Genomic DNA, 87,858 nt, shown 5'->3' on the forward strand with positions numbered 1-87,858 from the left:
CGTGTGGGGGGTTTTGCCGCCTCCGGTGGTTGGCGGTGGGGGGGCCGGGGGGGGCGCGGGGGGGGGGGGGGGGGGGGGGGGGGGGGCCCCGGGGGGGGCCCGCCCCCGGCCGGTGCGGGGTGCGGGCTCCCTCAGCCGTGCAGACCGGGGAACAGGGACAGGAAGGGTTCCGAGGAGGCGCTGATGCCCCGACTGTAGGGGGCGTCGAAGTCCCAGATCAGGAAGAGCAGAAAAGCGATCAGTGCGGAGAAGAGACCGGCGAGGAGCAACTCACGGGGTGTTCGCCGGATCTGTAGCGCGAACACCATCCCGACGGTGATCACCGCCCCGGCGAGCAGCCCGAACCACACCACCCGGGGCATGGTCGAACCGGTGGAGTCGGCACGGGCCGCCCGTGCCGTGTCGGCCGCGGTCACCTGGTCCAGCAGCGGCTGGTACGCCTGGGCCTCGAAGTCGGACCGCGGCTTGTAGTCGGTGACGTCCTCGCGGATCCGCTGAAGGAGGTCACCGCCGCGCGCGGTCACCTTGTCGTGGTCGGCCATGGCCTTCCACTCGGGACCGACGACCTGGCCGACATAGGCGTTGACGTCCGCGCGGATGCGGTCGCGGACATCGGCCGGGTAGACGCGGACCCGCTCCGAGATCTCGTGCAGCGCCTGGGCCTCGGCCTGGACATGGTCCTGGGCGGCGCTGCGGGCCTCCCAGACGCCCGCGATGGCCAGACCCAGCACGATGGCGTAGACCACACCGATCCACATCGTCATGTACTCGATCACATCGGGCGTCTCGGACGGGTCCTCGTCCGCGGCGGCGGTGCGCTGCCGTACCAACGTCACCGCGATCACGACGGCACACGCGGAGGCCATCGCGAGGGTGAGAACAAGCCATTCCGACAAGGGGTCCCTCCAAGGGGGTCAGCGCGGGCGGAGCGCGGCGATGGCGAACACCGCGGGCGCGGCGATGAGCAGGGTGAACACGAGTGGCGTCGGCCCGTCGTGCGGCGGTCGCGGATGGGACACCGCGCGATACGCCGGGTAGTGCACCGGGGGCGCCGGGGGGCGCGGGCTCGGCCGGTGCGAGGGCGTCGGGGCCGGTTCGGGGGCGGGCGGGGGAGCGAGGACGGGCGCCGGACGGGGGCGCGGTGCCGTGGTGTGCGGTGGCGGCGGCACGGGAACAGGCCGCGGCTTCGGGGGCGGGGGTGGGGCGGGACGGGGTGGCGGCGGAGGTGGTGGTACGGGCCTGGGGGGCGGCGTGGGTGTGGGGCTCGGGGGCCGGCAGGGCAGCGGGGGAAGTTCCTGCCCGAAGAGCGTGGAGTCGGACGCCGGGTCTCCGCCCGCGACCGCCACCGCCGCCGTGCCGTCCGGGCCCGTGGAGGCGTAGGCGCACGCGTCGGCGGACGCCGGACGGGCGTACGCGCCGAGCAGGGCCCACACCACCGTCACCACGGCCAATGCCCCTCTGACGAGGGCGGACCGGGTTCGTTGGGGTCGATGCACGACGGAGATCATGAGCTGTCGCGCTCCCGCGCACGCCCGCGCCGAACCTATTTGGTCCGAAGGGGGGACTTCGGGCTCGGGTCGGTTTGGCCAACGGCTCCCGGGCCGGGGCGAGTTCAGCACCTCTGTGCGAGGGAGTACCGCTCGGGTGGGCCGCCGGTCCCCTCCGGCCGCGCGGTTCCCGGAAAGAATTTCGCGGCCGGATTGAACGCACAGTGCCCTCGCGTCCGTACCCATGGTCAGAAGCGGCGCTCAGTGAACGCTGCAACACCCAAGCGGATAGCGGGAGTTGAGAATGAAGACATCCTGGCGGAGCGCCTCTCTCGTGGCGACGGCCGCGGCCGTGCTGGCGCTCACGACGGCGTGCGGTCAGGACAGCGGCACACCGTCGGCGGGCACCCAGAACGTCGGGGCCACCGCCGTCGCGGGCGGCTACGGTTCCACCTCGGCCGACCCCGGAAACGGCTACGGCGCGGACTCCACCACCGCCCCCAGCACCGCGCCGAACGGCCAGTCCGCGGGACGGCTCGCCCTCGCGGAGAACGCGAAGCTCGGGAAGATCGTCACCGACGGCGCGGGCTTCACCCTCTACCGTTTCGACCAGGACACCGCCGAGCCGTCGAAGTCCTCCTGTGACGGCGACTGCGCCAAGACCTGGCCGCCGGTGCCCGCCGACGGCGCCTCGGCCGCCTCCGGCGTCGACGCGTCCCTGCTCGGCGAGGTCACCCGGGCCGACGGCACCAAGCAGCTGACCGTGGCGGGCTGGCCGATGTACCGGTACGCCAAGGACACCAAGGCCGGTGACGCCAACGGCGAGGGCCTGAAGGGTGCCTGGTTCGCGACCGCGCCCGACGGCAAGAAGGCGGCCGTCGAGGATCTGCCCGGTCTGTCGGTCCGCAACGACGCCAAGCTCGGCCCGATCGTGGTCGACAAGAACGGGAAGACGGTCTACCGCTTCCTGAAGGACAAGGCCTGGCCCGAGCCGGTGTCCCACTGCACCGGTGCCTGCCTGGAGAAGTGGCCCGCGGTCGCCCCGGTCTCGGAGAGCGACACCAAGGGCGTCCAGAAGAAGGGCCTCATGGGCTTCACCCGTCCCGACGGCACCCGTCAGATGACCATCAACTGCTGGCCCGTCTACACCTTCTCCGGCGACAAGGCGCCGGGGGAGACCAACGGGCAGGGCGTGGGCGGCACCTGGTACGCCGTCGCGCCCGACGGAAAGCCGGTCGGCGCGTCCAAGTAGAGATCACCTCCCCAGGGTCGATCGATCGCCTCGCCACAACCCCCCCGCACGCCGAAGGGAGTGAGACGCACCAGCAGGACGAACGGGACACCGACGCGCGCGACCAGGCCCGCCCCCTCTCCACCGCACGGAGGGGGCGGGCCTTTTGCCGTACCCGTTGCCGTACTCGCAGGGCTCCGCCCGTGACGGCTCCGGGCCCCGCCGGTCACGGCTCCGGCGACTCCGCGGCACGTGCCACCGGCAGTGACCGGGAACGGACGGTCAATTTCCGTTTTTGCTCGCCCGGTTGGCGGACGATCAGTAGCCTCTGCTCGAACACCGGATCGCATCCGCAGCCGTCTACGCCTTGGAGAACTTCATGGAGCGTCCTGCCTGGGCGCCACGGAGCATCGACATCTCCGTGCCTAGTGTGTCCCGCATGTACGACTTCTACCTGGGCGGGTCGCACAACTTCGAGGTCGACCGCCAGGCGGCGCGCAAGGCCCTGGAGTTCATGCCGGGACTCCCCAAGATCATGCAGGCGAACCGGGCGTTCATGCGGCGCGCGGTGCGCTTTGCCGTCGAGGAGGGCATCACCCAGTTCCTCGACATCGGCTCCGGCATTCCGACCTTCGGCAATGTCCATGAGGTGGCGCAGGGCGCGCGGCCGGGCGCCCGGGTGGTGTACGTCGACCACGACCCCGTCGCAGTGGCCCACAGCCAGGCGGTTCTCGCGGCGAACGAGGACGCGGACGTCGCCGCGGCCGATCTCCGCAAGCCCCGGGAGGTCCTGTCGAGCCCTCAGGTGGAGCGACTTATCGACCCGAACCGGCCAGTCGCCCTGCTTCTCGTTGCCATACTGCACTTCGTGGAGGACACGGACGACCCCTACAGTGCGGTGGCCGAGTTGCGCGATGCCCTGGCGCCGGGCAGCCTGCTCATCCTCACGCATGCCTCGTACGAGGGAATCCCGCTGGCGCAGGAGCGCGCCGAGGGTGCGGTCGACGTGTACAAGAACATCCGCAATCCGCTGATCATGCGCTCGCGCGACGAGATCGCACGGTTCTTCGAGGGGTACGACATGGTGGAACCCGGGCTGGTGCCGATGCCGGACTGGCGGCCCGACACGGCACCCGAGGACGAGGATCCCTACGCCTTCTCCGGATTCGCCGGCGTGGGGCGCGCCGCGTGAGCGGGGAGCCGGGCGGCCCGGAGGACAGACTGCGCCGGTTCGCGACGATCTGGAGCCGGGCCGTCTTCCCGGTGACCTCGACGCCGCTGACCCGGCCGGAGTTCGAGGCGCAACTGCTGCCGCTGGCCCGGCGGCTGCGCGACGCGCTGCGCACCAGGGCGTTCGACGCGGCCGCGGCCAGGGCGATCGGCGCGGCGCTCACGGGCGCGCACTGCACGGACCCGGAGGCGCTCAGCCGCACACTCGACTGCGTCGACGCCTATCTGGTGCTCTACTGCGGCGATCCGGACGCGTCACTGGAGACCCAGGAGGCCCTGCGGACCAGGTCCTCCCGGTTGCAGCACGCGATCGCCGCCGGGTTCGCGTCGGCCCTGAAGGAGCGCACCCTCGCCGAGCAGGAGGCCATCGCGGGGGCCGCGCTCACCGCCCAGGGCGTGGTGGCCCAGGCGCTCCACTCCAGCGAGGCCCGGTTCCGCGCGGTGTTCGAGGGCGCGGCGATAGGGATCGGCATCGCCGACCTGGACGGCAATGTGCTGGAGGCCAACGGCGCCCTGATGCGCATGTTCGGCGGCTCCGACCATCTGGTCCGCGGCCGCAATGTCGCCGAGTGGACGCACCCCGACGACGCGCCGCAGGTCTGGCGCCTCTACGACGAACTGGTCCGGGGCGAGCGCGACCACTACCACGTCGAAAAGGCCTTCTACCGGCCCGACGGCACCGTCCTGTGGACCAATCTGACGGTGTCCCTGCTCCGGGACGCGGACGGCAACCCGCAGTACCAGCTCGCGCTGATGGAGGACACCACCGAGCGGCGCCTGCTGAACCTCCGGCTGCGCTACGAGGCCACCCATGACGCGCTGACCGGACTGCCCAACCGCACCCTGTTCTTCGAGCGGCTGGAGAAGGCGCTCGGCGCGGGCGAGGGCCAGCGCTTCGGCCTGTGCTACCTGGACCTCGACGGCTTCAAGACCGTCAACGACAGCCTCGGGCACGCGGCCGGCGACCGGCTGCTCGTCGAGGTCGCCGACCGGCTCCAGGCCTGTGCCACCGCGCCCGGTGAGATGGTGGCCCGGCTGGGCGGCGACGAGTTCGTGGCGCTCACCACCGGTCCTGACACCGAGCGCGGGGTGGACGAACTGGTCGGTCGGATCATGAACGCCCTGGTCACCCCGATCAGTGTCGACGGCCGGGAGCTGACCGTGCGCGGCAGCATCGGCGTGGTCGAGGGGCCCGCGGGGGAGCGGGGCCCGGCCGAGGTGCTGCGCAGCGCCGACATCACGATGTACCGGGCCAAGTCGGCGGGCGGCAACCGCTTCGAGCTGGCCGACCCGGAGGCCGACGCCCGGGCCATCACCCGGCACGGGCTGACCACGGCGCTGCCCACGGCCCTGGACCGGGGCGAGTTCTTCATCGAGTACCAGCCGCTGGTCCACCTCGGCGACGGCACCGTGCACGGTGCCGAGGCGCTGGTGCGCTGGCTGCATCCGCAGCACGGGGTGCTCGGCCCCGACCGCTTCATCCCGCTCGCCGAGCGCACCGGACTGATCGTGCCGCTGGGTCGCTGGGTCCTCCAGGAGGCGGTACGGCAGGCGCGCGCCTGGCAGCGGAAGCACGACCAGAAGGGCCCGCTGCGGATCAACGTCAATCTGTCGCCGTGCCAGCTCACCCATCCGGGGCTGGTCTCCGACACCGTGGACATCCTGGAGCAGTCGGGCCTGGAACCGGGCGCGCTCTGCCTGGAGGTCACCGAGTCGGCCCTGATCGGGGCGGACGACGACGTCCTCAAACCCCTCAGGCGGCTGGCGGAGATGGGGGTGGACATCGCCCTGGACGACTTCGGCACGGGCTACTCCAACCTGGCCAATCTGCGGCGGCTGCCGGTGCGGACCCTCAAACTGGACCGTTCCTTCACCCAGAGCATGCAGCAGTGCCCGGCGGACCCCGTCGACCTCAAGATCGTCGAGGGGATCGTCTCCCTCGCCCACAGCCTGGACCTCGCGGTCACGGTCGAGGGCGTGGAGACCGGCGCCCAGGCCGAGCAGCTGCGGATCCTGGGCTGCGACACGGCCCAGGGCTGGTACTACGCCCGCCCCGGCCCGCCGGAACGCCTGCACGACCTCGCCCTGGTGGACGCGAACGGCTGACCGCGAGACCCGGGGGTTCCCTCACCGCTCCAGCAGCATCCGCTGGAGCTCCCTCGCTGCCCGTGGCGGAGCCACATCGCTGCGGTGGGCCAGGGCGATCGTGCGGTGGAGGCCGGGCGGGGCCAGCGGGGTGACCCGCAGCCCGCGTCCGGACCGGGTCGCGACCATCCGCGGCACCACCGCCACCCCGAGCCCGGCACGTACGAAGCCCAGCACGGCGTCCATCTCGCCGCCCTCCACCGCGAAGTCCGGCTCGAACCCGGCGGCACGGCAGGCGGACACGGTGAGTTCCCGCAGGTCGTAGCCGTGGCGGAACATCACCATGCGTTCCCCCTCCAGGTCGGTGACACGGACCGTGCGGCGGCCCCCGCCGGGTCTCGGGGCGTCGGGCGAGGACACCACCACCAGATCCTCGCGCAGCAGCTCCACCGTGGTCAGCGCGGGGGAGGGGGTGGGCAGCGGCAGCACGATCAGAGCCAGGTCCAGGGCGCCGCGGGCCAGCTCCCGTACCAGATCGTGCGAACCGCCCTCCTCGATCAGCAGCCGGATGCCGGGGTAGCGGTCGTGGAAGGCGCGCAGCACATCCGGCAGCAGCCCGGTGCACAGGCTGGGCGTCGCCCCCAGGCGCACCCGGCCGCGGCGCAGCTGCACCAGCTCCTGCACCTCGTGGCGTGCCGTGTCGGTGTCGGCGAGGATCCGCCGGGCCAGCGGCAGCAGCGCCTCACCCGCGTCCGTGAGCGTGATGTTGCCCCGCGCCCGGAGGAAGAGGTCCGCCCCCAGCTCCCGTTCCAGCGCCTTGATCTGCTGCGACAGCGACGGCTGGGCGACATGGACCCGCTCGGCGGCCCGGGTGAAGTGGCGCGTCTCGGCGACCGCCACGAAGTACTGGAGCTGATGAAACTGCATCCAGCAAGGATAGGCCTGGCCTATCGAAACAAGCCCCACCATGTCTTGGACCGATGAGGACCTTCGGACCTAGCGTTCTGTGCCATGGCTCTGGCAACGCGGACGGACCGACGGCCGTCCATGGCACGCACCGTGTGGGACTCCACCGTCGGCAAGAAGACCGTCATGGCGGTCAGCGGCCTGATCATGCTGCTGTATCTGGTCGCCCACATGATCGGAAACCTGAAGATCTACTTCGGGGCGGCCGAGTACAACCACTACGCCCACTGGCTGCGCACCGTCGGCGAGCCGTTCATGCACTACGAGTGGACGCTCTGGCTGATCCGCGTGGTGCTGGTGGCCGCCGTCGCCGCCCACGCGGTCTCCGCGTACCAGCTCAGCCGCCGTGACCTCAGGGCACGCCCCACCACGTACGTGCACCGCAGGCCGCGCGCGAGCTACGCCACCCGCACCATGCGCTGGGGCGGTGTCATCCTCGGCCTGTTCATCGTCTGGCACATCCTCGACCTGACCACCGGCACCGTGCACTCCGGCGGCTTCCAGGAGGGCCACCCGTACCAGAACGTGGTGGACACCTTCTCCACCTGGTACGGCGACGTCATTTACATCGTCGCGATGATCGCCCTCGGACTGCACATCCGGCACGGCTTCTGGAGCGCCGCCCAGACCCTCGGCGTCGGCAGCCGCACCCGCGACCGCGCCCTCAAGACCATCGCCAACGTACTCGCGCTGCTGCTCACGGCCGGATTCGTCGCCGTTCCCGTGGGTGTCATGACCGGAGTGGTGAGCTGACATGACCGCATCCGCCGCATACACCGACTACACGACCGGCACACCGGCCGTCGACACCAAGGCGCCCCGGGGGCCGGTCCAGGAACGCTGGGACACCCGCCGCTTCGAGGCCAGGCTGGTCAACCCGGCCAACCGGCGCAAGCACACCGTCATCGTCGTGGGCACCGGACTCGCCGGCGGCTCCGCGGGCGCCACCCTCGCCGAACAGGGCTACCACGTCGTCCAGTTCTGCTACCAGGACTCCCCGCGCCGCGCCCACTCCATCGCCGCCCAGGGGGGCATCAACGCCGCGAAGAACTACCGCAACGACGGCGACTCGGTCCACCGCCTCTTCTACGACACCGTCAAGGGCGGCGACTTCCGGGCCCGCGAGTCCAACGTCCACCGCCTCGCCCAGATCTCCGTGGAGATCATCGACCAGTGCGTGGCCCAGGGCGTGCCCTTCGCCCGCGAGTACGGCGGACTGCTCGACACCCGCTCCTTCGGCGGCGTCCAGGTCTCCCGCACCTTCTACGCCCGCGGCCAGACGGGCCAGCAACTGCTGCTCGGCGCCTACCAGGCACTCTCCCGGCAGATCGCCGCCGGGAACGTGGAACTGCACCCGCGCACCGAGATGCTGGACCTGCTCGTCGTCGACGGGCGGGCGCGCGGCATCGTCGCCCGCGACCTGGTCACCGGCAAGATCGACACATACTTCGCGGACGCCGTCGTCCTCGCCTCCGGCGGCTACGGCAATGTCTTCTATCTGTCCACCAACGCCATGAACTCCAACGCCACCGCCATCTGGCGGGCCCACCGGCGCGGCGCCTGGTTCGCCAACCCCTGCTTCACCCAGATCCATCCGACCTGCATCCCGCGCACCGGGGACCACCAGTCCAAGCTGACCCTGATGAGCGAGTCGCTGCGCAACGACGGCCGGATCTGGGTGCCGAAGGCCAAGGGCGACGACCGCCCGCCGAACGCGATCCCCGAGGACGAGCGCGACTACTACCTGGAGCGCATCTACCCCGCCTTCGGCAATCTCGTCCCCCGCGACATCGCCTCCCGCGCCGCCAAGAACGTCTGCGACGAGGGCCGCGGTGTCGGCCCCGGCGGCCAGGGCGTCTATCTCGACTTCGCCGACGCGATCCGGCGCATGGGCCGCGCGAAGGTCGAGGAGAAGTACGGCAACCTCTTCGAGATGTACCAGCGGATCACCGCGGAGAACCCCTACGAGGTGCCGATGCGGATCTACCCCGCCGTGCACTACACGATGGGCGGCCTATGGGTCGACTACGACCTCCAGACCACGGTCCCGGGCCTGTTCGCGGTCGGTGAGGCCAACTTCTCCGACCACGGCGCGAACCGTCTCGGCGCCTCCGCGCTGATGCAGGGGCTCGCCGACGGCTACTTCGTCCTGCCCTCCACGATCAACGACTACCTCGCCCGCCACCCGCACCAGGACCCGATCACCGACGACCACCCCGACGTCCAGGAGGCGGTGGCCGACACCGAGGACCGGCTGAACCTGCTGCTGGCCGTCGACGGCGACCGCACCCCCGACTCCTTCCACCGCGAACTCGGCGAACTCATGTGGGAGTTCTGCGGCATGGCGCGCACCGACGCGGGCCTGCGCAAGGCCCTGGAGCGCATCCCGCAGATCCGTGAGGAGTTCTGGCGGCGGATCAAGGTCCCCGGCACCGGCGAGGAGTTCAACCAGTCGCTGGAGAAGGCCAACCGCGTGGTCGACTACCTGGAGCTGGCCGAGCTGATGTGCCTGGACGCGCTGCACCGCACCGAGTCCTGCGGCGGCCACTTCCGCGAGGAGTCCCAGACCCCGGACGGCGAGGCCGCCCGCAAGGACGACGAGTTCGCCTACGCGGCCGCCTGGGAGTTCACCGGCACCGGCCGGGCCCCCGCCCTGCACCGCGAAGACCTGGTCTTCGAGTACGTCCACCCCACCCAGCGGAGCTACGCATGAAGCTCACCCTGCGCGTCTGGCGGCAGAAGAACGCCGACGCAGAAGGAATCATGGCCACCTACGAGGTGGACGGCATCTCCTCCGACATGTCCTTCCTGGAGATGCTGGACACCCTCAACGAGGAGCTGATCCTCAAGGGCGAGGACCCGGTCGCCTTCGACCACGACTGCCGTGAGGGCATCTGCGGCGCGTGCTCGCTGGTCATCAACGGCGACGCGCACGGCCCGGAGCGCACCACCACCTGCCAGCTGCACATGCGGTCCTTCGAGGACGGCGACACGATCGACGTCGAGCCCTGGCGGGCCGCCGCCTTCCCGGTGGTCAAGGACCTGGTCGTGGACCGCTCGGCCTTCGACCGGATCATCCAGGCCGGAGGCTATGTCTCGGCCCCCACCGGAGCCGCCCCCGAGGCGCATGCCACGCCCGTCCCCAAGGCGGACGCCGACTTCGCCTTCGAGCACGCCGAGTGCATCGGCTGCGGCGCCTGCGTGGCGGCCTGCCCGAACGGCGCGGCCATGCTCTTCACCTCGGCGAAGGTCAACCACCTCAATGTGCTGCCGCAGGGCGCGCCGGAGCGTGAGACCCGCGTCCTCGACATGGTGGCCCGGATGGACGAGGAGGGCTTCGGCGGCTGCACCCTCACCGGAGAGTGCGCCACCGCCTGCCCCAAGGGCATCCCGCTGGTCTCCATCACCGGCATGAACAGGGAATGGCTGCGAGCCGCCCGCAAGGCGAACCGGCGCTAGCGGCCCCTCCACCAGGACGGGCCGGTGCCGCCGGGGACGGGCGGCACCGGCCACAGGACGTTCGCCGGCAGGGTGCGGACGGGCGGGACCGGGTGTGGTGCTCAAACCCCGGTCCCGCCACCTGACCCACGGCCCCCGCCGGGCCCGGCGCGGGGCAACCGGCCGACGCGCCGCACCCTGGCATTCAGCATTCCCACATCCGCCCTCCTGGCTGCGGTCACGCGCAGGCCAACCGGCATCGGAAGAACAGGAACGCACAGACCGTACAGCCCGGTCTGCCTCCCCCGGCTCTCGGGTCCGTTCGAGCAGGGGGTGCCGCCGTCCCCGTGACCAGGAGAGAGCCATGACCGGTGTTTCCGCCCTCGCCAGCCCCGCACCGCCCACGGCACCGACCCGCTACACCATCGCCCTCGCCCGCGACGAGGCCGACGTCCGGGACGCACAGCGGCTGCGCCACGACGTCTTCGCCGGGGAGATGGGCGCCCTGCTGTCCACCCCGCAGCCCGGCCTCGACATCGACGCCTTCGACGCCTACTGCGACCACCTGATCGTCCGCGACACGGTGACCGGCCAGGCGGTGGGCACCTACCGGCTGCTGCCGCCCGACCGGGCCGCGATCGCCGGGCGGCTCTACTCGGACAGCGAGTTCGACCTCGGCCCGCTCGCCTCGATCCGCTCCGGGCTCGTCGAGGTCGGCCGCTCCTGCGTCCACCCCGACCACCGCGACGGTGCGGTCATCGGACTGATCTGGGCGGGCATCGCCCGCTACATGATCGACGGCGGCCATGAGTGGCTGGCAGGCTGCTGCTCGCTGCCGCTCGCCGACGGCGGCATGCTCGCCGCGGGCACCTGGGAGCGGGTCAAGGCCAAGCACCTGGCGCCCGAGGAGTTCCGCGTACGGCCGCTGCTGCCCTGGCGTCCGGAGCTTCCGGCCCCGGTCGGGCACACCGAACTGCCCCCGCTGCTGCGCGGCTACCTCCGGCTCGGCGCCTGGGTCTGCGGAGAGCCCTCGCACGACCCGGACTTCGGCGTCGCCGACCTCTATGTCCTGCTGTCGATGCGCCGGGTCAACCCGCGCTATCTGCGCCACTTCCTCTCGCTCGTTCCGGCGTGACGGCCATGTCCAGGGCCGGTACGCACACCGCCCCCCGCCCCGTGCCGGGCCTGCGCCCCCGGCGCCGGACCGCGGTACCCGCGAGCCCCGGCGCGGGCGCATCGGTCGTCCCGGCCCCCGTGGCGGTGCCCGCACCCCGGCGGACCCGGCCGACGCCCGCGGCCGCCGCGCCGGTGAGTGCCTGGCTGCCCAGCGCCCCCTGCTCCCCGGGATCCTGTGTGGACGCCGGGGCGACGGCCGCCGCCGTACCCCGCGCGGTGCTGCGGCTCGCGGCCCTCGTGCCGCTGGTCCTCGCCGGGATCGCCCTCACCCCGGCCGTCGGCCGACTGCCCGTCGGGGCCCGTGAGCGGATGATCCGGGCCTGGTGCCGGACGGTGGTGCGGACCGCGGGTGTCCGGGTGCAGATCACCGGCGCCGCCCCCTCCCAGGGCGGACTGCTGATGGTCGCCAACCATGTCTCCTGGCTGGACATCCCGCTGCTCGCCGCGGTCCGCCCCGGCCGGATGCTCGCCAAGACCGAGGTCGGTCGGTGGCCGGTGGCCGGTGCGCTCACCGCGCGCAGCGGCGCCCTCTTCATCGACCGCGACCGGCTGCGGGCGCTGCCCGCGACGGTCGCCAGGATCGCGGAGGGCCTGCGCGCCGGCTCGGCGGTGGTGGTCTTCCCCGAGGGCAGCACCTGGTGCGGCCGGTCGCAGGGGCGGTTCCGGCGGGCCGCCTTCCAGGCCGCCCTGGACGCGGGCGCCCCCGTCCAGCCGGTGCGGCTCCGCTACCGGCACCAGAGCGGTCCGGTCAGCACCGCGCCCGCGTTCGTGGGCAGCGACTCGCTGCTGTCCTCGGTGTGGCGGGTGGTGGCGGCGCGGCGGCTCGTGGCCGAGGTCCGGGTCGCGCCACTGCTCGTACCGGACCCCGGCACCGACCGGCGCGCCCTGGCCCTGGCCGCCCGGCGTTCCCTGGCCCTCCCCGGAGACGAGCACGGCAGCTGAGTCGATATGACGGACCGTCATATTCGCTGCACGACAGGGATGATGGGACGGAGGCTCCGTCCGCCCCGGAGAGCGTTGCTACGGTGCTGAGATGTCCGAATCTTCACGCGATACGGCCGAGGGCGCAGGCTGGGGGGCCGCGGAGCGCGGCACCTACCACGAGTTGATGCCGCGCAAGGTCGACAAGGTCTTCTGGTTCAACCCCAAGACCCTCTGGGCGGCCCGCAACGGGGTGCTCGCCTCGTGGCTCGGCGACCCCACCGGGCGGACCCGGGCGCGCTGGGTGGAACAGCAGGAGGCGGCCGGTGCCCCCGCCGACAAGGTGATCCGGCGCGACGATCCGGACCGGTTCTCCTTCATGGTCGTCGGCGACACCGGGGAGGGCGACGATCCCCAGTACGCCGTGGTCCCCGGCTTCCTGAGGATGAGTCAGGAAACCCGCTTCGCCGTGGTCGCCAGCGATGTGATCTACCCGGTGGGCGCCACCGACGACTACGGCACCAAGTTCTTCCGTCCCTACCAGGACTACCGGGCACCCATCTACGCGATACCCGGCAACCACGACTGGTACGAGGACCTGCACGGGTTCATGCGCGTCTTCTGCGACGCCGAGCCGCCCGCCCCCGGGTCCACGTCCCGTACGCCGCTCCGCGCCCGGCTGCGTTCCCTGCTGTGGCACCGCCCGAAGGCCCCGGACCGCCAACGCCTGGCCGAGGCACGGGAGTTGCGCTCGGCCCCCGCCCAGCGGGCCGCGCAGCCAGGGCCGTACTGGGCGATCGACGCCGGGCCCCTCCGTATCGTCGGCATCGACACCGGGCTGCTCGGCACCCTCGACGCCGAACAGGGCCGATGGCTGCGCGAGGTCTCACGGGGACCCCGCGCCAAGATCCTGGTCACCGGATCCCCGCTCTATGTGGACGGGGAGCACCACCCCTGCCCCATCGAGGGCGGCGGCACGGTCGACGACGTGGTCCGCGACCCGGACCACCACTATGTCGCGGCGATAGGCGGCGACATCCACAACTACCAGCGCTACCCCGCGGACGTGGACGGCCGCACCATCCAGTACGTGGTCTCCGGTGGCGGCGGTGCCTTTATGCACGCCACGCATACCATCCCGCGGGTGTCGGTCGCGAATGTCACCGAGCGGGACTTCCGCTGCTACCCGCTGCGCGGCGACTCCCTGGCCTTCTACAGCGGACTCTACGGACGCAGGCTCCGGCTGCGGCGCTTCTTCACGCTCACCGAGGCGGAGGCGGCCGCTGTCATGGCCCGGCGTCTTGGCACCGGCCCGGTCCGCACCTCGGGCGTGTCCGCCGCCCGGGTCACCCTGCGCACCCGCCTGGTGGCTTCACTGCTGGGCGCCGGGGGCCGCCCCGACCGCCCCGCGCGGTTCCGGCTGCCGGTCCGCACGGCCTACACCCGCCTCTTCTCGCCGGGTTCGGCCACCTACAGCCCGCCGTTCTTCAAGAACTTCCTGCGCCTGGACGTCACCCCGGACTCCGTCCGGCTGCGCTGCTTCGCGGCAACCGGCAATCTGCGGCAGGAGGTCGACCCGCCCGTCGAGGACGAGGTGACCATCCCGCTGGGCTGACCGGGCCGGGCCGCGGGCCGTCCGTGCGACGACGGCCCGCGAGGGGCTGCTCCCATACGAGAACGCACGTTCTCGTGTACGGTGACGACCGACGGGAGAACGCTGGTTCTCCCCGTTGCGGGGATCCTCCGCACCCCTGGATCCCCGTCTTCCCCTGTTGTGAAGTCCTGCGTCCCGGAGGCGGCATGACCGACGAACCGCGCCCCCCGTTCCCCCCGTTCACCCGGGAAACCGCCGTGCAGAAGGTCAGGGGGGCCGAGGACGGCTGGAACACCCGCGACCCGCGGAAGGTCGCCCTCGCCTACACGGTGGACTCCCACTGGCGCAACCGCTCCGAATTCGTCGACGGCCGCGACGAGATCGTCGCCTTCCTCACCCGCAAGTGGCGAAGGGAGCTGGAGTACCGCCTGATCAAGGAGCTGTGGGCCTTCGACGGCAACCACATCGCCGTACGCTTCGCCTACGAGTGCCACGACGACTCGGGCACCTGGTTCCGCTCCTACGGCAACGAGAACTGGGAGTTCGACGACAACGGCCTGATGCGCAGGCGCCACGCGTCCATCAACGACCTCCCGATCGAGGAGTCGGAGCGCCTGTTCCACTGGCCGCAGGGACGCCGCCCCGACGGCCATCCGGGCCTCAGCGAGCTGGGCCTGTGACCGCCGGGCGGGACCCGTCGTGTGCGGTTGCTCCGGGCCGGACGATCCGGGCCAGCCTGCGGTAGGAGTCCATGAGCGCCGCACGGTCGTAGGTACTCGTCGTGACCAGCACCTCCTGCGCGCCGGTCTCCTCGATCAGCCCCTCCAGCTCCCGGGCGACCTGCTCCTCGGTGCCGGCGAGCTGTCCGGCGAGCCCGGCCTCGTGGAGTCCGCGCTCCTTGGGGCTCATGGCCAGCGCCTCGATCCGCTCGGCGGGGGCCAGCGGCGGGAAGGTGCCGTGCGTTCGCGCGTACGCCATCGACCAGGCCTCGGGGAGCAGGATCCGGCGGGCGTTCTCGGGGGTGTCGGCGACGGCGACGGTGCCGGAGACGACGACATACGGCTGCCCGGCCCACGCCGAGGGCCGGAACTCCTCCCGGTACCGGTCGATTCCGCGCAGCATCTTGTTCCGGTCGCGCAGATCCCCGATGACCAGGGGCAGTCCGGCCCGGGCGGCGATCAGGGCACCGCCGCCCATCGCCAGCACGAACGGCGGCACGGTCAGGCCCTCCGGGGGCCGCGCGTGCACACCGGTGGGGGAGGTGCCCCGGAACCACTCCAGCAACTCCCCGATCCGGGCGGCGAAGTCGTCGGCCTCCTCCAGACCCCGCCCCAGCGCCCGGCGCACCCCGTCCGTGAAGCCCACGGAACGGCCGAGCCCCATGTCGATCCGGCCGGGGAAGAGGGACTCCAGCACGCCGAACTGCTCGGCCACCACCAGACTCCGGTGGTTGGGCAGCATCACCCCGCCCGTGCCCACCCGGATGCGGTGGGTGGCCGCCGCGACGGCCGCGGCCAGCACGGTCGGCGCGGAACCGGCGACACCGGGTACACCGTGGTGCTCCGAGACCCAGAAGCGGTGGTAGCCGAGCGCCTCGGCCTCCCGCGCCAGCCGCACGGTGTCGCGCAGCGCCTCGGAGGGGTCGTGCCCCTCGCGGACGCGCGAGCGGTCGAGTACGGAGAAACGGGTGTCTGCGATCACTGAGCCCACAGGGGGTTCAACACTCCGGGAGAGCGGTGATTCCCGCTCTCCCGGATTCCGGGCCTCTCCCCGGCGGCGGTTCAGCCGACGTGGACGCGGGGCCGTCGGCTCCGCTGGGGTTCCGCCTCGCGGAGTACCTCGCGGGTGACGGGGGCGACCTCGCCCTGGCCGAAGAGGAAGAAGCGCAGGAAGTTGGCGAAGGGGCCGCCCTCGGTCCACTCGAAGTAGATGTGGGGGGTGCAGCCGGTGGTGTCGCGGATGTGCAGGAGCAGGGCGGCGAGGGCGTTGGGGATGGAGGAGGACTCCAGGGTGAGCACCCGGTAGCGGCCGTGCAGGACCTCTCCGCGGACGGTCAGGCCCGCCTCGAACTCCGAGGGGTCGGTGACCGTCACCTCCACGAAGACCAGGTCGTCCTGGGGGGTGATGTCGTTGTCGGCGCGGATCTGCTCGATCTTCTCGCGGTACTCGGCGGCGTCCCGCTCCCCGGGCTCATTGGCGATGAGCCGGATACGGCGGCTGGCGATGTCCCGCACGAAGCGTTCCGCCAGGTCGTCCAGGGTCACGCTGGTCACCCGCAGTTCGAAGGCGCGGGCCAGCCGGGAGAGCAGGGAGACCAGGATGATCCCGGCGATGAAGCAGGCACCGATCTTCACACCGTCCGGCCGCTCGATGACATTGACGACGGTGGTGTAGAGGAACACCGCCGAGATCACCGCGAAGGCGACGGTCCAGTTCCGCTGGCGGGCCTTGCGGGCGGCGATGGTGACGGCGATGGCGGCGGAGCTGATCAGGACGAGGACGCCGGTGGCGTAAGCGCCGCCCTGGGCGTCGACGTCGGCGTCGAAGATCCAGGTGACGAGGAAGGCGATCAGGGTGAACACCATGACCATGGGCCGTACGGCGCGGGCCCAGTGCGGGGCCATGCCGTAGCGGGGCAGATAGCGCGGCATCAGGTTCAGCAGACCGGCCATGGCGGAGGCGCCCGCGAACCACAGGATCGCGATCGTCGAGACGTCGTAGACCGTGCCGAACGCACTGCCCAGGTACTGGTGCGCCAGAAACGCCAGCGCACGCCCGTTCGCCTGGCCGCCGGTGCGGAACTCCTGCTCCGGAATGAGCAGCGTGGTGATGAAACTGGTCGCGATGAGGAAGCCGCTCATGATCAGGGCGGCGGTGGTGAGCAGCTTCTTCGTGTCCCGGATCCGGCCGGTGGGCTTCTCCTCGGTGTCGGCCGGGTCGCCCTGGACGTGCGGCATCACGGCCACGCCGGTCTCGAAGCCGGACAGGCCCAGGGCCAGCTTGGGGAAGACGAGCAGCGCCAGGCCCACCATCACGAAGACATTGCCGTGCTCGGTGGTCAGCGCACCGGTCCAGTCGGTGATCACATGTCCGGCGGTCGCCACATGCCAGAGGCCGACGGCGACGACCACGACGTTGAGGGCGAGATAGATGCCGACGAGTGCGACGGCGACGCCGATGGCCTCCAGGAAGCCCTTGAGGAAGACGGCGCCGAGGAGGGCGACCAGGAGCAGGGTGATCAGCATCTGGTGGCCGTGGAGGGCCCCGGTGAGGTGGGGATTCTCCACCAGGTGGGTGGAGGCGTCGGCGGCGGAGAGGGTGATGGTGATCAGGAAGTCGGTGGCGGCGAAGCCGAGCAGGGTGAGCACGAAGAGCTTGCCCTGCCAGAAGGAGAGCAGACGCTCCAGCATCGCGATCGAGCCCTCGCCGCGGGGGCTTTCGTCGGCGACGCGGCGGTAGACGGGCAGGGCCCCGGCGAGGGTGACGATCACCAGCACGATGGTGGCGATGGGGGAGAGCAGTCCCGCGGCGAGGGCGGCGATGCCGGGCTGGTAGCCGAGGGTGGAGAAGTAGTCGACGCCGGTCAGGCACATCACCCGCCACCAGCGCTGGCCGCGGTGGGCGGGTTCGGGCTGGGCATGGGGTCCCTGCGAGGTGCCCTTGCCCATGTCGGACAGCCCCTCCAGCATCCACGCCCGCAATCGGCTCGCAGGGGGGCGTTCGGTGGTGGCCATCGGCGTGCACTCCTGAGGTACGGCTCGGTGAGGATTCGGCCATCACACGGACGGCCGCACCAGCGTAAGCAGAGAGTGACGTTCCGGCCCACGGATGGGGCGGGTCATGGCGTCAAGCTTCCGTTAAGAACCCCCGAACCGGTATCAGTACGGTGTCAAAACCGACATCAAGGACGCATCAATGCCCGGGAGGCCACAGCTCGGGGAAGACGGAGCGGGGAGCCGGGCCGTCCCGGCCGCGGCGAACACGCAGGGTCATGACGTACGCCGCTGCTTTCCCGCCCCGCCGTCCCTCCCCGCCGCGGGCCCGGACCGTCAGGCGGCGCGGCCGACCAGGGCGTCCGCCAGCCTGCCCAGCCGCCTGACCGTGCGCTCCTCCCGGGCGGCCGGAGCGGGCTCGACGCGCTCGTCACCTTCGTAGTAGGCGCCGTTGACGATCTCCACCGCCGGGTCGCACAGCCGGACCACATGGGTCGCGCCCTCGGCCGGGGTGGCGCCCTCCAGGCCGTAGAGCGGCAGCAGCGCGGTGTCGCAGACGCCCGGGTGCACCGAGACCGCGGTGACCCGGGGATCGGCGGCGAAGACGGTCAGGGCCAGCTGCGACTGCGCGTAGGCGGCGAGCCGGGAGTAGCGGCGGGCACGGTGCGGGTCGGACCACTGGATGGAGCCCGTGCGGTGCAGGGACGAGGACACGTTCACCACCCGGCCGCCGGGCTCCCCGGTCAGCGCGGGCTCCAGCAGGCAGGTCAGCAGGTAGTGGGCGAGAAAGTTCACCTGGAGGGCGATCTCGTTGCCGTCCGCGGTGCGGGTGTGGCGTTCCGGCGCCGCCATCCCGGCGTTGTTCACCAGCACATCCAGCCGCGGATGCGCCCGCAGCACCCGGCGCGCCAGGGACTCCACCTCCGCCAGGTGCGCGAAGTCGGCTGCGTACGGCCGGAGTCGGGCCGAGTCCGCGGCGGTGGTGGCGACGAGGTGCTCCACGGCAGTTTCGGCCTCCTCGGGGGTGCGGCCGTGCAGCAGCACGGTGGCGCCCCGCCCGGCGAGCAGCCGGGCGGTCTCCAGGCCGACACCGGTGGTGGCTCCGGTGACCAGGACGGTACGGGTCGAAAGGCCGGACATGGTCCACTCCAGAAGTGCGGGCACGCCCGGACACCCCGGGGCGGGGCGCCGGTGGCGTGCGGATACGGGGGAGGGGGCGCCGGACGCGGGTCACGGCGCCCCCGGCTGCGGAAGGCGGACGGGCGTCAGCGGACTGCGGCGGACGCGGGCGTCTGCGGACAGCTAGGGTTTTTCGTTTGGGTCGGGCCGGGTCAGGGAGCGGGGTCTGGTGCCGTGCGTCGCAAGGCGGAGGAGGGCGTCATGGCGGAGCCATGGCAACCGACGACAACGCCGCGAGGTGCGGTGCCAGACCCCGCGAGCCCGGCATGATCCCAACGAGAGGCCCTGAGCGCACGACGGGTCGCGCCGGGACTCGGCGGCCGGTCGAGCAGAAGCCATGCGCTGTTCACGCCGTCCATCGAAGTGTTCCGCGGGCGCCCCGGCAAGCGGGACACGACCTCCCATACGCCGCCCTGACGCCGTGCCACCTCCCTGGCGTCACCGCCCGGGCCGCCCGGACGACCCGGGCTCACGCGTCCGAAAGACGCGCCTCCTCCAGGTCCAGGGAGCGCTGGAGCCGCCGCCTGGTCGTGTCGCTGACGGCGTGGTCGTCGAACAGGCGCCGCAGTTCGGCCGCCTCCACCGCTATCAGGTCCCGCCGCAACTGGCGGTAGACCAGGTCGGCGGACTCCCCGGGCGCCGGACCGCCGGTGTCCTCCAGCCGCTCGCGGGCGTCGTCGAGACGGGCGCTCAGGCCCCGGCGCAGCCGGTCCAGGACCACCTCGGGGGCGGCCTGGAGCGCCGCCAGTTCGTCCAGGCGGCGCATGCCCGCGCCGGCCAGACGGCAGCGCGCCGCCGCCTCCTCCCGCTCGGTGTGGTCCGGCTCAAGCGCGATGCCCGAGCGGCGGACGGCCGGAGCCAGGGTGAACCCTTGCACCACCAGCGTGACCACCACCACCGAGGTCGTCAGCACCAGCACCAGGGGCCGTCCCGGCAGCGCCGTACCGTCCCCGGCGGTCACCGGAATGGACAGGGCGGCCGCCAGCGGCATCACACCCCGGGTCCCGGCCCAGGTCAGCACCAGTGGCACCCGCCAGTTCATGCGCTGGATCCCGCCCTTGCGCTGCACCACCGCCGACAGCGGCGCGAGCCACAGCAGCCGCACGGCGACGAGGGTCGCGGCGACGGCGAGCGCGTACAGCGGCCAGGCCCGGCCGCCGTCCCCCAGCGCCCGCACCTGGGTGGGCAGGGCCAGCCCGATCAGGCTGAAGACCACGCTCTCCAGCAGGAACACCACCGTGCCGTACACCGCGTGCAGTTGCAGCCGGATGCGGGCGTTGGTCAGCCGGTCGCCCCGACCGCCCAGGACCACCCCCGCCACCACCACCGAGGTGACACCCGAGGTGTGCGCCGCCTCCGCGAGAACATAGGCGGCATACGGGGTGACCAGCGCTATCACCGTCTCCAGGACCGGGTCCTCGGTGCGCCGCCGGATCAGCGCCACCACCCCGGCCAGCGCGGCACCGATCACCGTGCCGCCGCCCGCGAGTACCAGGAACTCGCCGCCCGCCGAGTCCCAGTGCGCCGCGCCCGCCGCCACCGCGACACCGACCGCCACCCGGAACAGCACCAGCGAGGTCGCGTCGTTGAACAGGCTCTCCGCCTGGACCAGTACCTGCACCTTCGGCGGCAGCGCCAGCCGTCGGCCGAGCGCGGTGACCGCCACCGGATCGGTGCTCGCGAGGACCGCGCCCAGCACCAACGCCATCTGCCACGGCAGCGGTGTCACCAGCGACGCCACCAGGGCGACCGCGGCCGCCGACGCCAGCACCAGCCCCACCGCGAGTATCCCGACCGGCTTCCACACCGCGCGCAGCTCCCGCCAGGACATCTCCTCGGCGCTCGCGTACAGCAGGGGCGGCAGCACGACAAGACCGATGACCTCGGGACTGATCCGGATCTCCGGGGTGCCCGGCAGCAGGGCCACGGCCAGACCGGCGACGACCAGCAGGGAGGGTGCCGGAATCCGCCACCGGCGGGCGAACGTCGCCACCACCGTGGCCAGGACCACGAGTGCGAGAACCGTCCCTACGCTGCGCATGCCGTCCCCCGGTTTCGAGGGGAGCCCGGACGGCTCCCAGCCGACCAGACTTCCCGGCACACCGCGGCACACCCTATCCGGTCTTGGCCGCGTCAAGGCGGCGTCAAGGTCCACGGGGGCCGCGCCAAGGATCCGCCAACGGCGGCCCCGACCGGCCCCGGAGGGGCTTTTCGTGGGAGCAGCGGACACCAGAGTCACCCTTGCCCACGGGGGTGTTGAGCCAGTGAGCGGAGCGTTTCGGCTGCCATGAGTGACGTACGGCCCGGACGTCTGAAGGTCTACCTCGGGGCCGCACCGGGGGTCGGCAAGACGTACCGGATGCTCGACGAGGGGCGGCGCCGCGCCGCCCGCGGCACGGATGTGGTCGTCGGATTCGCGGAGTGCCACGGGCGGCCGCGCACCGAGGAGATGCTCCGGGGCCTGGAGGCCGTGGAGCGGGCGCAGTGCCCCTACCGCACGGGACTGTTCCCGGAGCTGGACCTCGACGCGGTGCTGCGGCGCCGCCCCGAGGTCGTACTCGTGGACGACCTGGCGCACACCAATGTGCCCGGCGGCGACCGCAACCCCAAGCGCTGGCAGGACGTCGAACGGCTGCTGGCGGCCGGGATCGAGGTCGTCACCACGGTCAACATCCAGCATCTGGAGTCCCTCAAGGACGTCGCCGAGAAGATCACCGGGGTGCCCCAGCACGAGACGGTCCCGGACGACGTCGTACGCCGCGCCGACCAGATCGAACTGGTGGACATCCCGCCCGAAGGGCTGCGCCGCCGGATGGCGCACGGCAACATCTCCCCGCCGGAGAAGATCGACGCGGCCCTCGCCCACTACTTCCGGCCCGGCAACCTGACCGCGCTGCGCCAACTGGCCCTGCTGTGGGTCGCCGACCGGGTCGACGACGCGCTCCAGTCCTACCGGGCCGAGCACGCCATCGGCGGGGTCTGGGAGACCCGGGAGCGGGTGGTGGTCGCGCTCACCGGGGGCCCGGAGGGCGACACCCTCATCCGGCGGGCGGCCCGGATCGCCGACCGGTCGGCGGGAGGAGATCTGCTCGCCGTGCACGTGGCCCGCAGCGACGGGCTCGCCGCCGGTGTCTCGCACGCCTCCCTGGCCCGGCAGCGGCGGCTCGTCGAGGACCTCGGCGGCAGCTACCACTCGATCGTCGGCGACGACGTCGCCACCGCACTGGTGGAGTTCGCGCGCGCCGAGAACGCCACCCAGCTCGTCCTGGGCAGCAGCCGCCGGGGCCGTCTGGAGCGGTTCCTGACCGGCCTCGGCACCGGGGAGACCGTGACCGCCCTCAGCGGGGACATCGATGTGCACCGGGTGACGCACGAGCGCGCCGGGCGGGGCACCCTGCTGCCGTCGCGCCGCCGCACCCTGTCGACCTCCCGCCTGGTCGCCGGGCCGGTGGCCGGACTGGTGCTGCCCGTGCTGCTCACCGCCGTCCTGGCCCAGATCCGCGGCACCGTGAACCTGACCAGCGAGGCCCTGCTGTTCCTGCTCGCCGTGGTCGGCGTGGCCTGCATCGGCGGGGTCGCCTCGGCCGTGATCGCGTCCGTGACCGCCTCGCTGCTGCTGAACTACTGGTTCATCCCGCCCGTCGGGCAGTTCACCCTGGACGATGCCAACGCGCTGCTCGCGCTCGGGGTGTTCGCCGTGGTGGCCGCCACCGTGGCCGGGGTCGTCGACCGCTCGCTGCGGCTGTCCCGGCGCTCGGCCCGGACCACCGCCGAGGCGGAGACCATGTCCTCGCTCGCGGGCAGCATCGTCCGCGGCGGCCAGACGATCCCGGCGCTCCTGGAACGGACCCGCGAGACGTTCGGCATGGCGTCCGTCGAACTGGTGGATGAGCCGCCCGCCGCCGAGGGCGTCACCGCCGTACCGGCGGGACCCGGTGCCTTTCTGGTGCTGCGCGGCCGCGCCCTGTCGTCCTCTGAGCGCAGGGTCCTCGCCGCCTTCGCCGCGCATGTCGGATCCGCCGTCGAGCGGGCCCGGCTGGCGGAGGCCGCCGCCGAGGTCGAGCCGGTGCGGGCCGCCGACCGGATGCGTACGGCGCTGCTGCGGGCCGTCGGCCACGATCTGCGCACCCCGCTGGCCGCGGGCTGGGCCGCCGTCACCTCGCTGCGCAGCCGCGAGGTGCGCTTCTCGGCCCAGGACCGGGACGAACTCCTCGCCACCGCCGACGAGTCCATGGCGAAGCTCAGCCGGCTGGTGGAGAACCTGCTCGACCTCAGCCGGCTGGAGGCGGGCGCCCTCACTCTGAACCTGCGCGCCACCGCGCTGGAGGAGATTCTGCCGACGGCACTCGCCGACGTCCCCGCGGCAGAGGCCGCCGCCCCGGAGGACATCCCCGCCGTGCTGGCCGACCCGCCCCTGCTGGAACGGGTGATCGCCAACCTGGTCGGCAACGCCGCCCGCCACACTCCGCCCGGCACCCCGGTGCTGGTCACCGCGAGCGCCCTGGCGGACCGGGTCGAACTGCGCGTCGTGGACCGCGGCCCCGGCCTGCCTCCCGCCGGGCGCGAGCGGCTCTTCGAGCCCTTCCAGCGCCTCGGCGACCGCGACAACACCACCGGCCTGGGGCTCGGGCTCGCCCTGTCCAAGGGCCTGACCGAGGCGATGCACGGCACCCTGACCCCGGAGGACACCCCCGGCGGCGGACTGACGATGGTGCTGTCCCTGCCCGTCGCCGTGCCGTCCGGGCAACCGCAGGGCGTACGCGGCGGCACCCCTTGAGCAGGGGGCCGGGTGCCGGGGTGGGCAGGGAGTGCCCCTGAGCCGCGGTCACCGAGCGCGGGCCGGGAGCCGGGACACGACCGGGTCCAGCTCGCCGTCGGCGGGACCGGCGCTGCCGGGAGGGGTGATGGCAGACCCGCGGTTGGGACGAGGAGCGGACTCGCGGATCGCGGGCCGACCGTACGGGCTCAGACGGCCGGCCGCGCGGCTCCAGCCGACCAGCCGGGCGCGCCCCGCGCCTGACCCACGGTCCCGGCCGACGACGGCCGAGCGGTGGCGACAGGGGCTCGAATGTCCCGCGTCCCAGGCCCCGGCGCCGTACCCCCCGCCGCCCTACTCCAGCCCCGACACCTTGAAGACCGTCCGGGCGGTCTCGCGGTCGATGCGCAGGCGGACGCGGTGCAGTGCGGTCTGCCCGCACAGCAGGCCGTCCGGCTCCGAGGACTTCCGTACGTCCTCGTCCAGCCGGTGCCACAGCCCGGGGTTGTCCACCAGCACCTGCGGATCGATCTCGACCCGGCTGCCGAAGACGTCCCGGAACACCAGCCGCTGGCAGACGCCGTCCAGACAGCGCACCGACACCAGCAGATCGGTACGGACCCGGCGGGTGCGCAGCAGGCCGCGCGAGGCCAGCCAGCCCTCGCCCGCGAAGACCCGCCGCGGGCACAGCACCAGGAAGAGCAGCAGGGCCAGCGCGCACCACAGCGCGGCCCGCCATCCGGTGAGATCACCCGCGGCCCAGTCGATGAGCAGCAGCATCACCAGAAGGGCGGCCGCACAGCGGACCGAGCTGTACAGCTCCTTCGCCCAGCGGCGGTCGGACACCACCGCGCCGGGTCCCGCCGTGGGGACACCGGCCACCTCGTGTCGCGCGTAGTCGCGGCCTTCCATGACACCGACGGTAGACAGCCGGGGCACCGGCCGGGCGCACCTTGATACGACCCTGACGTGTCCCCGGCGCTTCTTGACGCCGCCGCAGCGCCCCCGGCTGTCGCCCCCGTCACACCGGGCGTCAAGGCGCCGTCAAGGTCGCCGGGCGCGGCGCGAAGAAACCGCAATGAGCGCTCGGATCAGGCCGGAAGCGGCCAGAACCTGGGTGCACCCGCATGCCTCTCCGCATGCGGCTCCCGCACGAAGGAGCGCCCGCCCATGTCCCTTCTGACCGCCGAACCCGGGGCCGTGCCCGCAGGGGAGGAGCCGCCGGACGCCGGGGAGCGCCACCGGCTGACCGCCGTCACCGGACTGGCCGCGCTCTCCCTGGACGCCATGGCGTCGGTGGCCTACGGTCCCGAGGCGATCGTTCTGGTCCTGGCCGCCGCAGGCGCGCACGGGCTCGGCTTCACGGTGCCGGTGACGCTCGCCATCGCGGCCCTGCTGGCGGTGCTGGTGGCCTCCTACCGCCAGGTCATCGCCGCGTTCCCGGACGGCGGCGGCTCCTACGCCGTCGCCCGGGCCCATCTCGGCGCGCGCACCAGCCTGGTGGCCGCCGCCTCCCTGGTCCTGGACTACGTACTGAACGTCGCCGTGGCCGTCACCGCCGGGGTCGCCGCCCTCACCTCCGCCTTCCCCGGGCTCTACGGCGACCGGCTGTGGCTGTGCCTGGCCGTGCTCGTGCTGGTCACGGGGGTGAATCTGCGCGGCATCGTGGAGTCCGCGCGGGTGTTCATCGTGCCCACCGTCGTCTTCGTCGGCGCGATCTTCGTGCTGATCGTGTCCGGCCTCCTCCGCTCCGCACCCGTGAGCACGGCCGCCGCCGAGGGACACGCCTCGGTGCTGGCGGACAACGCCACCTCCGTGGGCGCCCTGCTCCTGCTGAAGGCCTTCGCCTCCGGGTGCAGCGCCCTGACCGGGGTCGAGGCCATCGCGAACGCGGTGCCCTCCTTCCGTGTCCCGCGGGTCAGGCGGGCCCAGCGGGCGGAGGTGGCGCTCGGTGCCGTGCTCGGTCTGATGCTGGTCGGCCTGTCGGTCCTGATCTCCCGCTTCCACCTCCAGCCGGTGGCGGGTGTCACGGTCCTCGCCCAGCTCGCCGACGCCTCACTCGGCCACAACGGGGCTTTCTACGTCATCCAGTTCGCGACGATGATCCTGCTCGCCCTGTCCGCGAACACCTCCTTCGGCGGCCTGCCGGTGCTGCTGAAGCTGCTCGCGCGCGACAACTACCTCCCCCATGTCTTCGCCCTGAAGGCCGACCGCCAGGTCCACCGCCACGGCGTGCTCGCCCTGGCCCTCGTCTCCGCGGCACTGCTGGTCTTCTCCGGCGGCGACACCAACACCCTGGTGCCGCTGTTCGCCATCGGGGTGTTCGTCGGCTTCACGGTGGCCCAGATCGGCATGGTCCGGCACTGGCGTGCCGAGCGGAGCCGCGGATGGCGCGGCAAGGCGCTGCTCAACGGCTTCGGGGCGGTACTCACCGCGGTCGCCACGGTGGTCGTGACGGCCTCCAAGTTCGCCGACGGCGCCTGGCTGGTGGCGATCGCCCTGCCGCTGCTGGTCGCCGCCTTCGAGACCGTCCACCGTGCCTACGCCCGGATCGGCGACCGACTCGGACTGGGCCGCATACCCGAGCCGCCGCACCGCGACCGGTCCCTGGTGATCGTCCCGGTCTCGTCCCTGTCCCGGCTCACCTCCGAGGCGCTGACCGCCGCCGCCTCCCTCGGTGACGAGGTGCGCGCGGTCACCGTGTGCCATCCCGACGCCGAGGACCGGGCCCAGCTGCACGCCCTGGAGCGCGCCTGGGCCGCGTGGGACCCCGGTGTGCCCCTGGTCCGGCTCACCGCCGAGCGGCGCGCCCTGGGACGGCCGATCGCCGCCTACGTCCGGGAGGCCGCCGCCGCGGAACCGGCCACCCGGGTGACCGTGCTGATCCCCGAGACCGAGCCCGAGCGGCTGTGGCAGCGGCTGCTCCAGAACCAGCGCGGTGCCGTGGTCGCCCATGCCGTGCGACGGGAGACCGACGCGGTGATCTGCCGACTGCGCTTCCGGCTGTTCTGACGAATCGGCGCGCCGGTCGGCCGTGCCTCGCCCCAGGTCGCGGCGGGGTCCGTAAGAGTCCCGTCAAAGGCCCGACGCCCCCCGTAAGGGACCCGTCAACGGCGGCCGAATCCGGCCGGAAAGACGGTTTCCTCGAACCGTTCCAGTCCGATCCGAACCTCATCCAGGAGTTCACGATGGCCGATGTGGCCTTCGTCGTCACCATCCTCGCGGTCTTCGCGCTGGTGGCCCTCGCCGCCAAGGGGGTGACCAAGCTGTGACCGCCGAGAACATCGTCGGCCTGGTCGTGGCCGTCGCCCTGCTGGGCTATCTCGTCCTCGCCCTGATCTTCCCGGAGAGGTTCTGACGGTGACAACAGCTGCTACCGCGGCGGGTTACATGAGTCCCGTCCTCGCCGGAGCGCTCCAGCTGCTCGCCCTGATAGCGGCGCTGGCACTCGCGTACATCCCCCTCGGCTCCTACCTGGCCCGGGTCTACTCCTCCGACCGGCATCTGCGGATCGAGAAGTGGATCTACCGGGGCATCGGTGCCGACCCCGACGTCGAGATGCGCTGGCCCGCCTATCTGCGCGGTGTCCTCGCCTTCTCCACCGCGGGCGTGCTCTTCCTCTATCTGCTCCAGCGGCTCCAGGGCGTGCTGCCCGGCTCCCTCGGCTTCTCCTCGATCGAGCCCGCGCAGGCCTTCAACACCGCCGCGTCCTTCGTGACCAACACCAACTGGCAGTCGTACTACGGCGAACAGGCCATGGGCCATGTCGTGCAGACCGCCGGACTGGCCGTGCAGAACTTCGTCTCCGCGGCCGTCGGCATCGCGGTCGCGGTCGCGCTGGTGCGCGGCTTCGTCCGGGCCCGCACCGGCGAACTGGGCAACTTCTGGGCCGACCTGGTCCGCGGCACCGTCCGCGTCCTGCTGCCGCTCGCCGCGGTCGCCGCGGTCGTCCTGGTCGCCTGCGGCGCCCTCCAGAACTTCTCCGGCATCCACGCCGTCGGCCAGTTCATGGGCGGCTCCCAGCAGTGGAACGGCGGCGCCGTCGCCAGCCAGGAGGCCATCAAGGAGCTGGGCACCAACGGCGGCGGCTACTTCAACGCCAACTCCGCCCACCCCTTCGAGAACCCGACGCCCTTCACCAACCTCTTCGAGATCTTCCTGATCCTGCTGATCCCCTTCGCGCTCACCCGCACCTTCGGCATCATGGTCGGCTCGGTGCGCCAGGGCTACGCGATCCTCGCCACCATGGCCGCCATCTGGATCGGCTTCACCGCGCTGATGATGTGGACCGAGTTCGCCCACCACGGCCCGGCGCTCCAGGCCGCGGGCGGCGCGATGGAGGGCAAGGAGGTCCGCTTCGGCGTCGGCGGCTCGTCGATCTTCGCGGTGGCGACCACGCTCACCTCGACCGGCGCGGTGGACTCCTTCCACTCCTCCTTCACCGGGCTCGGCGGCGGCATCACCATGCTCAGCATGATGCTGGGCGAGATCGCGCCGGGCGGCACCGGATCCGGTCTCTACGGCATCCTGATCATGGCGGTCATCGCGGTGTTCATCGCCGGTCTGATGGTCGGCCGCACACCCGAGTACCTCGGCAAGAAGATCGGCTCCCGCGAGATCAAACTGGCGGCCGTCTACATCCTGATCACCCCGGCCCTGGTCCTCGTGTTCACCGCGCTGTCCATGGCCCTGCCGACCCCGCCGCACTCGATGCTCAACTCCGGCGCGCACGGCTTCTCCGAGATCCTGTACGCCTTCACCTCCGCCGCCAACAACAACGGCTCGGCCTTCGCGGGCCTGAACGCGAACACGGACTGGTTCAACACCATGACGGGACTTGCGATGCTGCTCGGCCGCTTCCTGCCGATGGTGTTCGTCCTGGCCCTGGCCGGCTCGCTGGCCCAGCAGAAGCCGGTACCGGTCACCGCGGGCACCCTGCGCACCGAGAAGCCGCTGTTCACGAGCCTCCTCGTGGGCGCGATCCTGATCATCACCGGTCTGACCTACTTCCCGGCGCTGGCGCTGGGTCCGCTGGCCGAGGGGCTGGCGTCATGACCACCGACACCCAGAAGCACGAGGACACCATGTCCACAGCCACCCCGACCCGGGCGCCGCACAGCGATGTGCCGACCGGCCACAAGGACGAGGGCCGCGTGGGCGCGGGTCTCTTCGACGCCAAGCAGCTGGTCAGGTCACTGCCGGACGCCTTCCGCAAGCTCGATCCGCGGGTGATGGTCAAGTCCCCCGTCATGTTCGTGGTGTGGATCGGCTCCGTCCTGACGACCGTCTTCTCCTTCAAGGACCCGGGCGACTGGTTCGGCTGGGCCATCAGCGCCTGGCTGTGGCTGACCGTCGTCTTCGCCAACCTGGCGGAGGCGGTCGCCGAGGGCCGCGGCAAGGCGCAGGCCGACACCCTGCGCAAGGCCAAGACCGACACCGTCGCCCGGCGCCTGGTGAACGGCGCCGAGGAGTGCGTACCGGGCACCGAGCTGCGCATCGGCGACCTGGTGGTCTGTGAGGCGGGCGACATCATCCCCGGCGACGGTGACGTCGTCGAGGGCGTCGCCTCCGTCGACGAGTCGGCGATCACCGGCGAGTCGGCCCCCGTCATCCGCGAGTCCGGCGGCGACCGGTCCGCGGTCACCGGCGGCACCAAGGTGCTCTCCGACCGCATCGTCGTCAAGATCACCACCAAGCCCGGCGAGACCTTCATCGACCGCATGATCAACCTGGTCGAGGGCGCCGCCCGGCAGAAGACGCCGAACGAGATCGCGCTCAACATCCTGCTGGCCTCGCTCACCATCGTCTTCCTCCTCGCGGTGGCGACCCTGCCGCCGCTCGCCGACTACGCGGGCACCCATCTGACGATGGTCGTGCTGGTGGCGCTGCTGGTCTGCCTGATCCCGACCACCATCGGCGCGCTGCTGTCCGCCATCGGTATCGCGGGCATGGACCGGCTGGTCCAGCGCAACGTCCTCGCCATGTCCGGACGGGCGGTGGAGGCGGCGGGCGACGTCTCCACGCTGCTGCTCGACAAGACCGGCACCATCACCCTGGGCAACCGGCAGGCCGCCGAGTTCCTCCCGGTCCGCGGCACCACCGAGGCGGAGGTCGCCGACGCCGCCCAGCTGTCGTCGCTCGCCGACGAGACCCCCGAGGGCCGCTCCGTGGTCGTCCTCGCGAAGGAGAAGTACGGGCTGCGCGAGCGCCACCAGGGCGAATTGGCCGGCGCCGAGTGGATCGCCTTCACGGCTCAGACCCGGATGTCGGGTGTGGACGTCGACGGGCGCAGGATCCGCAAGGGCGCGGCGGGCTCGGTCATCACCTGGGTGCAGGAGCAGGGCGGCACGGTCGCCGAGGACGCGGACCGGATCGCCCAGACGATCTCGGAGGCCGGCGGCACCCCGCTGCTGGTGGCGGTCCAGGACGACGGGGGCGCCCGGGTGCTGGGCGTCATCCATCTCAAGGACGTCGTCAAGGACGGCATGCGGGAGCGGTTCGAGGAACTGCGCCGCATGGGCATCAAGACCGTCATGATCACCGGGGACAACCCGCTGACCGCCAGGGCGATCGCCCAGGAGGCGGGCGTCGACGACTTCCTCGCGGAGGCCACTCCCGAGGACAAGATGGCGCTGATCAAGCGGGAGCAGGCGGGCGGCAAGCTCGTCGCGATGACCGGTGACGGCACCAACGACGCCCCCGCCCTCGCGCAGGCGGACGTCGGCGTGGCGATGAACACGGGCACGTCGGCCGCGAAGGAGGCCGGCAACATGGTCGACCTCGACTCCAACCCGACCAAGCTCATCGAGATCGTGGAGATCGGCAAGCAGCTGCTGATCACCCGTGGCGCGCTGACCACGTTCTCCATCGCCAACGACGTCGCGAAGTACTTCGCGATCATCCCGGCGCTGTTCGCGGCGGTCTACCCCGGCCTGGACAAGCTGAACATCATGCAGCTGTCGTCGCCCGACTCCGCGATCCTGTCCGCGGTCGTCTTCAACGCGCTGATCATCATCGCGCTGGTGCCGCTGTCCCTGCGGGGCGTGCAGTACCGGCCGGTGAGCGCCGACCGGATGCTCCGCCGCAACCTCGGGATCTACGGTCTCGGCGGCCTGATCGCCCCCTTCATCGGGATCAAGATCATCGACATGCTCATCTCCCTCATCCCCGGGCTGTAATGCCTTGAAAGCGTGCTGATCACCATGAACAACTCGGTATCCACCACGGCCCGGTTGCTCGGGGCGGGCCTGCGTGCCCTGCTCGTGCTGACCCTGGTGACCGGCGTCCTCTACCCGTTGGCCGTCACCGGTGTCGCCCAGGCCCTCTTCCCCTCCCGGGCGAACGGCTCCGAGATCAAGGCGGACGGCAAGGTCGTCGGATCCTCGCTGATCGGGCAGTCCTACGACCTGCCGCCGAAGAAGGGTGCGCAGCGCCCGGAGCCCGATCTGCGCTGGTTCCAGGGCCGCCCGGCGAACGGCCTCGGCACCAACAGCGTGAACACCCGGTACAAGCTGCTGCTGTCCGGTGCCACCAACCTCGCCGCCGACAGCAAGGTCCTGCTCCAGCAGGTCCGGGACGCCAAGGCCGCGGTGGTCAAGGACAACTCGGTGCCCGGCTACACCGTCGAGCCCTCCCAGGTGCCCGCCGACGCGGTCACCTCCTCCGGCTCGGGCCTGGACCCCGCCATCTCCCCGCAGTACGCGGAGCTCCAGGTCCACCGGGTCGCCGAGCGCAACGGCCTGTCCGTCGCCCGGGTGGAGAAGCTGGTCGAGGACCACACCGAGGGCCGCACCCTCGGCTTCATCGGAGACCCCACGGTCAACGTCCTCCAGCTCAATATCGCGCTGAAGGACCTCGTGGCGCAGCACTGACGGCCCGCCGTGGCCCGCCCCCTGGGAGCCGACGGCCCGGAGACCCTCCGGGACCGCCGGCTCCCGCCCGCGTCGGCCCGGAACTGGTCGCACGTAGCCGTATTGACCCGTACGACCCGTACGAGCCCGAACGAGAAAGGGAGGCGTACACCCATGAGCCGGGTGCTGGTGGTGGAGGACGACCCGCAGCTCGTCCGGGCCCTTGTGATCAATCTCCAGGCCCGCCGCTACCACGTGGACGCGGCCCCCGACGGCGCCACCGCCCTGACCCTCGCCGCCGCCCACCGGCCCGACGCGGTGCTGCTCGACCTCGGGCTGCCCGACATGGACGGGGTGGACGTCCTGAAGGCGCTGCGCGGCTGGAGCCGGGTGCCGGTGCTGGTGCTGTCCGCCCGGCGGGCCTCGGACGAGAAGGTGGCCGCCCTCGACGCGGGCGCCGACGACTACGTCACCAAGCCGTTCGGCATGGACGAACTGCTCGCCCGACTGCGGGCCGCGGTGCGCCGCTCGGCACAGACACCGCTCACCCCCCGGCCCCCGCGGATCGCCACCGACGCCTTCACCATCGACCTCTCGGCCAAGAAGGCGGTGCGCGACGGCCGCGACATTCGGCTCACCCCCACCGAGTGGCAGCTGCTGGAGATCCTGGTCAACCACCCGGGGCGGCTGGTCACCCAGAAGCAACTCCTCCAGGAGGTCTGGGGGGTGACCCGGAGCAACAAGTCCAACTATCTGCGGGTCTACATGGCCCAACTGCGGCGCAAGCTGGAGCCGGACCCCGCGCACCCCCGCCATCTCATCACCGAACCGGGCATGGGCTATCGCTTCGAGGAGTGAACCCCGCCCGCCCGCACCCCCTCTGCGGGCGTGTCAACAGCCCGTCAGGACCGGGACGTTCACCGTCATTGTCGCGTCATGAGGGGTCGGAGCGGCGGTGCGCCGGGCGTAGTGTCCACGACGGGCCCCGGGTCCGCCTCCCCGCGTTTGTCCGGGGCCCCGCCGACATCCTGGCCAGTGGATCACGGTCGGTAACCTCACGTCCCGGTTACGGAACCCTCAACCTCTGGTGGCCGGAGAGTAAGAACGCAACGATGGGGTCATGACTTTGGCCCAGCGCGCCCTGGAGCGACTTCAGGCCTGGCCCGACCTCACGGTCGAGCCCGCCAGTTGCGGCACCGGGCGGGCTCTCCGCTCCCGGTACAGCGAGATCGTCCACATCCACGGCGACCACGAGGCGGACCTGCATCTGACCAACGGGGCCCTGCGGCGCTTCTCCGGCGACCTCGCCGGATCGACCGCCATCCGGATGGTGCCCGGCTCGCGCTGGGTGACCGTGCACCTGGACTGCGACACCGATGTCGACCTGCTGCTGAGCCTGGTGAGTGTGGCGCTGCACGCCCACCAGACGCGTCCCCCGTCGGAGTCACCGCCCCGCGAGCCCTGCAACTTCCGCCGGGTCACGGTGCTTCCCCGTGCGCGGGAGGGCGCCCACGGCTGACCCCGTCCCGTTCAGTGCCGCAGATGCGGTGTACGGGTGTGGTGTCCGTGCACGGCGTGTTCGGCGGCGTGCGCCCGCTCGGCGAGCCCAGGTGCGAGGGCACGCACCTGCGCGCCCTCGCACCCCGGGCAGACCGCGTCGGCCAGCGGTGAACTGAGCACCCGGCCGCGCTCGTCGATATAGGCGTGCGAGGTCAGCCCGGCCTGGTCGGTGAAGAACACGACCCGGAACACCGCGTCCCACAGGCGCCCGCAGTCCTCGCAGACGAAGGTCAGTGTCTCGGAGACGGAGTGGGGATCGGCCGTCATGGTGCGGTCCTTCCCCGCCCGTCGGCCCGATGGGCGGCGTCGGTCTCCGTGCCCGCCCCGTGTGCCACGGCAGCCATCTCGCCACCCGGCCGGTGCGGCACGGATCGTCCTTCCAGTCTGCCCCGCCGTCCGCCGCCCCGGCATCCGGACCCGCCCGCCCGGTGGCCCCTCGGCGCCGGGAGCGTGCGGGCCGTGATCGTGTAGGCGGCGCGGACGCCGGGTACCCGGAGACGCCCACCGCCGCCGCGGCGGGAAGGAGGGCCGCACGGTGCCACGGATGCCCGAGCACGAGGCACGACGACGGTTCGCGGACGCCCGGGTGGCGCGTCTGGCGACCGTGGACCAGGCGGGACGGCCCCATCTCGTACCGGTGGTGTTCGCGTGCCGCGGCGACGACCGGATCGTGCTGGCCGTCGACCGCAAGCCCAAGCGCACCCACCGGCTGAAGCGGCTGCACAACATCGCCGTGCAGCCCGCCGTCTGCCTGCTGGCGGACGCCTACGACGAGGACTGGGAGCGGCTGTGGTGGGTCCGGGCCGACGGAGGCGCCCGCACGGTGCCGCCCGGCGCCCCCGCGGAAGGCGACCGCGAGGAGTACGACGAGGCCCTGGCCCTACTGGGACACAAATACCCCCAGTACCGGCGGACCCCGCCGGACGGACCGGTCGTCGTGGTCGCCGTGCACCGCTGGACCGGCTGGCGCGCCGCCGAGCCGCACCGGTCCGGCGCGGACGGGTGACCGCCCCGCCGCGGCCGCTGCCTCACCGCCGGGTGCCGCTCCCGGTCCGCTGCCTCACAGCCGGGGGTCGGGCCCCGTCCGCTCGTCGATCCCGGCGTCGCGGCGGACGCGGGCCGGCCGCGCCGTGTGCCGGTGCGTCGCCGCGGTCACCGCGGTGGCCAGGCCCAGGCAGAACAGCAGCGACAGGGCGAGACCGGAGGCGAACACGGCCAGGGTGTTGATGGTGGCGATGTGGTGGTCCAGCACCGACACCGAGTACTGGGGGCCGCCGGAGAGGTTTCCTGCGATCGCCAGAGCGGTGAAGGCGACGGTGGCTGCGAGAAGAAGCAGTCCGAGCAACAGCATCCGAGTCATCTCCTCAGGGAGTTCCGGCCACCCCCGAGTACCCGGTCCGCCACGGGCGAGACAACGCGGGGGGAGTTTCCGGAAGCCCCGCTCACAGCGGTGTACGGCCCGCGGTCAGGAGATAGGTGCCGTAGGCCACGGAGGTGGCCGCGAGGGTCGCCCCGATCAGCAGGGCCTGCTTCGGGCGCGTGCGCCAGCTGCGCGCCAGGCTGTGGGCCAGCGGGATCAGCAGGGGGAAGGCGGGCAGCAGAAAGCGCGGCTTCGAGGCGTAGGGGCCCGAGCCGCCCACCGTGATCAGCAGCAGGACGCCCGCGTAGACGATCAGGGGCAGGGGTGCGCGGTCCATGCACAGCAGGCAGAACAGCAGGACTGCCGTCACCACGAGCACCAGGGCCAGCGGGTACACGGCCCGCCCGCCGTGTTCGAGCAGCGCCTTGAGGAAGTGCAGCGAGCCGACGCCGAAGTCGAAGCGGGAGTCCCAGGCGCGCTGCACCGTGAAGTAGCCGCCGAAGAGGTTGCCCGTGTGCGCACCCACCCACAGCACGAACCCCACCCAGCCGAGCGGTGCGACGGCGGTGCCGATCCACAGCCCGGCGGGCACCCGGCCGCGCCTGCGGACGATCTCCTGCACCGCCACCGCGCCCACCGCGGCGGCCACGGCGAACCCCGTGGGCCGGGACAGGCCCGCCAGGGCGGCCAGCCCGCCCGCCCACAGCCAGCGTCTTTGCAGCAGGGCGTACAGCGACCAGGCGGCGAGGGCGGTGAGCAGGGGCTCGGTGTAGGCGATGTCCAGGACGACGGAGTGGGGCAGGGCGGCCCACAGCCCGACGAGCGCGGTGGCCACCGCACGGCCGTACAGGCGGTGGCCGATGGTGTAGATGCCGTACGCGGCCACCACGGCGGCGACCCAGGCGATCAGCAGCGCGGCCGCGCCCGGGGAGAGCGGCAGGACGGTGTACCCGGCCCGGATGAGCGCCGGATAGAGCGGGAAGAACGCCCAGTCCCGCTGCACGGCACCGGTGGTGGCCAGGACATGGGTCTGGGTGCCGTAGCCGTGCTGGGCGATGTGCAGGTACCAGCGCGAGTCCCAGGAGTGGGCCAGCCCCCTGAGCAGCGGCTGGCCCATGCGCTCATTGGCCAGGGCGACCGCCGCGAGCCCGGCGAGGCGGATGACGGCGAACAGGGCGAGCGCCCGTGCGGCACCGGGCACCAGCCGGGTGCTGAGGGGAAGGCGGACGCGCCGGTCAGTGCCACCGGCCCGTTCGGGGGCGGGGGCGGGCGAGAGTGCGCTCACACCTTGACCCTGCGTTATGGGCAGGCGGTCCGCAACGTGAGGTTTGGCCATGAAAGGGTCGTATACCACTGCTGTACGAGAGTCTGTCGTGACTCAGTGCTGAACAAGGTGAGGGCGTCCGTGCCGAGCGGCCGAACTCCCGCACTGGGCCGTCCGGGTGGCCCCCCTGCTCCCCGCTCCGCGGGCCGTCCACCGGGCCGGGCGGTCCGGTGCCGCGGCCGCCTTCCGTAGAGTGGGCCGGTGACGAACAACAGCAGGCCGGTCGCCGTCTTCGATCTCGACAACACCCTCGCCGACACCGCGCACCGGCAGCGTTTCCTGGAGCGGAAGCCGCGCGACTGGGCGGCGTTCTTCGCCGCCGCCCCGCAGGATCCGCCCCTGGCCGAGGGGGTCGCGCTGGCGCTGCGGACCGCCGCCGACTGCGAGCTGGTCTATCTGACCGGGCGCCCCGCCCGCTGCCGTCGCGACACCCTCGCCTGGCTCGCCGCGCAGGGGCTGCCCGAGGGGCGGGTGTACATGCGGGCCGACGGCGACCGCAGGCCCGCCCGGGTCACCAAGCTGGAGCTGCTCAGGGAGCTGTCCCGGGGCCGGGAGGTCCGCATGCTCGTCGACGACGACGAACTGGTCTGCCGGGACGCCGAACAGGACGGTTTCACCGTCGTACGCGCCCGCTGGGCTTCCCCCTCCGCCGCGCTGAAGGACGCGCAGGAGCGGGAGGGCCGTACCTGACCTGACCTGACCGGAGCCGGGCTACTCGCCGTCCTCCAGCCGGAATCCCACCTTCAGGCCGACCTGGTAGTGCTCGATCCGGCCGTCCACGATCCGTCCTCTGGCCTGGGTGACCTCGAACCAGTCCAGATTGCGCAGGGTCTGCGAGGCGCGGGCGATGCCATTGCGTACGGCCTGGTCGAAGCCCTCGGGCGAGCTGCCGACGATCTCGGTGACCCGGTAGGTGTGGTCGGTCATGGCGGGTGCTCCTCTTCGCGCGGCGGGTGTCACACTTCCTCCACCGTGCCGCACCGGACGGCGGTCCGCACCGTGGCGGGCGCCCCCGCCGTCGCGAGGGGCGCCCGCCGACCGTCGTGCAGGAGCCGTCAGCGCACCGTGCTGAGCGAGAGGGCGAACCTGCCCTCCGCGTCCGTCCACCAGTGCGTCAGCTCCAGCCCGGCCGCGCCGAGTTCGGCCCGTACGCCGTCCTCGCGGAACTTCGCCGACACCTCGGTGCGCAGTTCCTCCCCGGCCGCGAAGTCCACTGCCAGGTCCAGCGCGGGGATCTTCACGGTCTGGGCGGTCCGCGACCGCAGCCGCATCTCGATCCACTCAAGGCCGGAGTCCCACCGCGCCACATGGTCGAACGCGTCCGGGGCGAAGTCGGCACCCAGCTCCCGGTTGACCACGGACAGCACGTTCTTGTTGAACTCGGCGGTGACCCCGGCCGCGTCGTCGTACGCCGCGACCAGCACCGACGCGTCCTTGACCAGGTCGGTGCCGAGCAGCAGGGCGTCCCCGGGCGACAGCAGGGCCCGTACGGAGGCGAGGAAGTCCGCCCGCTCGGCGGGCAGCAGATTGCCGATCGTGCCGCCGAGGAAGGCCGCCAGCCGAGGACCCGGCGTGTCCGGGAGCGTCAGTCCCGCGGTGAAGTCGGCGATGAGCGCGTGCACATCGAGGTGCGGCCGCTCCGCGACCAGGGCTTCTCCCGCCTGGACCAGCGCGCTTTCGCTGACGTCCACCGGAACATAGGTGTGCAGAGCGGTCAGCGCGTCCAGCAGATGGCGGGTCTTCTCGGAGGAACCGGAGCCCAGTTCCACCAGGGTCCGGGCACCGGTCGCGGCCGCGATCTCCCCGGCGCGGTCGACCAGGATCTCCCGCTCGGCGCGGGTGGGGTAGTACTCCGGCAGTTCGGTGATCTTCTCGAACAGGTCGCTGCCGCGCGCGTCGTAGAACCACTTCGGCGGCAGAGTCTTGGGGGTGCCGGTGAGGCCGCGGAGCACATCGGCGCGCAGTGCGGCACCGGTGGCGTCCTCGGGCAGGGTGCGGGTGACAAGGAAGGGGCTCACGTGCGGGACTCCTCCGATGGTGCGGGTGCCAGGTCGTCGCGTGGGTCCTTGAGCGGGGTCAGGGCAACTCCGGTGCGGGTGGCCGACAGCAGGGTGCGGTCGGGCACCTCCTGCCACCGCGGATCGTCGTCGTAGGGCTCGGAGGCCACCACGACGCGGTCGCCCGGCCCGGTGAGACACCAGAGCGTGTCGCCCCAGGCCGTCGCGGTGATGGTCGTGCCGTCGGTGACCAGGAGGTTCAGCCGGGCGCCGGGTGCCGCCGAGGCGACCTCCAGCACGGTCTCGGTGACCGCCTTGGCGTCCTCCAGCCCGGCGCGCAGCCGGTTCAGCAGCAGCGCCCAGACGAGCGCCGAGTCGCAGCGCGCCTCCAGGGAGAGCAGCTCCACCGGCGGCAGCGATCCGGCGAGCCGGGCCATGGAATCCGGCCAGCCCGGCACGGCCCCGTTGTGGCTGAACAGCCACCGGTCACCGGTGTACGGGGCCGCCGCGGCCTCCAGGTCGGGGTCGGCGCGGGTCGCGTCGCGCACCGCGGCCAGCACGGCGCCCGAGCGCACCACCCGCGCCAGATCGGTGAGGGAGGTGTCGGACCACATGGGTCCGGACCTGCGGTAGCGGGCGGGCACGGGGTCGCCCGGGGCGTACCAGCCGACCCCGAAGCCATCGGCGTTGACACTGCCGTACCGCTGGCGGCGCGGCTCCCAGGCCTGCCGGTACAGGCTGTGCGCCGGTGCCATGAGGATCCGTTCGAGCGGCTCCGGGGGTCCCAGGAAGGCAAGATGACGGCACATCACGCGTCCCTTGCCGTGCGGAAACCGGAGAAGATCTGCCGCCGGACCGGGTAGTCCCAGTTGCGGAAGGTGCCCCGGCAGGCCACCGGGTCCACGGCGAAGGAACCGCCCCGCAGCACCTTGTACTCGGGCCCGAAGAAGACCTCCGAGTACTCCTTGTACGGGAAGGCCGTGAACCCCGGATAGGGCGCGAGGTCGCTCGACGTCCACTCCCACACGTCGCCGATCAACTGCCGTACGCCGAGCGGCGAGGCACCCGCCGGGAAGCTGCCCACCGGTGCCGGACGCAGATGGCGCTGACCGAGGTTGGCGTGCTCGGGCGTCGGGTCGGCGTCGCCCCACGGATAGCGCCGGGAGCGGTCCGTGGCCGGGTCGTGGCGGGCCGCCTTCTCCCACTCGGACTCGGTGGGCAGCCGGCGGCCCGCCCAGCGCGCATAGGCGTCCGCCTCGTACCAGCACACATGCAGCACCGGCTCGTCCGGCGGCACCACCTCGGTCACGCCGAAGTGCCGCCGCAGCCACTGGCCGCCCTCACGGTGCCAGAACAGGGGCGCCCGAAGACCCTGGGAGCGGACGTGCTCCCACCCCTCGGGCGCCCACCAGCGCTCGTCGCCGTAGCCGCCGTCGTCGATGAACTCCTGGTAGGCGGCGTTCGTGACCGGCAGGGTGTCGATGAAGAACGCCGCCACCTCACGCCGGTGCGCGGGCCGTTCGTTGTCCAGCGCCCAGGGCTCCGCGGAGGTGCCCATGGTGAACGGGCCCGCCGGTACGAGGACTTCGGACGGACCGGTGTACGGCGGTGCCGGATCCGGGTCCGGGGCGGTGAGCGCCTGCGGGCCCCGGCGCAGCTGATGGGTGATCAGCATGGTTTCGTCGTGCTGCTGTTCGTGCTGGGCGATCATGCCGAACGCGAAGCCCGCCTCCGTCAGCCGATGGCCCTCGAACGGCGTGCTCTCCAGCACGTCCAGGGCCCGCCCCCGCACCTCGGCGGCATAGCGGCGGGCCTCCTCGGGCGGCAGCAGGGGCAGCGTGGGCCGGGCGGCGCGCGGATGCTCGAAGGCGTCGTACAGCCCGTCTATCTCGGGCCGCATGGCCTCCCGCCCCGCGACCGCGCGCAGCAGCCACAGCTCCTCCTGGTTCCCGATGTGCGCCAGGTCCCAGACCAGCGGCGACATCAGGGGGGAGTGCTGGGCGGTGAGATCGGGGTCGTCCACGCAGCCGGTCAGCAGCGCGGTGCGGTCCCGCGCCGCGACCAGCGCGTCCAGGGCACGTTCCCGCAGGGTGCCGGGGTCGATCGGCGACCGGGCGTCGGTCATGAGTGCGTGTCCTTCCCGTGGAACCGGGTCCCGTCCCCGGCGGCGGGGATGTCCTTCCCGTGGAACCGGAGCAGCAGATCGTCGGCGGGGCAGCGGCCCCGGGCCACATAGCGGTCGGTGAACTCCGCGACGGCCTCCTGTACGTCGTCGGTGGCGCCGAGCCGGGGCAGCGCGTCGGCGGCGGCCGCGAAACAGGCCACGGCGGCCTCTTGCAGCTCGGGGTCGGCGAGGCCCTCCCGGGCGGCGGTCACCCAGAGCCCGTTGCGCGGCGGCGGCAGCGGCCCGGCCCGTTCGGCCAGCGGCTTGACGGTCCGGTACGCGGTCTCGGCGGCCTCCGGATCGTCGAACAGCGCCGCCGTCACGGCGAGCGGCACGATCCAGCCGTCGTCGCCGGGCTGTGCGTCGATCATGCGGAGTTCGATGTGCCCGCGGGGCCGCACCGGGGGGAACAGGGTCGTGAGGTGGTAGTCCAGGTCGTCGCGGTCCGGCGGATCCGCGGACCGGGTCCAGGCCCGGAAACTGAGGCCGTCCGGCACCTGCCAGGGGCCGGGGCCGCCCCGTACGCACATCACGGGCGCCTCCAGCACATGGCGGGCCCAGCGGGCGCGCGGATCGCCCAGGAGGGGCGGCGCGTCGGTGCGCCCCGGGTCCATGGCGGCCCACAGGGACTGCCGGGTGGAGCGCCAGCCCGTGGGGCGGCCCCGGGAGAGCGGGGAGTGCGCGAACGCGGCCACCAGCACCGCGCCCAGCTGGTGCGCCAGCCACCAGCGCCGGACGTGCCCGAGCGGGCCGGGCTCCTCGTGGCCCGCGTCCAGGCAGACCTGGACGGAGGCCGAGGAGCACATCATCGACCGCCCCTCGGGACCGGTGCGGTCGAGGTAGCGCTCCATCGCGTCGTAGCGCGGCTCCCGCAGGAAGCGGCGCGGGGGGTTCCAGGGTTCGTGGCCGTAGCCGCTCAGGCCCAGACCCGCCTCGGCCAGCAGGGCGCGGACCGCGTCCAGGTCGGCGGAGACCGACCCGATGCACTCCATCAGGGAGGCGGCGGGGGCGGAACTCAGCTCCAGTTGCCCGCCCGGTTCGACGGTGAGGGCCGAACGCAGGGGCAGGGTCCGCAGCGCGGTGTAGACCGCGCGAAGGCGTTCATGGGGTGCCGGGAGCCAGGGTCTGCCCAGTTCATGGACGAACCACTCGACTTCGACACCGAGGGTGCGAGGCGGTCCGGTCTTGAAACAGATACCGCGGACCAGCGCTTCCACCTCGGCTTCGGCTGCCGCGGAGCGGGGCTCCGTAGAGCCACTCACCGCATCGGACATGTCGGGATCCTCCTGAGATTCCACCATGCCGCCGGCTGGGCTTCGGATGGGCCGGGCCGGCGTCGCTCGTCCCACCCAAGACCCTCCCGTGCGGTCGCACAAGAGTGCGCAGCGGAGCTTCGCGGACTGCTTTCTCCCTGTTTCCCGGGCCGGGGAGGGTGATTCCTGGGAGCGGGAAACTCTGTTGCGGCGTAGGTCCAGCATCGCTCACCATGCGTTCATGAGCACCACGGGGGAGATCGGCAGCGCGCCGCCGAGCGCCGCGCGCCGGGTGCTCACGGCACCCACGGGGGTGGCGCCGTGAGCGCCCGGCTGCGCGGGATCGCGCAGCACACGCAGGAGATCGTCGAGGCGGGGGGATACCGCAGCCCGCAGGGCCGCGCCGTGGCCCTCGCGGCGGCCGTGGAGGCCGCCCGCGCCGGGACACGGATGTACGGTCCGGGACCGCCGGAGACACCGCCGATACGCCCGGCGGCCATGGCCGTGGAGGTGACCGGGGAGAGCAGCCTCGAAGCCGCCCGGCGCCTGGTGGGCCGATCGGGTGATCCGGTGGCCGTGCTCAACTTCGCCTCGGCGCGCAACCCGGGCGGCGGCTTTCTGAACGGGGCCCAGGCCCAGGAGGAGGCGCTGTGCCGCGCCTCCGCGCTGTACACGTGCGTGCGGCGGGTCCGGGAGTTCTACGACCACCACCGGGCGCACCGGGATCCCTTGTACACGGACCGCGTCATCCACTCACCGGCCGTGCCCGTCTTCCGGGACGAGCGCGGCGGACTGCTGGAGGAACCGTTCGCGGTGGGCTTCCTGACCGCCGCCGCGCCGAACGCGGGCGTGGTGCTGAGCAGGGAGCCGGAGCGGGCGGCCGAGCTGCCCGGCGCCCTGGCGGCCCGGGCCGGGCGGGTGCTGGAGACGGCCGCCGTCTGCGGCTACCGGCGCCTGGTCCTGGGCGCCTGGGGCTGTGGAGTCTTCCGGAACGAGCCGCGGCAGGTGGCCGGGGTGTTCCACGGCCTGCTGGTCGCAGGGCGGTTCGCGGGCGCCTTCGACGAGGTGGTCTTCGCCGTACTGGACCGCACCCCGGGGGCGGCCACCCGCACCGCCTTCGAGCGCGTCTTCACGGGGGCGGAGGACGCCTGACCTGCGGACCGGCGGGTCTTGAGCCGGGGGCCGTCGGGTCCAGCCGCTCACCGGCCGACCCGTGGACCGGCGGGTCAGGCGTACTGCTCACCGGCCGACCCGCGGCTCCGCCGTATCGCTCAGTTCCAGCCGTACCGCTCCCGCAGCCGGTGCACCACCAGGTTGAACCGCATCCGGTCCAGGGCGCACGCCTCCCTGCGCATCCCGGCCTCGTGCAGCCGCAGCACCCGGTCCACATCGACCCAGGAGTCACGCCCCGACCGGTCCCAGGGGCCGCTGCCTATCGCCACCCACTCCCGGTCGGCGTCGTGCCGCTTGCTGGACAACTGCACGGCGAGCAGCGTGCCGCGCGGCTCCCGGGCGACCACGAGGACCGGACGGTCCTTGCCGCGCCCGTCGTTCTCCTCGAACGGCACCCAGGTCCAGACGATTTCCCCCGGGTCGGGGTCCCCGTCGTGCGCGGGGGAGTACTCGGTCCGCACCCGGCCCACGGCGCGCGGGTCGGCCTCGGTGGTCGCGGAGGAGCCGTAGCGGCCCTGGATGTTCGCATCGGTCTCATCGGTGAAGGCAGTCACGCGGCTCACCGTAGAAGGTGGCCGGAACCGGTCCTTCACCGGGGCAGCCACCTGATGCCTCGTCATTCCGGTTCGTGCGCCCGGACCGTGGCGCCCCGCGGAGGAAGCGAAGAGCCGCACGAAGAAACGGGCCGTCCGGCGCGCGAGCCCCGTGCGCTCCGGCCCCGGCGCCCCTTGGTCGGCACCCTTGTCCCCGCGCCCGGGCCGGGGCGGACGCTCCTCCGCCCCGGCGGGCCGTCCTGCCCTACGGCCGGGGCGGATTGTCCCGGTCCTGGGGAGGCTGGAACTGGTCCCTGATCGCGTCGGGGCCCTTGTCGCCCTGCCCGGGGCGGCCGCGCATCGTCTCGTCGACGGTCCGGCCGGCGGTATCGTGCCCCTGGCCCATACGGTCCCCGTGCCCCTTCAGCATCTGCTTGAGCTTGTCCATCATGGACATCGTGGCCTCCTTGCCGATCTTCCCCCTCCCTCCAGCATCGGCGCCGTGGGCCGAGGGTGCATCCGCTGCGGGGGCGGCCGCCGCTCTCTGACACCGCCCCCGGGGCCCGATCGGCGCCCTGGGGATGCGGTGCCCGCGGGTGCGAGGTGGGATGAACAGGGCCCCCGGTGCGCGGAAAGCGGGCATGATGGCCGTCCGGGAGCCCGCCGAGCAAGCAGCAGGCCGCAAACAGCAAGCAGTGATCAGTGATCAGCCAGTGTCGTGGAGGCACGCATGGGCACCGCACGGGACCTGTTGACCGTCGCGCTGGACGCCGAGCCCGGCCGCCGCGCGGAACCGGGTGACCTGTCGCTCGCCCTCGCGGGAGCCGAGCTGCTGGACCTCGTGGAGCTGCGGGCCCTCGCCCTGGACGCGGTGGACCTCGTGCCCGCCGACCCGCCGGTGACGGACGACCGCCTGCTGCGGGAGGCCGGGGCCGAACTCGTACGGCAGCCGCCCTACGAGTCGGTCGAGGACTGGCTGTGGCGCCGGGGCCGGGGGCTGTCCTCGGCGTATCTGGCGGTCTTCGAGGAGGAGGGGCTGCTCGCCCGGCAGCGCCGCCGCTGGCTGCCCGCCTGGACCGGCGAGGCCACCCCGGCCGATTCCCCCGCCCGCCGGTACGCCGCGGAGCGCTGGGCCGCCGGGGAGCCCGTGCTCGCCACGCTCGGCGCGACCATCGGCATCCGTGAGGCGCCCCGGGAAGAGGGCCCGGACATCACGGAGGGCGTGACCGGGACCGTACTGGCCGCCGTCGACGACGCGGTGACCGAACTGACCGCCGTACGGCAGCGGCGGGCCATCGAGAAGGCGGCCTTCGACAACGTCTGGCGGGGCCCCTGACGGGTCCGGCGGCGCATGACCGTCCTCACCTGGCCGGGCGCGCCCCCTCGAACGCGTCGGGCGGCCCCGGGCGTACGGCAGCCGCACGCCCGGGGAGCCGGAGAAGTCGGAAGAACCGGAGGGTGCCCGCCGTGGCGGGCACCCCGGGACGTCAGTCCTCGTCCTTCTCCACCGCGACCCTCTCCGGCCGCGGCGGGGTGAACCCGTTGAGTCCGGGCGCCTGATGGGCCGGTGCGCCCTCCGCGGGCGCACCCTCGCCGTTCATGGACGACAGCAGCCGACGCGCCAGCCCCAGGCCGGTGCCGCCCATCGTCAGGGCCTTGGCGAACACATCGGCCATGCCGTCGGCGCCGTTGAGCAGCACCATGTTGTCGACATTGCCGAAGGCGGACGCACCCGCCCGGACGATCTCCGGCCACTGCTCGGCGAGCTGCTGCGCGACCACGGCCTCCTGGTTTTCGGCGAGGGCCGTGGCACGTGCCTTGATGGCCTCCGCCTCCGCCAGGCCCTGGGCCCGGGTCGCCTCCGCCTCGGCGAGACCCTTCGCCTGGGCGGCGGCCGCCTCCGCCTCACCGGTGGCCCGGGTGGCCTCGGCCGAGGCCGCACCGCGTGTCTTGGTGGCCTCCGCCTCGGCGCCCGCGGCCGTCTTCACCCGGGTCGCCTCGGCCGCCGCGGCCAGCTCGGTCTCCCTCGCCTTGGCCTGCGCCGCCGAGATCCGCGCGTCGCGCTCGGCCTCGGCCAGCGTGCGCTTCTCGTACGCCTTCGCGTCCGCGGGCTTGCGGACGTCCGCCTGGAGCTGCTGCTCCCGCCGGTTCGCCTCCAGCTCCGCGACCCGGGTCTCCTGCACCACGACCTCCTGGCGGGCCCCGGCCTCGGCGAGCGGACCCGCCTGACGGGCCTTCGCCGCCGCCTTGTCGCGTTCGGCCTGGTACCCGGCCTGGAGGATCTCGCTGTCCCGGGTCGCCTCCGCCATCCGCGCGAAGGACTGCTGCTCCGCCTCGGTGGCGAGCCGGTTCGCCTCGGCCTGCGCGATGCGCGCGTCCCGCTGCACCGCCGCCGCGTGCGGCATGGCGAGGTTCTGGATGTAGCCCGTGGGGTCCTCGATCTCGTGGATCTGGAGCGAGTCCACGATCAGGCCCAGCTTCTCCATCTCCGTACCGCAGGCGGCGCGGGTCTGGCCGGTGAGCTTCTCCCGGTCGCGGATCATGTCCTCGACCGTCAGCCCGCCCACGATCGACCGCAGATGACCCGCGAAGACGTTGTGCACCCGCTCCGACATCAGCCGCTGCTGGTCCAGGAAGCGGCGGCCCGCGTTGGCGATCGACACGAAGTCGTCGCCCACCTTGAAGATGACCACGCCCCGCACCTTCAGCGGAATGCCCTGCTGGGTCACGCAGTCCACATGCAGTTCGGTCTCGTTGAGGTCGAGCGAGAGCTTGCGCACCGCCTGCACACCGGGCAGCACCAGAGTGCCGCGCCCCGTGACGATGCGGAAGCCCATGCCTTCCTCGAGACCCTCGGTCCGATGCTTCGAACCGGAAATGATCAGTGCTTCGTTGGGCTCCGCGACACGCCACATGAGCTTGAAGACACCAACGATGAATACCAGCGCGAGGACAGCTGCCCCCGCGACGACGCCGATGACCATCGGCTACGCCCCCTTTGCCTGGTGCCGGGTCGGCACCGAACGAAGGGAGTCTGCGCCTGCGCAAGGGCGCAGAGAAGACACTGACGAATCCTTGTTGCAATCTTGATGCACGTCACTCACCTGCGCCGGAAGCGGCTCAACTGTCGTACACCGCATCGACGTACACCGTCCGCGGCGGCAGGTGCTCCACCACCATCACCACCGTGCCCCGCTCCATCCGGCCCTTGCCGTCCGCGGGGTAGGCGAGGAAGTGCTCGGCGCCGCCGCGCACCCGGACGATCACCTCGCCGACCAGCCCGGGCCCGACAGTCCCGGTGACCCGCCCCATCAAGCCCACCATCGACGCATCGTCCATGGCGACAGAGTACGGCCCCAACGGCCTTACGCGGCCCGCGCGTCGGCGGCCCGTGGATGCGGCGGCCAGCGCCCGGCCCACCCCTGGTCCGCCTCCAACTGGGCGGCCAGCGACACCAGCAGCGGTTCGCTGTGCGCCGGACCGAGCAACTGGGCCCCCACCGGCAGCCCTTCGCCCACGAAGCCCGCGGGCACGTTGACCCCGGGCCAGCCGAGCACGTTCCACGGCCAGGCGTACGGGCAGGCGGCGATCATCGCCCGGTCGGTGTCCCAGCCGCTCATGCGCGCGAGCGTCCCGATCCGCGGCGGGGGAGTCGCGGTCGTCGGAGCGAGGACCACGTCGTACGAGGCGAAGAGCGCCCCCACCCGCCGGTGCAGCGCCGCCTCCGCGCGCCGTGCCGCGCGCAGCGGCGCCCCGCCGAGCAGCCGTCCGAGCCGGACGGCGTCACGGGTGCGCCGGTCCAGCAGTTCGGGGGAGGGGACCTCGCTCGCCCACTCGGCCAGCCCCGCGGTCGCGCGCGGCAGGAAGGCGAGCCCGATCCGCCCGTAGCGCGGCTCCGCCTCCTCCACCGTGTGCCCGAGCGTGGCCAGCCGCTCCGCCAGCGCCAGCACCCGCGCCCGTACCCGGGGGTCCAGCCGGGCGGGCACCGCGGTGAACGGCGGCTTCAGCGAGAGCGCGATCCGCAGGCGGCCCGGGTCCCGCCCCGCCGCCGCAGCCACGTCGAGCGGGGCCGGGCGGTGCAGATCGCCCGCGTGGTTGCCGCTCGCGGCGTCCAGCAGCAGCGCCGCGTCCGCGACCGTGCGCGCGAGGGTCCCGTTCACCGTGATGCCCTGGAAGGACTCCGGGCGCGGCCAGGTCGAGATCCGGCCCCGCTGGGGCTTGATGCCCACCAGATGGGTCCAGCCGGCCGGGATGCGGACGGAGCCCGCGCCGTCCGAGCCCAGCGCGGCGGGCACCAGACCCGCGGCGACGGCGGCCGCGGATCCGCCCGAGGAGCCGCCCGGGGTGTGCTCCGGATGCCAGGGGTTGCGGGTGGCGCCGAAGGCGGGCCCCTCGGTGAAGGGCCACTGCCCCAGTTCGCAGGTGTTGGTCTTGCCGACGATCACGGCTCCGGCCGCCCGCAGCCGCCGTACCGCCTCGCCGTCCTCGGCGGCCGGGGGAAAGGCGCCGGGGCAGCCGAACGCGGTGGGTTCGCCCGCCACGTCCGTGTCGTCCTTGACGGCCAGGGGCACCCCGAGCAGCGGTCGGCGCACCCCGGCCGCGAGTTCCCGGTCGGCCGTGTCCGCCTCGGCGAGCGCGGCCTCCGCGCGCACGATCCGGAACGCGTTCAGCGAGGGCTGGGCCGCCTCGATCCGGGCCAGCGCGCGTTCGACGAGCGCGCGGGAGGTCACCTCACCGGCGGCGAGCGCCCGGGCGGACTCGGCCACCCCGGCGGTGCGGTCCGAAGCCATGGGGGCACCTCCGGGACGCGGACACAGGGTCTACCGAACGGTAACCGGTGCTCCGCGCGAAGGGAAGGAGACTCCAACTGCCGCCGCTGAAAAGCCCGTTGCGGGCCTTGCGAGGTACCCGGAGGCCGTCCCGCGCAGGCGTTCTGCTTAGATGCGGTGCGTCATGGCGCAGATACCGGAACAGCCCGTCCCCCCGTCGCCCGCACCGCCGACCGTGCCGACGAGTGCCGATGTGGCACGTCTGGCCGGTGTCTCGCGCGCGACCGTCTCGTACGTCCTCAACAACACCACCGCGGTACGGATCAGCGAACCCACCCGCCGCCGCGTCCGGGAGGCCGCCCGGGAACTCGGCTACGTCCCGCACGCCGCCGCCCGCAGCCTGCGCGCCGGGCACAGCCGGATGGTGCTGATGCCCGCCCCGACGGTGCCGGTGGGACCGCTGTACAGCACGTTCATCAATGAACTCCAGTGGGCGCTGGGCCGGTTGGAGTACACCGTGGTGCAGTACGGGAGCGTCGGCCTCCAGGGCGACGAAGCCGCCCGGGCCTGGGCCGAGTTGCGGCCGGTGGCGGTGCTCGTGACCGGCGGCGGCCCGGGCCCGCAGGGGGTGCGGCTCCTCAGACGCTCCGGCGCCCGCGCCGTCCTCACCCTCGGACCCGAACACGTCGAGGGCGCCCATGCGCTGCTCCTGGACCACGACGGGGTGGGGCACAGCGCCGGGGTGCATCTGCTGGCCCGGGGCCGCCGCCGGATCGGCGTGGTCGTACCGCGCGAGGTCGGACTCGCGCCCTACTCGGAACCCCGGCTGGCCGGTGTCCGCCGCGCCCTGCACGGCACCGGCGCCACCGTCACCGAACTGCCGCTCGCCTACGAGGAGGAGGCCGCCGCCGGTCTCGCGGCGCGCTGGCGTTCACTCGGTCTGGACGCCGTCTTCGCGTACAACGACGAGTACGCCATGCTGCTGATGCGCGCGCTCCAGGACGAGGGCATCGCCGTCCCGGGGGAGACGGCCGTGGTCGGCGCGGACGACCTGATGCTCGGCCGGCTGCTGCGGCCCAGGCTGAGCACCGTCCACATCGAACTGCCGTCCGGGCGCGAGCTGGCCGAGCTGGTCGACCGGGTGGTGCGCGACCCCGGCGGCGTCCCCGAGGTGCACCAGGTCCTCGGCGCGCGGATCGTCCACCGGGAATCGAGCTGAGCCCCCGCCCCGCGCGGGCGCGACACGCCCGGCGCGCGGCGGGGCCCGGGCTCACTCCCCGTCCGGCCCGCCCTGCCCCTGCTGCGCGGCGACGGCCTTGCGGACCTCGTCCATGTCCAGCTTGCGAGCCTGGCCGATGACATCGTCCAGGGCGGCCTGCGGCAGCGCGCCCGGCTGTGCGAACACGGCGACCTGGTCCCGGACGATCATCAGCGTCGGGATGGACTGGATGTCGAAGGCCGAGGCCAGCTCGGGCTGCGCCTCGGTGTCCACCTTGCCGAACACCAGGTCCGGATTTGCCTCGGCGGCCTTCTCGTACACCGGGGCGAACTGACGGCACGGCCCGCACCAGGACGCCCAGAAATCGATCAGGACGAACTCGTTGTCCTTGACCGTCTGGTCGAAATTCTCCTTGGTGAGCTCCACGGTCCTGCTCATGGTGTTTCCCTCTTCCTGGTCTCGGTGCGGGGCCGCTGGCGACAACGGCGGGTGCCGGTCATGTATTCCGCGCGCGTACCCGTGTGGCGCGGCGGCCACACAAACAACCAGACTGGCCCCATGACGGAAACGGAATCCATCGCTTACGACGTCGTGGTGCTCGGTGCGGGGCCCGTGGGTGAGAACGTGGCCGACCGCACCCGGGCGGCCGGACTCTCCACCGCGGTCGTCGAGAGCGAGCTGGTCGGCGGCGAATGCTCGTACTGGGCGTGCATTCCCAGCAAGGCCCTGCTGCGCCCGGTGATCGCCCGCGCCGACGCGCGCCGCGTCCCCGGTGTCGCCCATCTGGCACAGGGCCATCTGGAGGTACCGGCGGTCCTGTCCCACCGCGACTACGAGGTGTCGGACTGGAAGGACGACGGCCAGGTCTCCTGGCTGGACGGCATCGGTGCCGACCTCTACCGGGGGCAGGGCAGGCTCTCCGGCCCCCGCAGGGTCACCGTGAGCGGCCACGACGGTGAGAAGGTGCTCACCGCCCGCCACGCGGTGGCCGTGTGCACGGGCAGCCGGGCCCTGCTGCCCGACCTGCCGGGGCTCGCCGAGGTGAACCCCTGGACCAGCAGGGAGGCCACCAGTGCCAAGGCCGTGCCCGAGCGGCTGGTCGTGGTGGGCGGCGGTGTGGTGGCCGCCGAGATGGCCACCGCGTGGGCGGCCCTGGGATCGCGGGTCACCCTGCTGGTGCGCGGCAAGGGCCTGCTGCCGCGGATGGAGCCGTTCGCCGGGGAACTGGTCGCGGAGTCGCTGGCCGAGCAGGGCGTGGACGTGCGCACCGGCACGTCGGCCGAGTCGGTCCGCCGCGAGGGCGGCACCGTCGTGGTCGTCACGGACGCGGGCGACCGCATCGAGGCGGACGAGATCCTCTTCGCCACCGGCCGGGCGCCCCGCACCGAGGACATCGGCCTGGACACCGTCGGCCTGGAGCCCGGCTCCTGGCTGTCGGTCGACGACAGCCAGCGGGTGACCGGCAGCGAATGGCTGTACGCCGTCGGCGATGTCAACCACCGCGCGCTCCTCACCCACCAGGGCAAGTACCAGGCGCGGATCGCGGGCGCGGCGATCGCGGCCCGCGCGGCGGGCGTTCCGCTCCTGGAGACCGACCCCTGGGGCACCCATGCCGCCACCGCCGACCACGGGGCCGTGCCGCAGGTGGTGTTCACCGACCCGGAGGCGGCGGCCGTGGGGCTGTCCCTCGCGGAGGCTGAGCAGGCGGGCCGCCGGGTCCGCGCGGTCGACGTCGACCTGGCGTCGGTCGCCGGAGCGGGCCTGTACGCCCACGGCTACCGGGGCCGCGCCCGCATGGTGGTCGACCTGGACAGCGAGACGCTGCTGGGCGTCACCTTCGTCGGCCCGGGCGTCGGCGAGATGATCCACTCCGCGACCGTGGCCGTGGTGGGCGAGGTCCCGATCGACCGCCTGTGGCACGCGGTTCCCTCGTTCCCGACGATCAGCGAGATCTGGCTGCGCCTGCTGGAGGCGTACCGGGGCTGACCCCTCCCCACGGCGCCGGACAGCGAGAGCCGCACCAGGGCCGCTCGCTCCTACTGCTGAACCTCGATGACGTCGGCGACCACGCAGCTGACGTTGTCGGGGCCGCCGGAGGCGTTGGCGAGGGCGATGAGTTCCTGGACGGCCCGCTCGGGTTCGCCGGTCCCGGAGAGAACCCGGTGGATGTCCTGGGTCGGTACGACGGTCGACAGGCCGTCGGAGCAGAGCAGATACCGGTCTTCCCGTCGGGCGTCGTGGAGGCGCATATCGGGGGTGGTGTCGGCTCCTTGGGCCAGGGCCCGGACCAACAGCGACCGCTGGGGGTGGGAGGCTGCTTCTTCCGGGCTGAGGCGTCCTTCGTCGACCATCGACTGGACCATGGTGTGGTCGTGGGTGATCTGGAGCAGTTCTCCGTCACGCAGGAGGTACACGCGGGAGTCACCGATATGGACGAGGGCCAGCTGTGATCCGGTCCAGAGCATCGCGGTGAGTGTCGTGCCGGAGAGTCCGGGTGAAGAGCAGCTCCCGGAGATGTCGTGCACGGCCTGCTTGGCCTGTTCGACGACGTCCTCAAGGACGTTGAGGAGACCGTCGGCCGGGACGCCGTCGGTTTCCAGGTGCTTGAGCGCATCGATGGCGGCCGCGCCGGCAGGGGCTCCCTGGCTGCCGCAGCCGTCGGCGACGGCGAGCAGCCGGGGTCCGGCGTAGGCGGTGTCCTGGTTGCTCTCGCGGACGAGGCCCGTGTCGGACAGGGCGGCGTAACGGATTCCCAGGGTCTGGGCGGTCGGCGACATGGCGGGGTCCTTCCGTGACAGGTGGTCGACGAGGAAGGTGGCCAGGTCCCGCCGTGCGGCTGTGTCGGTCTCGACCTGGGCCCAGAACGCGCGGACCTCCTGCGCCGCGGCGACCGCATCCAGCGAGCCGACGTGCTGGATGCGGGCGAGCGGCATTCCCAGGCGGCGGAGCCAGGCGACCAGTCGGGCCTGGTCCAGCTGCTCCGGTGCGTAGAGGCGGTAGCCGGTCACCGGGTCGACGCGGGCGGGCGTCAGCAGGCCGAGCTCGTCGTAAAGACGCAGTGCCTTCGGCGACAGACGGGACGCCTTCGCGAACGCCCCGATGGTCAGCAAACCCATGCTCGTCCCTCCTCATGCCGAGCGCGTCGCCCGGCCCCACCGATGCTGTGGGCTCCCCCAAGGTGAAGGTCAAACAAGGTTTCCGCCCGGTCTCGTCCGATGGTCTCCCTCACCGATGGCCTGGTGCCGTCCCGGAGGCTCCGGGACGGCACCAGGGACGCGCGACGGCGTTTCAGGACGGGAGGTCGAATCCCAATTCTCGGGCGGCTCGGTGGGGGGTGGGCTGGGTCCAGCGGGTGGTCATCGCCTCGGCCGAGGAGAGCGAGCGCGGTTCCGCCCGGTCCAGATAGAGCGTGCCGTCCAGATGGTCCGTCTCGTGCTGGACGATCCGGGCGGGCCAGCCCGTGAACTCCTCGTCCACCGGCGCCCCGTGCTCGTCCAGCGCCCGCAGCCGTACCCGGGCGTGCCGGGCCACCACGGCTCCCCAGCCGGGCACGCTGAGGCAGCCCTCGAAGAACGCGGCCCGTTCGGGTCCGACGGCCTCGTAGGACGGATTGACCAGGACCCGGAAGGGCTGCGGCGTCCGCCCGCGTGCCGTCCGGATCTCCTCGGGGACCGGCGCGGGATCCTCGACGACCGCGATCCGCAGGGCCACCCCGACCTGGGGTGCCGCCAGCCCCACCCCGGGCGCCGCGTGCATGGTCTCCCGCAGGGCGGTGACGAAGCGCGCGAGGAGCGACGGGTCCAACTGGCCGTCGAAGGGTTCGGTGTCACGGCGCAGCACGGGATCCCCGGCCGTGACGATCGGCAACGGGCCGTCGGTGGCGAGGAGTTGCTCGACCAGATCGGCGAGGGGGCGGTCGGGGGAGTCGCTGCGGGCGGCATCGGAAGTCATCGGGCCAGCATGACAGGTGCGGCGTGTGGCGGTGGCGAGGGCCTGCCCCCGGAACCCCGGGGGCAGGGGCCCCGGGGTCATGCCTCCGTGAAGTCGCCTGCGAGTGCCGCGGCGAGCCGCAGATGCGGCGCGGCGTCGTCGTGGCGCCCCTGGCGCTGGAGCGTGCGCCCGAGCAGCAGCCGGGCGTAGTGCTCCACCGGCTCACGCTCCACGACGGTGCGCAACTCGTCCTCGGCGCGCCGCAGTTGGGCCGAGTGGTAGTAGGCGCGGGCCAGCAGCAGCCGCGGACCCGTCTGCTCCGGCACCTCCTCGACCAGGGCCTTCAGGACGCGTGCCGCCGCGGTGTAGTCCCTGGCGTCGAAGAACTTCCGCGCCCTCTCCCAGCGCTCCGCGGGCGTCCCGTGGTCGTAGTACGTCGTCTCCACAACGAGCCTCCTTTACGACCCGCACAACCCGCGGGGTTGGTTGAATATTCCACTACGACTGTGCGGGTCCGGCCCGGTGCGGGAGGGGCTGTGGCTACAGCGAGCGGTGCACCACGGAGGGTCCCCGGGCCGGCCGGACCGCCTCGGGCTCCGCCGGGGAGTCCGCGGCGACCGGGTCGCGCCGCACCACGACCGCGGCGGCGTCGTCGTCGAAGGTCCCCTCGCAGTACGCGATGATGTCGTCGCGCAGCCGGTCGATCAGGTGCTCCGGGCTCTCCGTCTCGGGCCACGCCGCGAGGCGCTCGGTGAGGGGATAGAAGCAGCCCTTCTTGTCGCGGGCCTCGGTGACTCCGTCGGTGTAGAGCACCAGTGAGTCGCCGGGCTCCAGGGCGAAGGTGTCCACGCCGCCCTGGGGTGCCTGCGGCAGCCCCATGCCGAGCGGGGTCGTGTACTGCCGGGGCGCCAGCACGGTGGCCTGGCCGTGGTGCAGCCGGATCGGCGGCGGATGCCCGCAGTTCAGGACGTGGATGACGGGTTCGCCGTCCGGGATGTCGACCAGGACCGCGGTGATGAAGGACTCCTCGGCGTCGGAGCAGTCCTTGGTCGGCTGGCACCTGCTCCACCCCACGATGGCGTCCAGCTCCGTGCGCAGCGCGGACAGCTCCGGTTCGCGGTGGGCCGCGCTGCGGAACGCGCCCAGGACCAGCGCCGCCTCCTCGATGGCGGGCAGCCCCTTGCCGCGGACGTCGCCGAGCAGCAGGCGCATCCCGGTTGTGGTGCGTACGGCGGCGTAGAGATCGCCGCCGATACGGGCCTGGTCGGTGGCGGCGCGGTAGGCGCTGGCGATACGCAGGGAGCCGATCCGCTCGGGCAGGGGGTGCAGCACCACCTGCTGTGCGGCCTCGGCCACCGAGCGCACCTGTCTCAGCTCCGCGGTGTGCCGCTCGCGCAGACGGCAGAACAGCACGGTGAGGGCGCAGATCAGTACGAGCGCGAGCAACTGGCTCTCGTGGTTGGAGGTGAAGATGCTGGTGCGGATCACGGAGATCGCCACCAGCGCCGCCACCGCGAGGGCCCCGATCGCGGCCGTGAGCCTGGAGCTGCCGAAGGAGGCGGAGAGCGCAGGTGCCACCACGAGCAGCGGTCCGAGGTGGACGCTCTCGGGCGCAAGGATGTCGGCGAGGGTGATCGCGACGATCAGGACGACCGGGACGGCGACGAGTGCCCGGTTCGACCGCCAGGACCAACCGACGTCTCCGTGCGGCTGGAGGGACATACCTCCTGGATACACCCAGGTGGCGGCCCGCGCGTAGTCGATGGGTGATTTCAGCGGGGGCGGCCGGGGCCCCGGCCGGGGGGCTGGGCCGGGGGCGGCACGGGCGGCGGCGCCTGCACGGGACGGGTCAGGGGCCTGCCCGGCGACACCCTCACCGGCTCCCCGCAGTGGCTGATCCGGAGGCTGTCCCCGCCGATGAGGGAGTACGTGACCCCCCTCTCGGTGATCTCCACGCGTATGCACGACCCGCGGACCTGCACCGAGAAGGCGAGCCTGCTCAGTTCCGCGGGCAGCCGGGGCGTGAAGGACAGGGTCTCCCTGTGGTGGCGCATCCCGCCGAAGCCCGCGACCAGCGCGATCCAGGAACCCGCCAGCGAGGCGATGTGCAGCCCGTCGCGGGAATTGCGCTCCAGGTCCTCCAGATCCATCAGGGCCGCCTCGCGGAGATAGTTGTAGGCCAGGCTCAGATGGCCGACCTCGGCGGCGATGACGGCCTGGACGCACGCCGACAGCGAGGAGTCGCGGACGGTGAGCGCCTCGTAGTAGGCGAAGTTCCGGGCTTTCTGGCCGTCGTCGAAGGCGTCGCCGCGCAGATACATCGCCAGCACCAGGTCCGCCTGCTTGACCACCTGCTTCCGGTACAGCTCCAGATAAGGGTGGTGCAGCATCAGGGGATAGTCCTCGGGGCGGGTCCGGGAGAAGTCCCAGACCTGATGGCGGGTGAAGTCCGCGGCCTGCTCGTGAATGCCGAGCGCGCTGTTGTACGGCACGCTCATCGCCTCGGCGGCGGCCTCCCAGGCCGCGGTCTCCTCCTCGGTCACCCCGAGCGCCTCGGCCTGCCGGGGATGGCGCTCGGCGGCCGCGGCGGCGGCCCGCAGATTGTCCTGCGCCATCAGATTGGTGTACGCGTTGTCGTCCGCGAGCGCGCTGTACTCGTCGGGTCCGGTGACCCCGTCGATGTGGAAGCGGCCGCCGGAGTCCCGGTGACCGAGGGACAGCCACAACCGGGCCGTCTCCACGAGCAGTTCCACACCGGTGTCGCGCTCGAAGGTCTCGTCGCCGGTGGCCGCGACATAGCGCAGTGCGGCATGGGCGATGTCGGCGTTGACATGGAACGCCGCGGTCCCGGCGGGCCAGTAGCCCGAGCACTCCGCGCCGTCGATGGTGCGCCAGGGGAACGCCGCCCCGTCCAGGCCGAGTTGACGGGCGCGGTCGCGCGCCGCGGGCAGGGTGTTCTGCCGCCAGCGCAGTGCCGCGGCGACACTGCGCGGATGGGTGAAGGTGAGCAGCGGCAGCACGAAGATCTCGGTGTCCCAGAAGGCGTGCCCGTCGTAGCCGGAGCCGGTCAGGCCCTTGGCGGGGATGGCCCGCTGCTCGGCCCGGGCGGCCGCCTGGAGCACATGGAAGAGCGCGAAGCGGACGGCCTGCTGGATCTCCGCGTCGCCGTCGACCTCCACATCGGCATGGAGCCAGAAGTCGTCCAGGACGGCCCGCTGCTCGTCCAGCAGGCCCTGCCAGCCCGTGCTGCCCGCCTCGGCGAGCGCGGCCTCCGCCTGGTCCCGCAGGGCCGTCAGCGAGCGCAGCCCGGACCAGCCGTAGGAGACCAGTTTCTCGAGGCGGAGCTTCTCGCCGGGCTTGAGCTGGGTGATCACCGTGAGCCGGGCGACGTCCTGCGAGCTTTCGCTGGTGGTCCGGGTGGTGGGCGGCCCCTGCACGATGTGGTCGGCGGCGGCCGCGATCCGCAGACCGCTCCGCTCGGTGCGGTGGACGAGCCGCAGCCGCGTCCCCTCCGCCCAGTGCTCCTCCGACCGCAGCGGGGACTGGAGGGCGGCGGCCACCCGGGGGTCGTCGCTGGGCTGCGGCAGGGGCTCGTTGGCGACCAGTTCCGACTGGATGACGATGCCCACCTCGTCGTCCAGCGGTTCCACCTCGTAGACGATGGCGGCGATGGCCCGATGAGCGAAGGAGACCAGCCGGGTGGAGCGCACCCGGACCGCCTTGCCCACCGGGGAGACCCACTCGCATGTGCGGTGCAGCACCCCGTCCCGCAGGTCCAGCGTCCGCTCGTGGGAGCGGAGGTGCCCGTAGCGCAGGTCGGCCTGCTCGTCGTCCACCAGCAGTCGGATGATCTTGCCGTCGGTGACGTTGATGACCGTCTGGCCGGACTCGGGATAGCCGTACCCGGCCTCGGCGTAGGGCAGCGGATGCACCTCGTGGACGCCGTTGAGATAGCAGCCCGGCAGTCCGCGCGGCTCGCCCTCCTCCAGGTTGCCGCGCCAGCCGATGTGTCCGTTGGACAGGGCGAAGACCGACTCGCTCTGCGCCAGGACGTCCAGGTCGAGCCCGCTCTCCCGGACGCACCAGGGCTCCGTCCCGTAGGACGGATGGCTGATCACGACGTGTCTCCGGCCCGCCCGTCGCCGCCGGGCGTTGCGAAGTCACCGGCAGGCCGGTGCAGAGCCATGTCCGCTATGTCGTGTCTGGTCATGGTTCATACCTTCCCGCTCGGTCGGCCCTCCATCCCCGTCGACCCCGGGGGAACGGCGTTTCCCGCGGGCTCCGCGAAGGGTGTGCGCGGTTCCTGGATGCCCCTCCGTGCACGGTTCTTGCCCCTGCCCGCACACATGCTCTGAACAGTGCCTTTACCGGTCGGGGCGGTCCCAGGCTGGATGCCGGTGGCTCGCTCGGTGAGACCCCGGCGCCGGGCTGCCCCGGCACCCGCAGCACGCTTCGAAGGGGGCCGTATGAGCCTGACGCCCGCATCCGCCGATACCCGCAGCACCCGGGACACGGGCGCACCCGCCGCCGACGGCCCCCTCCGGGGCGGCCCGCCCGCCGACGAGCGCACCCTCGGTTTCCTGCGGATCCGCACGGTCCGGGGGACGGCGGGCACGAGTGTCCACGAGCCCGGCTGCGGGGCCGTGGAGCCGGGGCTGCTGCTGGGCTTCCACAGCCTCGGCCGGGCACTGCTGCTGCGGCGCGGGACGACGGAGGAGTGCGGCCCGGACGACCTCTTCGTCTGCGACGGCGGGGAACCCTTCGCGCTCCATGAGCCGGAGGACTTCACCCTGCATCTGGTGCGTGTGCCGCGCCGTGTCCTGGCGCTCGGGGAGGACCGGGTACGGGCCCTGTGCGACCGGCCGCCGTTCGGCGACGGGGCGGTGGCGCCGCTGCTGCTTCCGCTGCTGCGGGAACTCGTCGGCGCCCCCGAGGCGTACACCCCCCGGACGGCACTCCGGCTGGCCGGGGGCGTCGCGGAGTGGGCCGCCCTGCTGGCCGTCGAGAACCTCGACACCGGACCGCGGGATCCCGGTGCCCGGGAGACCGGTGCCCGGGACACCGGCGCTCGGGAGACCGGCGCTCGGGACGGCGGCCCGGAGCGCCATGCGCTGGTCCGCCGGGTGCGCGCCCATGTCGACGCGCAGCTGTGGGACCGGGACCTGACGCCCGCGGCCGTGGCCGCGTCCCAGCACATCTCCATCCGCTATCTGCACAAGCTCTTCGAGGACCACCACAGCACGATCGGCCGCTGGATCCAGCACCGCAGGCTGGAGGAGGCGCGCAGGGAACTGGCTCGCCCCGGACGGGACGACACCACGGTGTCCGCGGTCGCCCGTCGCTGGGGCTTCGCGAACGCCACGCACTTCAGCCGCAGCTTCCGGGCGGTGTACGGGATGTCCCCCAGCGACTGGCGGGATCACCGGACGCGGGTGGCGGGAGAGGAGGGTAGGGGTGGCCGGGGGCCGAAACGCTGAGCCCGTAGGGGAGGCGCAGGCCGGTCGAAGGGGCGGCCGGTAGGAGGGGCGGCCGGTAGGAGGGGCGGGCCCCAGAAACCGGCGGCCCGGGGTCAGCCGCCCGTGGCTACCGGCATCGGCGCCTCCGCCGTCTCCGTCGCGATCGCCAGGCGGCGCCACTGCTGTGGCGACTGTCCGTGGACCGCCTTGAAGGCGCGGCTGAAGTGGGCCGCGTTGCGGAAGCCCCAGCGGGAGGCCACCACGGAGATGGAAGGGCTGACCCGGCCCCGGCGCGCCAGCTCCCGGGCGCACTCCTCGACCCGGCGGCGCAGGATCAGGCGGCCCACGGACACCCCCTCGCCCTGGAAGAGGCGGTGCAGATAGCGGACCGAGATGAGATGAGCCCGGGCGACGCCCTCCGCCGAGAGGCCGGGGTCGCCGAGATGCCGGTCGATGTACTGGCGGATCGTGAGGATCAGCTGCTGGGGCCCCGTCCGGGGCGGTCCGTCCGGCGCGGCGCAGACCTCGTGGACGTCCTCGGCCAGCGCCGCCACCAACTCCGTGACGATGCCCCCGAGCCGCTCGCCCACCGCCGGGGGGATTCCGGCCGCCGACTCGTCCAGGCGCCGCAGCAGCGGCGCGAGGAGCGCGGCCACCCCGGTCGTCGGCGTAAGGGCGCGGGCGGTGAGGGTCCGCAGCACGTCTCCGGGAAGCTGCAGGGCGTGCGTGGGGAAGCGGAAGAACAACGCCCGTGCGGAGTCCCGCTGTTCGACCGAGAAGCCCCGGCGCAGATCGATCAGCGCCAGCTGCCCGCCCGCCACCTGCGCCCCGCGGCCGTCCTGGACCAGCAGCACGGTGCCGTCCCGGGGCACCAGCAGGGCGACCGCGTCTCCGCCCGCCCCCGTGTCCCCGGCGGCCTCGCGCGCGCCGCGGGTCACCCGCAGCGGCCCCGCCGCGCAGGCGATCAGACGCACATAGCCGAAGTGATGCAGTGTCACCGACCGCGACGGGAGCCCGCCCGGCCGGGGGCGGTCGGGGACCGGCGCCAGCCACCGCGCCACCACGGCACCGGCGGCACAGGACTCGACGGCACCCGGCGGGCCCGCCGCTTGGGACGGAGCGCTCACGAGTGATCCCTTCGGCCGCCCTGGACAACAGGTGAACGGTGCGCGGGAGTACGGCCGGACGCCGCGCCCCACGCCCCCTCCGCCAGTCTCCGGCGGTCCCGCCGGAGGGCGTTAGGTCACATGACTGCACCTCGCCGCGTACGGGGGAGAAGACGGACGGCGGCCGAAGTGTGCACGCAGCGGCACGGGTGAGTACGGTGGCCCCGCCCGGTCACCGGTGGGGCGCCCCCTAGGCTGGGGTGCGCATGCGGGCCCAGGGTCTCTGGCCGGGTCCGCCGCCGAGCGTCCGCGCCCTCGACCGGCAGCGGCTGCGGAACGCTCCCCGCACGGCCCGTGATTCGCCCTCCCCGCGCAGGAGTTGAACCGTGGAACAAGACCGTCCGGCCCGCAGCGCGATGCCTGTCCTCGAACGGCAGGTGCGGGCCTTCGTCGAGGCGTACGCGTGCCCCGCGGCGGAGGACGGCGAGACAGCCGCCTCCCGGGCGCGCATGGCGGCCCTGTGGAACGGCGACGGCCGGGACGAGCCCGACATCGAGGTGGAGTGGCTCGCCCTGCCGGGAGACGGCGGCAACCGGATCCGGGTCCGGATCCTCCGCCCGGCCGGCAGCCGGGAACCCCTGCCGGTGGTGCTGTATCTGCACGGCCTGGGCTGGATGCTGACCGACGCGCACGCACACCGGCACCTGGTGGCGGACCTGGTGCTCGGCGCGGACGCCGCCGTGGTGGTCCCCGAGTACGAGGGGCCGGAGGACGCGCGCCACCCCGGCGCGGTCGAGCGCGCCTACACCGTCGCCCGGTGGATCGCCCGCCACGGTGCCCAGTGCGGGCTGGACGGCACCCGGATGGCCGTGGTCGGCGCCAGCGCGGGCGCCCAGCACGCCGCCGCCCTCGCCCTGGTCGCGCTGGAGCGCGGCGGGCCGCCCCTCTGCCAGCAGGTGCTGCTGTGCCCGGTGACCGACGCGGCGATGGACACCCCCTCCTACCGCCAGTTCGGCGACGGTTACTTCCTCGGCCGGGCCGCCATGGTCCGGTACTGGCAGCAGTACGCGCCGGACCCGCGGACCCGGACGCTGGGCACCGTCTCGCCGCTGCGCGCGCCCGCCCACCGGCTGCGCGGACTGCCGCCCGCCCTTGTGCTCACCGCCGAGGCCGATGTGCTGCGCGACGAGGGCGAGGCGTATGCGGCGCGGCTGAGGGAGGCGGACGTCCCGGTGGTCTCGGCCCGCTACCACGGCACGATCCACGGGTTCGTCCTGTTCGACCTGCTCCGCGGCACCCATGCGTCACGGGCGGCCCGCATCCAGGCCACGGACACCCTGCACGCCGCACTGCACACCGCCGCCGCACCCCGCTGAGGGGCCGTCGCCGCTGCCCCGGTCAGCGGCCTTACGGCGCCTGCGCCCCCACCTCGGACGGGCCGCCGCCGTGCTGCCGCCGCCATTCGCTCGGCGACTGCCCGTACGCGGCCCGGAAGCGCCGGGTGAAATGGCTGGGGCTGCTGAAACCGCAGCGCGCGGACACCGCGGCGACGGTGAGCCGGTCGTAGCGCGCGGAGCCCAGCATCTGGCGTGCCCGGCTGAGCCGCTCGGCGATCAGCCACTGTTCCAGACTGATGCCCGCCCCGCCCAGTACGGCGTACAGACGGCGCTCCGAGACGGCGTGCGCGGCCGCGATCCCCGCCGGGGTCAGCTCGCGGTCCGCGAGATGGCTCCGGACGTGACCGAGGATCCGGGTGACGAGGGTGTCGTCCAGCACCGACCGCGCCGCGGCACTCTCCGCGGAGTGCGCGGCGGTCAGCAGCAGCGCCCGTACCAGGCCCGTGGTGGCGCTCGCCAGGGCGGACGCGCCGGGGTCCGCCTCCAGCCCGCCCGGATCCCGCCACAGATCGCGCAGATGACCGAGGACCAGGTCGTACAGCGGACTGGCACGCAGCCGCAGGGAGGCCTCGACCACCGTGTCCACCGGCACGTCCAGGCGGGTCATGTCGAACATGACGGACTGCGAGGCCCCGTCGCCGGGCCAGCCGTAGCGGCGGGGCGACAGCTCGTGGAACACGCAGATGTCGTCGGCCCGCAACAGCCGCCGGCGGCCCTCGGCCTCGGCGCGGTGAACGCCCTCGGGCTGGAGCGAGACCGAGACCACCGGACGGCTCCGGTGGTGGCGCACATGCCGTTCCTCGCGCCGCACCTCGAAGCCGGAGTTGCGGGTGGCGAAGAGGTCCAGATCGCCCACCCGCCACAGCTCCATCCGGGCATGGATCCCCGTCGCGGGCTCCTCGTGCACGATGTCGTTGGGCACCATCGAATCCGTCAGCGCATGACGGAACGCCTCCACCCGCTCGCGCGGCGACACCGTGCCGAGATCGAGCAGCAGCACCACGGCCTCCCCTCCGCCACCGTTCTCACCGACTCCCCGCATCCTCGAAGCCCGGTCCCGCGGCCCGCAATCTCCGGCGGCGGACCCGGCACTGGGGGACACCTGCCGTGCACGCTGGGACAGGCGCCCGCCCCGCCGCTCCGCGCCGGACCCTAGGGTCTTTCGTTTGGGTCGGGCCGGGTCAGGGAGCGGTGCCAGGGCCCGCGAGCCCGGCCTGATCCACACTCAAGACCCTAGGCCCGGGGCGCCTCGACGGGGACGTGCAGCGGGCGGGCCAGCCCGGCCACCGCCTCGTCCAGTCGCTGGAGATGGCGCAGCACCCGGTCCGTCACCCGGCCGTAGCGCGGCGCCCGGAGGGTGCCCGGATGGAGCATGGACGCGATGCTGGGGCCCGTCTCGACGGCCGCGGTGGTCTCCTCGTCGGTGAGGTGCGTGGCGAGGGTCTCGATGTTGTGGACGATGCGCCGGCCCGCGCCGCGCAGCCGGGGGTCTGCCGAGATCGAGGGGTGATGGGGCAGCAGTTCGGCCGTGGCCGCCAGGGAACGGGCGTGGTAGGCGCAGGTCTCCAGCATCGCCACGATGTAGCGGGCGGTGTCCCGGCGGGCCCGCAGCGGGGTGATCGGATGCACCAGCGGTTGGGTCGAGGCCCGCAGGTCGGCCAGCGCCTGGTCCAGTTCCCGGGCCCGGTCGAGCAGATCGACCGCGTGGCCGCCGCTCAGCTGGCCGACCGCCCCCTCGGTGACATCGGCGAGCCGGGTCAGAGTGGTGGCGAGCAGTTCGTTCGTACGGCGATGGGTGTGGATCGGCAGCACCACCGCTGCCGCAACGATTCCGCAGACCACCCCGAGCGCCGTCTCCTCGATGCGCAGCAGCAGCACGGAGGCGCTGTAGGTGTGCAGCAGGGTGTACAGGAGGCCCAGCATGGCGGTCACGAAGAAGGACATCAGCGTATGGGTCAGCGGCGCCGTGTAGAACATCGCGAAGATGCACAGCAGGACCAGGGCGAACGCCGTCCAGGTGTGGTGCCCGACCAGTCCGGCCAGCCCGATGCCCGCCACCACGCCGAGGACCGTCCCCACCAGCCGCCGGGAGCCCTTGACCAGGATCTCGCCGGTGGAAGCGGTGTTGATGAAGACGATCCAGCAGGTCAGCACGGCCCAGTACCAGCGCTGGGTGGAGAGGAACTCACCGCCGACGATGGCGAGCGCCGACCCCACGGCCACTTGTACGGCCGCGCGGGTGGTGGGGCGTTGCAGTCCGGTCGGCTCCTCCTCCTCGGCCCGCGCCGCCTCCTCGCTGCCGCCGATCGAGGCGTCCTCCGCGTCCAGCTCCTCGCGCGAACGAGCCGTGGCGGGGGTGTCGTCGGACTCGTCCTGGGGCCCGTCCAGCGCGGTCCGCAGCCCGAGGACCGCGCGCGCCGCCTCACCGATCCCGCGGAAGACGTCCTGCACGGCGGCCGGGGCGGGCGGAAGATTGTCCTCCTCCCGGTAGCCGAGGAGCCGGTTGCGCATATGGGAGAGCGCCGTTCCGGTGTCCTGGGCGACGGGCCGCAGCACCAGCAGGCGCAGCGCCGCCAGATCGCGGTGCAGGGTGGCGGTGGCCTCGTCCCGCATGGGCAGCGGACGGCCCGAGGGCACGGGCGCGCCCGGCAGATGCAGGGTGATGGTGTCGGCCCGCTCGGCGCTGCGCGCGGTGAGCAGCAGCAGCCCCAGCCGCTCGGCGGTGATCTCGGCGTCGGCGATACGGCGCTGCACCAGCCGCGCCATCGACTCGTCCGAGGTGCCCTCGTCCAGCCGCGCCTGGATCATCATGGCCGTCTCGTGCAGCGCGGCGGTCCTGCGGCGCACCTCGTCGAGCACCTTGGGCAGATCTTCCGGCTCCGCGTCGAGCAGGGCGAGCTGTGCCGAGATCAGCTGCGCCAGCCGGGCGCGGAAGGCCGCGCGCAGCCGGTCCAGGATCTTGGCGGGCAGCTCGGGCACCAGGGCGAACCGCACCACGGCGGCGCACCCGAAGGCGACGACCAGCGTGAGATACAGCCCCGGCAGTCCCTGGACGGTCGTGCCGACGAAGAGGGAGAGGAAGTAGACCTGGAAGCCGATCAGGCCCAGGGCAGTGCCGCGGTCACCGAACCGGCGGCCGTAGACGGCGCTGAAGATCAGCGCGACGAAGAAGAGGTCACCGGCCACCCGGTGGGAGTTCAGCAGGGCGCTCAGTGAGACCGCGGCCAGCGCCACCGGCAGGCCCAGGGCCAGCGTGACGGCCTGCGGCACCCGTTCGTTCTCCCGGATGGCGAAGGTGGCGACCATGGCGGCGATGGATCCCGCCACCAGATGGGGCACGTCCTCCCGCAGCAGGGCCAGCACGGCGAGGGTCAGCGCGATGGAAGACATCGTTCTGAGCCCGGCCGTGAGCCGCAGCAGTCCGGGGTCCGACGCCGCGAGGCGTTCCCCAGCTCTCACTCGAACCGCTCGAACCGCCCGAACCGCCACGCGCACTCCGCCGCACTCTCTTCCGCGTCCCGTCATGATCCCTTTCCAGCATCGCATGCTGCGCGGGAACCGAACGGCGGCGACCGGTGCCCCCTCCGTGCGGGCACCGGTCGCATGGGGACGCAGGGCGCGGAATCAGACCGCGGGCACCGGATACGTCGGGTACTCCACCCCGGAGACGTACTGGACGACGCGGATGACCTGGCAGGAGTAGCCGAACTCGTTGTCGTACCAGAGGTAGAGGATGGCGTTGTCGCCCTCGACCTTGGTGGCCCCGGCGTCGACGATCGAGGCGTGCCGCGAGCCGATGAAGTCGCTGGAGACCGCGTCGGGGGCGGTGGTGAAGTCGATCTGGCGCTTCAGCGGCGAGGTCAGCGAGATCTCGCGGAGGTGGTCGAGGACCTCCTCGCGGGTGGTCTCCCGGGCGAGCTGGAGGTTGAGGATCGCGATCGACACATCGGGCACCGGGACCCGGATGGAGCTGCCGGTGATCCTGGCCTTGAGGTCGGGCAGCGCCTTGGCCACGGCGGAGGCGGCACCGGTCTCGGTGATGACCATGTTGAGCGGCGCCGAGCGGCCGCGGCGGTCGGCCTTGTGGTAGTTGTCCAGCAGGTTCTGGTCGTTGGTGAAGGAGTGGACCGTCTCCACATGGCCGCGCAGCACGCCGTACTCGTCGTCCATCGCCTTCAGCGGCGGCACGATCGCGTTGGTGGTGCAGGAGGCGCAGGACAGGACCCGCTCGTCCGGCTTGAGCGTGTCGTGGTTGACGCCATGGACGATGTTGGGCACGTCGCCCTTGCCCGGGGCGGTCAGGACCACCTTGTCGATGCCGGGGCGCAGATGCCTCGACAGGCCCTCGCGGTCGCGCCACTTGCCGGTGTTGTCGATGAGGATGGCGTCCTTGATGCCGTACGCCGTGTAGTCGACCGAGGCCGGGTCGTCGGCGTAGATCACCTTGATCGCGTTGCCGTTGGCGATGATCGTGTTGTTCGCCTCGTCGACGGTGATCGTCCCCTGGAACTGCCCGTGGATGGAGTCCCGGCGCAGCAGCGAGGCGCGCTTGACGAGGTCCTCGGCGGCGCGGGCGGCGTCCCCGCGGACGACGACGGCACGCAGCCGCAGTCCGCTGCCGGAGCCGGACTTCTCGATGAGCAGCCGGGCGACCAGACGTCCGATGCGGCCGAAGCCGTAGAGGACGACATCGCGTCCCGCGCTGCGCTCGATCTTGTGGGCGCCCGTCGCCCCGGCCACGGCCTCGGCGGTGAACTCCGCCACCGACAGGCCCCGCTCGTCGTTGCGGTAGGTCTCGGCGAGCATGGCGAGGTCGATCTGGGACGGGCCGAGGTCGAGTGCGGCGAGTGCCTGGAGGAAGGGCATCGTCTCGGTGACCGAGAGTTCCGCGCCGGCGATCTGCCGGGCGAACCGGTGGGTCTTGAGGATGCTGACCACCGACTTGTTCACCAGGGAGCGGCTGTGCAGCAGGACCGTGACGTCCCGCTCGCGGTGCAGCTTCCCGATGATCGGGATCATCGACTCCGCGATCTCCTCGCGGATCTTCCAGTTGGTGAACGAGTCGTCATTGACAGTCACAGGCTTATCTTTCGAGCTAGGAGGCGCTCATATGGTAAACCCATGGGTCCGAGGACCCCTCGGGGGGTGGCCCGTACCGGCCCGGAGCAGGCGAAAGCCCGGCGGCGCGAGGCCGCCGGGCAGGGTGGGGCAGGAGTCGCCGGCAGGGTGGGGCGGGAGTCGCCGGGCGTGGTGGTGAGGCAGCCGTCCGCGGCTACATATTGATCATGTGACCGGCCAGCCCGTGGACGGCCTCCTTGACCGCCTCGCTGAGGGTCGGGTGCGCATGGACGTTCCGGGCGACCTCATGGACGGTCAGGTCCCACTGCTGAGCGAGCGTCAGTTCCGGCAGCAGTTCGGTGACCTCGGGCCCGATGAGATGGGCGCCCAGGAGCTCCCCGTGCGCGCCATCGCTGAGGATCTTCACAAAGCCGACGGGCTGCCCCAGGCCGTGGGCCTTGCCGTTCGCGGTGAAGGGGAACCTGACCACCTTGACGTCGAAGCCGCGCTCCCGCGCCTGCGCCTCCGTCCAGCCGAAGCTGGCGATCTGCGGCCGACAGTAGGTGGCCCGCGGAATCATGGGGTAGTCCAGCTCCATGGTCTCGGCGTCCGCGATCGTCTCGGCGGCCACCACCCCCATGGACTCCGCGGCATGGGCGAGCATCAGCTTGGCGGTCACGTCCCCGATCGCGAAGATGTGCGGCACGCTGGTGCGGCACCGGCCGTCGACGTCCACCGCGCCCCGCTCGGTGAGGCGCACCCCGGTGTTCTCCAGGCCGTAGCCCGTGGTGTTCGGGGCGAAGCCGATGGCCTGGAGCACCTTGTCCGTCTCCAGGACCCGGCGCTCCCCGTCCCGGGCGACGGTGACGCGGACCCGCGGGCCGGAGTCGTCGATGCTCTCGACGGCGGTCCCCGTGAGGACCTCGATGCCGAGCTTGCGGTAGTGCCTGGCCAGCTCCTTGGAGATCTCCTCGTCCTCCAGCGGCACCATGCGGTCGAGGAACTCGACGATGGTCACGTCCACGCCGTAGCTGCGCAGCACATACGCGAACTCCACGCCGATGGCGCCCGCTCCGGCGATGACGATGCTGCCCGGCAGTGTCTCGCTGAGGATCTGGCTCTCATAGGTGACCACCCGGTCCGACAGGGCGGTGCCGGGGAGCAGTCGGGGACTCGCGCCGGTAGCGAGAATGCAGTGGCCGAAGGTCACCGACTCGGTGCGGCCGTCGGGGTGGGTCACCACCAGGGTGTGGTCGTCGGCGAAGGTGCCCCGGCCCTCGAACTGGGTGATCGCGTTCTTCTTCATCAGATAGTGAACGCCCTTGACCCGGCCGTCGGCGACCTTGCGGCTGCGCTGGAACGCGGGCCCGTAGTCGACACTCACCTCCCCGGGGATGCCGATCCCGTACGCCTTGGCCTCGTTCGCCACGAACTGCACCATCTCGGCGTTGTGCAGGAGGGCCTTGGAGGGGATGCAGCCCACGTTGAGGCAGACACCTCCCCAGTAGCGCTCCTCGACCACCGCGGTGGTGAGGCCGAGTTGCGCGCTGCGGACCGCCGCGGTGTAGCCGCCCGGACCCGCTCCCAGAACAAGAACATCGAAGTGTTGGCTCACAAGGCACTGATCCTTCTCCGCCGCGCCCCGGCACGCAACCTGCGGGGCCGGTCAGGGTTCCCGGTGCGGGTGGGCCGCCCGCTCGAGACCGGCCGCCTCGGCTTCGGCGAGCCGCTGTTCGGCCGCGACGTCGATCGACCGGGTCAGCAGCCAGTAGAGCAGCGCGGCGACCGGCAGCCCGACGAACAGGGAGACGTCCGCTCCGCCCAGCGCGCGGGCGGCGGGCCCGGTGTAGAGGTCGCCCACGGAGAAGAACGGCACCATGACCGCGAAGCCCACGAGATACGCCACGATGCCGTGCAGGCCCCAACGGCCGTAGATCCCGCGGGGGTTGAAGATCTCGGCGACGGCGTAGCGGCCGCGGCGCACCACGTAGTAGTCCATGAGGTTCACCGCGGTCCACGGGATGAACAGATAGAGCACCAGCAGCAGGAAGTCATTGAAGTTCCGCAGGAAGTGGGAGGTCGCGGCGAGCGCGCCCGCCACCGACAGCGCCCCGGTGACCCCCAGGGTCACCAGCCGCACGGTGAGCGTCGGCCGCACCGTGCGGAACGAGTCCACGGCACTGATCAGGGTCAGCGACCCCCCGTACATGTTGAGCGCCGTGACCGACACCAGGCCCAGGGCGGCGAACAGCAGCACGATCGCGCCGAAGCCGCTGAACACCGTGTCGCCCGCGGCGTTGATCGAGCGGACCGTGTCGAAGTCCTTGCCCGCCCAGGCGGCGAGCAGGGCGCCGAGGGCCATCAGCCAGACGCCGCCGAGGGCCGACCCGAAGTAGGTCCAGTAGAACGTTTTGCGGACCGTCACGTTCGGCGGAAGGTAGCGCGAGTAGTCCGAGACATAGATGGCCCAGCTGATCTGATAGCCGGCGACCACGCCGAACTGGGCCAGGAACGGCGTCCAGCGGAAGCCGCCCAGGTCGAACGAGCCCGCCGGAAAGGACAGGTTGACCAGCACACCCACGGTGAAGATCCCGAAGACGACCAGGAAGACATACGTCAGGATCCGCTCGGCCCGGTGGATGACGTCATAGCCCACCAGCGCGACCACGAAGGCCAGGAGGGTGACCGCCACCACCCACGGCTTGACCCCGCCGTGCAGCGTGGCGTGCAGGGCCTGACCGGCGAGGATGGTGTTGAAGACGTTGAAACCCGCGTACTGCACATAGGCGAAGAGCCACACCAGCAGGGCACCGACATAGCCGAACTGGGGCCGCGACTGGATCATCTGGGGCAGGCCCAGCTGAGGGCCCTGCGCCGAGTGGAAGGCCATGAAGAAGGTGCCGACGACGGTGCCCGCGACGATCGCGAGCAGCGACCACAGGAGGTTGGCGCCTCCGGTGACACCGATCAAACCCACGGCGAGGGTGGCGATCTGCGCGTTGGACATGAACCACAGCGGCCCCAGATGCCAGAGCCTGCCGTGCCGTTCGTCCAGCGGGACATAGTCGATGGACCGGGTTTCCAGGCCCGTCAGCCGGGGCTGTGAAGCTGTGGTCACGGCGCCTCCCGAGTACTGGTCCGTCCCTCCCGCCACAGTCGCCTCCCGGCCGCCGGGGGTCAAGGGTGCCGACCGCCCCGCCCCGGGGCATGTTCCACCGCTTCGGGCCTAAGGTCCTCCGCGCATCCCCCGGCCCGTCATCCGGCGGCGGCCGGGGGGCCGGCCGGGGCGCCCTTGCGTGCCGCGTCCGCCAGGCTCGGCTGGAGCCGCCGGGCCGCGTCCAGATGGCCCGCGGTCCAGACGATGCGGACCGCCGTGGCCGCGTGCTGATCCTGCGTACCGCTCAGGTCGCGGCGGACCGAGGCGACCAGGCCCGCCTCACCCGCGGCGCCGCGCGGCAGCGGCTCCGGGGCGGGGGTGCGCCGGTCCAGGCAGTCGGCCAGTTCCTCGTACCAGCCCGATACCCGGCCGGCCGCACCCCGCAGGACCAGGCAGGCGTCGGCGCGGTCGGCCGCCGCGGACCGCTCGCCCTGCCACAGCCCCATCACCGCGTCCGCGGCCAGCCGCAGCCCGACCACGCCGGTGACCAGCGTCGTCATCGGCGCCAGCGGCACGGGCTTCGGACCGCGTTCGGCGAGATAGTTGCGGAAGGCGTCGTCGAGCCGCCGGGAGGCCGCGGCCGCCTGCCGTCCCTCCTGGTGCGGGTCCCCGACCGGTACGGGAGCGCCCCCGCACCGGCCGACGGCGTACTCCACCGCCCCGGTCAGATAGCGGGCGCTGTCCTGGTAGGCCGCCGCGAGGGCGCGGTCGATGGCGGCGGCGGCACCGCGCGGCCAGAACAGCAGGCCCACCAGCACGCTCACCGCGCAGCCCAGAGCGATGTCCTGGGTGCGCAGCAGCGCGATGTGCCAGCTCGGCTGGCGGTCGATGTTGAAAAGGATCACCAGGGTGATGGTGAACGCGGCCTGGCCCGCGGCGAACGAGATCGCGGCGGGCGCGATCCCGGCCAGCAGCACCGCGAGCGGCAGCAGGACCCACAGCAGCAGGCCGTGGTGGCCGAAGAGATACAGCAGTCCCGATCCGAGGAGCGACCCCACGATGGTGCCGCCCAGGGCGCGCAGCGCCTTCTGCCCGGTGTTGAGCGCGTTGGAGCGCAGCACCGACAGGGTGCCGAGCAGCACCCAGAAGGAGTGCTGAACGCCTGTCACATGGGCGAGGGCGACCGCGAGACCGAGGCCGAGCGCGCCGCGCAGGCTGTTGTGCAGCCACACCGACTGCAACTGAAAATGGGCGGCGGCCCGCTCGCACGCCGCCGCCAGAGGTGAGACGGCGGTGCCGGGCTCACGGCCGAGCAGCCGCTCCCGCCAGCCGCGCTGCCCGGCGGCGGTCGCCGTGTCCACGTCCCGCGCGACCTGGAGCGCGGCGTTGCCCAGCTCCTGGGCGCGGAACGAGCGGTCAAGACCGGCGAGGCAGGTGCGCATCTCCTCCTCGGCGCTGGGCTCCGGGGGCCGCAGGGGCAGTTGGGTGGTGGCGCAGCGTTCCAGGGCGGCCATGGCCGCGCGCAGCCCGGCCACGGCGGCCCGCAGTTCGTCGAGGGGCATCCGCGGGTCCTCAAGGAGACCGGCCGAGCGCTCCAGGAGCAGGGCCGCGGCCCGCCGGACGGCCCGGACATCGGGATCGGGCCCGGGAGGCGGACCGCTCTCGGGCAGCGGACCCCTGTCGCTCACGATGTCGCACAGCCAGGTCAGTTCGTCGACCAGGCGGACCAGGGCCCGGGACTCGGTGCTCAGCCCGGTGGGCCGGTACGGGGTGGCCTCGAAAGCCCGGCGCAGTGCCGCCGCCGCGGAGGCGATCCCGGGCTCGGGGGCGGGGGCGGGGTCGTTCGAGCGCAGATACGCGGCCGCCGCGCGGCAGACGCGGGCGGCGGGAACGCTGAGCGGGTCCGCGGCGGGCCGGGGCCACAGCAGCGAGACCGCGAGCATGGCGGCGCCCGCCGCGAGGCCCGCTCCGGCGAGCCGTTCGGGCAGCTGCGACGCCGGGGCGGGCGAGGTCACCGGCAGGACGAAGGCCAGCAGCAGCGCGGTCGTCGCCCCCGCGAGGGTGGAGCTGACCACGCCCGAGAAGAGCACCAGAAAGCCGACCACGACGGTCACGGTGATCGCCAGCCAGGTCTGCTGCGCCGCCAGGGTGCCGATGCAGATCAGCACCAACCAGGCCAGCGCGAGCCCGGTGTGGGCGCGCAGCCGCTGCACCATCGGACCGGTGAACTCCACCAGCAGCAGCATCGAGAACGAGCCGAACGCCGCGAAGGTGGCCATCGTCGCCGATCCGATCACCTGGCCGCACAGGGCGAACAGGGCGGGCAGCACCAGTGCGGTGCGCACGGCCCGCCGGGTCGCCGCCAGCCCCGGATCGTGGGTCCGCAGCCACTCAAGGGCCTGCCCCGGCCGGAAGCGGCCCGGTGTCCGCATGCGCTCACCCCCTCCGTCGCTGCGCCGACCGGCCCGCACGCCCGGCGACATGCCGAGTATCCGCCGCGAAGGGCCGTCGGCCGCTCCTGACGTGCGCGGGGTCGGCCCGAGACGTCCGGTCGGGTGACACCGCCGGGCCGCCCAGGTCGGGCTGGGGCGCGACATGGGCAGCCGACGGGCGTACGGCGGGCGGGCGGCGCACCGGTGTCCGGCCTCCGCCGCCCGCCCGCCGGGAGATGTCAGGGGAACTGGGTGACCTTGGAGGGGACGGTGTCCGTGCCCGAGGTCGGTGGCCCGGTGGTGTTGACGACATGGGCGTACTGGCCCTTCCCGCCCAGCGAGATCACCAGCAGATCGTGCATCCTGATCCCCGCCTTGACGGGCACCTGGAAGCCATGGGCCTGGACGATCGTCGGATCGGCCGTGTAGTTGCAGTAACTCCCCAGGCCCCACGCCTCGTGGACGTTCACCGTGTCGGCCACCTTGTAGGCGGCGTAGCCGACGATGCCGTCGTGGGTGATGGCGGCGGCGTTCGGGGCGTCGTAGGCCTTCTCGTTCTGGAAGAAGATCGTGCGGCCCCGCTCGCCGTTCCACAGCACGTCGTACTTGTTGAAGTGTTCGACGAAGAGGCCGGTCGCCAGGACGTCGTCGCCGTTGACGCGCAGTCCGTAGTCGGCGCGGTTGGTGGTCCAGCCCACGCCGTCGCCGTGGTCGGCGCGCCAGATCCAGGTGTGGTCGATGACGGTGTCGTCGCTGTTGACGACGACCGAGTTGGTGGCCAGGCCCGGGCCGGCGCCGCCGATCCGGATGAAGACGTCCTGCATGGTGGTGGGGTCGGCCGAGTGGTCGGCCGTCGCACCGGGCGGCCCGATCCGCAGGAGTGTGTCGGAGTTGACGGAACCGGCATCGATGAGGAAGCCGGCCAGCCTGACTCCGTCGACGTCCGCCACATGCATCGCGTCGATGCCGTTGTCCGGGACCAGGGTGGCCAGTCCGAGGCCGAGGACCACCGTGTCGGCCCGGTTCACCTCGATGGTCTGGTCGAGGTGGTAGATCCCGGGGGTGAAGAGCAGGTTGAGGCCCTGGGCCAGGGCGGTGTTGATGGTTGCGGCGGTCGCGCCCGGCTTGACCACGTAGAACTGGTCCAGCGGGATCGAGGAGCCCGCGTCGGCGGGCCAGGACACACCGCGGGCGTTGGTGCGCCTGGCGGGCACGAAGACCTTGTAGGTGCTGCCGTCCAGATACAGGAACGGCTTCTCGCGGGAGACCGGGGTGGTGTCCAGCGTGGTGTACGGGCCGGAGTCGAAGTTGGTCGCCGGGGCACCCTGGACACCGGTGAACGTCATGTTCCACACGCCGTTGGTCCAGCCGCCGACCGAGCTGTCGCGGGTGTACCACTGCTGCTGGGAGTACGGTCCCACGGTGCCGTCGATCTTGGAGTCGGCGATGTATCCGCCGGAGGCCCAGCCGTAGCCGTTCGGGGCGAGATTGAGTCCGCCCTGGACATGGATCCGGCGGAACGGCGCGGCCTGTGCTACGGCCCATCGGTCGGTGCCGTTGGACGGTCTGATGGCGAGGTTCTCCGCCGAACGCCAGAAGTTCTGGGTGGCGTTGCCGTTGAACCAGCCCGCGTCGACGGTGATGTCACCGTTGATCTGGGTGGAGTCGGGGTCCAGTCCGAGCCCCGAGATCGAGGTGTAGAAGCCGAGTTGGGCGTTGATGCCGTTGTAGGTGCCCGGCTTCAGCAGGAACTGGTAGCGGCCGGTGCCGAACTGGCTGGACTCCTGCTGGGCGAAGACCTGGTCGAACTTCTGCTGGAGGCCGGGCGTCGAGGGGTCGACCACGATGACGTTCGGCCCGAGGTCGCCACCGCCCTGCACGGGCGGGGTGCCGGAGGTGGTGTGGACCGCGACTTCCCACAGGGAGTAGCCCCAGCCGGTGGCGCGCACCGTCCCGTAGATCCGGAGGTAGCGGCCCGAGCCGCTCACGTCGTAGGAGGCGGTGCCGCCCGTCGCGCCGGTCACGCTCTTCAGCGTGGTCCAGCTGCCGCCGTCGGCCGAGGCCTGGATCTGGAACTCCTTGGCGTAGGCGGTCTCCCAGGTCAGGTCGACTGTGCACAGGTTCTGGGCCGACCCCAGGTCGACCTGCACCCACTGCGGGTCGGACGCCTGGCTGGACCAGCGGGTGCCGGGGTCCCCGTCGAAGGCGGCGGAGGCGGGGGTGCCCGCGTTCTCGGTGGAGGAGGCCGAAGCGGGCCTGCCCTTGGCGGCGTTGGCGGTGCCGCAGGCCGTGGCCTTCCGGCCGGACGACGAGGTGGTGGCCGTACTGCCCTGGGGCGACGGTGACTTGGCCGTGGGTGCCGTGGGTGCCGTGGCTGCCGCGGGTGCCGCGGCGGCCGTCGAGGGGAGGGCGGGCAGGGTGAGCAGCGCTGCCGTGGCGGCCAGCGCGACACCCAGGGATCTCAGTCTCATGTGGGGTTCCCTGCGGGTGCGAGAAATGGGAGGCACGTCGAGCGGCGGCATGCGGTACGGCGTTGACGGGTCCGCGGGCCGCCCGCGGTGCGGCTGCCTGCGGTGCCCCGATCGGCGTGGGGAGAACAAACCCGGTGATCCGCTTAGTTCAGGACTTGATTTAACTGATGAGGTCGGAGGGCGGGCAAGCCCCCGGACACAGGAATCTTTTCAACTCCTGGTCACAGGGGTGTGGTCCGGCACGGGGTGTGCGTTCAGGTAGTGGTACGACCTGATGCACCATCAGGGCCGCTTGCCGGGGGAGCGGTTGCCGCGGAGGCCTCCGGCGGTGCGGCGCCGGCCGAGCGGGAGCAGATCCGGTAGCGCTCCAGTGCCCTGTGCAGTTCGGTGAGCATGGGCTCCGGCAGCGCGGCACCCTGTGCGTGGCCGAGGATGTGCTCCGCCACGACACGGAGCTTGGTGTTCGTCCGCTGCGAGACGTCCCGCAGGACACGCCACGCCTCCTCCGGCGGGATCTGGCCGAAGACCACCACGGCACCCATCGCCTGATCGATCAGGGCGTGCGAGGCGACCGCCTGGCGGAGCTGGGCGTTCTCCTGGACGAGCCGCTCGTGCTCACGCGCCAGCTCGGTGGCGGACGGCAGCCGCAGTGGGTGCCAGTCGGACATCGCAAAGAACGCCATGGTGAATTCCCGGGTCGAACGGGCGGTGCCGGTTACAGCTTCCCCCAGGTCGGCGCCTTGGACGAGTCGGATCAGGACGAGTCGGATCAGACCGCCCGCGGCGGGGGCGGAGCGAACCATTCCACCCCCCTGCGCGCTGCCGCCTTCCTACGCGCTGCGTGGCCGACGGGCGGCCTTCCGGGCCGTGCTCTTCTTGGCCGGGGCCTTCGCGGAAGCCTCCTCGGCGGTCTTTTTCGCGGCCCGCGCCGTGGTCTTCTTCGCGGCCCTCGCCGGTGCCCCTGCGGTCTTTGCGGCTTTGGGGGCCCCGGCGCCCTCGCCCCGGTTGGCCTTCGCCTGCGCCACGGAATCCCGGAGCGCGGTCATCAGATCGAGCACCGCGCCCGTCCCGGCCTCCGCCTCCGGCGCCCCGGGCGGGGCGTGCCCCTCCCGCTTGGCCTCGATCACCTGTTCCAGCGCCTCGGTGTAGTGGTCCACGAAGTCGGGTCCTTCGAGACTGTCCCTGGTCATGCGTTCGATCAGATGCTCGGCCTCGGTGATCTCGTCCTCGGAGAGCGCGACCTGCCCCGGCGCCAGTTCGGCGGGGTCCCGGATCTCGTCCGGCCAGCGCATCGAGTGCAGCACGATCGCGTCCTCCCGCACCCGCAGCAGACCGAGCCGCTCCCGGCCGTGCCAGGCGAACTTGGCCACCGCCACCTTCGACGTCCGCTCCAGCGCCTTGCGCAGCAGCGCGTACGGCTTGGCGGAGACCTTTCCGGAGGCCTGGAGGTAGTAGCCCTCGCCGATCCGGAGCGGGTCGATCGACCTGGCCGGAACGAACGCCACGATCTCGATCGCCCTCGCCGTCGGCAGGGGCAGGTCGCGAAGCTCCTCGTCGAGTACGGCGACGACCTGGTCCCTGGAGACCTCGTACCCCTTGCCGATCTCGTCCTGCGGGACCTCGCGGTCCTCGATCTCGCAGTACTTGCGCACACGGACCCGGCCCATGTCCTCCAGGTGGTACTGGTGGAAGCGGACGCTGTGGTCCTCGGTCGCGGGCACCACATCGATCGGGATGGTGACCAGTCCGAAGCTGATCGCGCCTGACCACATGTTCCGGGGCATCGGGCACCTCTCCGTGACATGATCCGAGGCCACCAGCGTACGAAGGGCTCCGCCGGGCGGCACGGCGAGAGGGGCCGGGAGCCGGAAGGACGTCCTCCCGCGCGGCCCGGCCCCACGTCCCGTCAGACGGCGACGGCCGCCCCGCTCTCCTCCCGCGACACGCCCACCGGCTCCTCCCGCAACACATCCACCGGCTCCTCCCGCGACCCGTCCACCGACGGCTCCTCCCGCAGCACATCCACCAGTTTTCGATGCAGTCCCTCGGGCGCCACCAGGACGCTGTCCGCGCCGGGCCTCCAGGGCCGTCCCGCCGCATCGGTGACCAGCGCGCCCGCCTCACGGGCGACCAGGATGCCCGGCAGCAGATTGGTGTCGTCGCGCCCGAACTCCCAGAACGCGTCGAGCCGCCCGGCCGCCGTGTCGGCGATCTGCCAGGACGTGGGCCCCAGATTGCGGACCGCGGCCACTCGCGGCAGTACGGCGGTGAGCGACCGCCCGGCCCGGGCCGCGGCCTCCGGCTGCCGGGCTGCGAACGGGGGATGGGAGGTGGCCACCACGGCAACGGCCGGATCCGTCTTGGCGGAGGGCCCGATCGGCAGTCCGTCGCGGGTGGCGCCGCCACCGAGGGAGGCGAGACAGGTCTCGTCCGCCAGGGGCGCGTGCAGAGCCGCCGCCACGGGCTCCCCGTCCCGCACCAGCGCCAGGCTCACACAGAACTGCGGCAGGCCCTGGAGATACTGCACCGCGCCGTCGACGACATCGACGACCCACACCTCTCCCCGAGCGGGCAGCGCCGCACTGTCCTCCCACTCGTCGGCCCAATCCACACCGGGCCGCAGGGCGTTGAGATGCCGCCGCATCACGGCCGCTGCCGGTGCCTCCACCGCGCCGTAGGCGGCGGTGAGTTCGGCGAAGCTGGTGACCGGGGCGGGCCGGGGGGCGGCCAGCAGCAGCGCGCCCACCTCCCGGGCGGCGGCGGCCATGGGGGCGAGCAGATTCCGGTACGTCATGGTGGGCTCCCGTGCGGTGCGGATCGATGTCACGATCGTCCGCGCCCCCGGCGGCCGGGACTGTCTCGGAGGCCGTCGAGTGAGCGATACTGCCATGCATGGCCCGGGAAATGGCGGAGCAGGTGCTCGACGCACGCGACCAGCGGCTGATCGCGGCGCTCCAGTGCGACGGGCGGCTGACGGCCGAGCGGGCGGGCGAGGTCCTCGGCATCAGCCCGCGGACCGCGCACCGGCGCTGGGCCGCCCTGGCCGCCGACGGCGCCTGCCGGGTGATCGCCCTGCCCGCACGGCCGGACTCGGTCGGCGCGCTGTTCCTCCGCATCCGGGTGCCCGGCGGGCGCCTGGACGCGCTCACGGCCGCGCTGGCGGCGCGCCCCGATGTCCCCTTCATCGACGTCTCCGCGTCCGGCGACGAGATCCTCGCCGTCTCCTGGACCCGCCCCGGCACCCGGGACCACCTGGTCTTCCGCGATCTGCCCGCCACCCGGGCCGTCACCTCGGTGACCGCGGACACCGTGCTGCACGCGTTCGCCGAAGCCTCCGACTGGCGGCACGCCGTCCTCTCCGACGCCGAACGGCAGGCGCTGACGCCGGTGCGGCACCCGGAGGCGGCCGCGGCGGCGGGTACCGACGGGATCGACCGCGACATCCTCGCGGTGCTGGCGGAGGACGCCAGGGCACCGGCGGCGGCCGTCGCCGCGCGCACCGGCCATCCGGACTCCACGGTCCGGCGCCGTATCGCCCGGCTCTCCCGCACCGGCCGCCTGCTCACCCAGGTCGTGGCCGATCCCCGGCGGCTCGGGCTGTTCATCGACGCCAACGTCATGATGCGGGTCGCCCCCGACCGTCTGGACGCGGTGGGGCGCGCGCTCGCCTCCCATCCCGCCGTGCACGGAGCGTTCGCCACCACCGGGGTGTCGAACCTCCATGCGGCGGTGTGGCTGCGCGACCTGGAGGACCTCTACCGGTTCATCACCGAGGGCCTGGGCGGCCTGGGTGTCGACGGCACGGAGACCGTGATCGTCGGCCAGGCCGTCAAGCGCCCGGGCAAGGGACCGGTCGGCCGGACGGTGTGAGCCCCTGCCGCGGGACCCGTCCCCGGACCGTCCGATTCCGGCCACCGGGGGATGCATGGCCCGGTCCCGGGCGGGTACGTGACCAGGACGCGTCGTCCGGAGCCGCCGGTTCCGGATGCCTGCCCGCCACTACCTGGGAAGCAGCCATGGACACACCCGAAAACACCCCCCACCCGACCGCGGCCCAGGCGGCGCTGGACACCCTTGCGGTGCACGCCGCCGACACCGCGGCACTGGACACGCTGGCCGGGAGCGACGTACTCGTCCCCGTCCCGGACGACGCCTCGGACGAGGACGCCGTCAACCCCAACGCCGTGGCGCTGCCGGTCCTGGAGCAGCCGGACGGCGAGCAGACGGTGCCCGTGTTCACCTCCGAGACCGAGATGGCCGATCTGCTGCCGTTCGTCTCCCGCTACCGTCTGGTGCCGCTCGGCGCACTCGCCTCCCAGTGGCCCACCAACGACCTCACCCTCACCATCGACGCCGCCTCGCCGCACGGCCTGACGCTCAACCCGGACGGCATACGCACGCTTCTGGCCCGCCCCTAGGGTCTTTCGTCCGGGTGGGGCCGGGCCGGGCCGGGCCGGATCGGGGAGCGGGGTCCGGTGCCGCGCATCCGGGGCCCACGCTGCGGCCCGTCCCGTTCGCCCCGCCCGCCCGGCCCGTCGCAGGTCCCGTAGGGGATCCGCCCCGCAGGGGCCCACCGGGCGCGCCGCACAATGACGCCATGAGATGGATCTCCGGCGTGGCCGGCGTACTGCTCCTCGGGAACGTCCTGGCCAGCCTCTTGCGCACCCTGGTCGTGCCCCGCGGCCTCTACTCGGCGCTGGTGTACCGGCTCTGGCGGGTGCTGCGCGGTCTGCTGCGGCTGGGTGCGCTGCGCGGCGGCTACCAGGACATCGACCGGACACAGACCTGGCTCGGCCCGCTGATCCTGATCGGCATGCTGGCGACCTGGCTCGGCGGGGCCTTCGTCGGCTACGGGCTGCTGCTGCACGCCCTGTCGACGCTCACCTGGGCCAACTCGCTGCGCGAGGCGGGATCCAGCCTGTTCACCCTCGGCTACGCCAGCGGCCAGCGGCTGCACCTGTCCGCGGTGGACTTCCTGGCCGCGGCCACCGGACCCGTGGTGATCGCACTCCAGATCGCGTATCTGCCGACCCTGTACGCCGCCTACAACCGCCGCGAACTGGAGGTCACCCTGCTCCAGGCCCGGGCGGGCGAACCCTCCTGGGGCCCGGAGATCCTCGCCCGGCAGTGGCTGGTCCAGACGGAGACCGCGCTGTCGGAGCTGTACCGCGCCTGGGAGCGGCTCGCCTCCGACATCGGCGAGAGCCACTCCACCTACCCGGTGCTGATCTACTTCCGCTCGCCCCGCCCCTACCGGCACTGGCTGGTCGGGCTGCTGGCCGTGATGGACGCGGCGGCCCTGCAACTCTCGCTCGCCCCGCGCTCCGCGCCGCCGGAGGCCCGCCTGGTGCTGCGGGCCGGTTTCACCGCGCTGCGGGACATCGCCCGTTCCGTGCGCTTCCCCTTCGACACCGACCCCGCGCCCGACGCGCCGATCCAGCTCGGCTTCGTGGAGTTCGAGGCGGCCGTGGCCATGGTGGAGGCGGCGGGTTTCCCGGCCGAACGGACGGCCGAGGAGGCCTGGCCGCACTTCCACGGCTGGCGGGTCAACTACGAGGCGATCGCCTACGAACTGTGCCGCCGCTCCGACGCGGTACCCGCCCTGTGGAGCGGCCCGCGCGACTTTCCCACCGCCTCGCTCCCGCCCTGGCGGCCGGTGGACCGGCAGCCGGGGGACGACGGGGGCCATCCGGGACTGCCCCCGGCAGCGGAGTAGGCAGCGGAACCCGTGCAGTGGCCGGGCCGGGGGCCGAAGTCCCCGGCCGCGGGGCCGAGTTCACATCGGAAGGTCAGTCCGGCGGCGCGTCGGCCGTCAGCATGCGGGCCAGCGCCTCACGTTGCAGCGGCAGGACCTCGGTGTGCAGCGCGCGGCCCTTCTCGGTCAGTGCCACCCAGACCCCGCGCCGGTCCTCCTCGCAGACGGAGCGGACCACCAGGCCGTCCTTCTCCAGCCGACCGATCAGCCGGGACAGGGCGCTCTGGCTCAGATGGACGCGCCCGACGATGTTGTGCACCCGGCACAGATCGCCCTGGGCCGGAGCCTCGGCGGCGAGGATGTCGAGCACCTCGAAGTCGCTGGCACCGAGTCCGTGGGGATGCAGCACCCGGTCGATCTCGCACAGGGTGCGGGCGTGGACGGACAGGATGTCCCGCCACTGTTCCTCAAGCCGTGCCCCGGCCGTTCTCGCTGCCATACCGGAACGGTAACAGAGAACACAAGCGTTGTTTACCGTGCAATTAGTCTGCTCGCAAGCAGCGTTGACCACGGGCCGAGGGGCCCGCCCGACTGGTTCTACGCGACCGGGTCCTGGGTCAGTCCGACCAGGTTGCCGTCCGGGTCCTTCACCGAGGCGATCAGCTTGCCGCCGCCGACGTCCTGGACGTCCTGGAGCAGCTCGGCCCCGGCCTCCAGAAGGGCGGCGAGCCGCGTCCGGATGTCCGCCACGGCCCAGTAGGGCACCGGACCGGTCATCCCCTTGGCGTGGCCGTTGGGGTCGAGACCGATCTCCTGCCCGGCGGTCCTGAAGCCGACGTAGTACGGCTGGTCCGCGTAGGGCTCCACCTCCAGCAGGGCGCTGAAGACGGCCTTGGACCCGGCGAGGTCCTTGGCGGGGTAGATGATCGTGTGGGCGCCGCTGGTCATGGGCGTACTCCTCCGGGATTCCGGGATATGCGGGACATCGGGACGTCGGGATACGGACGTCGGGATACGGGTTGCCGTGGTTTCCACGCTAGGCCGGGGGAGTGCGGGAGGGCTTCTCCGAAACTGACCGGTCCGGCCCCGGTGGGCGGCGGCCCGCTCGTGTGCGGTGCCCGTGGGCACCGGGTTACCCTGTTTCCCGGCCGCGATCACCTACCGCGGCGCGGTGGTGGGGCCCGCCGTACCCGAACCGCGGCAGCAGCGCCGCCAACGGTCCCTACTTGCGATCGAGCGTGCCCATCCGGCAGAGCCCCGGCGAGTAGGAGAAGTGCATTCATGACAGTCCCCCACCCCCAGAGCGCAGACCGGGTCGGCGCGTCGGCACCGGTGCCCGCGCGGAGCCCGTCGCCCTGGCAGGGGCAGGGACCCGTGGTGGCGGTCGTGGCCGTGGGCGGCGCCCTCGGTGCCGTGGCCCGCTACGGCGCCTCGCTGCTCTGGCCCGTGCGGACCGCCGGGTTTCCCTGGGCCATCTTCGGGGTCAACCTCGTCGGCTGCGCCGTGATCGGCGTGTTCATGGTCGTGATCACCGAGGTGTGGGCGGCCCACCGGCTGGTGCGGCCGTTCTTCGGCACCGGGGTCCTCGGCGGTTTCACGACGTTCTCCACCTACGCCGTCGACATCCGGAGACTGACCGAGGCGGGGGAGCCGCGCATCGCGCTCGCCTATCTGGCCGCCACCCTCGTGGGGGCCCTCGCCGCGGTATGGCTGGCCATGACGGCCGCCCGCCGCCTCCTGGCCTGGCGGCAGCGGTGAGCGGGCCGACCATCCCGCGCCCGGCGACGGCGGCAGCGCCGTCCGGGACCACCACCCCGCGCCCGGCGACGGCGGCAGCGGTGAACGGACCCACCATCCCCCGCCCGGCGACGACGGCAGCCACGACCGGGGCGGCGGCGACCGCGACGACCACCGGCACCCCACGGAGGCCGCGATGACCCGACTCACCGGCAGGGCCCTGCGCCTGACCGTCTTCATCGGCGAACACGACCGCTGGCACCACAAGCCCCTCTACGCCGAGATCGTGCACCGCGCGCACGCCGCGGGCCTGGCCGGGGCCAGTGTGTTCCGGGGCATCGAGGGCTTCGGCGGCTCCTCGCTGATCCACACCTCGCGGCTGCTGTCGCTGAGCGAGGACCTTCCGCTGGCCATCGTCGTCGTCGACACCGAGGAGCGTGTCCGCGCCTTTCTCCCGCAGCTCGACGAACTCGTCGCCGAAGGGCTGGTGACCCTCGACGACTGCGAGGTCATCCGCTACGCGGGCCGGGGTGACACCCCGCACACGGGGGCGGCCCGCGACACGGACGGGACGGACGGAGAGGGTGAGAAGTCATTGTGAATTGGCTGCTGGTGATCGTGGGAGCGATGGTCGGGGCACCCCTGCGCTATCTCACCGACCGTGCGGTTCAGCTCAGACATGACACCGTCTTCCCCTGGGGCACCCTCGTCGTGAACGTCACGGGATGCCTGGTCCTCGGCCTGCTCACCCAGGCCGCGGCCGCCGGGCACGCCTCACCCCATCTGCAACTGCTGCTCGGCACCGGCCTGTGCGGGGCGCTGACCACCTACTCGACGTTCTCGTACGAGACACTGCGGCTCACCGAGACCGGGGCGGGGTTCTACGCTGCCGTCAATGTCGTCGCGAGCGTGACCGCGGGCCTCGGCGCGGCTTTCGCGGGCGCCTCGATCGCCGGGGCGGTGTTGCCCCGGTAGGCGGGCCGCCACCGGCGCGTAGTACAACTTCCAGAGCACCACCGTCTACAGCACTGTCGACCAACTCCTCAGAACTGGATCTCATGAGTGTCATCAACGTCGGTCAGGCCGTCGTCCTCGGAGTCGTCGAGGGGGTGACCGAATTCCTCCCCGTGTCCTCGACCGGCCACCTCAAGATCACTGAGGGGCTGATGGGGATCCCCGTCGACGACCAGGCCGTCGTCGGCTTCTCGGCCGTCATCCAGGTCGGCGCGATCGCGGCCGTGCTCCTGTACTTCTTCAAGGACATCGTGCGGATCGTCACGGCCTGGTTCCGGGGTCTGTTCAATCCGCGTGAGCGGTACCACCACGACTACAAGTTCGCCTGGTGGGTGATCGCCGCGACCATCCCGATCGTCGTGGTCGGTCTCGCGGCCAAGCCGCTGATCGAGGGTCCGCTCGCCTCCCTGTGGGTGGTTGCTGCCTCGCTGATCGTCGGATCCGGTGTGATGTGGGCCGCCGACCAGATGGGCCGGCACAAGCGGGGCGAGGACGACACCTCTTTCAAGGACGCGATGCTCGTCGGCGGCTCGCAGATCCTCGCACTGCTGTTCCCCGGCTTCTCCCGCTCCGGCGCCACGATGTCCACCGCTCTCATCCTCGACCTGGACCGGGTCGCCGCCACCCGGCTGTCCTTCTTCCTCGGCATCCCGGCCCTCACCGGCGCGGGCCTCTACGAGCTGAAGGACGCCCTGGGTACGGGCGTGGGCGCCGCGCCGCTGGCCGTCGGCACCGTGGTCTCGTTCGTGGTCGCCTATGCGTCCATCGCCTGGCTGCTGAAGTTCGTCGCCAAGCACTCCTTCAACGCGTTCGTGATCTACCGGATCGTCGTCGGCGTCGGGCTCCTCGGGCTCCTTGCCACTGGCGTACTGAGCTGACCGCGGCCCTCCGTCGCAGCACCGTTCCGCCCGAGGGCGGGAAACCCGCACCATCCGTTCCGCCCCAGGGGCGGGAAGCCCACACCCCGGGCTTCCCGCCCCTGCGCGGTCTCCGCCTCCGCCTGCCACTCCGCCCCGCCTGTCAGCCCGCCTGTCACCCCGCCCGCACCCCACCCCGCCTTGACATCCCCCTCCCGCACCCCGCACGATCGGTCCGTGAACCTGTCAGACAGCCAGACAGGTGGAGCGGGGCCCCGCCGCGTCAGCGCGATGGAAGCGGTGCTCGCCCACCTGCGTGGCGCCATCGAGCGCGGCGACTACGCCATCGGGGACAAGCTCCCCTCCGAGGCGGAGCTGTGCCGCACCCTTGAGGTCAGCCGTCCCGTGCTGCGCGAGGCCCTGCGCGCCCTCCAGGCCATGGGCCTGACCGTCTCCAGGACCGGCAAGGGCACCTTCGTTCTCGCCCGAGCCGTGCAGGACCCGACCTTCGGCGACTATGCCGCCAGCGATCTGCTGGAGGTGCGCCGCCACATCGAGATCCCGGTCGCCGGGTACGCGGCGCTCCGCCGCACCCCGGAGGACCTCGACCACCTGGCCCACCTCCTGGACCGGATGGAGCGGGAGACGGACACCACCGCCTGGGTCGCCATGGACACCCTCTTCCACCTCGCCGTGGCCGAGGCCGCGCAGAACCCGGTCTTCCGCCGGGTGATCGAGGAGATCCGCGACGCGCTGGCACGCCAGTCCGCCTTCCTCAACCAGCTGGGCGGGCGGCGCGAGCACTCCAACCGCGAGCACCGGGAGATCGTGGAGGCCCTGGCCGGCGGCTCCGAGCGGGACGCCGTGGCGGCCATGACCCACCATCTCGACCGGGTCGAGACGACCCTCACGGACATCCTGCGCCCCGGGCGCACGGACACTCCCGCAGACGGCGGGCCGACGACATGAAGGGCATACCCGGCCGGGGCGCCCGCAGCGCATCCCCAGAGGTGAACCAGTGAACCACGCAGCCCTGTACGCACGTCCGGCAGCCGAGGCCCCCGTGATCCGGGAGCCCCTGCACACCCCGGTCGCCCATCTCGTCCGCGGCGGGGTCATCGAGGGCATCCACTACGGCTCGGTCGTCGTGCTCGGCGCCGACGGGACCGTACAGCTGCACCTCGGTGACATCGAGGCCGCGTTCTACCCGCGCTCGGCGCTCAAGCCGGTGCAGGCGGTGGCGATGGTGCGGGCCGGGCTGCCGCTCGACGGGGAGCTGCTGTCGCTCGCCGCGGCCAGCCACTCGGGGGAGGAACGTCATCTGGCGGGCACCCGGCGCATCCTGGAGCTGGCCGGTCTCACCGAGGACGACCTCGGCAACGTCCCCGACCTCCCGTACGACCCCGCCGTACGCGATGCCTGGGTGCGCGAGGGCCGGACGCCGTCGCGGCTGGCGCAGAACTGCTCCGGCAAGCACGCGGCCATGCTCTACACCTGCCGTCTCAACGGTTGGCCGGTCGAGGGCTACCTCGACCCGGAGCACCCCCTCCAGCAGGCCGTCGCGCAGAGCGTGGAGGACCTCACCGGACAGGCGGTGGCCCGGGTGACCGTGGACGGCTGCGGCGCCCCCCTGTTCGCCGTCTCCCTGCACGGGCTGGCGCGCGCCGCGGCCCGGATCGCCACCGCGTCCGCGGACACCCCCGAGGGGCGGGTGGCGGACGCGATGCGCCAGCACCCCGAGATGGCCTCCGGTACCGGGCGCGATGTCGCCGCGCTGATGCGGGCCGTACCCGGCCTGCTGGCCAAGGACGGCTTCGAGGGCGTCCAGGTCGCCGCGCTGCCCGACGGCCGGGCCGTCGCCGTGAAGATAGCCGACGGCGCGAACCGGGCCCGGATCCCGGTCGCCGCCGCGGCCCTCGCCCGGGCCGGTGCCGACCCGGAGGTGCTCGCCGGTTTCGCGGGGGAGCCCCTGCTCGGCGGTGGCCTGCCGGTCGGCAGCGTCCGCCCGGTCCGCGCCCTGGACCCGCTCACCCCCGACGCCCGCGTCTGAGCACCGCACCCCGCCGACACCTCCGGAAGAGGACCCGCACCACCATGACCGCCGCAGCCCACCGCAGCGAACACGATCTGCTCGGCCACCGCGACATACCGGCCGAGGCGTACTGGGGCATCCACACCCTGCGTGCCCGGGAGAACTTCCCCATCACCGGGACGCCGATCTCCGCCTACCCGCATCTGATCGACGCGCTCGCCGCCGTCAAGGAGGCCGCCGCCCTCGCCAACGAGGAACTCGGCCTGCTGGAGCCGGAGAAGGCCGCCGCCATCGTGGAGGCCTGCCGCGAGATCCGGGCCGGCAAGCTGCACGACCAGTTCGTCGTCGACGTCATCCAGGGCGGCGCGGGCACGTCGACCAACATGAACGCCAACGAGGTCGTCGCCAACCGCGCGCTGGAGCTGCTCGGCCACGCCCGGGGCGACTACCGGCATCTGCACCCCAATGAGGACGTCAACCTCGGCCAGTCCACCAACGACGTCTACCCGACCGCCGTCAAGATCGCCACGGTGTTCGCCGTGCGCGGCCTGCTCAAGGCGATGGCCGTGCTCCAGGACGCCTTCGCGGGCAAGGCCGTGGAGTTCCGCGATGTGCTGAAGATGGGCCGCACCCAGCTCCAGGACGCGGTGCCGATGACCCTGGGGCAGGAGTTCTCGGCGTACGCCGTCATGCTCGACGAGGACCGCAGCCGTCTCGCCGAGGCCGTGGAACTGATCCAGGAGATCAACCTCGGCGCCACCGCGATCGGCACCGGCCTCAACGCCCCCGCCGGATACGCCGAAGCGGCCCGCCGCCATCTCTCGGAGATCACAGGCCTGCCGCTGGTGACGGCCGCCAACCTGGTGGAGGCCACCCAGGACTGCGGTGCCTTCGTGCAAATGTCCGGGGTGCTCAAGCGGATCGCGGTCAAGCTCTCCAAGAGCTGCAACGACCTGCGCCTGCTGTCCTCGGGTCCGCGCGCGGGCCTGAACGAGATCAACCTGCCGCCGGTGCAGGCCGGTTCGAGCATCATGCCCGGCAAGGTCAACCCCGTGATCCCGGAGGTCGTCAACCAGGTCGCCTTCGAGGTGATCGGCAACGACGTCACCATCACCATGGCCGCCGAGGCCGGGCAGCTCCAGCTGAACGCCTTCGAGCCGGTGATCCTGCACTCCCTCTCCGAGAGCATCACGCATCTGGAGCGGGCCTGTCTGACCCTGGCCGAGCGGTGTGTGGCCGGGATCACGGCCAATGAGGCGCAGCTGCGGGCCGCGGTGGAGAACTCCATCGGCCTGGTCACCGCCCTCAACCCGTACATCGGCTACGAGGCGGCCACCGGTATCGCCAAGGAGGCGCTGGCCACCGGCCGGGGTGTCGCCGAACTCGTCCTGGAGAAGGGCCTGTTGCCCGCCGAGCGGCTGGCGGCCCTGCTGCGGCCCGAGGTCGTCGCGGGCACCGGCTCACCGGCGCTCTGAACCGCCCACCTAACAGGAGTCCCGTACATGATCATGGGGGTACCCCAGGTGAGCGGTCCACCGCGGGGGGCGGCACGATGGTGACCATGGCCTCCTCGCTGACCTTCCAGCCCGTGCTGGAGCGCATAGCCGAAGAGATCGAGCAGCGGCCCCGGCGCGGACGGCCCGCCGACTACATCCCCGCGCTCGCCGCCCGCGACCCCCGGCGCTTCGGCATGGCGGTCGCCGAGCTGGACGGCACGGTCTACGGAGTGGGGGAGTGGCAGCAGCCCTTCTCCACCCAGTCCATCACCAAGGTCTTCACCCTCGCCCTGGAACTGGCCCGCGAGGGCGACGAGCTGTGGGAGCACGTGGGCCGGGAGCCCTCCGGCAACCCCTTCAACTCACTGGTCCAGCTGGAGTACGAGAACGGCCTGCCCCGCAACCCCTTCATCAACGCGGGCGCCCTGGTCGTCACCGACCGGCTGCACTCCCGCACCGGGGACGCGGCCGGGACCCTGCTGGACTTCCTGCGGGCCGAGAGCGGCAACCCGGAGCTGACGTTCGACCAGGAGGTCGCCGCCTCCGAGACCGCGCACGGCGACCGCAACGCCGCCCTCGCTCACTTCATGGCGTCCTACGGCAACATCGGCAACCCGGTGCCGGTCCTCCTGGACCAGTACTTCCGGCAGTGCTCCATCGAGGCCTCCTGCGCCGACCTCGCCCTCGCCACCGGCTTCCTGGCCCGGCACGGCATCCGCGCCGACGGCACCCGGCTGCTGCCCCGCAGCCAGGCCAAGCAGGTCAACGCGGTGATGCTGACCTGCGGCACCTACGACGCGGCCGGTGACTTCGCCTACCGGGTCGGCCTGCCCGGCAAGAGCGGTGTCGGCGGCGGGATCATCGCGGTCGTGCCCGGCCGCTGCACCCTGTGCGTCTGGAGCCCGGGCCTGGACCAGCGCGGCAACTCGGTGGCGGGCGTCGCGGCACTGGACCGGTTCACCACGCTCACCGGCCTGTCCGTGTTCTGAGCGGCGGGGGCCCCCCCCCCCCCCGGGGGGGGGGGCCCCCCCCCCCCCGCGGCCCCCGGGGGGGCGGGGGCCGCCCGCCCCCCCCGCCCCCCCCCCCCCCCCCCCCCCCCCCC

General features: G+C 72.5%; 76 protein-coding genes. 37 read left to right on the top strand and 39 right to left on the bottom strand.

Going from position 1 to position 87,858, the window contains the following annotated elements; translation table 11 throughout:
- Nucleotides 1-131: 131 nt before the first annotated feature.
- On the bottom strand, nucleotides 132-896 hold the full coding sequence (locus ACIHAA_RS29430; RefSeq protein ID WP_399822454.1) for a DUF4239 domain-containing protein: 765 nt from the start codon (nucleotides 894-896) through the stop codon (nucleotides 132-134).
- A gap of 895 nt (nucleotides 897-1,791) precedes the next feature.
- Here ACIHAA_RS29430 and ACIHAA_RS29435 point away from each other — a divergent pair.
- From ACIHAA_RS29435 to ACIHAA_RS29445, 3 genes are all read left to right on the top strand, one after another.
- On the top strand, nucleotides 1,792-2,739 hold the full coding sequence (locus tag ACIHAA_RS29435; protein WP_399822456.1) for an SCO0930 family lipoprotein: 948 nt from the start codon (nucleotides 1,792-1,794) through the stop codon (nucleotides 2,737-2,739).
- A 358-nt stretch (nucleotides 2,740-3,097) separates the two neighbouring features.
- Complete coding sequence (locus ACIHAA_RS29440) at nucleotides 3,098-3,910, top strand: SAM-dependent methyltransferase (protein ID WP_399822458.1); 813 nt, start codon at nucleotides 3,098-3,100, stop codon at nucleotides 3,908-3,910.
- The gene (locus ACIHAA_RS29445; protein ID WP_399822460.1) at nucleotides 3,907-6,054 is read left to right on the top strand and encodes a putative bifunctional diguanylate cyclase/phosphodiesterase; all 2,148 of its coding nucleotides are present in this window, start codon (nucleotides 3,907-3,909) and stop codon (nucleotides 6,052-6,054) included. The genes ACIHAA_RS29440 and ACIHAA_RS29445 overlap by 4 nt, the downstream gene beginning before the upstream one ends.
- Before the next feature lie 21 nt (nucleotides 6,055-6,075).
- Here ACIHAA_RS29445 and ACIHAA_RS29450 read toward each other — a convergent pair whose 3' ends face one another.
- The gene (locus ACIHAA_RS29450) at nucleotides 6,076-6,960 is read right to left on the bottom strand and encodes a LysR family transcriptional regulator (protein ID WP_399822462.1); all 885 of its coding nucleotides are present in this window, start codon (nucleotides 6,958-6,960) and stop codon (nucleotides 6,076-6,078) included.
- A gap of 120 nt (nucleotides 6,961-7,080) precedes the next feature.
- On the opposite strand from ACIHAA_RS29450, the gene ACIHAA_RS29455 reads away from it, so the two are divergent.
- From ACIHAA_RS29455 to ACIHAA_RS29485, 7 genes are all read left to right on the top strand, one after another.
- Nucleotides 7,081-7,752 (top strand): succinate dehydrogenase, encoded by a 672-nt coding sequence (locus ACIHAA_RS29455; RefSeq protein WP_399822464.1) that lies wholly within the window; start codon nucleotides 7,081-7,083, stop codon nucleotides 7,750-7,752.
- Nucleotide 7,753: 1 nt separating this feature from the next.
- Entirely contained in the window at nucleotides 7,754-9,712 is a 1,959-nt protein-coding gene (locus ACIHAA_RS29460; protein WP_399822466.1) for a fumarate reductase/succinate dehydrogenase flavoprotein subunit, read from the top strand.
- Nucleotides 9,709-10,458 carry a succinate dehydrogenase/fumarate reductase iron-sulfur subunit gene (locus tag ACIHAA_RS29465; RefSeq protein WP_399822468.1) on the top strand — a complete coding sequence of 250 codons (750 nt, stop codon included), beginning with the start codon at nucleotides 9,709-9,711 and terminating at the stop codon, nucleotides 10,456-10,458. The genes ACIHAA_RS29460 and ACIHAA_RS29465 overlap by 4 nt, the downstream gene beginning before the upstream one ends.
- Before the next feature lie 343 nt (nucleotides 10,459-10,801).
- Nucleotides 10,802-11,572, top strand: a complete 771-nt coding sequence (locus tag ACIHAA_RS29470) for a GNAT family N-acetyltransferase (protein ID WP_399822470.1) — start codon at nucleotides 10,802-10,804, stop codon at nucleotides 11,570-11,572.
- Nucleotides 11,573-11,745: 173 nt separating this feature from the next.
- A complete protein-coding gene (locus ACIHAA_RS29475) occupies nucleotides 11,746-12,555 on the top strand; it encodes a lysophospholipid acyltransferase family protein (protein ID WP_399822590.1) in 810 nt (269 codons plus the stop codon).
- Between the two features lie 91 nt (nucleotides 12,556-12,646).
- Nucleotides 12,647-14,149 (top strand): metallophosphoesterase family protein, encoded by a 1,503-nt coding sequence (locus tag ACIHAA_RS29480; protein WP_399822472.1) that lies wholly within the window; start codon nucleotides 12,647-12,649, stop codon nucleotides 14,147-14,149.
- A gap of 185 nt (nucleotides 14,150-14,334) precedes the next feature.
- Nucleotides 14,335-14,808, top strand: a complete 474-nt coding sequence (locus ACIHAA_RS29485) for a DUF1348 family protein (RefSeq protein WP_399822474.1) — start codon at nucleotides 14,335-14,337, stop codon at nucleotides 14,806-14,808.
- On the opposite strand, the gene ACIHAA_RS29490 is transcribed toward ACIHAA_RS29485, so the two are convergent.
- The 4 genes from ACIHAA_RS29490 to ACIHAA_RS29505 form a co-directional block, all read right to left on the bottom strand.
- Complete coding sequence (locus ACIHAA_RS29490) at nucleotides 14,789-15,838, bottom strand: LLM class flavin-dependent oxidoreductase (protein ID WP_399822476.1); 1,050 nt, start codon at nucleotides 15,836-15,838, stop codon at nucleotides 14,789-14,791. The two genes, ACIHAA_RS29485 and ACIHAA_RS29490, sit on opposite strands and share 20 nt — an antisense overlap.
- A gap of 71 nt (nucleotides 15,839-15,909) precedes the next feature.
- On the bottom strand, nucleotides 15,910-17,862 hold the full coding sequence (locus ACIHAA_RS29495) for an amino acid transporter (protein ID WP_399822478.1): 1,953 nt from the start codon (nucleotides 17,860-17,862) through the stop codon (nucleotides 15,910-15,912).
- 315 nt (nucleotides 17,863-18,177) lie between these two features.
- On the bottom strand, nucleotides 18,178-18,981 hold the full coding sequence (locus ACIHAA_RS29500) for an SDR family NAD(P)-dependent oxidoreductase (protein WP_399822481.1): 804 nt from the start codon (nucleotides 18,979-18,981) through the stop codon (nucleotides 18,178-18,180).
- A 508-nt stretch (nucleotides 18,982-19,489) separates the two neighbouring features.
- Nucleotides 19,490-21,061, bottom strand: a complete 1,572-nt coding sequence (locus tag ACIHAA_RS29505) for a Na+/H+ antiporter (RefSeq protein ID WP_399822483.1) — start codon at nucleotides 21,059-21,061, stop codon at nucleotides 19,490-19,492.
- 246 nt (nucleotides 21,062-21,307) lie between these two features.
- On the opposite strand from ACIHAA_RS29505, the gene ACIHAA_RS29510 reads away from it, so the two are divergent.
- A complete protein-coding gene (locus ACIHAA_RS29510) occupies nucleotides 21,308-23,797 on the top strand; it encodes an ATP-binding protein (protein ID WP_399822485.1) in 2,490 nt (829 codons plus the stop codon).
- A gap of 333 nt (nucleotides 23,798-24,130) precedes the next feature.
- On the opposite strand, the gene ACIHAA_RS29515 is transcribed toward ACIHAA_RS29510, so the two are convergent.
- Complete coding sequence (locus ACIHAA_RS29515; RefSeq protein ID WP_399822486.1) at nucleotides 24,131-24,688, bottom strand: hypothetical protein; 558 nt, start codon at nucleotides 24,686-24,688, stop codon at nucleotides 24,131-24,133.
- A 258-nt stretch (nucleotides 24,689-24,946) separates the two neighbouring features.
- On the opposite strand from ACIHAA_RS29515, the gene ACIHAA_RS29520 reads away from it, so the two are divergent.
- The 7 genes from ACIHAA_RS29520 to ACIHAA_RS29550 all read left to right on the top strand — a co-directional run bounded on the left by ACIHAA_RS29520 (nucleotide 24,947) and on the right by ACIHAA_RS29550 (nucleotide 33,145).
- Nucleotides 24,947-26,788: an APC family permease gene (locus ACIHAA_RS29520; protein ID WP_399822487.1), complete on the top strand. Its 1,842-nt coding sequence runs from the start codon at nucleotides 24,947-24,949 to the stop codon at nucleotides 26,786-26,788.
- Nucleotides 26,789-27,044: 256 nt separating this feature from the next.
- Nucleotides 27,045-27,134 (top strand): K(+)-transporting ATPase subunit F, encoded by a 90-nt coding sequence (gene kdpF / locus ACIHAA_RS29525; RefSeq protein WP_016434100.1) that lies wholly within the window; start codon nucleotides 27,045-27,047, stop codon nucleotides 27,132-27,134.
- Nucleotides 27,135-27,166: 32 nt separating this feature from the next.
- The gene (kdpA, locus tag ACIHAA_RS29530) at nucleotides 27,167-28,831 is read left to right on the top strand and encodes a potassium-transporting ATPase subunit KdpA (RefSeq protein ID WP_399822592.1); all 1,665 of its coding nucleotides are present in this window, start codon (nucleotides 27,167-27,169) and stop codon (nucleotides 28,829-28,831) included.
- Complete coding sequence (gene kdpB, locus ACIHAA_RS29535) at nucleotides 28,828-30,954, top strand: potassium-transporting ATPase subunit KdpB (RefSeq protein WP_399822490.1); 2,127 nt, start codon at nucleotides 28,828-28,830, stop codon at nucleotides 30,952-30,954. Before kdpA ends, kdpB begins: the two co-directional genes overlap by 4 nt.
- A 24-nt stretch (nucleotides 30,955-30,978) precedes the next feature.
- A complete protein-coding gene (locus ACIHAA_RS29540; protein ID WP_399822492.1) occupies nucleotides 30,979-31,647 on the top strand; it encodes a potassium-transporting ATPase subunit C in 669 nt (222 codons plus the stop codon).
- A gap of 153 nt (nucleotides 31,648-31,800) precedes the next feature.
- Nucleotides 31,801-32,484 carry a response regulator gene (locus ACIHAA_RS29545; RefSeq protein WP_399822494.1) on the top strand — a complete coding sequence of 228 codons (684 nt, stop codon included), beginning with the start codon at nucleotides 31,801-31,803 and terminating at the stop codon, nucleotides 32,482-32,484.
- 262 nt (nucleotides 32,485-32,746) lie between these two features.
- Entirely contained in the window at nucleotides 32,747-33,145 is a 399-nt protein-coding gene (locus ACIHAA_RS29550; protein ID WP_399822495.1) for a luciferase family protein, read from the top strand.
- Nucleotides 33,146-33,156: 11 nt separating this feature from the next.
- Here the strand turns inward: ACIHAA_RS29550 and ACIHAA_RS29555 are convergent, their stop codons facing one another.
- Nucleotides 33,157-33,453 carry a hypothetical protein gene (locus ACIHAA_RS29555; protein ID WP_399822497.1) on the bottom strand — a complete coding sequence of 99 codons (297 nt, stop codon included), beginning with the start codon at nucleotides 33,451-33,453 and terminating at the stop codon, nucleotides 33,157-33,159.
- 268 nt (nucleotides 33,454-33,721) lie between these two features.
- Between ACIHAA_RS29555 and ACIHAA_RS29560 the strand changes: the two genes are divergently transcribed.
- On the top strand, nucleotides 33,722-34,192 hold the full coding sequence (locus ACIHAA_RS29560; protein WP_399822499.1) for a TIGR03668 family PPOX class F420-dependent oxidoreductase: 471 nt from the start codon (nucleotides 33,722-33,724) through the stop codon (nucleotides 34,190-34,192).
- A 54-nt stretch (nucleotides 34,193-34,246) separates the two neighbouring features.
- Here ACIHAA_RS29560 and ACIHAA_RS29565 read toward each other — a convergent pair whose 3' ends face one another.
- Nucleotides 34,247-34,537: a hypothetical protein gene (locus ACIHAA_RS29565; RefSeq protein WP_399822500.1), complete on the bottom strand. Its 291-nt coding sequence runs from the start codon at nucleotides 34,535-34,537 to the stop codon at nucleotides 34,247-34,249.
- Nucleotides 34,538-34,628: 91 nt separating this feature from the next.
- Nucleotides 34,629-35,831, bottom strand: coding sequence for a hypothetical protein (locus ACIHAA_RS29570; protein ID WP_399822502.1), 1,203 nt, complete (start codon nucleotides 35,829-35,831; stop codon nucleotides 34,629-34,631).
- A 240-nt stretch (nucleotides 35,832-36,071) separates the two neighbouring features.
- Here ACIHAA_RS29570 and ACIHAA_RS29575 point away from each other — a divergent pair, with 240 nt between their 5' ends.
- Complete coding sequence (locus tag ACIHAA_RS29575) at nucleotides 36,072-36,560, top strand: hypothetical protein (RefSeq protein WP_399822504.1); 489 nt, start codon at nucleotides 36,072-36,074, stop codon at nucleotides 36,558-36,560.
- A 21-nt stretch (nucleotides 36,561-36,581) separates the two neighbouring features.
- Here ACIHAA_RS29575 and ACIHAA_RS29580 read toward each other — a convergent pair whose 3' ends face one another.
- From ACIHAA_RS29580 to egtA, 5 genes are all read right to left on the bottom strand, one after another.
- A complete protein-coding gene (locus ACIHAA_RS29580; protein WP_399822506.1) occupies nucleotides 36,582-36,797 on the bottom strand; it encodes a dodecin in 216 nt (71 codons plus the stop codon).
- A 128-nt stretch (nucleotides 36,798-36,925) separates the two neighbouring features.
- Nucleotides 36,926-37,888: an L-histidine N(alpha)-methyltransferase gene (egtD, locus tag ACIHAA_RS29585; protein ID WP_399822508.1), complete on the bottom strand. Its 963-nt coding sequence runs from the start codon at nucleotides 37,886-37,888 to the stop codon at nucleotides 36,926-36,928.
- Nucleotides 37,885-38,676, bottom strand: a complete 792-nt coding sequence (gene egtC / locus ACIHAA_RS29590) for an ergothioneine biosynthesis protein EgtC (protein WP_399822509.1) — start codon at nucleotides 38,674-38,676, stop codon at nucleotides 37,885-37,887. Before egtC ends, egtD begins: the two co-directional genes overlap by 4 nt.
- Complete coding sequence (gene egtB / locus ACIHAA_RS29595; RefSeq protein WP_399822511.1) at nucleotides 38,676-39,992, bottom strand: ergothioneine biosynthesis protein EgtB; 1,317 nt, start codon at nucleotides 39,990-39,992, stop codon at nucleotides 38,676-38,678. The genes egtC and egtB overlap by 1 nt, the downstream gene beginning before the upstream one ends.
- On the bottom strand, nucleotides 39,989-41,305 hold the full coding sequence (gene egtA / locus ACIHAA_RS29600; RefSeq protein ID WP_399822513.1) for an ergothioneine biosynthesis glutamate--cysteine ligase EgtA: 1,317 nt from the start codon (nucleotides 41,303-41,305) through the stop codon (nucleotides 39,989-39,991). Before egtA ends, egtB begins: the two co-directional genes overlap by 4 nt.
- Nucleotides 41,306-41,605: 300 nt before the next feature.
- Here egtA and ACIHAA_RS29605 point away from each other — a divergent pair, with 300 nt between their 5' ends.
- On the top strand, nucleotides 41,606-42,436 hold the full coding sequence (locus ACIHAA_RS29605; RefSeq protein WP_399822514.1) for a TIGR02452 family protein: 831 nt from the start codon (nucleotides 41,606-41,608) through the stop codon (nucleotides 42,434-42,436).
- Between the two features lie 119 nt (nucleotides 42,437-42,555).
- Here the strand turns inward: ACIHAA_RS29605 and ACIHAA_RS29610 are convergent, their stop codons facing one another.
- Together ACIHAA_RS29610 and ACIHAA_RS29615 are read right to left on the bottom strand one after the other, a co-directional pair.
- Nucleotides 42,556-43,011, bottom strand: coding sequence for a type II toxin-antitoxin system PemK/MazF family toxin (locus tag ACIHAA_RS29610; RefSeq protein ID WP_399822516.1), 456 nt, complete (start codon nucleotides 43,009-43,011; stop codon nucleotides 42,556-42,558).
- A gap of 244 nt (nucleotides 43,012-43,255) precedes the next feature.
- Nucleotides 43,256-43,447 (bottom strand): antitoxin, encoded by a 192-nt coding sequence (locus ACIHAA_RS29615; RefSeq protein WP_399822517.1) that lies wholly within the window; start codon nucleotides 43,445-43,447, stop codon nucleotides 43,256-43,258.
- 273 nt (nucleotides 43,448-43,720) lie between these two features.
- Here ACIHAA_RS29615 and ACIHAA_RS29620 point away from each other — a divergent pair, with 273 nt between their 5' ends.
- On the top strand, nucleotides 43,721-44,326 hold the full coding sequence (locus tag ACIHAA_RS29620) for a GPP34 family phosphoprotein (protein WP_399822519.1): 606 nt from the start codon (nucleotides 43,721-43,723) through the stop codon (nucleotides 44,324-44,326).
- A gap of 151 nt (nucleotides 44,327-44,477) precedes the next feature.
- Here the strand turns inward: ACIHAA_RS29620 and ACIHAA_RS29625 are convergent, their stop codons facing one another.
- The 3 genes from ACIHAA_RS29625 to ACIHAA_RS29635 form a co-directional block, all read right to left on the bottom strand.
- Entirely contained in the window at nucleotides 44,478-45,974 is a 1,497-nt protein-coding gene (locus tag ACIHAA_RS29625; protein WP_399822520.1) for a flotillin family protein, read from the bottom strand.
- 136 nt (nucleotides 45,975-46,110) lie between these two features.
- The gene (locus tag ACIHAA_RS29630; RefSeq protein ID WP_399822522.1) at nucleotides 46,111-46,329 is read right to left on the bottom strand and encodes a hypothetical protein; all 219 of its coding nucleotides are present in this window, start codon (nucleotides 46,327-46,329) and stop codon (nucleotides 46,111-46,113) included.
- 26 nt (nucleotides 46,330-46,355) lie between these two features.
- Nucleotides 46,356-47,780 (bottom strand): amidase, encoded by a 1,425-nt coding sequence (locus tag ACIHAA_RS29635; protein WP_399822524.1) that lies wholly within the window; start codon nucleotides 47,778-47,780, stop codon nucleotides 46,356-46,358.
- 151 nt (nucleotides 47,781-47,931) lie between these two features.
- Between ACIHAA_RS29635 and ACIHAA_RS29640 the strand changes: the two genes are divergently transcribed.
- Entirely contained in the window at nucleotides 47,932-48,978 is a 1,047-nt protein-coding gene (locus tag ACIHAA_RS29640) for a LacI family DNA-binding transcriptional regulator (RefSeq protein ID WP_399822526.1), read from the top strand.
- A gap of 51 nt (nucleotides 48,979-49,029) precedes the next feature.
- On the opposite strand, the gene trxA is transcribed toward ACIHAA_RS29640, so the two are convergent.
- Nucleotides 49,030-49,416, bottom strand: coding sequence for a thioredoxin (gene trxA / locus ACIHAA_RS29645; protein WP_399822528.1), 387 nt, complete (start codon nucleotides 49,414-49,416; stop codon nucleotides 49,030-49,032).
- 120 nt (nucleotides 49,417-49,536) lie between these two features.
- On the opposite strand from trxA, the gene ACIHAA_RS29650 reads away from it, so the two are divergent.
- The gene (locus ACIHAA_RS29650; RefSeq protein WP_399822530.1) at nucleotides 49,537-50,964 is read left to right on the top strand and encodes a dihydrolipoyl dehydrogenase family protein; all 1,428 of its coding nucleotides are present in this window, start codon (nucleotides 49,537-49,539) and stop codon (nucleotides 50,962-50,964) included.
- A gap of 50 nt (nucleotides 50,965-51,014) precedes the next feature.
- Here ACIHAA_RS29650 and ACIHAA_RS29655 read toward each other — a convergent pair whose 3' ends face one another.
- The 5 genes from ACIHAA_RS29655 to ACIHAA_RS29675 form a co-directional block, all read right to left on the bottom strand.
- Entirely contained in the window at nucleotides 51,015-52,094 is a 1,080-nt protein-coding gene (locus ACIHAA_RS29655) for a MerR family transcriptional regulator (protein ID WP_399822532.1), read from the bottom strand.
- A gap of 172 nt (nucleotides 52,095-52,266) precedes the next feature.
- Nucleotides 52,267-52,929 carry a peptide deformylase gene (locus ACIHAA_RS29660; RefSeq protein ID WP_399822533.1) on the bottom strand — a complete coding sequence of 221 codons (663 nt, stop codon included), beginning with the start codon at nucleotides 52,927-52,929 and terminating at the stop codon, nucleotides 52,267-52,269.
- Nucleotides 52,930-53,006: 77 nt separating this feature from the next.
- Nucleotides 53,007-53,354 (bottom strand): tetratricopeptide repeat protein, encoded by a 348-nt coding sequence (locus ACIHAA_RS29665; RefSeq protein ID WP_399822535.1) that lies wholly within the window; start codon nucleotides 53,352-53,354, stop codon nucleotides 53,007-53,009.
- 94 nt (nucleotides 53,355-53,448) lie between these two features.
- On the bottom strand, nucleotides 53,449-54,630 hold the full coding sequence (locus ACIHAA_RS29670) for a PP2C family protein-serine/threonine phosphatase (RefSeq protein ID WP_399822537.1): 1,182 nt from the start codon (nucleotides 54,628-54,630) through the stop codon (nucleotides 53,449-53,451).
- 50 nt (nucleotides 54,631-54,680) lie between these two features.
- Nucleotides 54,681-57,026, bottom strand: coding sequence for a glycoside hydrolase family 65 protein (locus ACIHAA_RS29675; protein WP_399822539.1), 2,346 nt, complete (start codon nucleotides 57,024-57,026; stop codon nucleotides 54,681-54,683).
- A 348-nt stretch (nucleotides 57,027-57,374) separates the two neighbouring features.
- Here ACIHAA_RS29675 and ACIHAA_RS29680 point away from each other — a divergent pair, with 348 nt between their 5' ends.
- Nucleotides 57,375-58,385, top strand: a complete 1,011-nt coding sequence (locus tag ACIHAA_RS29680) for an AraC family transcriptional regulator (protein WP_399822541.1) — start codon at nucleotides 57,375-57,377, stop codon at nucleotides 58,383-58,385.
- Nucleotides 58,386-58,477: 92 nt separating this feature from the next.
- On the opposite strand, the gene ACIHAA_RS29685 is transcribed toward ACIHAA_RS29680, so the two are convergent.
- Entirely contained in the window at nucleotides 58,478-59,491 is a 1,014-nt protein-coding gene (locus ACIHAA_RS29685) for a helix-turn-helix domain-containing protein (protein WP_399822543.1), read from the bottom strand.
- Nucleotides 59,492-59,856: 365 nt separating this feature from the next.
- On the opposite strand from ACIHAA_RS29685, the gene ACIHAA_RS29690 reads away from it, so the two are divergent.
- Complete coding sequence (locus tag ACIHAA_RS29690) at nucleotides 59,857-60,846, top strand: alpha/beta hydrolase fold domain-containing protein (protein WP_399822545.1); 990 nt, start codon at nucleotides 59,857-59,859, stop codon at nucleotides 60,844-60,846.
- A gap of 31 nt (nucleotides 60,847-60,877) precedes the next feature.
- Here the strand turns inward: ACIHAA_RS29690 and ACIHAA_RS29695 are convergent, their stop codons facing one another.
- The 10 genes from ACIHAA_RS29695 to ACIHAA_RS29740 form a co-directional block, all read right to left on the bottom strand.
- Nucleotides 60,878-61,867, bottom strand: a complete 990-nt coding sequence (locus ACIHAA_RS29695) for an AraC family transcriptional regulator (protein ID WP_399822547.1) — start codon at nucleotides 61,865-61,867, stop codon at nucleotides 60,878-60,880.
- Between the two features lie 233 nt (nucleotides 61,868-62,100).
- On the bottom strand, nucleotides 62,101-64,257 hold the full coding sequence (locus ACIHAA_RS29700; RefSeq protein ID WP_399822549.1) for an FUSC family protein: 2,157 nt from the start codon (nucleotides 64,255-64,257) through the stop codon (nucleotides 62,101-62,103).
- 234 nt (nucleotides 64,258-64,491) lie between these two features.
- Nucleotides 64,492-65,946, bottom strand: coding sequence for a glyceraldehyde-3-phosphate dehydrogenase (locus ACIHAA_RS29705; protein ID WP_399822551.1), 1,455 nt, complete (start codon nucleotides 65,944-65,946; stop codon nucleotides 64,492-64,494).
- Between the two features lie 193 nt (nucleotides 65,947-66,139).
- Entirely contained in the window at nucleotides 66,140-67,540 is a 1,401-nt protein-coding gene (lpdA, locus tag ACIHAA_RS29710) for a dihydrolipoyl dehydrogenase (RefSeq protein ID WP_399822553.1), read from the bottom strand.
- Between the two features lie 51 nt (nucleotides 67,541-67,591).
- A complete protein-coding gene (locus tag ACIHAA_RS29715) occupies nucleotides 67,592-69,043 on the bottom strand; it encodes a purine-cytosine permease family protein (RefSeq protein WP_399822555.1) in 1,452 nt (483 codons plus the stop codon).
- 137 nt (nucleotides 69,044-69,180) lie between these two features.
- Complete coding sequence (locus ACIHAA_RS29720) at nucleotides 69,181-71,454, bottom strand: FUSC family protein (protein WP_399822557.1); 2,274 nt, start codon at nucleotides 71,452-71,454, stop codon at nucleotides 69,181-69,183.
- Nucleotides 71,455-71,693: 239 nt separating this feature from the next.
- Complete coding sequence (locus tag ACIHAA_RS29725) at nucleotides 71,694-73,925, bottom strand: discoidin domain-containing protein (protein WP_399822559.1); 2,232 nt, start codon at nucleotides 73,923-73,925, stop codon at nucleotides 71,694-71,696.
- A gap of 254 nt (nucleotides 73,926-74,179) precedes the next feature.
- Nucleotides 74,180-74,728 (bottom strand): ANTAR domain-containing protein, encoded by a 549-nt coding sequence (locus tag ACIHAA_RS29730; protein ID WP_399822561.1) that lies wholly within the window; start codon nucleotides 74,726-74,728, stop codon nucleotides 74,180-74,182.
- A gap of 27 nt (nucleotides 74,729-74,755) precedes the next feature.
- A complete protein-coding gene (locus ACIHAA_RS29735; RefSeq protein ID WP_399822563.1) occupies nucleotides 74,756-75,709 on the bottom strand; it encodes a Ku protein in 954 nt (317 codons plus the stop codon).
- A gap of 122 nt (nucleotides 75,710-75,831) precedes the next feature.
- Nucleotides 75,832-76,719, bottom strand: coding sequence for an inositol monophosphatase family protein (locus tag ACIHAA_RS29740; protein WP_399822565.1), 888 nt, complete (start codon nucleotides 76,717-76,719; stop codon nucleotides 75,832-75,834).
- A 98-nt stretch (nucleotides 76,720-76,817) separates the two neighbouring features.
- Here ACIHAA_RS29740 and ACIHAA_RS29745 point away from each other — a divergent pair, with 98 nt between their 5' ends.
- From ACIHAA_RS29745 to ACIHAA_RS29755, 3 genes are all read left to right on the top strand, one after another.
- The gene (locus ACIHAA_RS29745; RefSeq protein WP_399822567.1) at nucleotides 76,818-77,795 is read left to right on the top strand and encodes an AsnC family transcriptional regulator; all 978 of its coding nucleotides are present in this window, start codon (nucleotides 76,818-76,820) and stop codon (nucleotides 77,793-77,795) included.
- Between the two features lie 146 nt (nucleotides 77,796-77,941).
- A complete protein-coding gene (locus tag ACIHAA_RS29750) occupies nucleotides 77,942-78,343 on the top strand; it encodes an SseB family protein (RefSeq protein WP_399822569.1) in 402 nt (133 codons plus the stop codon).
- A 179-nt stretch (nucleotides 78,344-78,522) separates the two neighbouring features.
- Nucleotides 78,523-79,641: a hypothetical protein gene (locus ACIHAA_RS29755; protein ID WP_399822571.1), complete on the top strand. Its 1,119-nt coding sequence runs from the start codon at nucleotides 78,523-78,525 to the stop codon at nucleotides 79,639-79,641.
- Between the two features lie 73 nt (nucleotides 79,642-79,714).
- Here the strand turns inward: ACIHAA_RS29755 and ACIHAA_RS29760 are convergent, their stop codons facing one another.
- Both ACIHAA_RS29760 and ACIHAA_RS29765 read right to left on the bottom strand, forming a co-directional pair.
- Nucleotides 79,715-80,119, bottom strand: a complete 405-nt coding sequence (locus tag ACIHAA_RS29760; protein ID WP_399822573.1) for a MarR family winged helix-turn-helix transcriptional regulator — start codon at nucleotides 80,117-80,119, stop codon at nucleotides 79,715-79,717.
- Nucleotides 80,120-80,217: 98 nt separating this feature from the next.
- Nucleotides 80,218-80,568 (bottom strand): VOC family protein, encoded by a 351-nt coding sequence (locus tag ACIHAA_RS29765; protein WP_399822574.1) that lies wholly within the window; start codon nucleotides 80,566-80,568, stop codon nucleotides 80,218-80,220.
- Between the two features lie 333 nt (nucleotides 80,569-80,901).
- Between ACIHAA_RS29765 and crcB (ACIHAA_RS29770) the strand changes: the two genes are divergently transcribed.
- The 8 genes from crcB (ACIHAA_RS29770) to ACIHAA_RS29805 all read left to right on the top strand — a co-directional run bounded on the left by crcB (ACIHAA_RS29770) (nucleotide 80,902) and on the right by ACIHAA_RS29805 (nucleotide 87,745).
- Nucleotides 80,902-81,378 (top strand): fluoride efflux transporter CrcB, encoded by a 477-nt coding sequence (gene crcB, locus ACIHAA_RS29770; protein WP_399822576.1) that lies wholly within the window; start codon nucleotides 80,902-80,904, stop codon nucleotides 81,376-81,378.
- Nucleotides 81,379-81,553: 175 nt separating this feature from the next.
- Nucleotides 81,554-81,958, top strand: coding sequence for a DUF190 domain-containing protein (locus ACIHAA_RS29775; RefSeq protein ID WP_399822578.1), 405 nt, complete (start codon nucleotides 81,554-81,556; stop codon nucleotides 81,956-81,958).
- Nucleotides 81,955-82,332, top strand: coding sequence for a fluoride efflux transporter CrcB (gene crcB, locus ACIHAA_RS29780; RefSeq protein ID WP_399822580.1), 378 nt, complete (start codon nucleotides 81,955-81,957; stop codon nucleotides 82,330-82,332). Before ACIHAA_RS29775 ends, crcB (ACIHAA_RS29780) begins: the two co-directional genes overlap by 4 nt.
- 83 nt (nucleotides 82,333-82,415) lie before the next feature.
- Nucleotides 82,416-83,249, top strand: a complete 834-nt coding sequence (locus ACIHAA_RS29785) for an undecaprenyl-diphosphate phosphatase (RefSeq protein WP_399822582.1) — start codon at nucleotides 82,416-82,418, stop codon at nucleotides 83,247-83,249.
- Nucleotides 83,250-83,519: 270 nt separating this feature from the next.
- Entirely contained in the window at nucleotides 83,520-84,197 is a 678-nt protein-coding gene (locus ACIHAA_RS29790; RefSeq protein ID WP_399822594.1) for a FadR/GntR family transcriptional regulator, read from the top strand.
- 49 nt (nucleotides 84,198-84,246) lie between these two features.
- Nucleotides 84,247-85,278, top strand: coding sequence for an asparaginase (locus ACIHAA_RS29795; RefSeq protein ID WP_399822584.1), 1,032 nt, complete (start codon nucleotides 84,247-84,249; stop codon nucleotides 85,276-85,278).
- A 44-nt stretch (nucleotides 85,279-85,322) separates the two neighbouring features.
- On the top strand, nucleotides 85,323-86,735 hold the full coding sequence (gene aspA / locus ACIHAA_RS29800) for an aspartate ammonia-lyase (protein ID WP_399822586.1): 1,413 nt from the start codon (nucleotides 85,323-85,325) through the stop codon (nucleotides 86,733-86,735).
- 77 nt (nucleotides 86,736-86,812) lie between these two features.
- A complete protein-coding gene (locus tag ACIHAA_RS29805) occupies nucleotides 86,813-87,745 on the top strand; it encodes a glutaminase (RefSeq protein ID WP_399822588.1) in 933 nt (310 codons plus the stop codon).
- Nucleotides 87,746-87,858: the final 113 nt, after the last annotated feature.

It is taken from the genome of Streptomyces sp. NPDC052040, assembly GCF_044548405.1.
Taxonomy (GTDB): domain Bacteria; phylum Actinomycetota; class Actinomycetes; order Streptomycetales; family Streptomycetaceae; genus Streptomyces.

What these genes read in the sequence shown, in the direction of transcription:
- ACIHAA_RS29435 (WP_399822456.1), top strand. Translation starts at nt 1,792, where the DNA reads ATGAAGACATCCTGGCGGAGCGCCTCTCTCGTGGCGACGGCCGCGGCC.
- ACIHAA_RS29440 (WP_399822458.1), top strand. Translation starts at nt 3,098, where the DNA reads ATGGAGCGTCCTGCCTGGGCGCCACGGAGCATCGACATCTCCGTGCCT.
- ACIHAA_RS29450 (WP_399822462.1), bottom strand. Translation starts at nt 6,960, where the DNA reads ATGCAGTTTCATCAGCTCCAGTACTTCGTGGCGGTCGCCGAGACGCGC.
- ACIHAA_RS29455 (WP_399822464.1), top strand. Translation starts at nt 7,081, where the DNA reads ATGGCACGCACCGTGTGGGACTCCACCGTCGGCAAGAAGACCGTCATG.
- ACIHAA_RS29460 (WP_399822466.1), top strand. Translation starts at nt 7,754, where the DNA reads ATGACCGCATCCGCCGCATACACCGACTACACGACCGGCACACCGGCC.
- ACIHAA_RS29465 (WP_399822468.1), top strand. Translation starts at nt 9,709, where the DNA reads ATGAAGCTCACCCTGCGCGTCTGGCGGCAGAAGAACGCCGACGCAGAA.
- ACIHAA_RS29470 (WP_399822470.1), top strand. Translation starts at nt 10,802, where the DNA reads ATGACCGGTGTTTCCGCCCTCGCCAGCCCCGCACCGCCCACGGCACCG.
- ACIHAA_RS29480 (WP_399822472.1), top strand. Translation starts at nt 12,647, where the DNA reads ATGTCCGAATCTTCACGCGATACGGCCGAGGGCGCAGGCTGGGGGGCC.
- ACIHAA_RS29485 (WP_399822474.1), top strand. Translation starts at nt 14,335, where the DNA reads ATGACCGACGAACCGCGCCCCCCGTTCCCCCCGTTCACCCGGGAAACC.
- ACIHAA_RS29495 (WP_399822478.1), bottom strand. Translation starts at nt 17,862, where the DNA reads ATGGCCACCACCGAACGCCCCCCTGCGAGCCGATTGCGGGCGTGGATG.
- ACIHAA_RS29500 (WP_399822481.1), bottom strand. Translation starts at nt 18,981, where the DNA reads ATGTCCGGCCTTTCGACCCGTACCGTCCTGGTCACCGGAGCCACCACC.
- ACIHAA_RS29505 (WP_399822483.1), bottom strand. Translation starts at nt 21,061, where the DNA reads ATGCGCAGCGTAGGGACGGTTCTCGCACTCGTGGTCCTGGCCACGGTG.
- ACIHAA_RS29510 (WP_399822485.1), top strand. Translation starts at nt 21,308, where the DNA reads ATGAGTGACGTACGGCCCGGACGTCTGAAGGTCTACCTCGGGGCCGCA.
- ACIHAA_RS29515 (WP_399822486.1), bottom strand. Translation starts at nt 24,688, where the DNA reads ATGGAAGGCCGCGACTACGCGCGACACGAGGTGGCCGGTGTCCCCACG.
- ACIHAA_RS29520 (WP_399822487.1), top strand. Translation starts at nt 24,947, where the DNA reads ATGTCCCTTCTGACCGCCGAACCCGGGGCCGTGCCCGCAGGGGAGGAG.
- kdpA (WP_399822592.1), top strand. Translation starts at nt 27,167, where the DNA reads ATGAGTCCCGTCCTCGCCGGAGCGCTCCAGCTGCTCGCCCTGATAGCG.
- kdpB (WP_399822490.1), top strand. Translation starts at nt 28,828, where the DNA reads ATGACCACCGACACCCAGAAGCACGAGGACACCATGTCCACAGCCACC.
- ACIHAA_RS29540 (WP_399822492.1), top strand. Translation starts at nt 30,979, where the DNA reads ATGAACAACTCGGTATCCACCACGGCCCGGTTGCTCGGGGCGGGCCTG.
- ACIHAA_RS29545 (WP_399822494.1), top strand. Translation starts at nt 31,801, where the DNA reads ATGAGCCGGGTGCTGGTGGTGGAGGACGACCCGCAGCTCGTCCGGGCC.
- ACIHAA_RS29550 (WP_399822495.1), top strand. Translation starts at nt 32,747, where the DNA reads ATGACTTTGGCCCAGCGCGCCCTGGAGCGACTTCAGGCCTGGCCCGAC.
- ACIHAA_RS29555 (WP_399822497.1), bottom strand. Translation starts at nt 33,453, where the DNA reads ATGACGGCCGATCCCCACTCCGTCTCCGAGACACTGACCTTCGTCTGC.
- ACIHAA_RS29565 (WP_399822500.1), bottom strand. Translation starts at nt 34,537, where the DNA reads ATGCTGTTGCTCGGACTGCTTCTTCTCGCAGCCACCGTCGCCTTCACC.
- ACIHAA_RS29580 (WP_399822506.1), bottom strand. Translation starts at nt 36,797, where the DNA reads ATGACCGACCACACCTACCGGGTCACCGAGATCGTCGGCAGCTCGCCC.
- egtC (WP_399822509.1), bottom strand. Translation starts at nt 38,676, where the DNA reads ATGTGCCGTCATCTTGCCTTCCTGGGACCCCCGGAGCCGCTCGAACGG.
- egtB (WP_399822511.1), bottom strand. Translation starts at nt 39,992, where the DNA reads ATGACCGACGCCCGGTCGCCGATCGACCCCGGCACCCTGCGGGAACGT.
- egtA (WP_399822513.1), bottom strand. Translation starts at nt 41,305, where the DNA reads ATGTCCGATGCGGTGAGTGGCTCTACGGAGCCCCGCTCCGCGGCAGCC.
- ACIHAA_RS29615 (WP_399822517.1), bottom strand. Translation starts at nt 43,447, where the DNA reads ATGTCCATGATGGACAAGCTCAAGCAGATGCTGAAGGGGCACGGGGAC.
- ACIHAA_RS29620 (WP_399822519.1), top strand. Translation starts at nt 43,721, where the DNA reads ATGGGCACCGCACGGGACCTGTTGACCGTCGCGCTGGACGCCGAGCCC.
- ACIHAA_RS29625 (WP_399822520.1), bottom strand. Translation starts at nt 45,974, where the DNA reads ATGGTCATCGGCGTCGTCGCGGGGGCAGCTGTCCTCGCGCTGGTATTC.
- ACIHAA_RS29630 (WP_399822522.1), bottom strand. Translation starts at nt 46,329, where the DNA reads ATGGACGATGCGTCGATGGTGGGCTTGATGGGGCGGGTCACCGGGACT.
- ACIHAA_RS29635 (WP_399822524.1), bottom strand. Translation starts at nt 47,780, where the DNA reads ATGGCTTCGGACCGCACCGCCGGGGTGGCCGAGTCCGCCCGGGCGCTC.
- ACIHAA_RS29640 (WP_399822526.1), top strand. Translation starts at nt 47,932, where the DNA reads ATGCGGTGCGTCATGGCGCAGATACCGGAACAGCCCGTCCCCCCGTCG.
- trxA (WP_399822528.1), bottom strand. Translation starts at nt 49,416, where the DNA reads ATGAGCAGGACCGTGGAGCTCACCAAGGAGAATTTCGACCAGACGGTC.
- ACIHAA_RS29650 (WP_399822530.1), top strand. Translation starts at nt 49,537, where the DNA reads ATGACGGAAACGGAATCCATCGCTTACGACGTCGTGGTGCTCGGTGCG.
- ACIHAA_RS29655 (WP_399822532.1), bottom strand. Translation starts at nt 52,094, where the DNA reads ATGGGTTTGCTGACCATCGGGGCGTTCGCGAAGGCGTCCCGTCTGTCG.
- ACIHAA_RS29660 (WP_399822533.1), bottom strand. Translation starts at nt 52,929, where the DNA reads ATGACTTCCGATGCCGCCCGCAGCGACTCCCCCGACCGCCCCCTCGCC.
- ACIHAA_RS29670 (WP_399822537.1), bottom strand. Translation starts at nt 54,630, where the DNA reads ATGTCCCTCCAGCCGCACGGAGACGTCGGTTGGTCCTGGCGGTCGAAC.
- ACIHAA_RS29680 (WP_399822541.1), top strand. Translation starts at nt 57,375, where the DNA reads ATGAGCCTGACGCCCGCATCCGCCGATACCCGCAGCACCCGGGACACG.
- ACIHAA_RS29700 (WP_399822549.1), bottom strand. Translation starts at nt 64,257, where the DNA reads ATGTCTTCCATCGCGCTGACCCTCGCCGTGCTGGCCCTGCTGCGGGAG.
- ACIHAA_RS29720 (WP_399822557.1), bottom strand. Translation starts at nt 71,454, where the DNA reads ATGCGGACACCGGGCCGCTTCCGGCCGGGGCAGGCCCTTGAGTGGCTG.
- ACIHAA_RS29725 (WP_399822559.1), bottom strand. Translation starts at nt 73,925, where the DNA reads ATGAGACTGAGATCCCTGGGTGTCGCGCTGGCCGCCACGGCAGCGCTG.
- ACIHAA_RS29730 (WP_399822561.1), bottom strand. Translation starts at nt 74,728, where the DNA reads ATGGTTCGCTCCGCCCCCGCCGCGGGCGGTCTGATCCGACTCGTCCTG.
- ACIHAA_RS29735 (WP_399822563.1), bottom strand. Translation starts at nt 75,709, where the DNA reads ATGCCCCGGAACATGTGGTCAGGCGCGATCAGCTTCGGACTGGTCACC.
- ACIHAA_RS29740 (WP_399822565.1), bottom strand. Translation starts at nt 76,719, where the DNA reads ATGACGTACCGGAATCTGCTCGCCCCCATGGCCGCCGCCGCCCGGGAG.
- ACIHAA_RS29745 (WP_399822567.1), top strand. Translation starts at nt 76,818, where the DNA reads ATGGCCCGGGAAATGGCGGAGCAGGTGCTCGACGCACGCGACCAGCGG.
- ACIHAA_RS29750 (WP_399822569.1), top strand. Translation starts at nt 77,942, where the DNA reads ATGGACACACCCGAAAACACCCCCCACCCGACCGCGGCCCAGGCGGCG.
- ACIHAA_RS29755 (WP_399822571.1), top strand. Translation starts at nt 78,523, where the DNA reads ATGAGATGGATCTCCGGCGTGGCCGGCGTACTGCTCCTCGGGAACGTC.
- ACIHAA_RS29760 (WP_399822573.1), bottom strand. Translation starts at nt 80,119, where the DNA reads ATGGCAGCGAGAACGGCCGGGGCACGGCTTGAGGAACAGTGGCGGGAC.
- ACIHAA_RS29765 (WP_399822574.1), bottom strand. Translation starts at nt 80,568, where the DNA reads ATGACCAGCGGCGCCCACACGATCATCTACCCCGCCAAGGACCTCGCC.
- crcB (WP_399822576.1), top strand. Translation starts at nt 80,902, where the DNA reads ATGACAGTCCCCCACCCCCAGAGCGCAGACCGGGTCGGCGCGTCGGCA.
- ACIHAA_RS29775 (WP_399822578.1), top strand. Translation starts at nt 81,554, where the DNA reads ATGACCCGACTCACCGGCAGGGCCCTGCGCCTGACCGTCTTCATCGGC.
- ACIHAA_RS29785 (WP_399822582.1), top strand. Translation starts at nt 82,416, where the DNA reads ATGAGTGTCATCAACGTCGGTCAGGCCGTCGTCCTCGGAGTCGTCGAG.
- ACIHAA_RS29790 (WP_399822594.1), top strand. Translation starts at nt 83,520, where the DNA reads ATGGAAGCGGTGCTCGCCCACCTGCGTGGCGCCATCGAGCGCGGCGAC.
- aspA (WP_399822586.1), top strand. Translation starts at nt 85,323, where the DNA reads ATGACCGCCGCAGCCCACCGCAGCGAACACGATCTGCTCGGCCACCGC.
- ACIHAA_RS29805 (WP_399822588.1), top strand. Translation starts at nt 86,813, where the DNA reads ATGGTGACCATGGCCTCCTCGCTGACCTTCCAGCCCGTGCTGGAGCGC.